At 53.0% G+C, this 89802-nt stretch carries 83 protein-coding genes and 5 tRNA genes; 22 read left to right on the forward strand and 66 right to left on the reverse strand.

From position 1 onward, the window contains the following. Positions 1-112: 112 nt before the first annotated feature. The 4 genes from hemG to pepQ are packed head-to-tail and all read right to left on the reverse strand — an operon-like array spanning position 113 to position 4105. On the reverse strand, positions 113-658 hold the full coding sequence (hemG, locus tag OGY13_RS11165; RefSeq protein ID WP_032945724.1) for a menaquinone-dependent protoporphyrinogen IX dehydrogenase: 546 nt from the start codon (positions 656-658) through the stop codon (positions 113-115). 11 nt (positions 659-669) lie between these two features. Then, the gene (gene trkH, locus OGY13_RS11170) at positions 670-2121 is read right to left on the reverse strand and encodes a Trk system potassium transporter TrkH (protein ID WP_003017848.1); all 1452 of its coding nucleotides are present in this window, start codon (positions 2119-2121) and stop codon (positions 670-672) included. Positions 2122-2159: 38 nt separating this feature from the next. After that, a complete protein-coding gene (locus tag OGY13_RS11175) occupies positions 2160-2774 on the reverse strand; it encodes an IMPACT family protein (protein WP_003017851.1) in 615 nt (204 codons plus the stop codon). Next, positions 2774-4105, reverse strand: a complete 1332-nt coding sequence (gene pepQ, locus OGY13_RS11180; protein WP_008787103.1) for a Xaa-Pro dipeptidase — start codon at positions 4103-4105, stop codon at positions 2774-2776. Before pepQ ends, OGY13_RS11175 begins: the two co-directional genes overlap by 1 nt. Before the next feature lie 188 nt (positions 4106-4293). Between pepQ and fadB the strand changes: the two genes are divergently transcribed. Together fadB and fadA are read left to right on the forward strand one after the other, a co-directional pair. After that, the gene (fadB, locus tag OGY13_RS11185) at positions 4294-6483 is read left to right on the forward strand and encodes a fatty acid oxidation complex subunit alpha FadB (protein WP_213752707.1); all 2190 of its coding nucleotides are present in this window, start codon (positions 4294-4296) and stop codon (positions 6481-6483) included. 9 nt (positions 6484-6492) lie between these two features. Then, positions 6493-7656 (forward strand): acetyl-CoA C-acyltransferase FadA, encoded by a 1164-nt coding sequence (gene fadA / locus OGY13_RS11190; RefSeq protein ID WP_079935188.1) that lies wholly within the window; start codon positions 6493-6495, stop codon positions 7654-7656. A 213-nt stretch (positions 7657-7869) separates the two neighbouring features. On the opposite strand, the gene OGY13_RS11195 is transcribed toward fadA, so the two are convergent. The 4 genes from OGY13_RS11195 to ubiD form a co-directional block, all read right to left on the reverse strand. After that, a complete protein-coding gene (locus OGY13_RS11195; protein ID WP_032945721.1) occupies positions 7870-8850 on the reverse strand; it encodes a LacI family DNA-binding transcriptional regulator in 981 nt (326 codons plus the stop codon). After that, entirely contained in the window at positions 8847-9773 is a 927-nt protein-coding gene (locus OGY13_RS11200; protein ID WP_213752706.1) for an ROK family protein, read from the reverse strand. The genes OGY13_RS11195 and OGY13_RS11200 overlap by 4 nt, the downstream gene beginning before the upstream one ends. A gap of 228 nt (positions 9774-10001) precedes the next feature. Then, entirely contained in the window at positions 10002-10703 is a 702-nt protein-coding gene (gene fre, locus OGY13_RS11205) for an NAD(P)H-flavin reductase (protein WP_003828903.1), read from the reverse strand. A gap of 40 nt (positions 10704-10743) precedes the next feature. After that, positions 10744-12237 (reverse strand): 4-hydroxy-3-polyprenylbenzoate decarboxylase, encoded by a 1494-nt coding sequence (ubiD, locus tag OGY13_RS11210; protein ID WP_100271702.1) that lies wholly within the window; start codon positions 12235-12237, stop codon positions 10744-10746. A 204-nt stretch (positions 12238-12441) separates the two neighbouring features. Between ubiD and rfaH the strand changes: the two genes are divergently transcribed. Next, positions 12442-12930 carry a transcription/translation regulatory transformer protein RfaH gene (rfaH, locus tag OGY13_RS11215; RefSeq protein ID WP_003017881.1) on the forward strand — a complete coding sequence of 163 codons (489 nt, stop codon included), beginning with the start codon at positions 12442-12444 and terminating at the stop codon, positions 12928-12930. A gap of 5 nt (positions 12931-12935) precedes the next feature. Here the strand turns inward: rfaH and tatD are convergent, their stop codons facing one another. The 9 genes from tatD to udp all read right to left on the reverse strand — a co-directional run bounded on the left by tatD (position 12936) and on the right by udp (position 20877). After that, the gene (gene tatD, locus OGY13_RS11220) at positions 12936-13718 is read right to left on the reverse strand and encodes a 3'-5' ssDNA/RNA exonuclease TatD (protein ID WP_213752705.1); all 783 of its coding nucleotides are present in this window, start codon (positions 13716-13718) and stop codon (positions 12936-12938) included. Positions 13719-13759: 41 nt separating this feature from the next. Further along, positions 13760-14551, reverse strand: a complete 792-nt coding sequence (tatC, locus tag OGY13_RS11225) for a Sec-independent protein translocase subunit TatC (protein WP_003828911.1) — start codon at positions 14549-14551, stop codon at positions 13760-13762. A gap of 2 nt (positions 14552-14553) precedes the next feature. Further along, positions 14554-15102 carry a Sec-independent protein translocase protein TatB gene (tatB, locus tag OGY13_RS11230; protein ID WP_008787098.1) on the reverse strand — a complete coding sequence of 183 codons (549 nt, stop codon included), beginning with the start codon at positions 15100-15102 and terminating at the stop codon, positions 14554-14556. A 3-nt stretch (positions 15103-15105) separates the two neighbouring features. Continuing rightward, positions 15106-15360 carry a Sec-independent protein translocase subunit TatA gene (gene tatA / locus OGY13_RS11235; protein WP_003017888.1) on the reverse strand — a complete coding sequence of 85 codons (255 nt, stop codon included), beginning with the start codon at positions 15358-15360 and terminating at the stop codon, positions 15106-15108. A 78-nt stretch (positions 15361-15438) separates the two neighbouring features. Next, entirely contained in the window at positions 15439-17079 is a 1641-nt protein-coding gene (ubiB, locus tag OGY13_RS11240; RefSeq protein ID WP_003828916.1) for a ubiquinone biosynthesis regulatory protein kinase UbiB, read from the reverse strand. Next, on the reverse strand, positions 17076-17681 hold the full coding sequence (ubiJ, locus tag OGY13_RS11245; protein ID WP_003828918.1) for a ubiquinone biosynthesis protein UbiJ: 606 nt from the start codon (positions 17679-17681) through the stop codon (positions 17076-17078). Before ubiJ ends, ubiB begins: the two co-directional genes overlap by 4 nt. Before the next feature lie 13 nt (positions 17682-17694). Beyond that, positions 17695-18450 (reverse strand): bifunctional demethylmenaquinone methyltransferase/2-methoxy-6-polyprenyl-1,4-benzoquinol methylase UbiE, encoded by a 756-nt coding sequence (gene ubiE, locus OGY13_RS11250; RefSeq protein WP_003017897.1) that lies wholly within the window; start codon positions 18448-18450, stop codon positions 17695-17697. Positions 18451-18544: 94 nt separating this feature from the next. Beyond that, the gene (gene rmuC / locus OGY13_RS11255) at positions 18545-19975 is read right to left on the reverse strand and encodes a DNA recombination protein RmuC (RefSeq protein WP_213752704.1); all 1431 of its coding nucleotides are present in this window, start codon (positions 19973-19975) and stop codon (positions 18545-18547) included. Between the two features lie 140 nt (positions 19976-20115). Then, the gene (gene udp, locus OGY13_RS11260; RefSeq protein ID WP_003828923.1) at positions 20116-20877 is read right to left on the reverse strand and encodes a uridine phosphorylase; all 762 of its coding nucleotides are present in this window, start codon (positions 20875-20877) and stop codon (positions 20116-20118) included. A gap of 265 nt (positions 20878-21142) precedes the next feature. Between udp and OGY13_RS11265 the strand changes: the two genes are divergently transcribed. Then, positions 21143-21949, forward strand: a complete 807-nt coding sequence (locus OGY13_RS11265; protein WP_003828924.1) for a dienelactone hydrolase family protein — start codon at positions 21143-21145, stop codon at positions 21947-21949. 96 nt (positions 21950-22045) lie between these two features. On the opposite strand, the gene metE is transcribed toward OGY13_RS11265, so the two are convergent. Continuing rightward, positions 22046-24307: a 5-methyltetrahydropteroyltriglutamate--homocysteine S-methyltransferase gene (metE, locus tag OGY13_RS11270; protein ID WP_213752703.1), complete on the reverse strand. Its 2262-nt coding sequence runs from the start codon at positions 24305-24307 to the stop codon at positions 22046-22048. Between the two features lie 235 nt (positions 24308-24542). On the opposite strand from metE, the gene metR reads away from it, so the two are divergent. Next, the gene (metR, locus tag OGY13_RS11275; RefSeq protein WP_094761735.1) at positions 24543-25496 is read left to right on the forward strand and encodes an HTH-type transcriptional regulator MetR; all 954 of its coding nucleotides are present in this window, start codon (positions 24543-24545) and stop codon (positions 25494-25496) included. On the opposite strand, the gene OGY13_RS11280 is transcribed toward metR, so the two are convergent. From OGY13_RS11280 to pldB, 3 genes are all read right to left on the reverse strand, one after another. Beyond that, positions 25384-26283, reverse strand: coding sequence for a carboxylate/amino acid/amine transporter (locus OGY13_RS11280; RefSeq protein WP_003828930.1), 900 nt, complete (start codon positions 26281-26283; stop codon positions 25384-25386). The two genes, metR and OGY13_RS11280, sit on opposite strands and share 113 nt — an antisense overlap. A gap of 79 nt (positions 26284-26362) precedes the next feature. Then, positions 26363-27163, reverse strand: coding sequence for a sugar/pyridoxal phosphate phosphatase YigL (gene yigL / locus OGY13_RS11285; protein WP_008787091.1), 801 nt, complete (start codon positions 27161-27163; stop codon positions 26363-26365). A 15-nt stretch (positions 27164-27178) separates the two neighbouring features. Next, on the reverse strand, positions 27179-28195 hold the full coding sequence (gene pldB, locus OGY13_RS11290; protein ID WP_003017911.1) for a lysophospholipase L2: 1017 nt from the start codon (positions 28193-28195) through the stop codon (positions 27179-27181). A 110-nt stretch (positions 28196-28305) separates the two neighbouring features. Between pldB and rhtB the strand changes: the two genes are divergently transcribed. Further along, positions 28306-28926, forward strand: coding sequence for a homoserine/homoserine lactone efflux protein (gene rhtB / locus OGY13_RS11295; protein ID WP_003828938.1), 621 nt, complete (start codon positions 28306-28308; stop codon positions 28924-28926). Between the two features lie 162 nt (positions 28927-29088). Then, positions 29089-29973: an Rpn family recombination-promoting nuclease/putative transposase gene (locus OGY13_RS11300; RefSeq protein ID WP_008787090.1), complete on the forward strand. Its 885-nt coding sequence runs from the start codon at positions 29089-29091 to the stop codon at positions 29971-29973. Between the two features lie 38 nt (positions 29974-30011). On the opposite strand, the gene rhtC is transcribed toward OGY13_RS11300, so the two are convergent. The 3 genes from rhtC to pldA form a co-directional block, all read right to left on the reverse strand. Beyond that, positions 30012-30632 (reverse strand): threonine export protein RhtC, encoded by a 621-nt coding sequence (rhtC, locus tag OGY13_RS11305; RefSeq protein ID WP_003828942.1) that lies wholly within the window; start codon positions 30630-30632, stop codon positions 30012-30014. A 63-nt stretch (positions 30633-30695) separates the two neighbouring features. Further along, positions 30696-32525, reverse strand: a complete 1830-nt coding sequence (recQ, locus tag OGY13_RS11310) for an ATP-dependent DNA helicase RecQ (protein ID WP_213752702.1) — start codon at positions 32523-32525, stop codon at positions 30696-30698. 88 nt (positions 32526-32613) lie between these two features. Next, complete coding sequence (pldA, locus tag OGY13_RS11315) at positions 32614-33483, reverse strand: phospholipase A (RefSeq protein ID WP_003828947.1); 870 nt, start codon at positions 33481-33483, stop codon at positions 32614-32616. Positions 33484-33648: 165 nt separating this feature from the next. Here pldA and yigI point away from each other — a divergent pair, with 165 nt between their 5' ends. Further along, positions 33649-34116 (forward strand): acyl-CoA thioesterase YigI, encoded by a 468-nt coding sequence (gene yigI / locus OGY13_RS11320; RefSeq protein ID WP_003017917.1) that lies wholly within the window; start codon positions 33649-33651, stop codon positions 34114-34116. Positions 34117-34167: 51 nt separating this feature from the next. Further along, positions 34168-35061, forward strand: coding sequence for an EamA family transporter RarD (gene rarD / locus OGY13_RS11325; protein ID WP_003828953.1), 894 nt, complete (start codon positions 34168-34170; stop codon positions 35059-35061). 73 nt (positions 35062-35134) lie between these two features. On the opposite strand, the gene corA is transcribed toward rarD, so the two are convergent. The 8 genes from corA to lptM all read right to left on the reverse strand — a co-directional run bounded on the left by corA (position 35135) and on the right by lptM (position 42191). Then, complete coding sequence (corA, locus tag OGY13_RS11330; protein ID WP_003017920.1) at positions 35135-36085, reverse strand: magnesium/cobalt transporter CorA; 951 nt, start codon at positions 36083-36085, stop codon at positions 35135-35137. Between the two features lie 154 nt (positions 36086-36239). After that, the gene (ysgD, locus tag OGY13_RS11335) at positions 36240-36296 is read right to left on the reverse strand and encodes a YsgD/CorL family protein (RefSeq protein ID WP_212723238.1); all 57 of its coding nucleotides are present in this window, start codon (positions 36294-36296) and stop codon (positions 36240-36242) included. A 247-nt stretch (positions 36297-36543) separates the two neighbouring features. Continuing rightward, positions 36544-38706, reverse strand: coding sequence for a DNA helicase II (gene uvrD / locus OGY13_RS11340; RefSeq protein ID WP_103284528.1), 2163 nt, complete (start codon positions 38704-38706; stop codon positions 36544-36546). A gap of 88 nt (positions 38707-38794) precedes the next feature. Then, the gene (yigB, locus tag OGY13_RS11345; protein WP_032945701.1) at positions 38795-39511 is read right to left on the reverse strand and encodes a 5-amino-6-(5-phospho-D-ribitylamino)uracil phosphatase YigB; all 717 of its coding nucleotides are present in this window, start codon (positions 39509-39511) and stop codon (positions 38795-38797) included. Then, positions 39511-40413, reverse strand: coding sequence for a tyrosine recombinase XerC (xerC, locus tag OGY13_RS11350; RefSeq protein WP_213752701.1), 903 nt, complete (start codon positions 40411-40413; stop codon positions 39511-39513). The genes yigB and xerC overlap by 1 nt, the downstream gene beginning before the upstream one ends. Beyond that, positions 40410-41117, reverse strand: a complete 708-nt coding sequence (locus OGY13_RS11355; protein WP_008787084.1) for a DUF484 domain-containing protein — start codon at positions 41115-41117, stop codon at positions 40410-40412. Before OGY13_RS11355 ends, xerC begins: the two co-directional genes overlap by 4 nt. Then, positions 41114-41938, reverse strand: coding sequence for a diaminopimelate epimerase (dapF, locus tag OGY13_RS11360; protein WP_193146040.1), 825 nt, complete (start codon positions 41936-41938; stop codon positions 41114-41116). The genes OGY13_RS11355 and dapF overlap by 4 nt, the downstream gene beginning before the upstream one ends. A 49-nt stretch (positions 41939-41987) precedes the next feature. Continuing rightward, positions 41988-42191, reverse strand: a complete 204-nt coding sequence (lptM, locus tag OGY13_RS11365) for an LPS translocon maturation chaperone LptM (protein ID WP_003017937.1) — start codon at positions 42189-42191, stop codon at positions 41988-41990. Between the two features lie 138 nt (positions 42192-42329). On the opposite strand from lptM, the gene cyaY reads away from it, so the two are divergent. Further along, positions 42330-42650, forward strand: a complete 321-nt coding sequence (gene cyaY, locus OGY13_RS11370) for an iron donor protein CyaY (protein WP_003828967.1) — start codon at positions 42330-42332, stop codon at positions 42648-42650. Between the two features lie 75 nt (positions 42651-42725). Here the strand turns inward: cyaY and cyaA are convergent, their stop codons facing one another. Next, on the reverse strand, positions 42726-45272 hold the full coding sequence (gene cyaA, locus OGY13_RS11375; RefSeq protein WP_213752708.1) for a class I adenylate cyclase: 2547 nt from the start codon (positions 45270-45272) through the stop codon (positions 42726-42728). A 394-nt stretch (positions 45273-45666) separates the two neighbouring features. Here cyaA and hemC point away from each other — a divergent pair, with 394 nt between their 5' ends. Genes hemC through hemY form a run of 4 tightly spaced genes read left to right on the forward strand, consistent with a single transcriptional unit; the run spans position 45667 to position 49750 of the window. After that, positions 45667-46608, forward strand: coding sequence for a hydroxymethylbilane synthase (gene hemC / locus OGY13_RS11380; RefSeq protein ID WP_003828972.1), 942 nt, complete (start codon positions 45667-45669; stop codon positions 46606-46608). Then, complete coding sequence (hemD, locus tag OGY13_RS11385; protein WP_003828974.1) at positions 46605-47345, forward strand: uroporphyrinogen-III synthase; 741 nt, start codon at positions 46605-46607, stop codon at positions 47343-47345. Before hemC ends, hemD begins: the two co-directional genes overlap by 4 nt. 21 nt (positions 47346-47366) lie before the next feature. After that, complete coding sequence (gene hemX, locus OGY13_RS11390; protein ID WP_048237113.1) at positions 47367-48548, forward strand: uroporphyrinogen-III C-methyltransferase; 1182 nt, start codon at positions 47367-47369, stop codon at positions 48546-48548. 2 nt (positions 48549-48550) lie between these two features. Continuing rightward, complete coding sequence (gene hemY / locus OGY13_RS11395) at positions 48551-49750, forward strand: protoheme IX biogenesis protein HemY (RefSeq protein ID WP_048215221.1); 1200 nt, start codon at positions 48551-48553, stop codon at positions 49748-49750. A 455-nt stretch (positions 49751-50205) separates the two neighbouring features. On the opposite strand, the gene OGY13_RS11400 is transcribed toward hemY, so the two are convergent. The 20 genes from OGY13_RS11400 to trxA form a co-directional block, all read right to left on the reverse strand. Then, a tRNA-Pro gene (locus OGY13_RS11400) sits at positions 50206-50282 on the reverse strand. Positions 50283-50323: 41 nt separating this feature from the next. Beyond that, a tRNA-Leu gene (locus tag OGY13_RS11405) sits at positions 50324-50409 on the reverse strand. Positions 50410-50429: 20 nt separating this feature from the next. Next, a tRNA-His gene (locus OGY13_RS11410) sits at positions 50430-50505 on the reverse strand. Positions 50506-50561: 56 nt separating this feature from the next. Next, a tRNA-Arg gene (locus OGY13_RS11415) sits at positions 50562-50638 on the reverse strand. A 102-nt stretch (positions 50639-50740) separates the two neighbouring features. Further along, the gene (thrP, locus tag OGY13_RS11420; RefSeq protein ID WP_003828980.1) at positions 50741-52126 is read right to left on the reverse strand and encodes a bifunctional threonine/serine APC transporter ThrP; all 1386 of its coding nucleotides are present in this window, start codon (positions 52124-52126) and stop codon (positions 50741-50743) included. Positions 52127-52404: 278 nt separating this feature from the next. Then, positions 52405-53145, reverse strand: coding sequence for a lipopolysaccharide N-acetylmannosaminouronosyltransferase (wecG, locus tag OGY13_RS11425; protein ID WP_191226603.1), 741 nt, complete (start codon positions 53143-53145; stop codon positions 52405-52407). Then, a complete protein-coding gene (wzyE, locus tag OGY13_RS11430; protein ID WP_020996101.1) occupies positions 53145-54500 on the reverse strand; it encodes an ECA oligosaccharide polymerase in 1356 nt (451 codons plus the stop codon). Before wzyE ends, wecG begins: the two co-directional genes overlap by 1 nt. Next, positions 54497-55576, reverse strand: coding sequence for a TDP-N-acetylfucosamine:lipid II N-acetylfucosaminyltransferase (locus tag OGY13_RS11435; protein ID WP_048227521.1), 1080 nt, complete (start codon positions 55574-55576; stop codon positions 54497-54499). Before OGY13_RS11435 ends, wzyE begins: the two co-directional genes overlap by 4 nt. Beyond that, complete coding sequence (gene wzxE / locus OGY13_RS11440) at positions 55573-56823, reverse strand: lipid III flippase WzxE (RefSeq protein WP_003017971.1); 1251 nt, start codon at positions 56821-56823, stop codon at positions 55573-55575. The genes OGY13_RS11435 and wzxE overlap by 4 nt, the downstream gene beginning before the upstream one ends. 1 nt (position 56824) lies before the next feature. Continuing rightward, positions 56825-57955 carry a dTDP-4-amino-4,6-dideoxygalactose transaminase gene (gene rffA / locus OGY13_RS11445; RefSeq protein ID WP_008787075.1) on the reverse strand — a complete coding sequence of 377 codons (1131 nt, stop codon included), beginning with the start codon at positions 57953-57955 and terminating at the stop codon, positions 56825-56827. 4 nt (positions 57956-57959) lie between these two features. Continuing rightward, a complete protein-coding gene (rffC, locus tag OGY13_RS11450) occupies positions 57960-58637 on the reverse strand; it encodes a dTDP-4-amino-4,6-dideoxy-D-galactose acyltransferase (protein WP_213752700.1) in 678 nt (225 codons plus the stop codon). Further along, positions 58615-59496: a glucose-1-phosphate thymidylyltransferase RfbA gene (rfbA, locus tag OGY13_RS11455; RefSeq protein WP_032945685.1), complete on the reverse strand. Its 882-nt coding sequence runs from the start codon at positions 59494-59496 to the stop codon at positions 58615-58617. Before rfbA ends, rffC begins: the two co-directional genes overlap by 23 nt. A 33-nt stretch (positions 59497-59529) precedes the next feature. After that, positions 59530-60597 carry a dTDP-glucose 4,6-dehydratase gene (gene rffG, locus OGY13_RS11460; RefSeq protein WP_032945684.1) on the reverse strand — a complete coding sequence of 356 codons (1068 nt, stop codon included), beginning with the start codon at positions 60595-60597 and terminating at the stop codon, positions 59530-59532. Then, positions 60597-61859, reverse strand: a complete 1263-nt coding sequence (wecC, locus tag OGY13_RS11465) for a UDP-N-acetyl-D-mannosamine dehydrogenase (RefSeq protein WP_008787073.1) — start codon at positions 61857-61859, stop codon at positions 60597-60599. The genes rffG and wecC overlap by 1 nt, the downstream gene beginning before the upstream one ends. Further along, a complete protein-coding gene (gene wecB / locus OGY13_RS11470; RefSeq protein WP_048237107.1) occupies positions 61856-62986 on the reverse strand; it encodes a non-hydrolyzing UDP-N-acetylglucosamine 2-epimerase in 1131 nt (376 codons plus the stop codon). Before wecB ends, wecC begins: the two co-directional genes overlap by 4 nt. Positions 62987-63041: 55 nt before the next feature. After that, on the reverse strand, positions 63042-64088 hold the full coding sequence (wzzE, locus tag OGY13_RS11475) for an ECA polysaccharide chain length modulation protein (protein WP_003829003.1): 1047 nt from the start codon (positions 64086-64088) through the stop codon (positions 63042-63044). A 12-nt stretch (positions 64089-64100) separates the two neighbouring features. Continuing rightward, on the reverse strand, positions 64101-65204 hold the full coding sequence (gene wecA, locus OGY13_RS11480; RefSeq protein WP_174770881.1) for a UDP-N-acetylglucosamine--undecaprenyl-phosphate N-acetylglucosaminephosphotransferase: 1104 nt from the start codon (positions 65202-65204) through the stop codon (positions 64101-64103). 238 nt (positions 65205-65442) lie between these two features. Next, positions 65443-66702 (reverse strand): transcription termination factor Rho, encoded by a 1260-nt coding sequence (rho, locus tag OGY13_RS11485; protein WP_002437993.1) that lies wholly within the window; start codon positions 66700-66702, stop codon positions 65443-65445. Positions 66703-66789: 87 nt separating this feature from the next. Continuing rightward, entirely contained in the window at positions 66790-66909 is a 120-nt protein-coding gene (locus OGY13_RS11490) for a rho operon leader peptide (RefSeq protein ID WP_049259789.1), read from the reverse strand. Between the two features lie 130 nt (positions 66910-67039). Continuing rightward, the gene (gene trxA, locus OGY13_RS11495; protein WP_001280776.1) at positions 67040-67369 is read right to left on the reverse strand and encodes a thioredoxin TrxA; all 330 of its coding nucleotides are present in this window, start codon (positions 67367-67369) and stop codon (positions 67040-67042) included. A 143-nt stretch (positions 67370-67512) separates the two neighbouring features. Between trxA and rhlB the strand changes: the two genes are divergently transcribed. Then, positions 67513-68781, forward strand: coding sequence for an ATP-dependent RNA helicase RhlB (gene rhlB / locus OGY13_RS11500; RefSeq protein WP_003829013.1), 1269 nt, complete (start codon positions 67513-67515; stop codon positions 68779-68781). A gap of 136 nt (positions 68782-68917) precedes the next feature. Beyond that, complete coding sequence (gene gppA / locus OGY13_RS11505; protein WP_213752699.1) at positions 68918-70399, forward strand: guanosine-5'-triphosphate,3'-diphosphate diphosphatase; 1482 nt, start codon at positions 68918-68920, stop codon at positions 70397-70399. Positions 70400-70450: 51 nt separating this feature from the next. Here the strand turns inward: gppA and rep are convergent, their stop codons facing one another. The 4 genes from rep to OGY13_RS11525 form a co-directional block, all read right to left on the reverse strand. Beyond that, positions 70451-72472, reverse strand: coding sequence for a DNA helicase Rep (gene rep / locus OGY13_RS11510; protein ID WP_213752698.1), 2022 nt, complete (start codon positions 72470-72472; stop codon positions 70451-70453). Between the two features lie 104 nt (positions 72473-72576). Further along, positions 72577-73305, reverse strand: coding sequence for a nicotinamide riboside transporter PnuC (pnuC, locus tag OGY13_RS11515; protein WP_048237106.1), 729 nt, complete (start codon positions 73303-73305; stop codon positions 72577-72579). Further along, positions 73305-74054: a nucleoside phosphorylase gene (locus OGY13_RS11520; RefSeq protein WP_186805017.1), complete on the reverse strand. Its 750-nt coding sequence runs from the start codon at positions 74052-74054 to the stop codon at positions 73305-73307. Before OGY13_RS11520 ends, pnuC begins: the two co-directional genes overlap by 1 nt. 25 nt (positions 74055-74079) lie before the next feature. Further along, the gene (locus OGY13_RS11525) at positions 74080-74784 is read right to left on the reverse strand and encodes a Crp/Fnr family transcriptional regulator (protein ID WP_191238982.1); all 705 of its coding nucleotides are present in this window, start codon (positions 74782-74784) and stop codon (positions 74080-74082) included. Between the two features lie 193 nt (positions 74785-74977). On the opposite strand from OGY13_RS11525, the gene ppiC (OGY13_RS11530) reads away from it, so the two are divergent. Then, positions 74978-75259 (forward strand): peptidylprolyl isomerase PpiC, encoded by a 282-nt coding sequence (ppiC, locus tag OGY13_RS11530; RefSeq protein WP_038634595.1) that lies wholly within the window; start codon positions 74978-74980, stop codon positions 75257-75259. A 49-nt stretch (positions 75260-75308) separates the two neighbouring features. Next, positions 75309-75590 (forward strand): peptidylprolyl isomerase PpiC, encoded by a 282-nt coding sequence (gene ppiC, locus OGY13_RS11535; protein ID WP_003017999.1) that lies wholly within the window; start codon positions 75309-75311, stop codon positions 75588-75590. 100 nt (positions 75591-75690) lie between these two features. On the opposite strand, the gene ilvC is transcribed toward ppiC (OGY13_RS11535), so the two are convergent. Then, positions 75691-77166: a ketol-acid reductoisomerase gene (ilvC, locus tag OGY13_RS11540; protein WP_003829020.1), complete on the reverse strand. Its 1476-nt coding sequence runs from the start codon at positions 77164-77166 to the stop codon at positions 75691-75693. 164 nt (positions 77167-77330) lie between these two features. On the opposite strand from ilvC, the gene ilvY reads away from it, so the two are divergent. After that, on the forward strand, positions 77331-78233 hold the full coding sequence (gene ilvY, locus OGY13_RS11545) for an HTH-type transcriptional activator IlvY (RefSeq protein WP_003829023.1): 903 nt from the start codon (positions 77331-77333) through the stop codon (positions 78231-78233). 172 nt (positions 78234-78405) lie between these two features. Further along, entirely contained in the window at positions 78406-79599 is a 1194-nt protein-coding gene (gene fabV, locus OGY13_RS11550; protein ID WP_008787067.1) for an enoyl-ACP reductase FabV, read from the forward strand. 63 nt (positions 79600-79662) lie between these two features. Here the strand turns inward: fabV and ilvA are convergent, their stop codons facing one another. The 6 genes from ilvA to ilvL all read right to left on the reverse strand — a co-directional run bounded on the left by ilvA (position 79663) and on the right by ilvL (position 86313). Beyond that, complete coding sequence (gene ilvA / locus OGY13_RS11555; RefSeq protein ID WP_003018007.1) at positions 79663-81207, reverse strand: threonine ammonia-lyase, biosynthetic; 1545 nt, start codon at positions 81205-81207, stop codon at positions 79663-79665. Positions 81208-81212: 5 nt separating this feature from the next. Beyond that, a complete protein-coding gene (ilvD, locus tag OGY13_RS11560) occupies positions 81213-83063 on the reverse strand; it encodes a dihydroxy-acid dehydratase (RefSeq protein WP_213752697.1) in 1851 nt (616 codons plus the stop codon). 158 nt (positions 83064-83221) lie between these two features. Next, positions 83222-84151 carry a branched-chain amino acid transaminase gene (locus OGY13_RS11565; RefSeq protein ID WP_003829030.1) on the reverse strand — a complete coding sequence of 310 codons (930 nt, stop codon included), beginning with the start codon at positions 84149-84151 and terminating at the stop codon, positions 83222-83224. Between the two features lie 17 nt (positions 84152-84168). After that, positions 84169-84432 carry an acetolactate synthase 2 small subunit gene (gene ilvM / locus OGY13_RS11570; RefSeq protein WP_003018017.1) on the reverse strand — a complete coding sequence of 88 codons (264 nt, stop codon included), beginning with the start codon at positions 84430-84432 and terminating at the stop codon, positions 84169-84171. Next, on the reverse strand, positions 84429-86075 hold the full coding sequence (gene ilvG / locus OGY13_RS11575; RefSeq protein ID WP_125363354.1) for an acetolactate synthase 2 catalytic subunit: 1647 nt from the start codon (positions 86073-86075) through the stop codon (positions 84429-84431). Before ilvG ends, ilvM begins: the two co-directional genes overlap by 4 nt. 139 nt (positions 86076-86214) lie before the next feature. Beyond that, positions 86215-86313 (reverse strand): ilv operon leader peptide, encoded by a 99-nt coding sequence (ilvL, locus tag OGY13_RS11580; protein WP_001311244.1) that lies wholly within the window; start codon positions 86311-86313, stop codon positions 86215-86217. A gap of 352 nt (positions 86314-86665) precedes the next feature. Between ilvL and OGY13_RS11585 the strand changes: the two genes are divergently transcribed. Continuing rightward, entirely contained in the window at positions 86666-88186 is a 1521-nt protein-coding gene (locus OGY13_RS11585; protein ID WP_213752696.1) for a YifB family Mg chelatase-like AAA ATPase, read from the forward strand. A gap of 24 nt (positions 88187-88210) precedes the next feature. Here OGY13_RS11585 and maoP read toward each other — a convergent pair whose 3' ends face one another. After that, the gene (maoP, locus tag OGY13_RS11590; RefSeq protein ID WP_003018025.1) at positions 88211-88549 is read right to left on the reverse strand and encodes a macrodomain Ori organization protein MaoP; all 339 of its coding nucleotides are present in this window, start codon (positions 88547-88549) and stop codon (positions 88211-88213) included. A gap of 106 nt (positions 88550-88655) precedes the next feature. Here maoP and hdfR point away from each other — a divergent pair, with 106 nt between their 5' ends. Further along, the gene (gene hdfR, locus OGY13_RS11595) at positions 88656-89501 is read left to right on the forward strand and encodes an HTH-type transcriptional regulator HdfR (protein WP_008787063.1); all 846 of its coding nucleotides are present in this window, start codon (positions 88656-88658) and stop codon (positions 89499-89501) included. A 100-nt stretch (positions 89502-89601) separates the two neighbouring features. On the opposite strand, the gene OGY13_RS11600 is transcribed toward hdfR, so the two are convergent. Then, positions 89602-89677, reverse strand: a tRNA-Trp gene (locus tag OGY13_RS11600). Between the last annotated feature and the right edge of the window lie 125 nt (positions 89678-89802).

An 89802-nucleotide genomic window follows, 5' to 3' on the forward strand; every position in this document is an offset into this window, starting at 1 on the left:
GCTTGTAATCCGTTGTTCCGTGTCAGTGGAGGCGCATTATAGGGAGTTATTTCAGGCTGACAAGGGGAAATTTAAAATAATCTTCCGAGTGCGTATTTTTTATTCTTTGCGCTTATTTTAACAACGCTTTGTTGGTTAATTGGGCTATTTCTCGCGCGAATCTCGCAACCTGTTCCCAATCGGTATACACCACTTCTTTATTCGTATCCGTTTCACCGCCTGACATCTTCATTATCAGTTGGATCATAACGCGGTCATACCAGCGATAGCGTGGATACAGCAAAGCACCCGCAATAACTGCGCTGTGGTCTGGTCGCCACGGCGAACTCATCAGGAACTTACGCGCATAGCTGTTGGTTTGCGGCGTACGTTTCTCCGGTTTACGGGCAACCAGGTTTACGGAGTAGAACGCGCTCGGCATCGAATTCAGCCGTGTGGCATGCTTTTTCACAAACTCCTGAAAAGCAGCATGGTAATGACCGTAGCGAATCGAGGCGCCAATTACCACGCTGTCATAATTTTGCCAGTCCGGCTCCGCGGTACGATGCAAATTAACAACATCTGCCCAAACGCCCAGCTCTTTGAGTTCAGAAGCCAGATACTCAGCGATTTCACGCGTTTGTCCGTCCCGGGAAGAAAAAAGAATCAGTGTTTTCACGTGTTACTCCATTATTCACGCCAGAAGGTAGGGGTAAAGAGCACCAGCAGAGTAAAGACCTCCAGACGACCAAACAGCATATTGGCAATCAGGATCCACTTCGCCACAGGGTTCATACTGGCAAAGTTGTCGGCGACAACCCCCAGTCCAGGCCCCAGGTTATTCAACGTTGCCACAACAGAGGCAAACGCGGAGAAGTCATCAACACCGGTCGCAATAATCGCCAGCATACTGATAATAAAGACCAGCGCATAGGCAGAGAAGAATCCCCATACGGCTTCAAGAATTCGCTCCGGCAACGCACGGTTACCCAGTTTGATACTGTAAACCGCATTCGGATGGACCAGTCGTTTCAATTCGCGGTTACCCTGCTTAAACAGCAGCAGGATACGAATCACCTTCAAGCCACCGCCCGTCGACCCGGCACAGCCGCCGATAAAAGCAGAACACAGCAACAACACTGGCAGAAACAGCGGCCAGCGGGCAATACTGTCCGTGGTAAATCCGGCGGTCGTCGCCATCGATACCACCTGGAAAAAGGCCTGGTTGATCGTCGTGAGCGCCGAGCCATAGGTATTGTGTATCCATAGCACCAGCGTACAGACTGCCACCAGCGTCAGCTGCACGCCGATAAACATGCGGAATTCCGGATCCCGCCAGTAGACCTTCAGACTACGCCCACTTAATAAAGAGAAGTGCAGACCATAGTTACAACCGGAGATCAGCAAGAAGATAGCAATGATGGTGTTAATCGTGGGACTGTCGAAATACCCCACGCTGGCATCGTGTGTGGAAAAACCACCGATGGCGATTGTGGCAAAACTGTGCCCTATGGCGTCAAACGCGGGCATCCCGGCAAACCATAGCGCCAGCGCGCACGCCACCGTCAGTAATACATAGATTAGCCACAGCGTTTTCGCCGTTTCGGCAATACGCGGGCGCATTTTATTATCTTTCAGCGGCCCCGGCATTTCTGCACGATAGAGCTGCATCCCACCAACGCCAAGAATAGGCAGGATAGCCACCGCCAGCACGATGATCCCCATCCCGCCGAACCATTGCAGCATCTGGCGATAAAAGAGAATCGCGTGTGGCAATGAATCCAGCCCCACCAGCGTCGTCGCACCTGTAGTGGTTAATCCGGAAAAGGATTCAAAAAAAGCGTCGGTTATCGTTAGGTTAGGGCTTTCCGCAAAGATGAACGGTAGCGCACCCACACTGCCCAGAACGGTCCAGAACAAAACGACAATCAGAAATCCTTCGCGCGATTTCAGTTCACCCTTCTCTTTACGGTTTGGCCACCACAGCATGGAGCCGATCGCCAGAGCAACGAAGAAAGTTTGGGTGAATGCACGCCCTGCCCCATCGCGGTAGATGAGCGCTACCAGTCCGGGGATAATCATTGTCCCCGAGAATAAGATGACCAGTAGTCCAACGATTCGGGTGATGGCGCGAAAATGCATCTCTGCCGCTTCCTTAGTTCTTTAAAATGAGGTGGGGATTATTCTTCAATCGCTAACAATTGCAATGAACCACGACTAAAATCCGCCAGTTTTGCCGAAAACTCATCCACTTTGGCAAAAGGAAGCGCCACCCTGAGCCGAACAAAAGCCTGGTAATCACTGGCAACGACTTTACCGTCAAACTGCCCCAGCAAGGCTTCAATGCCTGCCAGCTGACCGTACTCACACTGCAAAGTATATTCGGTTAATGGCGTCTTGCGCTGTGTCGTTAACTGGCGCAACGCCTGATTCACACCACCACCGTAGGCTTTTACCAACCCTCCAGTACCGAGAAGGATACCGCCGTAGTAGCGCACGACTACAGCGGTAATCTCGCCGACACCGCTCCCCATCAGCTGCGCAAGCATCGGTTTACCTGCCGTACCCGCCGGTTCGCCATCGTCTGAAAACCCTAGCTGCTGCGAGTCATTGGGCGCACCCGCCACCCACGCCACACAATGGTGGCGGGCGTCCGGGTGTTCCGCTTTGACTGACTCAACAAACGCCTTTGCCGCTTCTACGCCGTCCGTATGGGCGAGCAGCGTAATGAAGCGGCTTTTTTTGATCTCTTCGACGACGCTAACCGGCGCCGCAGGGATTAACCAACTGTCCATTACGCCAGTTTCAAATCCCGCGTCATGTTTTCGATATTGTTTTCGTGGACCACCACGTTGTCTTCAATACGAATACCGCCGAACGGTTTCAGTGCTTCAATTTTCTGCCAGTTGAAGTGCTTGCTGAACTGTCCTTCACGCCACGGTGCCAACAGAGATTCAATGAAGTAAATGCCCGGTTCGATGGTCAGAACCATCCCTGGTTGCAGTACGCGGGTGCAACGCAGGTAAGGATACTTCGACGGCGCGGCCAGATGAGTACCGCTGTCATCCTGCATAAAGCCTGCGACATCATGCACCTGCAGACCCAGCGGGTGACCAATACCGTGCGGCATAAACGGCCCGGTAAGATCGTTTTCCACCATCGCTTCTTCACTCATACCGGTGATGATTTGATGCTTACGCAGCAGCTTCGCGATACGCTGATGGAACTGAATGTGATAATCCACGTAGCTTGTGCCTGCTTTCATGGTGGCAATCAGCGCCAGCTCTTCGTCGTTAACGTCTTTCACCAGATGCGCATAGTCGTTGTCGTTTTTCGCCGACCAGGTACGCGTCAGGTCTGCCGCATAACCGTTGTATTCCGCACCAGCATCGAGCAGGAAGCTGCGGATTTCAGACGGCGCCTGATGATCCAGCTTGGTGTAATGAAGAACCGAAGCATGCTCGTTAAGCGCCACGATGTTGCTGTATGGCACGTCGGTGTCGCGGTGACCGGTGGCAGTCAGGTAAGCGAGGTTGATGTCAAACTCGCTCATTCCGGAACGGAACGCTTCTTCTGCTGCACGGTGTCCATTTACCGCCATTTTCTGCGCTTCGCGCATACAGGCCAGTTCGTATTCCGTTTTATAGGCGCGGTAATAATGCAGGTAGTCGATCACACCTTTCGGGTTGATGTTGCTGGCCGCGATGTCCAGTTGCAGCGCACGTTCCGGAACCGGGCCGATGTAACCGATATTGCCGCGAGCAGCAGGCAGTTGGCTACCGATACCATCCGCTTTCGGCAGCGCGATGATCTCGATTTCTTCCGTCCAGAAAGAGGTTGGTAGCGGCTCAACGTTGTGCCAGTAATCGACCGGCAGGTAGAACCACAGTTTCGGCTTGTTTACGCCATCCACCAGCAACCAGCAGTTAGGAACCTGTGTTACAGGCACCCAGGCTTTAAATTGTGGATTGACCTTAAACGGATATGGATGATCGTCGAGAAAGACGTTAACAAGTTCGCCAGAGTGAATAAGTAATGCATCCAGTTTGAAGCGATCCAGCGCGTCGCGCGTCCGTTCCTGTAAGGTAACGATATGATTTTTATAGAGTGCGGCCAGCGATTCCATTTTCTATCCTTCTGTTTTTTGACCTCAAGTCTCCGCATCTTAGCACATCGCTTTGTGAGTGCGTGATTTCTGCCGAGCGTGATCGAATCGTCATTTCTTTAATCATTCATTTGCATTTTATTAACATAAAACACACACTTCGATTCATCTGGTATGACCAGATCACCTTGCGGATTCAGGAGACTGACATGCTTTACAAAGGCGACACCCTGTACCTCGACTGGCTGGAAGATGGCATCGCCGAACTGGTGTTCGATGCCCCTGGTTCGGTCAATAAACTCGACACGGCCACCGTTGCCAGCCTGGGCCATGCGCTTGATGTGCTGGAAAAACAACCGAATTTAAAAGGGCTGCTACTGCGTTCTAACAAAGCAGCCTTTATTGTTGGTGCCGATATCACCGAATTCCTTTCACTGTTCCTCGTGCCTGAAGAACAACTGAGCCAGTGGCTGCATTTTGCCAACAGCGTCTTTAATCGCCTCGAAGATCTGCCTGTTCCGACCCTGTCAGCAGTAAACGGCTACGCGCTGGGTGGCGGCTGCGAGTGTGTTCTGGCAACCGATTATCGTCTGGCAACGCCGGACCTGCGCATTGGCCTGCCGGAAACCAAGCTGGGCATTATGCCGGGCTTTGGCGGCTCCGTGCGTATGCCACGTATGCTGGGTGCGGACAGCGCGCTGGAAATTATTGCGGCAGGTAAGGATGTTGGTGCTGAGCAGGCGCTAAAAATCGGCCTGGTCGATGGCGTAGTGAAGCAAGACAAACTGCTTGATGGCGCGATCGCAGTATTACGTCAGGCGATTAACGGCGACCTCGACTGGAAGGCCAAACGTCAGCCGAAGCTGGAGCCGTTGAAACTCAGCAAAATTGAAGCGGCTATGAGCTTTACCATCGCTAAAGGCATGGTGGCACAGACGGCAGGGAAGCATTATCCCGCGCCGATTACCGCGGTAAAAACCATTGAAGCAGCGGCCCGTTTTGGCCGTGAAGAAGCGCTGAATCTGGAAAATAAAAGCTTTGTTCCACTGGCGCACACCAGTGAAGCTCGCGCGCTGGTTGGGATCTTCCTTAACGATCAGTTCGTCAAAGCCAAAGCCAAAAAACTCACCAAAAATATTGAAGCACCGAAGCAAGCTGCGGTGCTGGGCGCGGGCATTATGGGCGGCGGCATCGCTTACCAGTCAGCCTGGAAAGGCGTGCCGGTTGTCATGAAAGATATCAACGACAAATCATTAACGCTGGGCATGACTGAAGCGGCCAAGCTGCTGAACAAACAGCTTGAGCGCGGCAAAATTGACGGTCTGAAAATGGCGGGCGTGATTTCCACTATTCATCCAACCCTCGACTATAGCGGTTTTGAGCGTGTGGACGTGGTGGTTGAAGCTGTCGTAGAAAACCCGAAAGTGAAAAAAGCGGTACTGGCAGAAACCGAAGATCAGGTACGCCCGAACACCGTACTGGCTTCAAATACCTCCACCATCCCAATCAACGAGCTGGCCAGCGCGCTCAAGCGCCCGGAAAACTTCTGTGGGATGCACTTCTTTAACCCAGTACACCGCATGCCACTGGTTGAGATTATTCGCGGCGAGAAAAGCTCGGATGAAACCATCGCCAAAGTTGTCGCCTGGGCAAGCCAGATGGGCAAAACCCCAATTGTGGTCAACGACTGCCCCGGTTTCTTCGTGAACCGCGTGCTGTTCCCGTATTTTGCCGGTTTCAGCCAGCTGCTGCGCGATGGGGCGGATTTCCGCAAAGTCGACAAAGTCATGGAAAAACAGTTTGGCTGGCCGATGGGCCCGGCTTATCTGCTGGACGTGGTGGGAATTGATACCGCACATCACGCGCAGGCAGTGATGTCCGCAGGCTTCCCTAAGCGTATGCAGAAAGATTATCGCGACGCGATAGACGCCCTGTTTGATGCGAACCGTTTCGGACAGAAAAACGGTCTTGGATTCTGGCGTTATAAAGAAGACAACAAGGGCAAGCCGAAGAAAGAAGAGGATGCCACCGTTGACGATCTGCTGGCAGAAGTCAGCCAGCCGAAACGCGACTTCAGTGATGAAGAGATTATCGCTCGCATGATGATCCCAATGGTCAACGAAGTGGTGCGTTGTCTGGAAGAAGACATTATCGCCAGCCCGGCAGAAGCCGATATGGCGCTGGTTTATGGCCTGGGCTTCCCTCCGTTCCATGGTGGCGCGTTCCGCTGGTTGGATACGCTCGGCAGCGCGAAGTATCTCGATATGGCCCAGCAGTATCAGCACCTCGGAGCGCTGTATGAAGTTCCGGCTGGTCTGCGTGATAAGGCGCGCCATAACGAACCGTATTATCCCCAGGTTGAGCCTGCCCGCCCGGTTGGCAGCCTGAAAACGGCTTAAGGAGTCACAATGGAACAGGTTGTAATTGTTGATGCGATCCGTACCCCGATGGGCCGTTCGAAAGGGGGCGCGTTTCGTAACGTGCGGGCAGAAGATCTCTCCGCACACTTAATGCGTAGCCTGCTGGCGCGAAATCCTGCGCTGGAGCCATCCGCGCTTGATGATATTTACTGGGGCTGTGTGCAGCAAACGCTGGAGCAGGGTTTCAACATCGCCCGTAACGCCGCGCTGCTGGCGGAAGTTCCGCACTCCGTTCCAGCCGTCACGGTCAACCGCCTGTGCGGTTCGTCCATGCAGGCGCTGCACGATGCGGCACGCATGATCATGACCGGCGATGCTCAGGCGTGCCTGATTGGCGGCGTGGAGCATATGGGCCATGTGCCAATGAGCCACGGCGTTGATTTCCATCCGGGCATGAGCCGCAACGTGGCAAAAGCCGCGGGAATGATGGGTCTGACTGCGGAAATGCTCTCTCGCATGCACGGCATCAGCCGTGAAATGCAGGATGCTTTCGCCGCACGTTCACATGCTCGCGCCTGGGCTGCAACACAGTCTGGCGCATTTAAAAACGAAATCATCCCGACCGGCGGCCATGATGCCGACGGCGTGCTGAAGCAGTTTAACTACGATGAGGTTATCCGCCCGGAGACAACCGTTGAAGCGCTCTCCACCCTGCGCCCGGCGTTCGATCCGGTTAGCGGAACGGTCACTGCCGGTACCTCCTCCGCACTCTCCGACGGCGCTGCGGCGATGCTGGTCATGAGCGAAAGTCGCGCCCGTGAGCTGGGTCTGACGCCGCGTGCCCGTATTCGTTCGATGGCTGTTGTTGGCTGCGACCCTTCAATCATGGGTTACGGTCCGGTTCCGGCCTCAAAACTGGCGCTGAAAAAAGCGGGACTCTCCACCAGCGATATCGGTTTGTTTGAGATGAACGAAGCCTTTGCCGCTCAGATCCTGCCGTGCATTAAAGATCTGGGGCTGATGGAGCAGATCGATGCGAAGATCAACCTCAACGGCGGGGCGATCGCTTTGGGCCATCCGTTGGGTTGCTCTGGGGCGCGTATCAGCACCACCCTGCTCAATCTGATGGAACGTAAAGACGTACAGTTTGGCCTGGCGACGATGTGTATCGGGTTAGGCCAGGGCATCGCGACGGTATTTGAGCGAGTTTAATCAAAGCATGCCGGGGGCGATTCGCTTGCCCGGCCTACGAAATGTTATCTCAAAGCCATTGGTGCCAGAACAAGGCGGCAAGTGAATGAATCCCGATGAGCTTACGTATAGTAAGTGATTCGGGTGAATGAGCGCAGCCAACACAGTTATGGTGCCAATGGCGAAGAGAGAAAGTTTAGTTGCCGTTCTTCCCGCCTGTCAGGGGCGGGTTTTTTATTTCTCTGAACTACCACGTACCACTAACTGCACCGGCAACAGCAGATTCTCTTCCTGATTTTCTTCCAGCAATAAACGCAGCGCTTCACGCCCCAATTGTTGTTTATCAACCGCAATGGTGGTGAGTGGTGGATGTGACCAGGCCGCAGCATCGATATCATCAAACCCAACCAGCGCAAGATCTTCCGGGATACGTATACCCTGCTGCGCACACACCCGTTGAACAACCAGCGCTGCCGCATCGTTATAGGCAAAAATAGCGTCGGGCGGCTCTGGCAGACTGAGCAATTCATTCACCGCCTCCACCAAAGATTGCTCGGTATCCAGCAGCGGCGGCGCAATGGCTTCATACTCTGGCGGCATCAGCAAACGGGCCTCATACAATGCCTGACGGTAACCCTTCTCGCGCTGACGGATGCTGTAGTGCGCAAGCGTGCTGGCAAGAAAAGCAATACGGCTGCGACCTTGTGCAATCAAATGTTGTGTAGCCAGATAACCGCCCTGGGTGTTGTCCGGATTCACGCAAGGCAGGCCCGGAGCCCAGAGATCCACCAGCACCAACGGCAGCTTCATCTGTTGCAGCAAGCCAAGTAATTCAGGCTCAAAAAATCCGGCACAGATCAGCGCATCAGGCTGGTGCAGCAGCACCTGCTCACTCACTGCATCGCCTGGACCAATGGAGAGAAAGCTCAGCGCAATACCATGGTCACGACAATTATCTTCTATCCCCAGCAGCAGTTGAGAATAAAACGGCAATGCCCGGCTGATATTGTGCTGGCGGTGAAGCAAAAACAGGACGCGTTTGATCTTGTCAGTGCGCAGACGGGAAAAATCATAACCCTGCTGCTGCGCCACAGAAATAATGCGCAGCCGGGTGTCTTCACGCAGCCCCGGCTGCCCTTTTAGGGCGCGGGAAACTGCACCAACTGAAACACCACAAGCTTCGGCAATATCTCTGATACGTACAGGTTTCGTCATTTCACTCTCATTGATTCTACTATGGCTTGTTGCGCCCCCAGCCAGGCCGCACCGCGTACGCCGCTGCTGTCGCCGTGACGGGCCCGAACGATCGGTGTGCGGCACTGCTTACCAAATACGTACTGCGCCACTCGCGCCTGCAAACCCGAATACAGTAAATCGATATTGGATACCCCACCCCCAAGCACGATAACATCGGGATCGAGCGTATTCACCACGCCCGCCAACGCACGCGCCAGTTGATCGCAATAGCGTTCCCATACAAAGCAAGCATCCGCATCACCCGATTCTACCTGTTGCATAATTTGTGGCACACCCACATGCTGCGCGGTGTGATTCAGGTACTGGCGTTCCAGACCGCTGCCGGAAATAAAGCTCTCAATACAGTTCAACTGTCCGCAATAGCATCTCACTCCAGCCCCGTCCTGAGATTCGTGGTAGCGCGGCAATGCATTATGCCCCCACTCTCCTGCGCAGGCGTTAGGTCCAGAGATCAAGCGGTTATCGATGCATAGTCCACCGCCGCAACCGGTACCGAGGATCACGCCAAATACCACGCTATACCCGTGTCCGCTACCGTCCATCGCTTCCGACAAGGTAAAGCAGTTGGCATCATTAGTAACCGGCACTGGCATTCCTGATGCTCGCTCAAGGTCTTGCGCAAAGGCCTGTTGATTGAGCACCAGGATGTTCGAATTCTTAATCAAACCTTCGCTATCCACCGCGCCTGGCACCCCAACGCCAACCGATAAAGGCTGATTAACGGCCAGTCTGGCCTTAACAATCATCTCCGTCACGGCCTGGAAAAAATCACCGTAACTCTGCTTTGGTGTCGCGCATCGCTCGCGGTAAACAATTTCACCCGCGTTATCAATCACCACCGCTTCGATTTTACTCCCGCCAATATCCAGTCCGAGTCTCATGGTCTTCCTCGTTTGCGCCTCGCAATTTGATTGTGTCTAGTTTGCCAATTTTGTTTACTAAACAAATAGAGACCTGTCACAAAAGTTAAGTTTTGTGATTAATAGATAGGAAAAACATGTTTACTAAAAAACGTGGTGAAAAAGAGAAACAACGAGACCGGGCTTGCACCCTGTTAGAAGAAGTAAGCTTGGTGATGAATGCGCCGGAAGGGCTCCGGCGCACAGCGCTTAAATGAACGCGAAAGCGTCGCCAAACAGGCGATCTTCACGCGCACTGCGCTCATTACAGAAGAGATCGCGCGCGATTTTGGCCATTTCAAAACGCCCGGCAATGTAGATATCATGCTCCGCCAGGGTACCGTAATCCTGCAATACTGCCGTTAACACGGTTCCCGTACGACCACGCCAGCCGTCTTCAGGCTGTTCCACCACCGGCTCAACGCGCAGATTCGGGTGGTTCACAGACAGCGCTTCCAGCTCGGAGAGATCGTAGAGATGCTTCTCCTCGCGACCGCCCCAGTAAATGGTGATATCGCGGTTTGGGTTGCGCGCGAGCGCGGTAAGCAGAATAGAACGCACGTAAGAGAACCCTGTACCACCGGCAATCAGGATCAGCGGGCGCTCGTCTTCGTCACGCAGCCAGGCTTCGCCATGCGGAATGTCGACCTTGATTTCCCGGTCTTTCAGAATACGGTCCATCACGGCCATGGCGTAAAGATTTAGCTCAGAGGCGCCAACGTGCAGCTCAATGAATCCTTGCTCGTCCGGCGTTGATGCCATGGAGAACGGACGCTTATCCCTTTCATCCATCACGACCATTAAATACTGGCCAGCACGAAAGGAAAACGCCGCGTCTGGCACTAAACGAACGCGATATACGGTGTCAGTGATAGCTTCTACCGAGGTCACTTTACAGCTTAAGGTTGTCATGCGCTCTCTCTGTCGGATCAATAGGCAAAACGATCGCGCCTCAGGCGCTTTTGCCGTCATTAAAGATGGCCAGTTCATCCCAAATTGCGTCAATGCGCGCAGTCACTTCAGGATCCTTTTTAATCGGACGTCCCCATTCACGTTGGGTTTCGCCCGGCCATTTATTTGTGGCATCCAGCCCCATTTTTGAACCAAGGCCGGAAACCGGCGAGGCAAAGTCCAGGTAATCAATTGGCGTATTCTCTACCAGTACCGTATCCCGGGCCGGGTCCATACGGGTAGTAATTGCCCAAATCACATCATTCCAGTCGCGTGCGTTGACGTCATCATCGCAAACAATAACAAATTTGGTGTACATAAACTGACGCAAAAACGACCAAACACCCATCATGACGCGTTTGGCATGGCCAGCGTACTGTTTTTTCATCGTCACGACGGCCAGGCGATAAGAACAGCCTTCCGGAGGTAGATAAAAATCGACGATTTCCGGGAACTGCTTTTGCAGAATAGGCACGAAGACTTCGTTCAGCGCCACGCCGAGCACCGCGGGTTCATCTGGCGGGCGTCCGGTATAGGTAGAGTGATAAATTGCATCTTCACGCTGGGTAATGTGCGTGACGGTAAAGACCGGGAAGCTATCTACTTCGTTGTAGTAGCCGGTATGATCGCCATACGGCCCTTCCGGAGCCAGCTCGCCCGGTTCAATATACCCTTCCAGCACGATTTCAGCGCTGGCAGGCACTTCCAGGTCGTTGGAAATACATTTAACCACTTCGGTCTTGGTTCCGCGCAACAGTCCGGCAAATGCGTACTCGGATAATGTATCAGGGACCGGCGTCACGGCCCCCAGAATGGTCGCAGGATCTGCTCCTAACGCCACAGAAACCGGGAAGCGTTCACCCGGATGCGCTGCGCACCACTCCTGGTAATCAAGCGCGCCGCCGCGATGGGACAGCCAGCGCATAATGAGCTTGTTTTTGCCAATCAGTTGCTGACGATAGATGCCCAGATTCTGCCGCTCTTTATGCGGACCACGCGTTACGGTGAGCCCCCAGGTAATCAGCGGCGCGGCATCTTCCGGCCAGCAGGTCATAATCGGAATGCGTTTTAAATCAACGTCATCGCCCGAGTAGATTTTTTGCTGACAAGGTGCACCGCGCAACCGCTTAGTCGGCATGTTCAACACCTGCTTAAACTGCGGCAGCTTATCAAACAGATCGCGGAATCCTTTCGGTGGCTCTGGCTCTTTCAAAAACGCCAACAGTTTACCGACTTCTCGTAGCGCCGAGACATCTTCTTGTCCCATCCCCATCGCAACACGCTTTGGTGTGCCAAACAGGTTACACAGCACCGGCATTGAATAGCCTTTCGGATTCTCAAACAGTAACGCAGGCCCACCGGCACGCAGAGTGCGATCGGCAATTTCAGTAATTTCCAGGTGGGGATCCACCTCAAGCGAAATGCGTTTGAGCTCGCCCTGCTGTTCAAGCAGCGTCAGGAAGTCGCGTAAATCGTGATATTTCATGGCGTCCATTGTGGCCTCTTCGTAAGCGCTTCATTATACGGCGTTCATCATTGTGATGCTGTATTTTTGTTAAATTAGCGTGAACTCTGGCGATACATATAAGCCCCGGGCGTATATACCCATTGGGTTTCAGCCTGCGTTGAGGTGGGTATAATTAACTTAACGCATGGCTTTTGCTATGCTTGCGCTCAGAACAAGCGGATAAGAGTTATTATGCAATCCTGGTATTTACTGTACTGCAAACGTGGGCAACTTCAGAGAGCCCAGGAACACCTGGAAAGACAGGCGGTGAACTGCCTGACGCCTATGATCACCCTGGAAAAAATAGTGCGCGGTAAACGTACCACAGTCAGTGAACCACTATTCCCTAATTACATGTTTGTCGAGTTCGACCCGGAAGTGATCCACACCACCACTATCAATGCCACGCGTGGTGTCAGCCATTTCGTCCGTTTTGGCGCGACGCCTGCGACCGTCCCTTCTCCCGTTATTCACCAGCTTTCTATCTACAAGCCTGAAGGTATTGTGGACCCGCAAACTCCTCAGCCAGGGGACAGCGTGATTATTACTGAAGGGGCATTTGAGGGGCTAAAAGCGATCTTCACCGAACCGGATGGCGAAGCGCGTTCCATGCTACTGCTTAACCTGTTGAATAAAGAAGTTAAGCAGAGCGTGAAAAATACCGGTTTTAGAAAAATTTAAGCCGTTTAGAAGGTCACTTCAAACAACGTTCGGACGTTAGCATCAATGGTTGCTGACAGCCATTGAGGATCTTCTCCGCGCCAGTGGGCAATACGCTCAAGAATATGTGGCAGGTGCGCCGGTTCATTGCGCCGTGACGTCGGTTTAGGCGTTAAGTCGCGAGGAAGTAGGTAAGGCGCATCGGTTTCGATCAGTAGTCTTTCTACCGGAATAAACGGCAGCAGTTCCCGCAGTTCCATCCCCCGACGCTCATCACAGACCCAGCCGGTAATACCAATATAAAGCCCTCGGTCCACACAGTCCTGCATCTCCTGCCGCGTTCCGGTAAAACAGTGCAGCACCGCGCCCGGGAGACTATCCAGCCACGGCTCCAGCAACGTCAGAAAACGCTCATGGGCATCCCGACAATGCATGAAAATCGGCATCTGCAGTTCAGCAGCAATGCGCAGTTGTGCCTCAAAAGCACGTTCCTGCTCCTGTGGCGTGGAGAAATTGCGATTGAAATCCAGACCGCACTCGCCAATAGCGACCACCTCAGACTGGTTTGCCAGCGCGATAATCTCGTCTTCCGTTGAGGATTGCCATTGGCTACTGTCATGCGGGTGCACACCAGCCGTGGACCAGCAATGCGGATAATGTTGCGCCAACTTCAGCGCCTGCTGGCTTTCGTGCAGGTTTATTCCGGTCAGAAGCATACCGTTTACGCCCGCAGCAAAGGCGCGCGCCACAACATCATCCCTGTCTTTCGCAAATTGTGAACTGGTTAAATTAACGCCAATATCAAACATGCTACCTCCCATATGACAACCGCCCTGACGGGCGGTTGAATTTACTCTTCTGTTTTCTCGGTGGCTTCGGCTTCTTTTGCTTCTTCAGCCTCGTTGTCCTCATCTCGCGTACGTCGCTTACCGACATAGAAACGAGAGAAGAAAACGCCCACTTCAAACAGGCAGTACATCGGTATCGCCAACAACGTTTGCGAGAAGACATCTGGCGGGGTCAGTAACATCCCGACGACGAATGCTCCCACCACAACGTAAGGTCGTTTCTTACGTAAATCTTCAGGTGTCGTAATGCCCATCCAGCATAGCAGCACAATGGCGACAGGGACCTCAAAAGAGACACCGAAAGCCATAAATAGCGCCATTACGAAGCTGAGATAGCTGGCAATATCTGTCGATACCTGCACGCCTTGCGGAGCCGTGTTAGCCAGAAAACCAAACGCCAACGGGAAGACGACAAAATAGGCGAATGCCATGCCGATGTAGAACAACAACGAGCTGGAGACCAGCAGCGGCACAACCAGGCGACGTTCATGTTTGTACAAAGCAGGCGCAATGAATGCCCATACCTGGTAGAGGATCACTGGCGCTGACAGGATCAGCGACACCATGAAGGTTAACTTTATTGGGGTAAAGAACGGTGAGGCCACATCGGTGGCGATCATCGTTGCACCCTGCGGCATCTGTTTAATCAGCGGTGCCGCAACCATATGGTAAATGTCGTTGGCAAAGTAAACCAACGCCAGAAAGATCACGATAACCGCAATAATGCAGTTCAGGAGTCGCTTACGCAGCTCGATAAGATGCGTAATGAGCGGTTGGGTATCTTCTACAGCCATGTTTACGGTTTATCACTCGACGAGGGGGAGGATTCGACAACAGGTGCGGCAGCTTTCTTTTCTGCATCCATCAACGTGGCGGAAGTATTTTCCGTCTGCTCTGGCGTTTTAGCACCCGCGGATTCCGGTTTTTGCTCCGGCGAACTGGCCTGGTTTTCAGCAGCGGCAGGGGTGACCCCTTCTCGCTGCGCTTCACCTTCTTTCACCACCGGATTATGGATAGTGTGCGCTTCATCGCTCGCTTTCTCAGGATCGTGCACGCTGTAAGAACGCTTCATCGATTCCGCCGCTTCACGCAGCTCATCCATTGACGCTTTCAGCTCCGGGGTCAGATTTGTCAGGCTCGCTTTCTCTACTTTCTTCAGGCTGTCCTGAAACTCCTGAAGCTTAAGCTCCTGGGTCAGTTCATTCTGAACAGTAGTTGCAAGGGAACGCAAAGCGCGAACCCAGCCAGCAACCGTTTTTACCGCTACAGGTAATCGTTGCGGCCCCAGAACAATGAGGCCGATCACGAACACCAATAACAGTTCGCTAAAACCGATATCAAACACGGATTATACCTGCTCTTTATCTTGGCTTTTGGCGTCTTCCTTTTTCACTTCACCCTGCTTATCGGTGATGGATTTAGCAGTAAAATCAGCGTCCTGGCTGGTCTTATCTTGCTTAGGCTCATCATCACCCATCGCTTTTTTGAAGCCTTTGATCGACGCGCCAAGATCGGAACCGATGGAGCCGAGTTTCTTGGTGCCAAATAGCAGTACAACGATGACGGCAATGATCAACAACTGCCAAATACTGATACCACCCATACATGTTCCTCTGTCATAGATGATGAATTAATAAGGCCGTAGTATACGTTACACGACCTGCCTTGGGCGATGAAAAATTCAGCGCATTTTGCGCCAGCCGATCAACCAGGCTATGACGCCTCCCGCCATTAACCAGCCCGGCATAAGCCCCCACTCAGGGCGGCTTACCAGCAGGAATGTTCCACTTAGCAACAATGTTGCGCCAATGCCCAATAAATAACGGGATTGTCCCTGGCGTACATGATTCGCGTGAAGCTCGCGGGCAATCTTATCAACACTGTGCTGTAAATATTTGCCCTGGCGCAAACTGTCATACACCAGTTCAGGTATTTCTGGCATTTTTTCGACCCAGAACGGTGCTTTTTCTTTAAATGCCCTAACGAGCGCTGGAATACCGACCTGATCTTTAATCCAGGATTCGAGGAATGGCTTAGCCGTTTTCCACAAATCTAACTGCGGGTAGAGTTGTCGTCCGACACCTTCAACGTACAGCAGCGTCTTCTGGAGCAATACCAGTTGAGGCTGAACTTCCATATTGAAGCGGCGCGCAGTGTTGAACAGATTCAACAGCACGTGACCAAAGGAAATCTCCGCCAGCGGCTTTTCAAAAATCGGCTCGCACACGGTACGAATGGCAAATTCAAACTCTTCTACGTTGGTATCCGGCGGAACCCAACCAGAATCTACGTGCAGTTCAGCAACTTTGCGGTAATCGCGGTTAAAGAACGCAATGAAGTTTTCAGCCAGGTAACGCTTATCTTCTTTGTTTAAAGAGCCCACAATCCCACAATCAATACCAATGTATTTCGGGTTTTCAGGGTGCTCATAACTGACAAAAATATTCCCGGGGTGCATATCCGCATGGAAAAAGCTGTCGCGGAATACCTGAGTAAAGAAGACCTGAACACCACGCTCGGCCAACAGTTTCATATTGGTGCCGTTCTTCTCAAGCGTGGTGACATCTGAAACCGGGATGCCGTAAATGCGCTCCATCACCATCATGTTCTGACTGCAGTAGTCGGAATACACTTCCGGGATGTACAGCATCGGACTATCTTCAAAATTACGTCGTAGCTGAATGGCGTTCGCCGATTCGCGCAGCAGATTCAGTTCATCGATCAACGTTTTTTCATATTCACGGACGACTTCTGTTGGTCGCAGGCGACGTCCATCTGGCAGCAGACGAGGAACCCAACGAGCCAGGCGGTAGATCAGTTTTAAATCCGCTTTGATGACCGGGAGTATGTCCGGGCGAATAACTTTGATCACCACCTCTTTGCCATTCGATTTCAATCGCGCAGTGTGGACCTGAGCAACAGACGCAGATGCCAGTGGCGTGATTTCAAAATCATCAAACCATTCCTCAACGGGCAGCCCGCCCATAGCCTCTTCGATTTGTTTTTTCGCTCTAAGCCCATCGAACGGGGCAACCCGATCCTGCAATAGCGCAAGCTGATCGGCGATGTGCGGAGGGAAAAGGTCACGACGGGTAGAGAGCATTTGCCCAAATTTGATCCACACCGGGCCCAGTTCCTGTAAAGCCAGTCTCAGCCTTTCTCCCAGCGGTTTGTCTTTATGTCGGTTGGGCATCCAGAACAACGAGTAACGCCACAACCGAAGCGGCAGCGTGATTCGCATTTTGGGGATGAGTTCATCAAGACCGTAGCTTAAAAAAGTGCGAATGATGAAATAAAGGCGCCGTACTTCACCTGGCGTCATTTGGCCTCCAGTTTTTCCAGCCGTTTGGCCAGAGATTCAACCGCGCGCTCAACGGCTGCCGTTTCTTCAGCAAACCATGCAACCTCTAGTGGACCAGGAGCCATGCGCCACTCTTCAGTGATCGCTTCGGCGACATAGCGCTGCTGGCGCTGAAAGTTATGGCACAGGAACTTCGCTCCACCACGCAAGACTTTGCTGACCCCTTCCGCGACGATATCGCCGGTATAGGGTGCTAACAGTTCTGCAGGATCCAACTCCGCCAGATCGGCCAGCGCAACAAAGTTCTGTACTACCTGGATATCGCCCTGGACTTCCAGCTCACCGCTGCGGATGAGCGTGGTGAGTTGCTGTCGGTCACGCAATTTCGGTAACACACTGGCATATGTGATTACGGTGCAATCGGCTTCGCCTTCCCATGCCCCCAGCACATCGACCTGGCGCTCGCTAAATACCAGGACTAACGGTGTTGAAAATCCTTTGAGATCAACACGCAGCACCTTACCCTGTAAACGCGTTCGGGCTGACTTCAGCGCAGGAGAACGGTACAGAAAGGTGTTGAGCAGATTTTCAACGCCTGCGGTTACTAAGGGTTTTAAAGGCATCCCCACTCTCCTGTCAGAACTTGTAACCACGATGCAGCGCAACGACACCTGCTGTCAGGTTGTAGTAATCAACGCTTTCGAACCCGGCATCTTGCATCATTGCTTTTAAGGTGTCCTGATCGGGATGCATACGGATGGACTCCGCCAAATAACGGTAGCTGTCCGCATCGCTTGCTACCATTGAACCTATGCGCGGCAGAACATGGAAAGAGTATGCGTCGTAGGCTTTGCTCAACGGTTCGATTATGGGTTTGGAGAATTCCAGCACCAGTAGACGTCCGCCCGGCTTCAATACGCGGTACATGGAGCGTAATGCTTTGTCTTTATCCGTTACGTTGCGCAGACCGAAAGAGATGGTGATGCAGTCAAACGTGTTGTCAGGGAAAGGTAATGCTTCCGCATTCGCCTGAACGTACTCAACGTTACCTACCACGCCAATATTACGCAGCTTTTCGCGACCCATTTTGAGCATTGAGTCATTGATATCCGCCAGCACAACTTTGCCGGTTTCACCAACCATGCGAGAGAATTTCGCCGTCAGATCGCCGGTACCGCCTGCTAAATCGAGAACGGTTTGCCCGCGACGCACGCCACTGCAATCAATGGTGAAGCGCTTCCACAAACGATGAATGCCAAATGACATTAAGTCATTCATAACGTCATATTTAGACGCCACAGAATGAAAAACGTGGGCCACCATGTCAGCTTTCTGCTCTTTAGCGACGGTCTGAAAGCCAAAGTGCGTCGTTTCTTGTGAATTATCCACCATCTCAGTGCCTGCTCATCCAAAAAATGTTCGAGAAGTGTAACAGATTGGGCCAATTTGCCCTACCCTTCTACCGGGTTCAACTACCCCAAATGGACTAGTTTGATTGCTGATTTACCGCTTCATCCTCGGGGTAAGACGCATCTTGTTGCGTCTCAGGGACCGAGCGCAAGCGGTATTCTTCATCCTGTGTAGTAGCTTGTTCAGCCAGCTCAGGATTTATCTCGCGCTTAATTTCCACGCCTAAACTACGAAAAGCTTCTGCCTGCGACAGGACGTTTCCACGACCGGAAGAGAGTTTTTTCATCGCCTGTCGGTAGTTGTCCTGGGCTTTGTCCAGGCTTTGACCTATTGCCGACATATCATCCACAAACAACCGCATCTTGTCATAAAGTTTGCTGGCCCGATCGGCAATTTGTTGCGCATTACGACTCTGATGCTCGTAGCGCCACAGGTTGGCGATCGTGCGCAATGCCACCAACAGCGTGGTAGGGCTCACCAGCATAATGTTATTTCTAAGCGCTTCGGTAATCAGTTCGGGCTGTCTGTCGAGCGCCAGCAAAAAAGCGGGCTCAACGGGGATAAACATCAGCACGTAGTCAAGCGTACGCAGCCCAGAAAGCTGCTGATAATCTTTGCGCCCCAGCAGTCGAATATGGTTGCGCACCGAGGCGATGTGCTCCTGCAATGCACTTTCGCGGGTGTATTCATCTTCTGCGTTAAAATAGCGCTCATAGGCGACCAGCGTCATTTTCGCATCGATCACCACATCTTTACCCTGCGGTAGCCGAACGATGACATCAGGCTGCATTCGCGAACGGGCGTCGTTTTCGATGCTGACCTGGGTTTCATATTCATAACCTTCACGCAGACCAGAGGCTTCGAGTACCCGCGTGAGTACGACCTCTCCCCAGTTACCCTGCGTTTTGTTATCGCCTTTTAATGCCCGCGTCAGGTTTACCGCTTCCTGCGCCATCTGCGCATTCAGTTGCTGGAGATTACGAATTTCGTGTGCCAGGGTATGGCGTTCTTGTGCCTCTTTACCAAAGCTATCCTGAACCTGGCGACGAAAACCGTCCAGTTGTTCACGAAGCGGCGCAAGCAGGCTGTTCAGACTTTGGCGATTTTGCTCATCAACACGGCGGTTGCTGTGCTCAAAAATACGATTCGCAAGATTTTCAAACTGTTCACTCAGACGCTGTTCGCTGTTGATCATCTGGCGGATTTTATCTTCCGCATGCTGTTGCGTTGCTTCCAGCCGGGTAGTGACTTCACGGAGATCGGCTTCCAGAGAGGTGTTGATACTGTGCAGACTGCGTAATTCGTTATTGAGGAGTTCGCACTCATCACGCCAGTGAGCTTCCTGCGAGAGCTGCTGGCGGGCGGCGCTTAGCGCAATATCCAGTTCACGTCGCTCTTCGATGAGGTCGGCACGGATTTGATCGGCGCGTGCTTTTGTCGCCAGCCACCCTACCAGTAGCCCTGCGGCTAACGCCAACACGGCACTCATCATAATTGAAATATCCACAACGCCCCCTTACAGCAACGACTTACCCGCACAAAATAGAATTGTGCTGTATAAACGTCCAGTTTAAAAGGAATTTCCTGCGAGGCACTACGCAAAATAAAAAGGCCGAACGCGTCGGCCTTTTTGAATAGACGGGAGAATTACAGCAAACGACGCGCGGCTTCTACCACGATTTTCACCGCGTGACTTTCCGTTTGTTTCATCGTTTCCGCATTAGGGATCTCTTGCTGAGTACGGTTCACGATAACACCCGCGACCATACCGGCACGCAGACCCTGGCTTGCGCACATGGTCAGTAGCGTAGCAGATTCCATTTCGTAGTTCATGACGCCCATAGACTGCCACTCTTCCATTGAGCCTTTGAAACGGCTCACGACGCGACCAGAGAAGGTGTCATAACGCTCCTGGCCCGGGTAGAAGGTGTCAGAAGACGCGGTAACACCCACGTGAGTGGTGGCGCCGATAGATTTCGCCGCTTCCACCAGCGCGGTGGTGCACTCGAAGTCCGCAACGGCCGGGAATTCCATTGGTGCGAAGTGCAGGCTTGCACCGTCCAGACGAACAGATGCAGTGGTAACCAGCACATCACCCACGTTGATATGCGGCTGGATAGCGCCAGTCGTACCGATACGCAGGAAGGTACGAATGCCCAGCTGTGCCAGTTCTTCTACGGCAATAGAGGTGGACGGGCCGCCGATACCGGTAGAGCAAACGATCACGGCTTTACCATCCAGCTCAGCACGCCAGGTGGTGAACTCGCGATGAGATGCCAGCTTAACCGGCTTATCCATCAGCGCGGCGATCTTTTCCACACGCTCCGGGTCGCCAGGGACGATAGCAAGCGTAGCCCCTTGTAAATCGTTCTTAGTGAGGCCGAGATGAAAAACATCAGACTTAGACATAAAAACTCCTCTGTGAATCGGTTTTGTCAGAAGAAGCAAAAACACACTTTACCGAAGGCATAAACATATTTTCGTGACAGTCATCACTATGATGTAAATCAATTGCATTCAATTACCATTAAATAGTGATCTTTATCACATAAATGATGCGATATAAGGAAGCCCTGCACAAAAGATAGCCCGTTTAAGGCAATGTGGTTCGTTGCATGTGTCTATAGTTAACAATGCGCTTTTTTGCTGAATATTTAAGGGTACGGAGAATACCATGACAACACGACAATCTGGCTTTGCACCTGCTGTATCTCCACCGACGTCTACCACGGTTCACACCCCGGATAATGCAATTATCGCCGGTGTAACGTCCATACCTTCACAAGGCGATGATATGCCAGCGTATCACGCACGACCAAAACAGACTGATGGCCTGCTGCCCGTAGTCATTGTCGTGCAGGAGATTTTTGGTATTCATGAGCACATTCGTGACGTTTGCCGTCGTCTGGCACTGGAAGGGTATTTGGCTATCGCACCAGAACTCTATTTTCGCGAAGGCGATCCCAATGACTTTGCCGATATCCCTACGCTGCTTAGTGGCCTTGTCGCCAAAGTGCCTGACTCTCAGGTACTGGCCGATCTGGACCACGTCGCCAGCTGGGCCTCCCGCAACGGAGGAGATGCGCACCAGTTGATGATCACCGGATTTTGCTGGGGTGGGCGCATCACCTGGCTGTATGCCGCACATAATCCGCAGTTAAAAGCGGCCGTGGCGTGGTATGGCAAACTGGTGGGTGATAAAACCCTCAACTCGCCAAAACATCCCGTTGATATCGCAACCGATCTTAACGCCCCCGTTTTGGGGCTTTATGGCGGCCAGGACACCAGCATTCCGCAAGATACCGTTGAAACAATGCGCCAGGCGCTACGCGCCGCCAATGCTAAAGCGGAAATCGTGGTCTATCCCGATGCCGGACATGCGTTCAACGCCGATTATCGCCCGAGCTATCACGAAGAGTCCGCGAAAGACGGTTGGCAGAGAATGCTGGAGTGGTTCGTGCAATACGGTGGGAAGAAATAAACGTTAATTGCCCGGTGGTGGCGACGCCTTACCGGGCCTACAACTATTGCGATTTCCTGTACCCCGGGTAAGCGCAAGCGCTTCCCGGGCAATGAATTACGCCTGACGCAGATTCTGCGCCGCTTTGACCATGTTCGCCAGCGCGGCACGGGTTTCCGGCCAGCCGCGGGTTTTCAGGCCGCAGTCCGGGTTCACCCACAGACGATCTGCTGGAATGCGCTGCTCGGCTTTCTTCAACAGGGCTTCAATCCACTCCACGCTCGGAACGTTCGGCGAGTGAATATCGTATACACCCGGCCCGATTTCGTTCGGATAGTCGAACTCTTCAAACGATTCCAGCAACTCCATATCAGAGCGCGAGGTTTCGATGGTGATCACGTCCGCATCCAGCGCCGCAATGGAGTCCATGATGTCGTTGAACTCGCAATAACACATGTGGGTGTGGATCTGGGTTTCATCCTTCGCTACCGCCGCGTTAATGCGGAAGGCTTCCACACCCCACTCCAGATACGCCGCCCAGTCGCTGCGACGTAGTGGTAAACCTTCGCGCAGTGCCGGTTCATCAATCTGGATGATGCCGATACCCGCCGCTTCCAGATCCGCCACTTCATCACGCAGCGCCAGCGCGATCTGCTTCGCGATGGTTTCACGCGTCACGTCTTCACGCGGGAATGACCAGCAGAGAATGGTCACCGGACCGGTCAGCATGCCTTTTACCGGTTTGTCGGTCAGCGACTGGGCATATTTCGCCCACTCCACGGTGATCGCTTCCGGGCGGCTGACGTCGCCAATCACCACCGGCGGCTTCACGCAGCGAGAGCCGTAGCTCTGCACCCAACCGTTCTGGGTAAAGACGAAGCCGTCCAGGTGTTCGCCAAAGTATTCGACCATGTCATTACGCTCGGCTTCACCGTGTACCAGCACGTCGAGACCCAGACGTTCCTGTTCAACAATCGCCTGTTTAATATGTTCCGCAATTCCGGTGCGATAGTTCCCAGCATCCAAGTTGCCCTTTTTGAAATCCAGGCGCAGGCCGCGAATTTCTGTGGTTTGCGGGAATGAACCGATAGTCGTAGTCGGCCATGCCGGCAGATTAAAGCGGGCACGTTGTGCCTCGGCACGAACCGGGTAAGCGTTAGCGCGCTGGCTGTCCTGGGCGGTGATTGCCGCCAGACGTTTTTCCACTGTGGCGTTGTGTACGCGGGTAGAGTGACGACGAGCCTGAATCGGTGCGCTCCACTCGACAATTGCTGCCGTATCACCGCTATTCAACGCATCGCGCAGCAGCGCCAGCTCGCCGCACTTTTGCAACGCGAAGGCAAACCAGCTCTTCACTTCTGCATCAAGGCGGGTTTCCACACTGAGATCGATTGGGCTATGCAGCAGGGAGCAGGAAGAAGCCACCCACAGGTTACGTTTCCCGACGATGTCTTTGATTTGTGCGTATTTTTCGCTGAGATCGGCACGCCAGACGTTGCGACCGTTCACCAGCCCCGCTGACAGCAGCCAGTCGGCTGGCAGACGCGTGTGCAGCTCGGCTGCATCATCTTTGCCGTGCACGAAGTCAACGTGCAGCCCCTGTACCGGTAGGGCGGTAATGGTATCCAGGTTTGGCGTTACGCCTTCGAAGTAAGTGGTCAGTAGCAGCTTCACCTGACCCGTCAGCGCGTCATAAGCAGGTTTGAAGGCGTCCAGCCACGCTTGCGGCAGCTCCAGTACCAGCGCGGGTTCATCAATTTGCACCCACACAATACCGCGTTTCGCCAGCTCGCCCAGCACCTGCTGGTAAACCGGCAGAATGTCGTTCAACAGGCTCAGGCGGTCAAACTGTTCGCCTTTCACTTTACCCAACCAAAGGTAGGTTACCGGCCCCAGCAGCACAGGCTTCACCTTGTGACCGAGCGCCAGCGCTTCGTCCACTTCATCCAGCAGTTGGGTCCAGGTCAGTTTGAACTGCTGACCTTTAGTGAACTCTGGCACCATGTAGTGATAGTTGGTGTTAAACCATTTGGTCATTTCTGCCGCCGCCGCGGGTTCACCCGTTGGTGCGCGGCCACGGCCAATGCGGAATAAGGTATCGATATCGACCGAGCCGTCTTTATTTTGATGGCGAGCCGGAACGTTGCCGAGCAGCAGGCTGGTAGTCAGCACGTGATCGTACCAGGCAAAATCACCCACCGGCAGCAGGTCAACGCCCGCCTGCTTCTGCTGATCCCAGTGGCGGGCACGCAGCTCGCGGCCAACGGTCAGCAAATCTTCACGGGAAGAATTTCCCGCCCAGTAGCTTTCTTGTGCTTTCTTCAACTCGCGATGCAGGCCAACGCGAGGGAAACCGAGGGTGTGATTCAATATTGTCATTTTTCTTCCTCTAATTATATGTAAATCCTATGGATTTTGAATTTAGGGAAGGCGGCAAGTTTACTCATCCCCAGGAGCTTACTGAAGTAAGTGACTGGGGTGGGGAAACGAAGCCAACGCACCATAAATTTAAAAGACGAAGGATTTTGGCCATCCAGATGTTTACACATCCATAATTGGCGGTTACTGTATATTCCTCAAGCGCAATTTGTTCATGCCGAAGTGAAGGACTTTCATGATCGAGATTAAACACCTGAAAACGCTCCAGGCGTTGCGGAATAGTGGTTCTCTGGCAGCCGCAGCGGCGACGTTGCATCAGACCCAATCCGCCCTTTCTCACCAGTTCAGCGATCTGGAGCAGCGCCTTGGCTTTCGACTTTTTATCCGTAAAAGCCAGCCTCTGCGCTTTACGCCGCAGGGAGAAATCCTGCTGCAGTTAGCCAATCAGGTGTTGCCGCAAATTGGTCGTGCGCTGCAGGCCTGCAACGAACCGCAGCAAACCCGGCTGCGAATTGCGATTGAATGTCACAGTTGTATTCAATGGCTGACGCCCGCGCTGGAGAATTTTCGTGCCAACTGGCCGCAGGTGGAGATGGACTTTAAATCCGGCGTGACGTTCGATCCGCAACCAGCGCTACAGCAGGATGAGCTGGATCTGGTGTTAACCTCCGACATCCTGCCGCGCAGCGGATTGCACTACTCACCGATGTTTGATTTTGAAGTCCGCCTGGTACTGGCGCCTGACCATCCGTTGGCCAGCAAAACACAAATCACACCGGAAGATTTGACCAGCGAGACGCTGCTGATTTACCCGGTACAGCGGAGTCGACTGGATGTATGGCGGCATTTTCTGCAGCCTGCAGGCGTTAGTCCGTCGCTGAAAAGCGTGGATAACACCTTGCTGCTGATTCAGATGGTTGCAGCCAGAATGGGTATCGCGGCATTACCGCACTGGGTGGTGGAGAGTTTTGAACGCCAGGGCCTGGTAGTGACCAAAACCCTGGGTGATGGATTGTGGAGCCGACTGTACGCCGCCGTGCGTGATGGCGAGCAGCGACAGCCGGTCACAGAAGCGTTTATTCGCTCAGCGCGGAATCACGCCTGCGATCACCTGCCGTTTGTACGGAGTGCGGAACGACCCACTTTCGATGTACCCACAGTGAAGCCACTATCACAGCCGCACCAATGATGAAGCTTGGCCAGTGAGGTTGTTGATGCCAGATAGCCAGGTTAACCAGCAGTCCGGCAGGGACATGCATATTGTTCATTATGCCCAGCGTGCCCGCATCCACCTGGGTCGCGCCGTAGTTCCACATAAAGTAACCAATGCCGGACGCCGCCACGCCAAGAAAGACCAGAATTCCCCACTGTAGCGTGGTTGCAGGCATTTTCTGCGCATTGCCCAGCATGAACCAGGCCACGACAGCCACCATAAAGGCGCCCATATAAAACCAGGCAAAGGCGTTGTGCTGCGGCATTGGCCGCGTCTCCATCAGACGTTTATAGCCCACCATACCAATGGCAAAGCTGATATTGGACAACTGCACCAACAGCAGACCGGTCCAGAAGTGGCTGGTCACCTGATCGTAACGAATGATCCCCGCGCCAATCACCGCCAGTAACGCACTAAAGGCGTAACTCCAGCGCAGACGACGTCCGCTCATCAGATCATAAATCAGCGTAATGTAGAGCGGCGTCAGCACGGTAAAGAGCAGCAGTTCTGAAACCGTCAGGTACAGATAGGCGTGAAAACTCAGCATGTACATAATGCCAAGCTGCATGGCACCCACCAGCATATACAGCCCGATCGTTTTTACGCTGTGCCCACGAGTACGTAGAAACGGCAGGAACACCAACGCCGCCAGCCCAACGCGCACCAGCACCGCAAAATAGCTATCGACATGACCGGCAAGGTACTCGCCAAACAGGCTAAAGGAAAAGGCCCACAGAATTGTGGTAATGATGAGTAACGCCACAATGGATGTCTCTTAACAAAAGGTACACCCATTGTAGCGGAGTTTTTAGTTGACAACTGGTCAGCTAACGAACAGAAGGTTACTGCAAAAACAGTTCACGCAGATAGTGTGGCACGGCATCGTCGGCATTAAGACCAATGACTTCCAGTTCCGGGTGCAGATCCTTCAGGCGCTGGTGGGCGTTGCCCATGATGCAGCCTTTACCTGCCATGGAGAGCATTTCCGCATCATTCATCCCGTCGCCAAAGGCGATGCAGTCTTTCAGGCTGTAGCCCATCGCTTTTGCTACCGCTTCCAGCGCATGACCTTTCGATACGCCGCCAGCCATGACTTCCAGACAGGTAAGCGTAGAGAAGCTGACGTTGACGCGATCGCCCCAGCGGGCGTTAATCGCCTGCTCCAGCGGCAGTAGCCTTTCGTGAGAGTCGGTGGTGAAGAACACTTTGCTGACGCCCTCAGGCTCCAGTAATGCAGGTTCAAACAGTGAGTAGTTAAACACCGCTTCTTTGAAGAAACGCATTTCGTCCGGACGATGGCGATTCATAAACCACTCATCATCACGATATACGTTGGTCACGATGTCCGGGTTTGCATTCACTACGCCAAACAGGTCGCTGGCAATATCGCGATCCAGGTTATGGGAAAACACCAGATTCCCGTCAGAATCATGCACGCGCGCGCCGTTGGACGTGATCATGTAGGTTTTAATGCCGAGGTTATCGCGAATTTGCCCCACATCAACATGATGACGGCCAGTCGCAAACACGAAGTTAACGCCGCGAGCGGTCAATAACTTCAGCGTCTCTTTGGCATAAGGGGACAGAGTATGGTCGGGAGAAAGCAGCGTACCGTCTAAATCAGACGCAACAACCTGATACATAAGAAAATTCAACCTCTAGGCAAAGCGGGTTCCGCTGGATGAGTTATGCTTGTCGAAAAATTCGACAATAGCGTTAAGCGCGACTGAGCGCATGGCGTCCTTTTCAAAAAGGATCTCATGGTACGCGCCTTTGATGACAAGCGGCTGACCCCCTTCTACAGGATGGCCCGCTGCGGCGCGGAGTTCACAAAAACGATCGTGCATGCGGTTATCTACCACACGCTCTTCTTCAGCCTGAATCAGCAGCGTCGGCGTCGCATCATCTCCGGCGCCAGCCAAAACCTGTTCGCCAGCCAGAATCCCTTCACGTACCCAGTGATAGGTGGGGCCGCCAACGCGCAACCGCGGCTCATCAGCATAAAAGCGTAGATTGCGCCGATAGCGTTGTCGACTATGGGTTAACGCATTCATACCGAACGGCAGCGCCCGCCAGCGCCCGGTTCCCATCGCATAGCCTTCGCGGATCCGCGGATGCCCTTCGGCCCAGTCCAGTATATGGCGCACCATCCAGTCGGGAAAGCGCATCACAATACCAAACATCGGTGCGCAAAGCGCGATGGCATCACACTGATTCGGGTGGCGCTGCAGGAATAACGTGGCAATCGCCCCGCCCATTGAATGCGCCAGGATATAGCGTTTTCTCCACGGGCCGGGTAGCACTTCCTGCTGCCAGAAGGCGGTTAGATCGTCGACATAATCATTAAAGTTATCGACATGACCGCGGTGCGGATCCGAAAGCATACGCCCGGAACGCCCCTGGCCACGGTGATCGATAATGAGAACGTCAAAACCAGAATGAAACAGGTCATACGCCAGTTCAGCGTATTTCACGTAGCTTTCAATGCGTCCAGGACAGACGACGATGACGCGATCGTTTTTTTCTGCATGAAAACGAACAAAATGTACGGGAATATCATCCACGCCCGTAAATTCCGCTTCTTCCCGCTGACGCCAGAAATCTGTCAGTGGCCCCATGGAAAAAGCAGCAAACGCGTTTTCTCTTGTTTCCCAGTCTTTTTGCTGCTGAAACATCGGGTATCCAGCCTCGCTGACCAAGTAAAATCGTTTTTTTCGCCGTCACTGACACAACCTAACGGCAGTAGCGTATTGTGGCATAAAAATAGACAATCCGGGAGTTTCTCATGACCTTTGAATGGTGGTTCGCCTACCTGCTGACCTCTATTATTTTGAGCTTGTCCCCAGGCTCTGGCGCAATCAATACCATGACCACCGCCATCAGCCACGGATATCGCGGTGCCAGCGCGTCGATTGCAGGTTTGCAGACCGGGTTGGGTATTCATATCGTTCTGGTTGGCGTAGGACTGGGAACGCTATTTTCACGTTCGGTGATCGCATTTGAGGTGCTGAAGTGGGCGGGAGCGGCCTATCTGATTTGGCTGGGTATTCAACAATGGCGGGCGGCGGGTGCTATCGATCTGAATACCATGGCGAATACGCAATCGCGCAGCCGGCTGTTCAAACGCGCGGTCTTTGTTAATCTGACCAATCCTAAGAGCATAGTTTTCCTTGCCGCTCTGTTCCCTCAGTTTATCCTGCCGCAAGAACCGCAGTTGATGCAGTACGTGGTGCTTGGCGTCACGACCATCGTGGTCGATATCATTGTGATGATCGGTTACGCGACGTTGGCCACGCGCATTGCTGGCTGGATTAAAGGACCAAAGCAAATGAAGGCGCTGAACAAAGTGTTTGGCTCGCTATTTATGCTGATAGGCGCCCTGCTGGCATCGGCAAGGCATGCCTAGCAAATGGAACGTCGCTCGCAATGAAATGCTATCTGTAAGAGCCTCTGAACATGGCTTTTCGTACTTCGCCGCAAAGGGAGAAAAGCCTTTTATCCTGTACTGTTAGACGTTGATTGCTAATGCCAGAATGCTGCCATATTCACCACTCACGGATGATTAACGATGGCGGAAGTAACAACACCACATGACGCAGTATTTAAAACCTTCCTCTCCCGCGTGGAAACCGCGCGGGACTTTATCGAACTTCATCTTCCTCCCTCGTTAATCAAAATATGCAAACTGGAAACGCTCCGTCTGGAATCAGGCAGTTTTGTGGAGGACGATCTGCGCCCCTATTTCAGCGATATTCTCTACTCACTGGAAACCACCAGCGGACATGGCTATGTACATGTGCTCATTGAGCATCAAAGCTCACCGGATAAGCACATGTCATTTCGCCTGATGCGCTACGCTATCGCAGCGATGCAGCGTCATCTTGAGGCTGGAAACGACACTCTGCCGCTGGTTATTCCAGTGCTCTTTTACCATGGCAAGCAAAGCCCATGGCAAGGCTCAATGAACTGGCTGGATCACTTTGAGGATTCTGGAACCGCCCTTCAACTTTACAGCACACCATTTCCGTTGGTGGATGTGACGGTTATTCCAGATGATGAGATCATGCAGCATCGCAGCATGGCGGCACTGACATTAGTACAAAAACACATTCGCCAGCGCGACATGGCGCAGTTGCTGGATAAACTTACCCGCCTGTTTATGCTGGAGAAGATGAGCGGACAACAAATAACCGTGCTGGTAAACTACATGGTGCAAGCAGGGAATACACAAGATGTTCAGACATTATTGTATAAGCTGGCACAGCGGGTGCCGCAGCATGGAGAAAAACTGATGACAATGGCGGATCAACTAAAGCAGATAGGCCGTGAAGAAGGGAGGCGCATTGCCCTTACTGATGTAGCAAAAGCGATGCTCAAGCGAGGTCTTGATACCGACGCGATTATGGAAATGACCGGCCTTTCGAAGGATGAGCTACAGAAGCTTGCGCAATAAGCCGCATACCGCCTGGGACTCCCAGGCGGGCAACAAACTTAGCGCGAAATAATCAGATGGATACCGAAGCCTGCGAACAGCGCGCCGGCAAAACCATCAATCCACTTCGCCAGACGCTGATAGCCACGACGCATTTTCGGGAGCGCAAACAGGCTGGCGACCACGGTAAACCACGCCAGCGTTTCCACGATAATCAGAGCAAAGATCCCCCAGCGCGCGCCCGTTCCCACGTTGTCGCCAACGAACAATGAGAAGACGGAGCCAAAATAGATAATGGCTTTAGGGTTCGCCAGGTTGGTCAGCAGACCTTTCAAAAAACTGCGTCCGCTCTGCGCCAGCTCCACCTGCGGAGTGGGCGCTGCAACATCCTGTTTTTTAAACGCGCCGCGCAGCATCTGATAACCCATCCAGCACAGATACAGCCCCCCGCCTACCATAATAATGGTATGCAGCCAGGCCATTTTTTCGATAATCAGATGCAGGCCGAGCAGTGCCACGCCAGCCCAGACCATGACGCCGCAGGTAATGCCCAGCACGCCCATCATAGCTTCTTTGCGCGAACGGCTAACCGCAGTTTGAGAAACAAAAAAGAAATCGGGACCGGGGCTCATCAGCGCAACGATATGCACCAACGCAACGGTGAAAAATAGCGTTAACATAAAAATGACTCGCGGGGGAATAGTTCAGTGAGTCACCATCCTGGCACTTTTTTGCCCGGCTGACTACTCTTCGTCGTCACCATCAACGTGTGCGCGAATAAGCGCCATAAACTCTTTACCGAAACGCTCCAGTTTACGCATCCCCACACCGTTGACGCTTAGCATTTCACTCGGTGAAACCGGCATCTGCTCCGCCATTTCAATCAGCGTGGCGTCGTTGAACACCACGTACGGCGGAATGTTCTCTTCGTCGGCAATGGCTTTACGCAGCTTACGCAATTTGGCGAACAGTTTGCGGTCGTAGTTACCACCGAAGGATTTCTGCATCGCACGCGATTTCAGCGCCACAATACGTGGTACAGCAAGCTGTAACGCAACGTCACCGCGCAACACCGGACGCGCGGCTTCGGTTAGCTGTAACGCGGAGTGATGAGCAATATTCTGCGTCACCAGGCCCAGGTGAATAAGCTGGCGAATAACGCTCACCCAGTGTTCGTGGCTTTGCTCGCGACCAATGCCATAGACCGGCAGTTTGTCATGGGCCAGTTCGCGAATACGCTGGTTATTCGCTCCGCGCAGCACTTCCACGACGTACCCCATGCCGAAGCGTTGGTTAACACGGTAAATCGTCGACAGCGCTTTGCGCGCATCCATAAGACCGTCGTACTGTTTTGGCGGGTCGAGACAGATATCGCAGTTGCCACACGGCTCCTGGCGCCCTTCGCCAAAATAGTTCAGCAACACCAGACGACGACAGGTCTGCGCCTCGGCAAACGCCCCCATCGCATTGAGCTTATGACGTTCGATATCCAGCAGTTGCCCGGCGGGTTTCTCTTCGAGGCAACGGCGTAGCCATGCCATATCAGCCGGATCGTAAAACAGCATCGCTTCCGCCGGCAGGCCATCACGCCCGGCGCGGCCGGTTTCCTGGTAATAGGATTCGATGTTACGCGGAATATCGAAATGCACCACGAAGCGTACGTTAGGTTTGTTGATCCCCATACCGAACGCCACGGTCGCCACTACGATTTGCAGGTCATCACGCTGGAATTTCTCCTGCACCTCGGCGCGTACGGCATTTTCCAGCCCGGCATGATAAGCCCCGGCGCTGATGCCACGGCTTTGCAGACGCGCGGCGGTGTCTTCGACTTTGGCGCGACTGTTACAATAGATAATGCCAGACTTACCGCGCTGCTCTTGCACGTAGCGCATCAGCTGATCGAGCGGCTTAAACTTCTCCATCAGCATGTAGCGAATGTTCGGGCGGTCAAAGCTGCTGATCTGAATTAACGGATCGTTGAGTCCCAGCAGACGCACAATGTCCAGCCTGGTTGTCTCATCCGCGGTCGCGGTCAGCGCCACAAACGGTAGCGTCGGGAAACGCTGGCGCAGCTGGCCCAGCGCAGCGTACTCGGGGCGGAAATCATGCCCCCACTGCGAAATACAGTGCGCTTCATCAACCGCCAGCAGCACCGGATTCCAGTGCGCCAGATGCTCAAGGAAGTTATCCAGCATCAGGCGTTCGGGCGCAATGTACAGTAAGCGAATCTGCCCGCTGCGACAGCCCGCCATCACCTCAAGCTGCTGTTCACGACTTTGAGTAGAATTCAGGCACGCCGCCGCCACGCCGTTGGCTAGCAGTTGATCGACCTGATCTTTCATCAGGGAAATCAGCGGGGAAACAACAACGGTGAGTCCGTTTAGCAATAATGCGGGAATTTGATAGCACAGGGATTTACCGCCGCCGGTCGGCATAACGACCAGGCAGTCGCGACCAGAGAGCACGGTATCAATGATTTCTTCCTGACCGGGGCGAAACTGTTGGTAGCCAAAGGTTTCCTGCAAAACCTGTTTAGCGCCCATTTCCAGATTCAACACTTCCGCCTGCGCCACATTAACCCCATTCGCCCGAAATAAAAACAGGCGCTATTTTCAGCGCCTGAGAGAGAAACTGCAATGATTAAAATACTCTCAATACTTATCAGAAGATATCGTTGAGCATCACGCCCACACCAACACGCGTCTGATTGAAGTTGTAGTCAATCAGCGATTCGCCGTAACCACTGTAGACCTGAGTGTATAGACGCACATGCTTCGTGATGGGATAACTGGCCCCCAGCTCTGCGCCGCCGTAGCCGGTATTCCAGTTGTACTGGCCTTTCACGCTGATAACCGCGTCACCCAGGTGATACCCCATTTTCAGCTGATAGTAGCCCATGTATTTAGTGATATCAGGGTTATCGTCGGTGCTACCAATCACGTACCACGGCTTAACTTCCACCAGCCAGTTACCATTTTCAGCCATCAGACGGGTATAAAGACGGTTCCAGCTACGTGACGTGGGATCGGAACGGCCGTTGGAGTCATGGTTATAACCCATTTCGACATCACGAAGAGTCCAACCGGCAAAGCGATAGTCGGTGGCGAAACCGAGGAACAATTGCGGTTCGTAGTTGGTTTCGCGAAACGGTGAAGACTCTTCACTGTTCGAAAGCTGCCACCAGGACTTCTGGGTATAGGAACCACCAAGTACCGAGTTTGGGCCTAATATCCCGCGCCAGAGCGGAAACGCCAGGCTTAGCTGAAACTTAACCTCATCTTTGCGCGCATTTTCGGACCAGCTATAACTGCTGATCGCCTCTTTGTTCATGTCGCTGGTATTGGTGTAAATAAGATAGTTGGTGTCATAAGGATAAAGCGTGAAAGGGTTGTCATGTTCCTGCAGCATATTGGCGATAATACTGCCACGAACCGCCGGTGCATCATGAATCTCTTTCACTGTCGCTTCCTGCGCATAAGCGGTCAACGGCAGCATAATTGCTGGTAGTAACCATCCCAGAATCGCCCGCATCGGTAATGTTCTCCTGAACCAAAATATTGATGAATTGTATAATTATCTGGCAAGTATTCTACATACTTAGCTAGTTACTCGTTAGTTATCCCGTCCTAAAGTAGAAAACAACAAATAATAAGCATAATATCAACATTTCATTAACCACCAAGATGTAGGGATCGTATGTCTGCCGTACTTACTGCTGAGGAAGCGCTGAAGTTAGTGGGTGAAATGTTTGTCTATCATATGCCGTTTAACCGGGCGCTGGGACTGGAGCTCGAACGCTATGAGAAAGAATTTGCTCAATTAGCCTTTAATAACCAACCGATGATGGTCGGCAACTGGGCGCAAAGCATTCTGCATGGCGGCGTGATCGCCTCGGCGCTGGACGTCGCCGCCGGGCTGGTATGCGTTGGGAGTACTCTGACCCGCCATGAAACGATCAGCGAGGACGAACTGCGTCAGCGGATGTCACGCATGGGTACAATCGATTTGCGTGTTGATTATCTGCGTCCCGGAAGAGGGAATCGCTTTACCGCCACCAGTAGCCTGCTGCGGGCGGGTAATAAAGTCGCTGTTGCGCGCGTGGAATTGCATAACGAAGAACAGCTTTATATTGCCAGCGCAACCGCCACTTATATGGTGGGGTAAGTGCCTAAAAAAAGGTAAACTGCTGTTACATTTCTGCAATGAGTTTTCCCGATGGATGCTAAACAAACGCGGCAGGGCGTGCTACTCGCTCTTGCTGCTTATTTTATTTGGGGTATCGCTCCCGCCTACTTCAAGCTGATTTACTATGTCCCGGCGGATGAGATCCTGACGCACCGCGTCATCTGGTCATTTTTCTTTATGGTGGTACTGATGAGCATCAGCCGCCAGTGGTCAGGCGTCAAAACGCTGCTACAAACGCCAAAGAAGATCTTCCTGCTGGCGCTCTCTGCAGTGCTCATCGGCGGAAACTGGCTGCTGTTCATTTGGGCGGTCAATAATCACCATATGCTGGAAGCCAGCCTCGGCTATTTTATTAACCCACTGGTGAATATTGTGCTGGGAATGCTATTCCTCGGTGAGCGCTTTCGTCGCATGCAGTGGCTGGCAGTACTGTTAGCCGCCTGCGGCGTGCTGGTACAGCTGTGGACCTTCGGATCGCTGCCAATAATCGCGCTGGGACTGGCGTTCAGCTTTGCGTTCTATGGGCTGGTGCGCAAGAAGATTGCCGTCGAAGCACAAACCGGCATGCTGATCGAAACCCTGTGGCTTTTACCTGTCGCCGCCATCTATCTGTTTGGCATTGCGGACAGCTCAACCAGCCATATGGGGCAAAACCCCATGTCGCTCAACCTGCTGCTGATTGCCGCGGGTGTCGTGACCACCATTCCGCTGCTGTGCTTTACCGGCGCGGCAACCCGCCTGCGTCTGTCCACGCTGGGATTCTTCCAGTATATCGGGCCTACGCTGATGTTCCTGCTGGCCGTCACCTTCTACGGTGAAGTCCCGGGAACGGATAAAATGGTCACGTTTGCGTTTATCTGGGTGGCGCTGGCGATTTTCGTGATGGATGCGATTTATACGCAACGACGGGTTCGTCGGAGCTAGGGGAATGCCGGATGGCGCTTCGCTTATCCGGCCTACAAAAGCACATCGCCGTAGGCCGGATAAAGTACAGTGATTACAGCCAGTTCTTGCGCTTAAAGTACAGATACGGCGCCAGCCCCGCGAGCATCATAAAGACAATCGCGCCCGGGTAACCGAAGCTCCAGTGCAATTCCGGCATAAACTCAAAGTTCATCCCGTAGCTGGAAGCCACCAGCGTCGGCGGCAGGAATACCACAGAAACCACCGAGAAGATCTTGATGATGCGGTTCTGCTCGATGTTGATAAAGCCCATCGCCGCCTGCATCAGGAAGTTAACCTTCTGGAACAGCGATTCATTATGAGGCAGCAGGGATTCGATATCGCGCAGGATCTCACGCGCCTGCTCCAGCTGACTGCCCGGCAAACGCGCTTTACGCACCAGGAAGTTCAGCGCGCGCTGGGTATCCATCAGACACAGACGTACTTTCCAGCCGATATCTTCCAGTTCCGCCAACGTCGACAGCGCTTCGTCATACTCATCGCCCTGACGCCCTTCCATGATCACACGGCTGAGTTTTTCCAGGTCGCTGTAGATGTTTTCGATTTCATCTGCCAGCTGTTCAATTTTGGTTTCGAACAGGTCGAGCAACAGCTCGTAGGCGTTGCCATCCACCATCGCCTGGTTACGCGCACGCATGCGGTACAGGCGGAAGGCCGGCAGTTCGCGCTCGCGCAGAGTAAACAGGCGGCCTTCTCGAATGGTAAATGCGACGGTTGAGTTACCCGCGTGATCGTCGGCATCTTCGTAAAAGAAGAAGGAGTGGATGTGCAGACCGTCTTCGTCTTCAAAAAAACGTGCGGATGCTTCGATGTCTTCCAGTTCAGGGCGCGTAGCCAGATTCTGGCCCAAGTCCTTTTGCACACGGTTTCGTTCTTCGTCATCCGGCTCGACTAAATCGACCCAAACCGAACTGGCCAGGTGCTCGATCTCGTCTGCCTCAAGGCGAGTTAAACGATTGTTTTCCAGTTGAAATGCGCTCAGCATGACCGGGACTCCCAATGCAAAAAATTATCGGACAGTTCGGAGGGCACACAGAAACAAATTGGGTTTCAGACCATTAAACAGCCTGACTCAGCGCGACGGGAAAAAACAGAAGGTCGCTGACAACCGCGAAGGCTATCAGCAAAAAGGGATAGCCTTAGGAGTTGATCCTGGATGACAGGATAATGAGCCAGTATCTACTGGGTGTGTCCAAGGCGAATGTCCTCTTAGCGTAATCGTGCGCGCATGTTACGCCAGCAAAATTTTGACGTCAACACGCAACGGATGGCGAAAAAGTAATAATTTCCCCTTATACAGAAAGGTTAGCAGAGGGGAATTATTTATCTATGATTTCAGAATATTAACCGACAGATAGCCGGATGGCGGCTTCGCCTTATCCGGCCTACAAATCAAAATATTACGTTCCGCGTAGGCCTGATAAGCGCAGCGACATCAGGCGATCATACCGTTTCCAGTCTGGCGTAGGCGGCAACCAGCCATTTGATCCCCTGCCCCTGGAACGCGACCTGCAAACGACTGTGTTCGCCGCTTCCTTCCAGGTTGACGATGGTGCCCTCGCCAAATTTAGCGTGGCGCACGCGCTGGCCGAGCTTATAGCCGGTATCATTTTCCGCCATTGGCGTGCCCATCCGCTGATGACTCACCGGGCGGCTGACAGTGGCGCGCAGGCGAACCTCTTCAACGCACGCTTCCGGCAGTTCGCCGATAAAGCGCGACGGACGATGGTAAACCTCTTTGCCGTACAGACGACGCGTTTCGGCGTAGGTCAGCGTCAGCTTTTGCATTGCGCGGGTCACGCCTACGTAAGCCAGGCGGCGCTCTTCTTCGAGGCGACCGCCTTCGTCCAGCGACATCTGGCTGGGGAACATGCCTTCTTCCATCCCGACGATAAACACCTGCGGGAACTCCAGACCTTTCGCCGAGTGCAGCGTCATCAGCTGTACCGCATCCTGCCAGGTATCCGCCTGCCCTTCGCCCGCTTCCAGCGCGGCGTGAGACAGGAACGCCTGCAGCGGCATTAAGTCTTCGTCTTCTTCGTTGTAGCTGAACTGGCGCGTTGCCGTCACCAGTTCGTCTAAGTTTTCGATACGCGTCTGGCCTTTCTCGCCTTTTTCCTGCTCGTACATAATGCGCAGGCCGGAGTCTTTAACCACCCGGTCAGTCTGCACGTGCAGCGGCATATCGGCGGTCTCCTGCGCCAGTGCGTCAATCAGCTCCATAAAGCGCTGTAAGGCGCTGGCGGCGCGACCCGCGAGGGCTTTTTCCTGCAACAGCTCACGACAGGCCTGCCACAACGTTAGCTGGCGGTCACGGGAGGTCTGACGCACCACATCTAAAGTACGATCGCCAATCCCGCGGGTGGGCGTATTCACCACGCGCTCAAATGCGGCGTCGTCATTGCGGTTGGCGATCAGACGCAGGTAGGAAAGCGCATCTTTGATTTCCTGGCGTTCGAAGAAGCGCATCCCGCCATAAATCCGATACGGCATGCTGGCCTGTAACAACGCCTCTTCCAGTACGCGCGACTGGGCGTTGCTGCGATAAAGAATAGCGCATTGCTCCAGCGCACCGCCGTTGTCCTGCCAGGTCTTGATACGATTGACCACAAAGCGCGCTTCATCGAGTTCGTTGAACGCGCAGTACAGCGAGATCGGTTCGCCGTCGACGCCATCGGTCCACAGCTTTTTACCCAGACGCCCGTTGTTGTTTTCAATCAGGGCGTTGGCCGCGCTGAGGATATTGTTAGTCGAGCGGTAGTTCTGCTCCAGGCGAATAGTTTCTGCGCCGGGGAAATCCGTGAGGAAGCGCTGGATGTTCTCCACCTGCGCTCCGCGCCAGCCGTAGATTGACTGATCGTCATCGCCGACGATCATTACCTTGCCGGTATCGCCCGCCAGCAGGCGGATCCACGCGTACTGAATGTTGTTGGTATCCTGAAATTCGTCCACCAGGATATTGGTAAAACGTTCGCGGTAGTGCTGCAGGATATGCGGTTTGTTGAGCCACAGCTCGTGGGCGCGCAGCAGCAGCTCGGCGAAATCCACCAGCCCCGCGCGGTCACACGCTTCCTGGTAAGCCTGATACACTTTCTGCCAGGTTTGCTCAACCGGGTTGCCGTAGCTTTGCAGATGATGCGGACGCAGCCCTTCGTCTTTCTGGCTGTTGATGAACCACATCGCCTGACGCGGCGGCCACTGCTTCTCATCAAGGTTCATCGCCTTGATCAGACGCTTGAGCAAACGCAGTTGGTCTTCACTGTCGAGGATCTGAAAATCCTGCGGCAGGTTCGCATCCATATGGTGCGCGCGCAGCAGACGGTGGGCCAGACCGTGGAATGTACCTACCCACATACCGCCCTGGCTGGTTCCCATGATCTGGCCGATACGGTGGCGCATTTCCGCCGCCGCTTTGTTGGTAAAGGTCACCGCCATAATGGAGTACGGCGAGTTGTTCTCAACCGTCAGTAACCAGGCGATACGGTGCACCAGCACGCGCGTTTTACCACTCCCCGCGCCTGCCAGAACCAGCATGTTGCTGCGTGGCGCGGCCACCGCTTCACGCTGTTTATCATTAAGGCTGTCGAGCAGGTAAGAAACGTCCATTGGCACCGCCGCGTAAAAGTAGGTAAGGCGGATAAGCGTAGCGCCATCCGCCAAAAAGCTGGGTATATATACAGAGTTCTGCTGGTGATTATATCAGCGAGGTCAGAGATGCCAACTGTGAAATTTCGATATGCGGAAGCAAACGACTGTCTGCGGTTTGCATCAGGTCGGCATTTTCCGGTTTGATCCAGCAGGCCTGCATACCACAACGGATGGCGCCCGCGACGTCCGTCGTCAGGTCATCACCCACGTGCAGAATCTCACCCACAGGCATTTTCAGTTTTTCCGCCGCCAACGTGTACATGTCGCTAAACGGTTTTGATCGTCCGTCGGGACCGGCACGCAGCACAAACTCAAAGTAATCACCCAGGCCAAACAGTTCCGGCTGCGCGTTACCGTTGGTGATCGCCACCAGCGGCCATTTGCGGGCCAGCGCCTTCAGCGTGTCATGCGTCGTCTGCGGGACTTCAATGCGGCTACGCCATTTGGCAAAATTCATCATCGCCGCATTCGCCCCCATTCTGGCTTCTGCCGCTGACAACCCCGCCTCCAGCATAGCGCGCTCTACGGCACGGTGACGCCATTGGGTAACATCGTGGTAGATTTCCGGCTCGGCGTCGCGAACGGCCTGACGTAAGCGCTGTAGGTCGCTATTTTGCAGCGAATTCAACGCCGGATGGTAATTCTGTACAAACGCGAGCGCTTCCTGCTCGGTGCGTGTGATAACGGGACGGTTATCGTAAAGGGTGTCATCAAGGTCAAAGGTGAGCGCAGAAATGCGCCCCAAAGGCCGGTAAAAACGCATTATTTCCCCCGTTTGGCGCGCGGATGCGCCGCATCGTACACTGAAGCCAGGTGTTGAAAATCAAGATGGGTATAGATTTGAGTCGTGGAGAGATTGGCATGACCCAATAACTCCTGCACTCCGCGCAGATCGCCGCTCGACTCCAGCATATGCGTCGCAAAGGAGTGACGCAATTTGTGGGGATGTACGTGGCTGTTCAGCCCCTGCTTGATACCCCATTCAGCAAAGCGTTTCTGCACATTACGCGCCGAGATGCGTTTGCCCAATTTGGACAGAAATAGCGCATCGTCATCGCTACCAAATAGCCCGCGTAGATCCAGCCAGTGCTCAATCCAAGCCACCGCGTTGCGGCCAATCGGCAGGCGACGCTCTTTACTGCCCTTACCCATCACCCACACTTCGCCGGTGTCGAGGTCGAGATGTTTAATATCCAGCCCAACCAACTCAGATAAACGCAGACCCGCGCCGTACATCACTTCCAGCATTGCTCTATCGCGCACGGCAAGGGGATCGTTGAGATCGATATCCAGCAGACGATTAACATCGTCGACATCGATATTTTTAGGGAGATGACGCGGTGCTTTCGGCGCGGAAACGCTTTTTGCCGGATTAGCTTTCAGCTCGCCCTGATTAACCAGCCAGTCGAAGAAACTGCGTAACGCGGAGAGACGCAGCGCCAGACTCGCCGGCCCCAGTCCTTTACGACGGCTGCGAACAGCAAAACTACGTACCATCGCAGCATCACATTGTTGCCAGCTTTGCAGACCGGTCTCTCCGGCTAACGCAATGATGGCATCAAGCTGACGCTGATAATTAAGCAATGTGATCGGGCTAAGCTGACGCTCAACGCCCAGATAGCGCAAAAAGCGCGCCACATCCTGAGAAAGGGGTAAATCGGTCATACGCGTTCAATCCAGCGCTCCAGCAGCTCCGGCAACATCAGCGAGATTTCCTGCAGCAATTGCGTGCCTTGCCCCTGCTGGTAATGATTAACGTCACGGCTGCTAAACAGCATCACGCCCAGAGAGCCATCTTGCCCGAGCATTGACATCGCCACCGAGCCTATGGCTTTCGCCTCCGGCATCATGACCAACAGTTCCGGACCATTGAGCGGCCCAAGATAGTGCTGTGACTGACCCAGACGCTGGATACGCAGCGGTTCGAAAGCCTGACGGCTTAATGCCAGATGGGTGAATTTTGATGGCGCGCCAAGTCGCCAGCGATCCGGGAACAGACGAACCGTCGCTCCGGCCAGCCCTAACTCACGCGCCCAGCGATGAAATCGCATCAGCATGTCGTCAAGACTGCTGGCCGACACCAGCCGTCCTTGCAGATTTAACAGACGATAGAACAGGCTTTCATTGGCGTTGGCTTGTTCCATCAACAACGCCATGTTCTCTTCCAGCACGTTAATATGATTACGTGCCCGCGCCATATGCCATTCCACTAAAGAGACCGTGCCCCGCACTGGGTGCGGAACTCGCATCGCTTCAACGGCCTGGGCATTACGGATAAAAAACTCAGGATTACGTTGCAGGTAATCGACGACCGCCCGGTCGTCCAGCTCCATGAGCGTTTCCTGTAGTTCTTCCCCTGGTTGCTTCATAAGTGAATAAATCCGTCGTAGACATGTGCCGCCGGGCCAGTCATATACAGCGGATGACCCGGACCTTTCCAGGCGATATCAAGTCGACCGCCCGGTAATTCCACCCTCACTTCTTCCGCCAGCAGACCCTGCTGGATACCGACCGCAACGGCAGCGCACGCACCGCTGCCGCAGGCCTGCGTTTCACCCGCGCCGCGCTCATAGACGCGCAGTCGGATATGCTCGCGTTTTACCACCTGCATAAATCCGATATTGGCGCGTTCAGGGAAGCGTTCGTGGCTTTCCAGAACCGGTCCCAGTGTTTCTACCGTGGCCGTATCAACATCATCAACCTGAATCACGCAGTGCGGGTTCCCCATTGAAACCACGCCGCACAATACTGTCTGTTCAGACGCGCGCATAATATAGGTCTTCTCTGCTTTGTTAGCGCGAAAAGGAACCTGCGAGGGTTCAAAATTGGGTTCGCCCATATTCACCCGCACCAGCTCGTCGTCGGTTACTGTTAATACCATACGACCATTCGCGGTACTGACGCGAATATCACGTTTATTAGTCAGCCCTTTCAGGCGAACAAAACGGGCAAAACAGCGGGCACCATTGCCACACTGTGACACTTCACTGCCGTCGGCATTAAAAATACGGTAGTGGAAATCCAGCTCCGGATCATACGGAGGCTCAACCACCAGCAGTTGATCAAATCCAACGCCGAGATGTCTGTCGGCCAGGCGGCGGATCAGCTCTGGTGAGAAAAAGACATTCTGCGTTACCGCGTCGACGACCATAAAATCGTTGCCAAGGCCATGCATTTTAGAGAATTGCATCATTCACTCCGTTCACGCGGGTACAGAAATGTAAAATCTATTCCTGCCGTTAGTAATTCACCTGAGAAGGCCCATCACTAATCCCACGATCGTTTTTCTCAGGCGTGGTGGATTGCGATTGCGGCTGAACGCTCTTGGTCGGAGGCGGCGCGGTTTTATCAGCTGGCGGGAAATAGAGCGGGCCTTTTAGCCCACAGCCCGTAAGGCTGAACAGAGTAAAAATGACAGCGAGTGGCTTTAACACGTTTTTCATTATGGATTGCCTGTAAAGTTCATGCTTTCTGTTTTCTATCATCGCAGGAGAAGGCGTAAAAGCAAGAGTTTGGCTAAAAACTGCATCGCGATTTATTCCACGTTATACTGCGGGCATCACGAAAAATAGGATAAGAAAATGAACGACAGTGAATTTCATCGCCTTGCTGACACCCTGTGGATGACCATTGAAGAACGTCTGGATGACTGGGATGGCGACAGCGATATCGATTGTGAGATCAACGGCGGCGTGCTGACCATCAGCTTCGAAAACGGCAGCAAAATTATCATTAACCGTCAGGAGCCGCTGCACCAGGTGTGGCTGGCGACCAAACAGGGCGGCTACCACTTTGACCTGAAAGGCGACGAATGGATCTGCGACCGAAGCGGCGAAACGTTCTGGGATCTGTTGGAACAGGCGGCAACGCAGCAGGCGGGTGAAGAGGTGAGCTTCCGCTAAGCTTTAGTGCCGGATGCGCTTCGCTTATCCGGCCTACTTTGGCCCGGTAAGCGTCGCGCCACCGGGTAAGTTAACTCACGAGAAATACTGCTGTAACAGCGGCGTGTCGTTGTCCTGACTGGCTGGCGGAACAGCGCTAATCGGCTGGGTGCGGAACGGAATCACCTGCGCGCGTCCGTCAGTTTTCACAATCTGATAGAACTGCGGCAGGTTAAAGTTGATGAAGCTGGAGCCGTAGGTAAAACGATCGTGCGACGATGAATAGAAACGGCTGACGTCGCGTACCAACTCCTCTTTACTACCTTCGCAGTGGTGATACACCTCAGCCCGATTGCTTTCGTCCAGAATGTAGATATTAAAGCCCTGCTCATCACCCGTTTCTTCGAAAAAGAACTGAATAATCCCTTCGCTGGCAAAACCGTCGACCACCGACGGCAGTTTCACATGGTTGGTCTCAACCTGGACTGAAAGCCCGTGCAGTTTGTTATGTGAAATCGCGCCATAGAATTCAATTGCGTTTTCCAGCTTCTGTACCGAAACGTTCAGGCGCTCGAAGAACAATCCCCAAGTCTGGCCGGAAACACGCAGCGCTTTGAAACGTCCGGTTTCCTGACGGGTGCTGGAGAGGCGTAATTCGATGCACTCAGACACCAGTTGCTGGACGCGGGTGCGAATTAAACCGCGCAGATGCTGGCTATAGCAGAAGACCTCGACGCTATCTGGCGGCGCGGCATCCTGGTGCATTTTGCCCAGAATCGTTTTTAACGCTTCAATCATCGCCTGCTCGCCGTTGAAGTGCAGCGTACGCACTTCATTCCACGAGTTGCGATACAGCAGGTCGACGCTTCCTACCAGGCAATTTTGCTCTTCGCCAAAGCTGAAGACGTCCAGCTTACGGAAATCAAAATGTACCACCTGATTACGGAATGCGGCCGTTGGGTCATATTCGAGGTTAACGATAATCGCCAGATGGCGAATTTCGCATGGGCTATAGAGCGCTTTCGGCGTTGGTGCAGGCAGTCGCAGCGGGAAGTGGTGCGACACGTCGGCGACCATTTCCTGCAGCTTCGGCAAATCAACAATGCCGTTGCCCTTAATAAACAAATGCGTACGCGAGGTCAGCAGGCCATTGAACCAGGCCCACGCCACCAGCTTGTTGAGATAGCGGTTATATTCCAGCGGCTGATGGCTGATGATCGAGTCCATGTTCGGCGCGCGGTTGTAGAGATACCAACCTGAACGGTTGGCACGACCCGGCGGTACATGGATAAAGGTCAGATTCGGTTCCGAGAGATCCGGAGATATCTGTGGGTTCACCAGCGTGACTTTACCCGGCAACGCTTCAAACGCGGCATACAGCTTACGGGTCAGCACGCCGATATCCTGCGGGCTGGCGCTGACGCTGAGGTTATTGCGCCGCGCAAAGCGGATCAGATTACGATAGCTCTGCATCATCGCATCGAGCAGTTCGTTATGCGCTTCGCGTACCTGGTCAATCTTCCAGTTAGCGCGGTTATCCAGCATGGTCAGACGGGCGTCATCCCAGCCCCACTCTTTCACTAACTGACTTAATACTTCACGACGCCAGCCCACGCAGGCGCGCTCACGGCTCAGTTTCTCACACACTTTTAAGTAGAAACATCGACGCACTAAATCCAGGCGCGTCGGATCTTCGATCGCCGTGAGGTACTCGGTAACGCGCTCCAACATCATGCAGTAAGGGTCGAGACCAAAAGAGACGATCTCGCCGTCATGCAGGCGCTGTTTAATATCTTTCGCCAACAGGCGTGGATTTGGGTATTCCCAGGAATAGGCTTCCAGCAGCAGCGTTTTCAGCACCGCTTTGTACGGGGAGTCGATACTCTTGTACAACTGCCAGAGGCTGGCGCCAAAGTACTCTTCGGCGGAAAGCGAACTGAGCCCGCCGAGATCCAGCCATTCGTTTGGCGTTAGCACCCCCTGTGCGTAGAGCGTCATGACGTAATCGTCGTAATGCTCTTCTTCGTCGCCCGGCACCATATTCCACAAAATACGTTTACCCGCGAGGCGCACAGCGGTGCGATAGAATTCATCAAGCAACAGGATATGCTGCGTCGAGCCACAGTCTTCACCACCCAGACTGCCGCTTTCATTGTGACGGAAACGGTTTTCATCAATCAGGAAGAAACTGACTTCTACGCCCAGCGAGGCGGCCCAGCTTTCCAGCAGGCTACATTTTCGCTGCAGCAGCTGGCGCTCTTCGCTATCCAGCCAGGATTGATGGCAGACCCAGATATCCAGGTCAGAGGAACAGCTTTGCCCTACCGAAGAAGTGCTGCCCATTGAGTAAACGCCGGTGATCGGCAGTTCGCCCTTGGGAGGATCCTGCGGCGACATACCGCGGTACAGTTCCAGTTCGTTCAGGTAGTGGCGTTGGGTTTCATCAGGCGAGTAAAAGCATATGCCTTTGGGAACGTTACCATCGAGGTAACCCGGCATCAGCGGATGGTGGTAGTGCAATAATGTCGGCAGCAGACTGTATACCTGCTGGAAGGCAGGTCCCATGGCAGCAAGCGCGCGATCCACACGCAGTTGATTTATGGCATCCAGTCTCTGTTTCAGAGTCTCAATATAGAGGTACAAGACGTATCGCCTGATGTTGCTATCCATCATGTTGTCGATTGCCGCGGCGCAAGCGCTCACAATAATCGCCATCAATTCGGATAAACCGTATGTCAAAAATAACCGTAACCTGTTTTTCGCCCATATTTTTTTATGCTGTTCAGCCGAAAAAATGGTCTAAAACGTGATCAATTTAACACCTTGCTCATTGACCGTAAAGAAAGATGCGCTACATACAAGTGTAGCACCGTTCGTTACGTGTAAATTCCTTCATACGGTCGGGAGGTTTCTCGTCATTATTCACTGCCAGTGATGATGCAGCGCCTTTTCCTCTCACTTACGTTTGAGCGTAACGCTGACATCCCTTTGATAAGGATGTTAGGATGGTCAATGATTGATAATGACGGTAACAAGCATGTTAGACAATGTTTTGAGAATTGCCACACGCCAAAGCCCCCTTGCGCTCTGGCAGGCACATTATGTCAAAGACGCCTTAATGGCAAACCACCCCGGTCTGATCGTGGAACTGGTTCCTATGGTAACCCGTGGCGATGTGATCCTTGATACCCCGCTGGCGAAGGTCGGGGGGAAAGGGTTGTTTGTTAAAGAGCTGGAAGTCGCGCTGCTGGAAAAACGCGCCGATATCGCTGTGCATTCCATGAAGGATGTGCCGGTTGAATTCCCTGATGGTCTTGGGCTGGTCACCATTTGTGAGCGAGAGGATCCGCGTGATGCTTTCGTCTCAAATAAGTACAACTCGCTGGATGAACTCCCCGCAGGCAGCATCGTCGGGACATCCAGTTTGCGCCGCCAGTGCCAGTTGGCGAAGCGTCGCCCGGATCTCGTCATCCGTTCGCTGCGCGGCAACGTAGGCACGCGCCTCAGCAAACTGGATAACGGCGATTATGACGCCATTATTCTGGCAGTCGCCGGATTAAAACGTTTAGGTCTTGAGTCGCGAGTCCGCACCGCTCTGCCGCCGGAAGTCTCCCTGCCCGCTGTCGGGCAAGGCGCAGTAGGCATAGAATGTCGACTGGATGATATGCGCACTCAGGCGCTGTTAGCGCCGCTCAACCATGAAGAGACCGCGCTACGCGTCAAAGCAGAACGCGCCATGAACACCCGCCTGGAAGGGGGATGTCAGGTACCTATTGGCAGCTATGCCGAAATCATCGACGGTGAGATTTGGCTACGTGCGCTGGTCGGCGCGCCTGACGGTTCACAGATGGTATGCGGAGAACGTCGCGGCGCCACACAGGATGCCGAACAGATGGGTATCTCTCTGGCAGAAGAACTGCTGGAGAACGGTGCGCGCGCCATTCTGGCGGAAGTTTATAACGGAGAAGCCCCCGCATGAGTATTCTGGTCACCCGCCCGTCTCCCGCAGGGGAAGAGTTAGTGAGCCGACTGCGCACACTGGGGCAGGTGGCCTGGAGTTTTCCGCTCATCGAGTTTTCACCTGGTCGGGAGCTGGCAACGGTTGCTTCCCGGCTGTCGGCGTTGACGGAGAACGATCTGGTCTTCGCCCTCTCGCAGCACGCCGTTACCTTTGCAGATGCCGAGCTTCGCCAGCAAGAGAAAAGCTGGCCATCTCTTCCACGTTATTTTGCCATTGGCCGTACAACGGCGCTGGCGCTGCATACTGTTAGCGGCTTCAATATTCACTACCCTCTGGATCGGGAAATTAGCGAAGTCTTGCTACAATTACCTGAATTACAAAATATTGCGGGAAAACGCGCGCTTATATTACGCGGCAACGGTGGCCGGGAGCTGATAGGTGAAACCCTGACGGCACGCGGAGCCGATGTCGATTTTTGTGAATGTTATCAACGCAGTGCAAAACATTACGATGGTGCGGAAGAAGCGATGCGCTGGCAATCCCGTGGCGTAACCACGGTGGTTGTCACCAGCGGAGAGATGCTACAACAGCTCTGGTCGCTCATTCCGCAGTGGTATCGTGAGCACTGGTTACTACGCTGTCGGCTGTTGGTCGTCAGTGAGCGTCTGGCGCACCTCGCCCGGGAACTGGGCTGGCAAGATATTAAGGTCGCTGATAACGCCGACAACGATGCGCTACTACGCGCATTACAATAACTCTCATAATGGGATGCCATAATGACGGAACAAGAAAAATCCTCCGCCGTGGTTGAAGAGACCAGGGAGGCCGTGGAAACCACGTCACAGCCAGTTAATACTGAAAAAAAGAGTAAGAACAGCACGGCGCTGATTCTGAGCGCTGTGGCGATTGCTATTGCGCTGGCTGCAGGCGTTGGGCTGTACGGCTGGGGGAAACAACAGGCAACAACACAAACGGCAACCAGCGATGCGCTGGCGAACCAGTTGACGGCGCTGCAAAAAGCGCAGGAAAGCCAAAAAGCTGAGCTGGAAGGTATTATTAAACAGCAGGCAACACAGCTGGATGAAGCCACTCGCCAGCAGGCCACGCTGGTCAAACAGCTTGATGAAGTCCAGCAAAAAGTCGCCACCATCTCCGGCAGCGATGCGGGCACATGGCTGCTGGCGCAGGCTGATTTTCTGGTGAAACTGGCCGGTCGTAAATTATGGAGCGATCAGGACGTCACCACCGCCGCTGCGCTGTTGAAAAGCGCCGACGCGAGCTTGGCGGATATGAACGACCCGAGCTTAATTACCGCGCGACGTGCGATTACTGACGACATCGCGAGCCTCTCCGCGGTAACTCAGGTCGACTATGACGGCATTATCCTGAAAGTGAATCAGCTCTCTAATCAGATTGATAATCTGCGTCTGGCCGACAACGACACCGACGATTCTCCAATGGACTCCGACAGCAGCGAGCTTTCCAGCTCGATTAGCGAATGGCGCGTCAATCTGCAAAAAAGCTGGCAGAACTTTATGGACAGCTTCATCACTATTCGTCGTCGTGATGAAACCGCCGTCCCGCTGCTGGCACCGAACCAGGACGTTTACTTACGTGAGAACATCCGTTCTCGTCTGTTAGTGGCCGCCCAGGCCGTGCCGCGTCATCAGGAAGAAACATATCGCCAGGCGCTGGAAAATGTCTCCACATGGGTGCGTGCTTACTACGACACCGACGATGCAGCGACCAAAGCGTTCCTTGAAGAAGTAGACCAACTGAGCCAGCAAAGCATCAGTATGGATGTTCCGGAAACGCTGCAGAGCCAGGCTATTCTCGACAAGTTAATGCAGACCCGCGTACGTAATTTACTGGCGCAGCCTGCCACAGCACCGGTAGCAGTAGCACCTGCGCCAGCGCCTTCGACAGATGCTCCGGCAACCGCGCCGCAAGGAGAATAATGATGCTAAAAGTATTGTTGCTCTTTGTGCTGTTGATCGCCGGGATCGTCGTCGGTCCGATGATAGCCGGTCATCAGGGTTACGTGCTGATCCAGACGGATAACTACAATATAGAAACCAGCGTGACGGGCCTGGTGATCATCCTGATCGTCGCCATGGTCGTCCTGTTTGCGATTGAATGGCTGTTGCGCCGAATTTTCCGCACCGGCGCACATACCCGTGGGTGGTTTGTGGGTCGTAAGCGTCGTCGCGCCCGTAAACAGACCGAACAGGCGCTGCTCAAACTGGCGGAAGGTGACTATCAGCAGGTTGAGAAGCTGATGTCGAAAAATGCCGATCATGCAGAACAGCCGGTAGTGAATTACCTGCTGGCAGCAGAAGCGGCTCAGCAACGCGGTGACGAAGCGCGCGCCAACCAACACCTTGAGCGTGCTGCCGAACTGGCCGGAAATGATACGATCCCGGTAGAAATCGCTCGCGTTCGCCTGCAACTGGCGCGTAATGAAAATCACGCCGCACGCCACAGCGTAGACAAACTGCTGGAAGTGACGCCACGTCATCCGGAAGTGCTGCGTCTGGCTGAGCAGGCCTACATTCGCACCGGCGCATGGAGTTCCTTGCTGGATATCATCCCATCCATGGCAAAAGCGCATGTGGGTGATGATGAGCACCGCGCCATGCTGGAACAACAGGCATGGGTTGGCTTGATGGATCAAGTCCGCGCCGATCAGGGCAGCGAGGGGCTGCGTGCATGGTGGAAAAACCAGAGCCGTAAAACCCGTCATCAGGTTGCCCTGCAGGTGGCGATGGCTGAACATCTGATTGAGTGTGACGATCACGATACGGCGCAGCAGGTCATCATTGATGGTTTGAAACGTCAGTACGATGACCGCCTGGTGCTGCCGATCCCGCGTCTGAAAACCAATAATCCGGAACAGATAGAAAAAGTGTTGCGCCAGCAGATTAAAGCCGTGGGCGATCGCCCGTTGCTGTGGAGTACGCTCGGTCAGTCGTTAATGAAGCATGGGGAATGGCAGGAAGCTACGCTCGCCTTCCGTGCCGCTCTCAAACAGCGCCCGGATGCCTATGACTACGCCTGGCTTGCTGACGCGCTGGACAGGCTGCACCAGCCGGAAGAAGCCGCCACCATGCGCCGTGATGGCCTGATGTTGACGCTGCAGAACAACAATCCCCCGCAGTAACTCCTGAATGCCCGGTGGCGCTTTCGCTTACCGGGCCTACATATTTTTCAATCGTATAAACAAAATCCTTCGAGAAGTCGCTCGAAGGATTTTGTTTATGCATAAAAAAACGCCCGCTCGGTAAGGAGCAGGCGTTAAACAGGTCTGTATGACAACATAAATGGGTGCTTCACTCAACGTTATGTCCATGGTGTTTGATGAGGCCTGAGCGACATCTGTCTGTGGACGATAAGCACCGTAAACGGCTCTGCATCATTCCTGAGTTTATGAGGCCTGATGGCGAACATAAGAGATGGAATGAGCATCTACCCGCATATTATTGCACAACGCATGCCACGATTGCACTGCAAAAACCAGGTATTCGGACTTTTTAAGACTTCAGGAAATTCGCAGATGCGCAGGCTAAGAAGGGAAAATCTGAAAACAAAAAACCCCGCCGAAGCGGGGTTCAAAATTGGTCGGCGAGAGAGGATTCGAACCTCCGACCCACTGGTCCCAAACCAGTTGCGCTACCAAGCTGCGCTACTCGCCGTTTTACTGCTTTTTGAATTTTTAGTTCAATTCTTTAAGTCGTGGTGCGAGGGGGGGGACTCGAACCCCCACATCCTAAGGACACTAACACCTGAAGCTAGCGCGTCTACCAATTCCGCCACCTTCGCATTTCACAACTTTAAATTAATGGGGTGGCTAATGGGATTCGAACCCACGACAACTGGAATCACAATCCAGGGCTCTACCAACTGAGCTATAGCCACCACTGCAAATCTTTTACGCGGTATTAAAACCACCGCAGCTCTGGCACCCTACTTAATGGTGCGCCCGACAGGATTCGAACCTGAGACCTCTGCCTCCGGAGGGCAGCGCTCTATCCAGCTGAGCTACGGGCGCTTAGCGCCGTTGCGGGGCTGGATATTACGGAGGTCTCGGTCTTCTGTCTAGTGCTTTTTTAAAATAAATTATCGTTTGGTCATGGTTTGTGCGTTTTGTCGCTTATTCCCGCAATTTATGGGCTGTGCCATGACGATTCAGACCAAAAACCTTATAAATGAGCGTCACGGCCAGTAAGAAACCCATGCCAACAAAAAGCGACATTCGGGTATCTTCATTAAAGTACATGCCAATTAATACGCAAATCAGGAACGCCATCGTCAAATAATTCGCCCACGGGAACAGAATGGAGCGGAATGGATGACTGGCAATTGCCGCTTTATGCGCCTGACGGAAACGCAGCTGGCTTATCAGGATCACAAACCACGGCACCATCCCCGGCAACACGCTGGCGCTATAGACATAAACAAACACGCGTTGCGGGTTAGGAATGATGTAGTTCAGGCATGAGCCAATCAGCAGGATCGCGATAGAAATAGCCACTCCGGCAACCGGCACGCCATGGCGTGATACTTTTCCAACAACGGCAGGAAGCTGGCGATTCTTTGCCAGCGCGTAGAGCATACGCCCACAGCTGTACATGCCGCTGTTACAGCCAGACAGCGCCGCCGTCAGCACCACAAAGTTAATAATCCCTGCCGCAGCAGTAATACCAATCTTGGCAAAGGTGAGAACAAACGGGCTGCCGTTGCTGCCAATCTCATTCCACGGGAAAATAGTGACGATGACAAAAATCGCACCAACGTAGAAAATCAGAATGCGCCACAGCACCTTACCCACCGCGCTACGCAGCGTGACCTGTGGATTCTTCGCTTCCCCTGCAGTGATGCCGATCAGCTCCACGCCCTGGTAAGACGCCACAACAATACACAATGCCGTCAGGAAGCCCTTCCAGCCCCCAGCAAAGAAGCCACCGTGCTCGGTCAGGTTGCCAAAACCGATCGCCTGGCCGCCATTGCCGAAGCCGAAGAAAATCACCCCAACCCCAATGACAATCATCACAATGATGGTGGTCACTTTGATCATGGCAAACCAGAACTCAATTTCACCATACAGGCGAACCGCAGCGAGGTTTGCCAACGCAACCAGTCCGACCGCGATCAGTGCGGGTATCCATTGCGCCATTTCCGGAAACCAGAACTGCACATACACCCCGATGGCGGTAATCTCTGAGATCCCCACCGCCATCCACATAAACCAGTATGACCAGGCGGTGAGATAGCCAAAGAAGGGGCTCATATAACGGTGAGCGTAAACAGCGAATGAACCTGCAACCGGCTCGAGGAATAACATCTCCCCCATAGAACGCATAATGAAAAACACGAACAGCCCGGCGACGATATACGCCAGCAGAACCGAAGGTCCCGCCCATTTCAGGGTACTGGCGGCCCCCATAAATAGCCCAACGCCAATAGTGCCCCCAAGGGCAATTAATTCGATGTGACGAGCCTCCAGCCCACGCTGTAGCTCAGGTTTGTTCTCAGCCATAAATCCTCTTGATGTGTTTGCATGCTGTCCGGTATTACCGGTTCTCGTTATGGGTACATCTTGTTATGCCATAACAGGCCATGCGGCACCGACCGCTTTACGGTTGGCGCCAAAAACACCACGGCACTGCAATGATTGTTGCGAATGGTTTCCTAAAATCGCTTAAATGGCAATTAAAGCATTCAAAAAATGAATAGATTGTGCGAGAAAGCAGCGATTATGTTGTGAATAAGTAGCGTAATTAGCAGATCACGCTACTTATCAGAGGAGAGAGGGCGTCAGAGGTTGCCGGTGTAGTGCCAGCGGAGATAGCGTAATAAGCGAAGTTGTCGAGTAATACGGCTCGGCTGCGACAATAAGCGATACAGCCACTCCAGCCCCAGATTTTGCCAGATTTTAGGCGCACGCTTAACGTGACCGGTAAAGACGTCGTAGGTGCCCCCTACGCCCATATACAGCGCGTCAGGGTGAGTCTTGCGGCAATCACGCATAAAGATCTCTTGTTTTGGCGAGCCCATCGCCACCGTCACAATTTGCGCACCGCTGGCGTGAATACGCTCAAACAACGCCTGACGCTGCTCAGGGGTAAAATAACCGTCCTGACTACCCACAATGTTCACACGCCACTGCGCACGTAGTTTTGCTTCTGTTTGTGCCAGAACTTCAGGCTTGCCACCAACCAGGAAAACAGGCGTTCCGTTTTGCCCAGCTCGCGCCATCAGCGCTTCCCAAAGGTCAGCTCCGGCCACGCGTGAAACCTGCGCCTGTGGGAATTTTTTGCGCACCGAACGCACCACGCTAATCCCATCCGCATACTTGAACTCCGCGGCGTTGATCAGCTCCCTCACTTCAGGGTTATCTTCTGCTGTCAGCATCTTCTCAGCGTTAATAGCCACCAGCGTTCCTGACCTGAGGTGTCCTTCGGCAAACAGGTAATTCAGCGCATGTTGCATATCGCGCCAGCCAATCAGTTGTAATCCGCGCAGCGAATACAGCGGCGCAGTTGTGTTATCTGCCATTACGATCCTTCAATTTGTGTCCGGGGCAGCGATTTGATTCGTTTATGAATGAGTCCCGCGCTATCAAACAGCCAGAACAACAATTTTGCCACCAGTAGGCAAACGCCGAAAATCACGAGGAAAAAGACCACTCGTGAGACAAACGAATCCAGCCCTTCACGTGCCAACACGATCATATTGAAAATGGCGCCAAAACAGAAACTGTGCAAAATCGCCGCCTTATAGCGATTGGTTTCGCGATTGCCAAGCTCATACAGCCAGTCGAACCACTTGATGATGAGCCCAACAACAATCGCGCCTAATGGTATAAACAGCGCCCCGCCCATCACCACCAGTGAACCAATTAACGTCGGCGAAATCGCCAGTCCTGAGTGGTTGTTCAACACTTCCCAGGTAAAGTAGTTCGCTGAGTTGAGTACAATACTCGGCCGCCCAGGCCACAGCCAGGAGGGAATAAAGACGTAGAAGTCACGGACGATCGGCGCCAGCCCCTGGAACTCAATATTGTGGTAATTCTGCAGCAACAGCGCCAGGTTCTCCCACGGTGAGAAGGTGTCGCGCGTAAGGTACAGGAACGTATAGAACGCCTCATCGCCGCTAACGCTCATTCCGTAGCGCTTCAACGCCAGCCAGAACATCCCGACAATGCCCAACACGCCTGCAGCGGCCAACATCCACAGCGAAATCCAGCCGCGAATAATGCCGATAAACAAGAAGATGGCAAACGCGATAATGATATTGGCACGCGTCCCACCCACAATCATATACGTCAGCAAACCAAACGCGACGGTACTCACGAGGAAGAACACCCACGCTTTGCTGTCCTGACGCAAGAAATAAACCACCAGCATTGCTGGAATGAAGAAGTAGAAGAAACGCTTCAGAGCGACGCCAGAGACTTCACTGGAAAAAATCTGGCTATAGGATTGCAGTCTGAACAGCAGGAATCCGTTGTGCATAAAGAAGATGCCCACGCTCACCAGCGCAATCGCCATCAGGATAACCCAGGTCAAATGGGCTTCAACGCGATTGATGGTAAACAGCGGCCTGCGCGGCTTATCATCTACTCGTTTGCGTAAGCGCGTTTTATACGTCACGTAGTAGACGGCATAGAAACAGGCGGCTGACAGCAAGGCCTGCAGCAGGATCTCCGGCGGAGCCACTGCCACATCAAAGCGGAACACCAGGATGCTGGTTAACGGGAATCCGAAGAAGAACGTCAGCAAGAACAACAATGAGAAGAAAACATTGAAGTTAAAACGCACGCGGCGGAACTCAAACCAGGTCAGCGTGGCGATAAACAAGGTGGAGAGCAGCCAGACCACCAGAAGACCGCTGAATTGCATCAGGCTCATACGGTTTCTCCTGAAGCAATGCGCAGCGCATTGTGCCACGGCTGCAGATAATTCGGGCTAAAGAAGGTAATAGTATTTTTATCTACCGATGCCAACTGGCGCTGCGCTTCACGTACGACGCCTTCATTGAGATCATCAGTGGTAAATAACACCGGAAGATTTTGTTCCACCATATCCTGCCAGAAGGGATTTTCACGGTTGAGCACGCATGGGATACCCGCCTGGATCAGCAAACACAGGGTACCGATTCCCTGTTGACGGGCAAAAATAAAGTAACCCAAATCACACTGCCGCAATAATGTTAGATAGGCATCAAATTCCAGCTTTTCACTCAAAATTTGCAGATTATCTGCGCTAAATAACGCCAGGCCAGCCTGGCGAACCTCGTCGATATAGGCCGCATTATTGGCGGGATAACCCATCGGCACAATCACATTCACCGTGTCGCCAAACTGCTGATGGACGGCGCGAAGCGCGGCAACATGCTCATTGCTGCGATCGCCAGAGTTGCCAACCAGCACCGTCATCTTGCCGCTGCGCTGGCAATCATTGCTCATGTTATTGAGTGACGGATCCATTCGCGTTGGGAAATAGAGCAACTCACCCCGCACACGGGGATGTTGCTCGGCGAAATAACGTAAATCGCCCCGTGTGGCAAACACGCAGCCCACACGATTCTGCGCCATGCGGCGAATCGGGTAAAACAGGCGGAATTTCAGCCCACTGGAGACTTCGTATAAATCAGCGCCCCAGATATGCCAGTAAAACTGCGCCGGTTTAATCCCGCCACTCAGCAGCGCCAGCCACAGGCTGGTGTTGAACTGGCCGTGGAAGAAGAAACGCTGTTGACGATCCGCTTTTGCTTTCGCGATCACAGCGTCAGCAAGCGCCTTTTTCCCGCTGTAGAAGCTTAGCGATAACGCCGGGCAGCTCTCACTGAGTCCCGCATCCTGACCGGCAACCATAAACGTGCGCGCATGCTCGCTCGTCGCGGCCAGCGAGTCGTTGAAAAACCGCAGCACGGTTTGGTTATGGTGAGGGATATCCGATCCCAGAACGTGAATCAGTACAGTCATGCCCGCCTACGCCAGAGTAAAAACACGCCACAACAAAGAGAAAAATAGACGATGTACGTTGCCATATAAGCCTGTGCCGCTCCCAGCGCACCGTGTGCAGGGATCAGCCAGTGAGCAAACACCGTCAATAACATGAACTGGCTAATTTCAGCCAAAATATAAAACCGCAGCGATGCTTTCGCGATCACCAGATACCCAAAGACATACGCCCCAACTTTCAGTACATCGCCGACCAGTTGCCAGGCAAACAGATCGCGCATGGCGGTGAATTTTGCGGAGAAAAGCAGCCAGATCGCAAAATCACGCAGCAACCAAACAGTAAAGCTCGCAGCGGCAACCGCCGGTAACACGAACTTCAGCGACTTAACCACCTCGCGCGTAATGTCGCGCTTTTCGGTCAGTCGAGACAACGTCGGAAGCAAGTAAACGCTGAATGAGGCGGTAATGAATTGCAGATAAGCATCAGAGATACTGCTTACTCCCTGCCAAATCCCTACATCATCCCAACTGTACTGCGCCGCCAGCAGGTTTCGCATCATCACGTATGCCACAGGCAGCGTTACGGAGGTAATCAGCGCCATCAGGGTAAACTTGCTTAGCTGTCCAGCCAGACCGTTATCCCACGAGGGTTTCAGGTAATGCAGGGGAATCGCCCCACGCTTAATCAGCATAATAGCGGCGGGGATAACGACCAACGCGGGCACTAGCGCCAGACCCAGCAAAGCGCCTTCATACCCTCCCAGGCGATAACAGCCATAATAAGCCACTACGCCCACCAGGCTACCCACAATCAGCGACAGCGCGTTACCCGCCGCATCGCGAAAGCCCTTCATCAACGCCAGCAGCAGGTTCGCCCAGGCAATACCCATTTGCACCAGCGCAACCAGTCTTACCAGCCCCTGATAATGAGTATGGCCAAACAATCCCTGACTGATTGGCGCGGCCGCCAGCAGAAAAATCACCGCCATCAGCGTAGAGAATCCCAGCACCATCGCGGAAGATGTACCGACTACCTTACGGAGCCGGGTCGGATCGTCATGGTGCTGCGCAACATATTTCGTGACGCCGTTGAAAATGCCGGCCCCCGCCAGAACACCAAGCACGGTGACCATCTGGCGGAAGTTACCCGCCTGCCCCACGCCTGCCGGGCCAAACGACACCGCCAGCAGCTTCACGACCAGCAAACCTGCACCAATTTTTACCAGCGTACTGGCTGCCGTCCATAAGGACGCTTTAGCAAGCGACATATCAGGCGAAGTAGTTGAGTAAGGTCGAAATGACCGTTCGCTGGTTTACTGGCGACAGGTTGTAAAACAGCGGCAAGCGCAGCAGACGCTCGCTCTCTTTAGTGGTGAAACGATCAACACCGGCAAATACGCCGAATTTATCGCCAGCCGGACAATCATGTAGCGGGATATAGTGGAACACCGCCATAATTTCAGCTTCTTTCAAGAAGTTAATCAACGCCGTGCGATCGTCGATATCGCGCAGCTTGATATAAAACATATGGGCATTCTGCACGCAGTTTTCCGGGACAGAAGGCAGATCAATGCGTCCGACACGCGCCAGCGGTTCGAGAGCATCATAGTAGTTCTGCCACAGCGCCAGACGCTGCTGGTTAATACGGTCAGCCGCTTCCAGTTGTGCCCACAGATAGGCAGCCTGCAGATCGGACATCAGATAGCTGGAGCCAATATCACGCCAGGTATACTTATCCACCTGACCGCGGAAAAATTGGCTGCGGTTAGTTCCTTTTTCACGGATGATCTCTGCACGTTCGACTAATTTTTTATCATTAATCAGCGTCGCACCACCTTCACCGCCTGCGGTATAGTTTTTGGTCTCATGGAAGCTAAAGCAACCGATGTGACCAATCGTCCCCAGCGCCCGACCTTTGTAAGTCGACATGACGCCCTGGGCCGCATCTTCCACGACAAACAGGTTATGTTTGGTCGCCAGCGCCATGATGGTATCCATTTCACAGGCTACGCCCGCGTAATGCACCGGCACGATAGCGCGGGTCTTGTCGGTGATCGCCGCTTCAATCAGCGTTTCGTCAATGTTCATGGTATCCGGGCGGATATCAACAAAGACAATTTTCGCACCGCGCAGCACGAAAGCATTGGCCGTGGAGACAAACGTATAGCTCGGCATAATGACTTCATCGCCAGGCTGGATATCCAGCAGCAATGCCGCCATCTCAAGCGATGCGGTGCAGGAAGGCGTCAGCAATACTTTCTCGCTGCCAAAATGCTGTTCCAGCCACTGTTGGCAGCGACGGGTAAAACCACCGTCGCCACACAGTTTGCCGCTGTTCATCGCAGACTGCATGTAATCGAGTTCAGTGCCCACCACCGGCGGTGCGTTAAATGGAATCATCGTGTCACCTGTATAACCAATACGCGGTGCTTTCCACATTCGCACCACTGTGTATATAACGTTTAAGCGCGGCGGTATTGCCCATTTGGGTCGCCACGCGTAATGTTGTTTTACCGCGAGCCTGCGCCCAGCAAAGGGCAGCCTGCATCAGTTCTGCTCCCGCCCCACGCCCGGCCAGCAGGCCAATTCGCGCATCGGTCGCATTCAGTTCACGCAGCGAGACATAGCCACGAATATCACCTGCCGGTGTACGAAAAACGAGGCATTGATGATCGAACGTCCCCAGCACCGCGTTTTCAATCCACTGCGCATAAAAACGCGTGCTGGCATCTGCGGCATACCACGGGGTACGAAAACGACTTTGCGCGAACGCCTGCCCTGCCAGTTGGCGTAATGCAGGGATATCCGTAGTTTGTGCGATCTGCGCACCGGGGTCGCCATGCGCACACATCACCGGCAGCACAAAATCCACTTCACCTTCAACCAGTGAGAAGCCCAACTGTTGCAGGGCGTCTAATTCATGAGTATTGGCGGCAGGTATTTTTGCCTGTACCCGCGACCAGGGCTGCAACACATCCGCAGTCAGAACCGGCGCGTGTTGGTCAAAACGCACAATGGCGCTATTCACGCCAAAGAACGTATTTTCCCAGCTAAGCGGCTCAATACTGGCGCGGACGAGCACGGAGCAGCTCCAGCAGGTATTGACCATAACCCGTTTTGGCCAGTGAACTGGCAGCACGCTTCACGCCTTCGTCATCCAGCCAACCGTTACGCCAGGCGATTTCTTCCAGACAGGCTATTTTAAAGCCCTGGCGTTTTTCCACCGTCTGCACAAAAGTACTCGCTTCGATAAGACTGTCGTGCGTACCGGTATCCAGCCAGGCAAAGCCACGCCCGAGCAATTCTACCGTCAGATGTCCGTCATCAAGATACATCTGGTTGATAGACGTAATCTCCAGCTCCCCACGCTCAGAAGGTTTTACGCGTTTTGCATATTCCACCACCTTGCTGTCATAGAAATAGAGACCAGTCACTGCCCAGTTGGATTTTGGTGCTTTCGGCTTCTCTTCCAGCGAAATAGCTCGAAAATTGTCGTCAAACTCCACGACACCAAAACGTTCAGGATCCATCACCTGGTAACCAAACACCGTCGCGCCTTGCGTTCTGGCGGCTACGTGACGCAGTTTTGGACTGAATCCCTGACCAAAGAAGATATTGTCTCCTAACACCAGACATGATGGTTCACCGTTAAGGAACGTTTCACCAATGATAAACGCCTGTGCTAATCCATCCGGACTGGGTTGCTCAGCATAGTGCAATTCAATGCCGAACTCAGATCCATCGCCCAGTAAGCGCTGGAAATAGCCTTTATCTTCCGGTGTAGTGATAATCAGGATTTCGCGAATTCCCGCCAGCATCAATACTGATAACGGGTAGTAAATCATCGGCTTATCGTAAATAGGCAATAGCTGCTTCGATACGCCACGCGTAATGGGATACAGGCGAGTACCTGAGCCACCCGCCAGAATGATACCTTTCATGCGTTGTCTCCTCCGGGAGCCAAAACCAGGCTGTTAGCCCTTCAGACCTAAACGTTCGCCCTGGTAACTGCCGTCCTGCACGGGTTTCCACCATGCCTGATTAGCCAGATACCACTGCACGGTTTTGCGCATTCCGCTTTCAAACGTTTCTTGCGGCATCCAGCCTAGTTCACGCGCAATTTTCGACGCGTCAATGGCATAACGCAAATCATGACCCGGGCGATCGTCCACAAAAGCGATCAAGTCGCGGTACTGCGCGATACCCTGCGGCTTTTGCGGTGCCAGCTCTTCCAACAGGCTGCAAACCGTTTCGACAACTTCCAGGTTTTTACGCTCGTTATGGCCACCGATATTATAGGTTTCTCCCACCGCGCCCGTTGTCGCCACACAATAGAGCGCCCTGGCGTGATCTTCTACATACAACCAATCACGGATCTGTTGCCCATTGCCGTAAACCGGCAACGGCTTCCCCGCCAATGCGTTGAGGATCATCAGCGGAATCAGTTTTTCCGGGAAATGGTACGGACCATAGTTGTTAGAACAGTTGGTTATCAGCGTTGGCAGACCGTAGGTACGCAGCCAGGCGCGAACCAGATGATCGCTGCTGGCTTTCGACGCGGAATAAGGGCTGCTCGGTGCATACGGTGTGGTTTCAGTGAAGAAATCATCCGTAGAATGCAGGTCGCCATACACCTCGTCAGTCGAGATATGGTGGAAACGAAACGCTGATTTTTTCTCGCTGGTTAAATCACTCCAGTAAGCGCGCGCCGCTTCCAACAGCGTGTAGGTTCCCACGATGTTAGTTTCGATAAAGGCGGCCGGACCATCAATTGAGCGATCGACGTGGCTTTCTGCCGCCAGATGCATCACGCAGTCCGGCTGATAGTGTTGAAACACCCTGTCGAGCGAAGCTCGATCGCAGATATCGACTTTCTCAAAGGTAAAACGAGGATTCTGTGCAACCGGCTCCAGCGACATCAGGTTTCCGGCATAGGTCAGCTTATCGACCACAATTGCCGCATCCTGAGTCTCCTGAATGATATGCCGTACAACCGCCGAGCCGATGAATCCCGCTCCACCGGTAACCAGAATTCGTTTCATTAGCGCCAGACCCCTTTGGTATCAACGATATATTGCTGGTGAACCGCATCGCCTTTAATGGCTTTAAATTCATTATGGTCGACCAGCAAGACCAGCACATCGGCGCTAGCCAGGGCATCGTCCAGCGCTGCCAGTTGGCACAGACCGTCCAGTTTTTTCGGCAGTTGATGGATGTTCGGTTCCACTACCAATGTTTCGCCTTTGTGCCAATGCGCGATGCTTTGCGCAATTCCCATCGCCGGGCTTTCACGTAAGTCATCAATATTCGGTTTAAATGCCAGACCAAAACAGGCAATTTTCACTTCGCTGGCCCGTTTATTGGTATCCGCCAGACAGTCGGCCACGGCAGCTTTTACCTGATCAACCACCCAATGAGGTTTACCGTCGTTTACCTCACGCGCGGTGCGAATCAATTTCGCCTGCTGCGGGTTCTGCGCCACGATAAACCACGGATCAACCGCGATACAGTGCCCGCCAACCCCCGGACCCGGTTGTAAAATATTCACGCGCGGATGGCGATTTGCCAGTCGAATCAGTTCCCAGACGTTGATCCCCTGATCGGCGCAAATCAGCGACAACTCATTGGCGAAGGCGATATTGACGTCGCGGAAGCTATTTTCAGTCAGTTTGCACATTTCCGCCGTACGGGCGTTGGTCACGACACATTCGCCCTCCAGGAAAATGTTGTACAGTTCGCTAGCACGCGCGGAACAGACGGAGGTCATTCCCCCAATCACGCGGTCGTTTTTAATCAGTTCAACCATCACCTGGCCCGGCAGCACTCGCTCTGGGCAATAAGCAATGTTAACGTCCGCGTGTTCACCGACTTGCTGTGGGAAAGTCAGGTCAGGACGCATTTCAGCCAGCCATGTGGCCATCTGTTCAGTGGCCCCGACAGGCGACGTCGATTCAAGGATCACCAACGCGCCTTTTTTCAGCACCGGTGCAAGAGATTTAGCCGCGGCTTCCACATAAACCATATCGGGTTCGTGCTCCCCCTTAAACGGAGTAGGCACAGCAATCAGATAGGCATCCGCATCTACAGGGGTTGTGGTCGCACGCAGAAATCCATTTTCGACCGCCGTTTTCACCACGGCGCCCAAATCTGGCTCAACGATATGAATTTCACCGCGATTAATGGTATCCACCGCGTGTTGATTTACATCTACGCCAATCACATGCTTTTGACGGGAAGCAAAGGCAGCCGCCGTCGGCAGTCCGATATAACCCAGCCCAATGACAGAAATGGTCGTAAAACTCATAGCGATATCCGATTATTTTTTAACGCGTGTAAAATGCGGCCACATGCCTGCCCGTCACCATACGGATTATGGGCGCGGCTCATGGTCTGATATTCATTGTCGTCATGCAGCAAACGCGTGACTTCTTCGACAATACGCTGCGGGTCGGTCCCTACCAGACGTACTGTGCCTGCAGTAATCGCTTCCGGACGTTCCGTCGTTTCGCGCATCACCAGTACCGGTTTCCCCAGAGATGGGGCTTCTTCCTGAATCCCGCCAGAGTCGGTAAGGATCAGCCAGGCGTGATTCATCAGCCAGACAAACGGCATATAATCCTGCGGTTCAATCAGGATGATGTTTTCAACGTGCCCCAGAATGCGATTAACCGGTTCGCTGACGTTAGGATTCAGGTGCACCGGATAGACAATCTGTACGTTCTGATTGGCCGCGGCAATTTCCGCCAGCGCATGACAAATGTGTTCAAAACCACGACCGAAGCTTTCCCGACGATGACCGGTCACCAGTATCATCTTTTTATCCGAGCTCAGGAATGGGTAATGCTCTGCCAGTTCAGCTCGTAATGCATCACTCGCCAGTACGCGATCGCGTACCCAGATCAACGCATCAATAACCGTATTACCTGTAACGAAGATACGGCTATCAGAAATGTTTTCCCGTAACAGGTTTTGGCGCGAGTTTTCTGTTGGTGCAAAATGATACATCGCCAGATGCCCGGTCAGCGTACGGTTCGCCTCTTCCGGCCAGGGAGAGTAGAGATCGCCTGTACGTAAGCCTGCCTCCACATGCCCTACCGGGATGCGCTGATAGAACGCGGCCAGGCTAGTAGCAATGGTGGTTGTGGTATCGCCGTGAACTAACACAACGTCAGGTTTAAAATCAGCCAGAATTGGCTTTAATCCTTCCAGTATTCGGCAGGTAATTTCTGTTAGTCCCTGACCTGGCTGCATAATATTGAGATCGTAGTCAGGTACAATGGAAAAGAGGTTCAACACCTGATCGAGCATCTCCCGATGCTGCGCCGTGACGCAAACTTTTGCCTCAAAATCAGGATCTTTTGCCAGCGCATGAACCAGAGGTGCCATTTTTATGGCCTCCGGTCGCGTGCCAAATACAGTCAGTACTTTCACATCGATTCTCTTCGGATTGGCAGTGAGGGCCCAGCCCCTCACTGCAACGATATTGCTAAATCGTGCGGCGACGGGTTAACGCGACACCAGCACCGATCAGAGCCCCAACGATGCCCCACATAATCATCAGGAAGGCACGACGAGGGCTGTCACGTTTTACCGGTTCCTCCGGCGTACGCAAATAACGATAGGTCTGAAAACGCGGATCCAGAGTTGGCCCAACGTTCAGTGTGTTAAGCATGGCTCGGTTTTGGAAGTAGTCCAGATCGAAATCGGGACCAACAGATTGCAGGTTTTCGAGTCGTGCCTGCAGCATAGGACGTCCAAGCAAAAACAGTTCAGAATCGGGTAGCTCTTCAGCCGGAACGTCAGTGGAAGTACGCGAAATATTATGCTGTTCAGCAATTTTGAGAGCCTGCTCAATGTTGTGAACTCGGCGAGAGAAAATCGATTTCGCCACTTCTTCCTGGCGTTTAACCTGCGCCTTCATCTGCACAGTGCGCGCAGCCCAGGCTCCCTTTAACTCGTCGTTCAGATGACGCGCCGCACGCTGACTGGCAAACGCGACGTACTGACGCAACAGATTGTTGGCATCAGGTGCCGTTTCGGCAATCAGCTTCACGCTGTCATTGGTATTACGAACCGCATCGCCGGGCATAAACTGAATGTTATTAATCAGTTCATCCAGCATCGCCGCATCGGCTTTACTGTTCCCCACCATACGTTGCTTGTAGTAATCAGTCTGCTGCCAGAATTCACGGCGCGTATCCCATGAGGCAAGCTGCATGATAAATTCTTTATAGGCCTCATCCATCACTGACGGCTGATCCGCAGATGCAAGACTAGCCTTGATGTCCAGGTTACGTAAGAACTGCTGCTGAGAGTAATAGCCGCCCAACATATTAACCGTTGGCCTGTCTGAAATCGCCGTCGCGCTCCACTCCTGACGAGCAAAAAACGTATAGGCGAGAGCGACTAACGCGAAGGCGAGAGCCATACCGACGATCCACACCTTCCCTGTCCACAAAGTACGAAACAACCCACGGATGTCCAGTTCATTTTCAGCGCTCATGGCATGTTCCCCCGGTAATGGTTGTGTCATCGTACCCTCAATTTATTTGGTTAAGTTTGGTTTACTGTCACGGTTTCTACGCAACTTGCGCTTCCAGCGTTTGATAAATCTCGCTACCTTCCAGGCACGTTTAATACAATAGTCGTACAAGACAAATGCCAGTAAAAAGAGCACCAGCATCACCCATTCCGGAACGACCTGGGAATATTCAGCCAGTACACCAATGGCAGCCAGGATCGCAGCAGCCAGCGTAATCAGGACAAAAGCCTGTCGGGAGGTAAACCCGGCACGCATGATTAAATGGTGAATATGTTGACGGTCCGGGGAGAAAGGGCTCATACCTTTACGTAAACGACGATACATGATCGCCACCATATCCATTAACGGAATGGCAATAATCCACAGTGCGGTGACCGGGCTAATAGGATGCGTTTTACCTTGAGTGGTCTCCAGCAGGATCCAGATGACCGTAAAGCCAATCAGCGTACTCCCCGCATCGCCCATAAAGACTTTATAGCGACGTCCGAGAATACCCAGGTTCAGCATGATGTAAGGGAGAATGGCGGCGATCATGGCAAAACACCAGATTGCCAGGCTTGTCTGGCCGTCAAACCACAGGATAAGCCCCATTGCGGCGAATGAGACGCTGGATAGCCCGCCTAACAGACCATCAATCCCATCCACCATGTTAAAGGCGTTAATTGCAGCCCAGACGGCAAAAAGGGTAAGGAAATAACCAAAAGGACCGAGCACCATCTCCCAGGGGCCAAAAATATACCCGAGACTCAGCAGATAGAGCTTACCAACCGCCATCATAATGATGCCGATGATAGCCTGGATGGTCGCGCGGATTTTTACACTGATATCAAAGCGGTCGTCCAACGCACCAATAAACACCAGTACACCGGCACAGGCCAGGTAGAGAGTCGCATGCGGGATATAATAATCGGCGATGAGAAACGTAAAGCAAATACCTGCGTATACTGAAATCCCTCCAACCAGCGGAATCAGTCCCTGATGACGTTTGCGGAAGTTGGGTTTATCCACCAATCCTATCTTTTTCGCAACCTTGCGGGCAAAGAAAAGAAACAGCGTTGTGAATAAAAAAATACTGATGAGATCAGTACTTGCTGTCAGTAAATTCACTATACATGCTCTCAAAGAATATCAATATATGAAGTATAACCATCCAGGCGATTATTCAGAAGAGAAACCCGATTCCATATCAGGTGGTTCTGTATGATTATTAACCACAAAATACGAATTACAACCCTTCATCGCCAGGCGGTATGTCATACCGGATTATTATTATTGTGTCGTTAAGATTACATCCACAAAAGCAAAACGCCACGTAAAAACGTGGCGTTTTCAGATGATGCCCGAATCAGGAACGCTTCATCATATCGAAGAAGTCGTCGTTGGTCTTGGTCATCGCCAGTTTGTTAATGAGGAATTCCATTGCGTCGATTTCACCCATCGGATGGATGATTTTGCGCAGGATCCACATTTTCTGCAGCTCTTCCTGGGTAGTGAGCAGCTCTTCTTTACGGGTACCGGAACGGTTGTAGTCGATAGCCGGGAAGACGCGTTTTTCAGCAATCTTACGAGAGAGATGCAGTTCCATGTTGCCGGTACCTTTAAACTCTTCGTAGATAACTTCATCCATTTTAGAGCCGGTATCAATCAGCGCAGTCGCGATGATGGTCAGGCTACCGCCCTCTTCCACGTTACGTGCAGCACCAAAGAAACGCTTCGGACGATGCAGGGCGTTGGCGTCCACACCACCGGTCAGTACTTTACCGGAAGCCGGAACCACGGTGTTATATGCACGCGCCAGACGGGTGATGGAGTCAAGCAGGATGATAACGTCTTTCTTGTGTTCAACCAGACGTTTCGCCTTCTCGATAACCATTTCCGCAACCTGAACGTGGCGGGAGGCAGGTTCGTCAAAGGTAGAGGCAACCACTTCACCTTTCACCAGACGCTGCATCTCGGTAACTTCTTCCGGACGTTCGTCAATCAGCAGCACCATCAGCACGCAGTCAGGATGATTGTATGCAATGCTCTGCGCGATGTTCTGCAGCAGCATGGTTTTACCCGCTTTCGGCGGAGCAACAATCAGACCACGTTGGCCACGACCGATCGGCGATGCCAGATCCAGTACACGCGCCGTTAAGTCTTCAGTAGAACCGTTACCACGTTCCATACGCAGACGAGAGTTTGCGTGCAGCGGCGTTAAGTTCTCAAAGAGGATTTTGTTACGGGCGTTTTCTGGTTTGTCGTAGTTAACTTCGTTAACTTTCAACAGCGCAAAGTAGCGTTCACCTTCTTTCGGCGGGCGAATCTTACCAGAAATGGTATCACCAGTGCGGAGGTTGAAACGGCGGATTTGGCTGGGAGAAACGTAGATGTCATCAGGACCGGCGAGGTAGGAGCTGTCTGCAGAGCGGAGGAAACCAAATCCATCCTGCAATATCTCCAGCACACCGTCACCAAAGATATCTTCGCCACTCTTTGCGTGCTGCTTCAGGATGGCAAAAATAATGTCCTGCTTGCGCATACGAGCCAGGTTTTCAAGGCCCATATTTTCGCCGAGAGTGATCAGCTCAGAAACCGGCGTATTCTTTAATTCGGTAAGATTCATAATGGTGTGAGTTCTTAAACTTGGGGTAAATCTCGAACTTAATGTTGTGAATGGTATGGCAGGGTCATCCATGCCTGTTTACGGCCATCAACTCATGTCTGTTCGCTGTCTGGTCACAGGAAAGTACGCAGAACTGAAACGACAAGACGGATTGAGTGACAAGCCAGGAATCTGTCCACTTCTCGCGCGAGAAACAACGGGAAGTATTGGATATAACTAGATTCAAACTTAATAAGGTATGTTTAATACGAAGTCAACACTAACTTAGCACGACTCAAGTCGGGCGTCCAGTCATCCGAATCATTTCGAAGTAGGGTCGCCCGATCATGAGACTTCCTTACGCTAAATTAGCGTCGAGGAATTCTTTCAACTGACCTTTGGACAGCGCGCCGACTTTCGTCGCCGCAACTTCGCCGTTTTTAAACAGCAGCAGGGTCGGGATGCCACGGATACCATACTTCGGCGCGGTGCCTGGGTTTTGGTCAATGTTCAGTTTAGCAACCGTCAGTTTGCCCTGATATTCGTCAGCGATTTCATCCAGAATCGGAGCGATCATTTTGCACGGACCGCACCACTCTGCCCAGAAATCAACGAGGATTGCTCCGTCCGCTTTGAGTACATCCGTGTCAAAACTGTCGTCAGTCAGGTGAATAATTTTATCGCTCATAATAACTCCACAGGAATAAGCCTGGTGCATTGGTGTAGCATTAATCAACGACGTGTTGATGTAGCATTAACCAACTAAAGGTTGACTTTATTTCACCGGATACGCTTTCGTAAAGCAATAGTAAGCTGATATTCTACCACACTATGAGCAAAACACATTTAACAGAACAGAAGTTTTCCGACTTCGCCCTGCACCCAAAGGTGATAGAAGCCCTTGAAAATAAAGGCTTTCATAACTGTACGCCCATTCAGGCCCTCGCGCTGCCGCTAACGCTGGCTGGTCGTGATGTTGCCGGGCAGGCGCAAACCGGTACCGGAAAAACGATGGCGTTCCTGACGTCAACGTTTCATTATCTTCTCTCTCATCCCGCGATTGCCGATCGCAAGGTGAACCAACCGCGTGCGTTAATTATGGCGCCAACGCGTGAGTTAGCCGTGCAGATCCACGCCGATGCCGAGCCGCTGGCACAGACCACTGGTCTGAAATTAGGCCTGGCGTATGGCGGCGACGGTTACGATAAACAGCTGAAAGTGCTGGAAAGCGGCGTCGATATTCTTATCGGCACGACCGGTCGTCTCATCGACTATGCAAAACAGAACCACATTAATCTGGGCGCGATTCAGGTCGTGGTGCTGGATGAAGCCGATCGTATGTACGATCTGGGCTTTATTAAAGATATCCGTTGGCTGTTCCGTCGTATGCCGCCAACCACCCAACGTCTGAACATGCTGTTTTCTGCAACCCTCTCTTACCGCGTTCGCGAACTGGCGTTCGAACAGATGAATAACGCTGAGTACGTTGAAGTCGAACCGGAACAGAAAACTGGCCACCGCATTAAAGAAGAGCTCTTCTACCCTTCCAACGAAGAGAAAATGCGTTTGCTGCAAACGCTGATTGAAGAAGAGTGGCCAGATCGCGCCATTGTTTTTGCTAACACCAAGCATCGTTGTGAAGATATCTGGGGCAGCCTTGCTGCGGACGGTCATCGCGTCGGTCTGCTGACCGGTGACGTAGCACAGAAAAAACGTCTGCGTATTCTTGATGAGTTCACCCGTGGCGATCTCGACATTCTCGTTGCGACGGATGTCGCTGCGCGTGGCCTGCATATCCCAGCAGTAACGCACGTATTTAACTATGACCTGCCGGATGACTGTGAAGATTACGTTCACCGAATCGGTCGTACCGGACGTGCTGGCGCAAGCGGTCACTCTATCAGCCTGGCCTGTGAAGAGTACGCGCTGAATTTACCTGCAATCGAGACCTATATCGGCCACTCGATTCCGGTCAGCAAATATAACCCGGATGCGCTGATGACCGATCTGCCGAAGCCGTTGCGCTTAACGCGCCCGCGTACAGGCAATGGCCCACGCCGTACCGGTGGTGCTCCGCGTAATCGTCGTCGTTCAGGTTAAGAAAAGTTATGCCATACACAAAATCATTCAGCCTGTATCAAGGCGGCAAGAAAACGAATCCCGATGAGCTTACTTTAGTAAGTGATTCGGGTGAGAGAACGCAGCCAACACAGATACAGGTTGAAGGATGAAGTGTATGAATTCTACTTCGCTGTATGCGGCAATCGATCTCGGCTCGAATAGTTTTCATATGCTGGTTGTACGCGAGGTGGCAGGAAGCATCCAGACGCTCACGCGTATCAAACGCAAAGTGCGTCTGGCCGCTGGACTCAACGGTGACAACGAGCTCTCTGTTGAAGCGATGGAGCGCGGCTGGCAATGTTTGCGCCTGTTTGCTGAACGTCTGCAGGATATTCCGCATCCACAAATCCGGGTGGTCGCCACGGCAACATTACGCATCGCCGTAAATGCCGATGTGTTTATTGCCAAAGCGCAAGAGATCCTTGGCTGCCCTGTCCAGGTGATTAGCGGTGAAGAAGAAGCGCGACTGATTTATCAAGGTGTGGCCCACACAACCGGTGGTGCCGATCAGCGTCTGGTTGTGGATATTGGTGGCGCCAGCACTGAATTAGTCACCGGATCCGGCGCACAAACCACCTCTCTGTTCAGCCTGTCGATGGGCTGCGTCACCTGGCTCGAACGCTATTTTACCGATCGTAATCTGGCACAGGAAAACTTTGACGAGGCAGAGAAGGCCGCACGTGAAGTTCTGCGCCCGGTCGCCGACAAACTGCGTTTTCATGGCTGGAAAGTTTGCGTTGGTGCCTCTGGTACCGTCCAGGCGTTGCAGGAAATCATGATGGCGCAGGGTATGGATGAGCGCATTACGTTGGCCAAACTGCAGCAGCTTAAGCAGCGCGCCATTCACTGCGGTCGTCTGGAAGAGCTGGAAATCGAAGGGTTAACGCTGGAACGTGCGCTGGTTTTCCCCAGCGGGCTGGCCATTCTGATTGCTATTTTCACCGAACTGAACATTCAATGCATGACCCTGGCCGGCGGCGCATTACGTGAAGGTCTGGTCTACGGCATGCTGCATCTGGCGGTGGATCAGGATATTCGTAGCCGCACATTACGCAATATCCAGCGTCGCTTTATGGTCGATACAGAGCAAGCACATCGCGTTGCCAATTTAGCGACTAAATTTCTCGATCAGGTAGAAAAAAAGTGGCATCTTGAACCGATTAGCCGCGAACTACTGATTAGTGCCTCTCAGCTGCATGAAATTGGCCTGAGCGTTGATTTTAAACAGGCACCACAGCATGCCGCTTATCTGGTGCGCAATCTCGATCTCCCGGGTTTTACCCCTGCGCAAAAGAAACTGCTAGCAACGCTGTTACTCAACCAGACCAACCCCGTCGATCTCTCTTCGCTCCACCAGCAAAACGCAGTGCCACCGCGCATCGCGGAGCATCTTTGCCGTTTGCTACGTTTGGCGATCATCTTCGCCAGCCGTCGCCGTGACGATCTTGTGCCGGAAATTCAAATGGATGCAAGAAACGAGCACCTGACGGTCACGCTACCAGAAGGCTGGCTGGAACATCATCCGCTGGGTAAAGAGTTAATCGATCAGGAAAGTCAGTGGCAAAGCTATGTCCACTGGCCGCTGGACGTTCATTAGATGTTGGTTGCCGGATAGCGCGCGTTTACACGTATCCGGCCTACAAAATACCTACTTCGCTTTGGCTTTCGCCATCATTGCCCGAATATTAGCAATGCTGGCCTGCCCTTTTTGCATCCGCTCCTCAGCGCTCACCACTTTACGCTCTTGTTCCCAGATAACGTCATCCTGTGGCAGCTCCAGCAGGAAACGACTCGGTTCCGGACGCACCAGCTCACCATACTGACGACGCTCTTTGCATAGAGTGAAGATGAGTTCTTTCTGTGCACGCGTAATCCCTACGTAAGCCAGACGACGTTCTTCGTCGATATTGTCTTCATCGATACTGCTCTGGTGCGGCAAAAATCCTTCTTCCATTCCCACCATAAACACGTAAGGGAACTCCAGCCCTTTTGAGGCATGCAGCGTCATCAACTGCACCTGATCCAGCTCTTCTTCACTCTCTCCACGCTCCATCATGTCGCGCAGGGTAAAGCGGGTAACGACCTGGGTCAGGGTCATCGGCTCTTCCAGCTCACTGCCTTCCAGCATCTCCGTCATCCAGCTGAACAACGTATTGACGTTTTTCATACGCATTTCAGCCGCTTTCGGGCTCGGCGAGGTTTCATACAGCCAGGATTCGTAATCAATACCGTGGATCAGATCGCGCACAGCGGCAACCGGTTCGCGCTCCGCCAGGCGCTGAATTTCACCCAGCCAGTGCGTAAAGCGGGTCAGAGAGTCATACCCGCGCCCGGTCAGTGTCTGGCTAAGCCCCATATCAAAGCTGGCGGTAAACAGGCTTTTATTACGCGTCATCGCCCATTCACCCAACTTTTGCAGCGTGGCCGGACCGATTTCACGCTTTGGCGTGTTTACGATGCGCAAAAATGCGCTGTCGTCATCCGGGTTGCTCAGCACGCGCAGGTAGGCCAGCAGATCTTTAATCTCCGGACGCGAGAAGAACGATGTTCCGCCGGAAATTTTGTACGGGATACGGTTCTGCATCAGAAACTTTTCGAACACGCGCGACTGATGATTACCGCGATAAAGGATGGCGTAGTCTTTATATTGCGTCTTGTTCACAAAGTGATGGGCAATTAATTCCCCGGTCACACGTTCGGCTTCGTGCTCTTCATTATTGGCACTTAGTACCTTCAGCTCAGCACCGTAACCCAACTCGGAAAAGAGCCGCTTTTCAAAGACGTGTGGATTGTTCGCAATGAGGATGTTCGCCGCTTTCAGGATGCGACCTGATGAACGGTAGTTTTGCTCCAGCTTCACCACCTGTAAAGCCGGAAAATCTTTGCTTAACAGTACCAGGTTCTGCGGACGGGCGCCGCGCCAGGAGTAGATCGACTGATCGTCATCGCCCACGACGGTAAAGCGCGCACGTTTCCCTACCAGCAACTTCACCAGCTCGTACTGGCTGGTGTTGGTATCCTGATATTCATCCACCAGCAGGTAGCGGATTCTGTTTTGCCAGCGCTCACGCACTTCTTCATTGCGCTGTAGCAGCAGAGTGGGCAGCAGGATAAGATCGTCAAAATCGAGGACGTTACACGCCTTCATATGCGCGTCATACAGACCATAGCAGTGGGCAAAAATACGATCGCGCTCGCCCTTTGCGCTGGCTGCCGCCTGCGCTGGCGTCATCAGATCGTTTTTCCAGTTGGAGATCATCGAGATCAGCTGCTGAAGAATAAGCTTATCGTCTTCAATTAGCCCTTCGGTCAGTTCCTTAAGCAGGGCCACCTGGTCGGTATCATCAAACAGCGAGAAGTTCGACTTCATCCCCAGCGCCGCATATTCGCGCTTAATGACATCCAGTCCCAGTGTGTGGAAAGTGGAGATCATCAACCCGCGTGCTTCTTTACGCCCCAGCGTTTGCGCCACGCGCTCTTTCATCTCGCGCGCAGCCTTATTGGTAAAGGTCACTGCCGCAATATGTCGTGCCTGATAGCCACATTCACGGATCAGATGGGCTATTTTGTTGGTGATAACACGCGTCTTGCCGGAACCCGCTCCCGCCAGCACCAGGCAAGGTCCGGTGACGAATTCGACGGCTTGTTGTTGTCCGGGGTTCAAACGCATAAGGGATTGCTCAATCTGTAAACACGGGGGAGGTGGATTGTAGCAGAAAGAGGGAGAAAAAGAGTATCTGGCTACCCCTGTGAGTAGCCAGAAAATCGGGTCAATCAGGAAACCGTCGCGGCAAGCGGTGTGTAACCGTTGCGCTGTGCGCTCTTGATCCAGCTGTAGGATCCCATCACCGCGATTGCCGTCAGCAGGACATATTCGAGCGACATGGCGTAGACGCCCTGTACCGCGTAAATAACCACACTAATCACGTCGATGAGCACCCACAGCAGCCAGTTTTCGACATATTTACGCGTCATCAGAATCATGGCCGCAATCGACAACACCAGCATGGTGGAATCCCAGAACGGGAAGGCATCGGGCTGAAGGTCAGGCATCGCGACCGGTATACCTATCATTTGTAGCAGTGCAATCATAATGCGGGTAAGCGCTGCAAACACCGGATCGATAAACAGCGTCATCAAAACTATCGCCACCGCGCAAACGCCGCCCAGTACCAGGGTTTGCTGACGGGAAAGCCAACGTACTTTGAGCGCTGCTTCCTGCGCCTCATTTTGCCGGCTCCACGCATACCAACCGTAAATGTTAGCGGCGAAGAAAAACACCTGTAGCAACAAGCTGGCATAGAGCTGAATCTGGAAAAAGATTGCTGCAAACAGCGTGACGTTAATCAGGCCAAACAGGTAATTGATGATTTTTTCCCGGCTGGCACACCAGATACATAACAGACCAAATACGGTACCAATGGCTTCAATCCAAGATAGTGCATAGCCGCCTTCGCCGAGAGGAATGTTGACCATTACATTGTTAATGCTAAAAAAGTCCATCACTGACCTCCTTGCTGACTATCGGAATGAATGGCGCGTAGCGCCAGGGTAATTTGCCGTTCTTCGCCCTGTTGGCACAACGTTTCCTGCTGGACATAATCATTGATACTGCTATCCAGACAACCGTTGTGGGCAACCACCACATTGAGTAATGACGCCGTACGTAACCCGCGCAGCGCACCGATGGTCATCAAAGCGGCACTTTCCATATCCGCGCCCAGAACGCCGAGCGCCGACCACTGCGCATCCAGTTCCGCTTCCCGGTCGGTATAAAAACTGTCGTGACTGCGCACCAGACCGCAGATGGCGGGGATATTCATCTGTCGCGCCTGCGTCATCAGTTCCCAGGTTAACTGCGGGTCGGCGCAGGCCGGATAGCCAGCGGGCGCATAGGTACGGCTGGTCCCGTCATCCATGACCGCGGCATGGGCGATAATCACGTCGCCGAGCGCAAGATTATCCTGCAATGCCCCGCAGCTGCCGATACGAATCAGGGTCTTTACACCGATTTGACGCAGTTCTTCAATGGCAATAGCCGTAGACGGTCCACCGATTCCGGTAGAGAGCACTAAAATCTCGATCCCCTGATACCAACCTCGCGCGGCGCGAAACTCACGGTTTTGACCAAGCGATTCTGGGTTATCAAGAAAATTGGCGATGCGATCGACCCGCAGCGGGTCTCCCGGCAGCAGCGCATAGCGTGCGCCGATCATCTCCTTGCTTAACTGGATATGGGGTTGCAGCGACATTCTCCCGCCTCCTTCACTCTTGCGGTTATCCGATATCAGCCTCCCGCTTTAATTTTTCAGGGGCTGACAACACAATACTTTCACCATCGGTATCAATAATCTGTAGCGCTTTCAGGTCATGTAAAATACGGTTAATACTGCGTGTCGTCGCCGCCAGTTCCTGACTGAGGTTTAGCTTATCCAGCAAAATTTCATTCGTTCCATCTTGTTGATAACGCAGCCATAACGCCTGGCACACTCGCTGATACAGCGAGTAAAGATTGTCGCTGCTGGCCTTTTTCGACAGCTGGTAATATTGCTGACTAAAGAAGCGCAGCATCCGCTGGTTAAAATGGTTATCTAACGCCAGCCAGCGGCTGAAGTATTCCTGCGATAAGCTCAGAAGCTGCACATGTCCTACCGCCACTACCGAACAGATGTAATGGCGCGACTCAAAAATCTCGAGTTCGCCCAGCATATCGCCTTTCCGGTAGCGGGCTTGACGATAACGACGTCCATCTTCAGCCTCATAGAAAACATCGACTTCACCGGCAATAATCAGCGAAAAACGCTGACATATTTCCCCCTGCCGACAGATAAAGGCACCGCGTTGGATCTCTTCAAAACGCCAGCGCTGCATGATGTCCAGAGGGCAATATTTCAATAATTCATAGAGCTGTGGATCGCGAACAATATCACCCAGCCCGGTAAGCCATCCGACTGAAAATTCAGTTTTTTTCATTGTATCCATGATATCTCGCTCCATGGCTGTAGGGACAGGACGGAGGTCCCCGGCAAAAGGGAATGCGGCAGAGAAAATGTCGCTCATCTCCCGTTTCCATACATCAGGCGAGACATCTGTCCCGCGATGGCGAAGAGTATATGTCCACGACTAAGACGGGTGATAAAGTAATGGGACATCTTTGAGACATGAGAACAAAATAATGGCTAAGAGCGCGGCAGCCCTACATATCCTGGTAAAAGAAGAGAAATTAGCTCTGGAGATCCTGAGCAAGCTGGATCGCGGTATTAGCTTCGATCATTTGGCAAAACGCTATTCTCGCTGCCCCTCTGGGCGCAACGGAGGCGATCTGGGCGAGTTCAAACAGGGGATGATGGTGGGGCCATTTGATGCCGCTGTGTTTAGCTGCCCACTGCTTAAACCTTACGGGCCTGTAAAAACCAAATTTGGCTACCACATCATCAAAGTGCTGTATCGACGGTAAGCCATGCTAAAATCGCGAGCCTTACAGACCCCCTTTTGAAGGCACGATCATGGCAAAAACAGCAGCAGCAGTGCATATCCTTGTTAAAGAAGAGAAACTGGCACTGGATCTTCTGGAACAGATTAAAAACGGCGCCGACTTCGGCAAACTGGCGAAGAAACACTCCATCTGCCCATCAGGCAAACGCGGCGGTGATTTAGGCGAATTCCGTCAGGGCCAGATGGTTCCGGCGTTCGATAAAGTGGTTTTTTCCTGCCCTGTGCTGGAGCCAACCGGCCCGCTGCACACTCAGTTCGGTTACCACATCATTAAAGTGCTGTACCGTAACTAATAGAAAGCCCGGTGTTTAAACACCGGGCTTTTTTTGCCGGATAGCGCTTCGCTTATCCGGCCTACGAAGCGCTGTTGATATGCCATTCCTCTATGAGGAATTATCCTGCGACCGCAATGCGCTTCATATCGGTCATGTAGCCACGCAGTTTCTGGCCCACTTTCTCGATAGCATGGCCGCGAATCGCATCGTTCACGTCACGCAGTTGCGCGTTGTCTACCGCGCCTTCAGCAATCGCTTTGCCCAGGTCGCCGGTCTGCAGGGTGGTCATGAACTCTTTCAGCAGCGGTACGCAAGCGTAAGAGAACAGGTAGTTGCCGTATTCTGCGGTATCAGAGATAACCACGTTCATTTCGTACAGACGCTTACGGGCAATAGTGTTGGCGATCAGCGGCAGTTCGTGCAGTGATTCGTAGTAAGCAGATTCTTCGATGATGCCGGAATCCACCATGGTTTCGAACGCCAGCTCAACGCCCGCTTTCACCATCGCAATCATCAGAACGCCTTTATCAAAGTATTCCTGCTCGCCGATTTTACCGTCGAACTGGGCAGCGGTTTCGAACGCGGTTTTGCCGGTCTCTTCACGCCAGGTCAGCAGTTTCTTATCGTCGTTGGCCCAGTCAGCCATCATGCCGGAAGAGAATTCACCGGAGATGATGTCGTCCATGTGTTTCTGGAACAGCGGCGCCATGATCTCTTTCAGCTGTTCGGACAGCGCGTAAGCACGCAGTTTCGCCGGGTTAGACAGACGGTCCATCATCAGAGTGATGCCGCCCTGCTTCAGCGCTTCGGTGATGGTTTCCCAGCCGAACTGAATCAGTTTTTCAGCATATGCCGGGTCAGTACCCTCTTCCACCAGCTTATCGAAGCACAGCAGAGAACCGGCCTGCAGCATACCGCACAGGATAGTCTGCTCACCCATCAGGTCAGATTTCACTTCCGCAACGAAGGAGGACTCCAGCACACCCGCACGGTGACCTCCAGTAGCCGCAGCCCAAGCTTTAGCGATCGCCATGCCTTCGCCTTTCGGATCGTTTTCCGGGTGAACGGCGATCAGGGTCGGTACGCCGAAACCACGTTTGTACTCTTCACGCACTTCTGTACCCGGACATTTCGGTGCCACCATCACAACAGTGATGTCTTTACGGATCTGCTCGCCAACTTCCACGATGTTGAAGCCGTGGGAGTAACCCAGCGCTGCACCGTCTTTCATCAGCGGCTGTACAGAACGCACAACGTCGGAGTGCTGCTTGTCCGGAGTCAGGTTAACCACCAGATCAGCCTGCGGGATCAGCTCTTCGTAGGTACCCACTTTGAAGCCGTTTTCGGTCGCTTTACGCCAGGAAGCACGCTTCTCAGCAATGGCTTCTTTACGCAGTGCGTAGGAGATATCCAGACCGGAGTCACGCATGTTCAGGCCCTGGTTCAGACCCTGGGCGCCACAGCCGACGATGACCACTTTTTTACCCTGAAGGTAGCTCGCACCATCGGCGAATTCGTCGCGACCCATAAAGCGACATTTACCCAGCTGTGCCAGCTGCTGGCGCAGGTTCAGTGTATTAAAGTAGTTAGCCATGATGGTGTACTCCGTGATGTTGTGTTGTGGTGCTTATTATTCGGTTCGCAGATTTGTATTTGCGAGATTGAATCCACATTACAACAGGAAATTTATTGCGGAAATTGATATATTCACAACGTCACATTGCAATTTATGCAACGTAGAAAATCGGAGGCTCGTCTGTGGATTTACGCGATCTGAAAATGTTCCTGCATTTGGCTGAAAGTCGTCACTTTGGCCGCAGCGCGCGGGCAATGCACGTCAGCCCATCCACGCTTTCCCGGCAGATTCAGCGCCTCGAAGAAGACCTCGGCCAGCCGCTGTTTGTGCGCGATAACCGTACGGTTACGCTGACCGAAGCAGGTGAAGAGCTGCGCGTGTTTGCCCAACAGACGCTGTTGCAGTACCAGCAGTTACGCCACACCTTAGATCAACAAGGGCCGTCGCTGTCGGGCGAACTGCATATCTTCTGTTCGGTAACTGCCGCCTACAGCCATCTGCCGCCAATCCTTGACCGTTTCCGCGCCGAGCATCCGTCAGTGGAAATTAAGCTCACCACCGGCGACGCCGCCGATGCGATGGATAAAGTGGTCACTGGTGAAGCCGATCTGGCAATTGCCGGTAAGCCCGAAACGCTGCCTGGCGCGGTGGCGTTCTCGATGCTGGAGAATCTGACGGTTGTGTTGATCGCTCCGGCGTTGCCCTGCCCGGTGCGTAATCAGGTATCGGTCGATAAGCCGGACTGGTCGACGGTGCCGTTTATCATGGCCGATCAGGGTCCGGTACGCCGCCGTATCGAGCTGTGGTTCCGCCGTCACAAAATCAGCAACCCATCAATTTACGCCACGGTGGGTGGCCACGAAGCGATGGTCTCAATGGTGGCGCTGGGCTGCGGCGTAGCTCTGCTGCCGGAAGTGGTGCTAGAAAACAGCCCGGAGCCGGTGCGTAATCGCGTGATGATTTTAGAGCGCAGTGACGAAAAAACACCGTTCGAGCTTGGCGTCTGCGCGCCGAAAAAGCGACTGCATGAACCGCTGATCGACGCGTTTTGGAAGATTGTTCTGGAACGTAAATCCGCAGAGTAGCGCCAGCGTCAGGTCTAAAATCAGTGGTAGATTCAGTATTGGCGCTCCTTTTCTGTATAATGTCGTGATCCATTGTAGTGGGGGGCTTGTTAACCATCGCGTTAAGCAGGCCAGAACAGACGGTGTCATTGCGCACTTGACAGCGAAAATACAAACTTAATTAGCCATCATTATGATAATCAAACCAAAAATTCGTGGATTCATCTGTACAACGACCCATCCGACTGGCTGCAAAGTCAACGTGGAAAAGCAGATCGAGTATGTTAAGCAGAACGGGAAAATCGAGAACGGCCCGTCTCGAGTGCTGGTGATCGGTGCTTCCACCGGTTACGGTCTGGCTTCCAGAATTTCCGCCGCCTTTGGCAGCGGTGCCGCCACTATCGGCGTATTTTTCGAAAAACCGGGCACGGATACCAAACCAGGTTCCGCAGGCTGGTATAACTCTGCAGCTTTCGACGAAGCGGCCAAGCGTGAAGGTCTGTACTCCAAAAGCATCAACGGCGATGCGTTCTCTGACGAATGCCGTGATGAAGTGATCAAACTGATCAAAGAAGACCTGGGTCAGATTGACCTGGTGGTTTACTCACTGGCTTCCCCAGTGCGTAAAATGCCGAAAACCGGTGAAATCGTCCGTTCAGCGCTGAAGCCAATCGGTGAGGTTTACACCTCTAAAGCGATCGATACCAACAAAGATCAGATCATCACCGCCAGCATTGAGCCGGCAACCGAAGAAGAAGTTCAGAACACCGTCACCGTCATGGGCGGCGAAGACTGGGAACTGTGGATGGGCGCGCTGAGCGAAGCGGGCGTGCTGGCTGATGGCGTGAAAACCGTAGCCTACTCCTACATCGGTACCGACCTGACCTGGCCAATCTACTGGCACGGCGCGCTGGGCAAAGCGAAAGAAGACCTCGATCGCGCGGCGGGAGAACTGCGTAACCAGCTGGCACCGCTGAACGGTTCCGCTAACGTTGCCGTACTGAAGTCCGTTATCACCCAGGCATCTTCTGCGATTCCGGTAATGCCACTGTACATCTCCATGGTCTTCAAGCTGATGAAAGCGCAGGGGATTCACGAAGGTTGTATTGAGCAGATCAACCGTCTGATGACCACCAGCCTGTACGGCGATAAAGTGGCGCTTGATGACAACCAGCGTATCCGTATGGATGACTGGGAACTGCGTGACGACATTCAGCAGGCATGTCGCGATCTGTGGCCGCTGATCACTACCGAAAACCTGGCGCAAGAAACTGACTATGCAGGATACAAGCAGGAATTCCTGAACCTGTTCGGTTTTGCCCTCGACGGTGTGGATTACGATGCTGACGTGAATACCGAAGTCGAATTCGACGTTATCACGCTGTAATCTGCTGATACAGTAGCAAAAAGGGTTCATGTTTTTACATGAACCCTTTTTTAATGGCTGTCGTTAACCCGCCAGGAAGAACCTGAACGCCGGGTTATGTGTTTCATCATGACAGTCATAACCCAGTTCATTCAGCCGCGTTTCGAAATCAGGCTCGTGTTCACCCAACTCAAACGCCGCCAGCACACGACCATAATCAGTGCCGTGACTGCGATAGTGGAACAATGAAATATTCCAGTGCGTCCCCAGGGTATGCAGGAATTTGAGCAACGCCCCCGGCGACTCCGGAAATTCGAAGCTATAAAGACGTTCCTGTAAGGGTTTCGACGGACGTCCACCGACCATATAGCGCACGTGTAGCTTCGCCATCTCGTCATCAGACAGATCCACCACGCTATAGCCGCCCTCATTGAGCAGTTGCAGGATTTCCTTACGCTCTTCCAGCCCACGACTCAGACGTACGCCGACAAAAATGCAGGCGTCTTTCGCATCAGCAAAGCGGTAGTTAAACTCGGTCACCGAGCGCCCGCCCAGCAGTTGGCAAAACTTCAGGAAGCTGCCCTTTTCTTCCGGGATGGTCACGGCCAGCAAGGCTTCGCGCTGTTCCCCCAGCTCGCAACGTTCGGAAACGTAGCGCAGGCCGTGGAAGTTAACGTTAGCGCCGGAAAGAACATGCGCCAGGCGCTCGCCGCGAATATTATGCTGGGCGATGTATTTTTTCATCCCCGCCAGCGCCAGTGCCCCGGAAGGTTCCGCCACCGCACGTACATCCTCGAACAGGTCTTTCATTGCCGCGCAAATAGCATCGCTATCCACGGTAATAATATCGTCGAGATATTCCTGGCACAGACGGAAGGTTTCATCACCAATACGTTTCACCGCCACGCCTTCGGCAAAGAGACCCACTCGCGGCAGATCCACCGGATGACCGGCATCCAGCGCCGCTTTCAGACAGGCCGAATCTTCCGCTTCCACGGCAATCACTTTGATTTGCGGCATCAGCTGTTTAATTAGCACTGCCACGCCTGCCGCTAATCCGCCACCACCAACTGGCACAAATACGCGATCGAGATGCGCATCCTGCTGGAGCAGCTCCAGCGCCAGCGTGCCCTGCCCGGCAATCACCATCGGATGATCGAACGGCGGCACCCAGGTAAAACCCTGCTGCTGCGACAATTCAATCGCTTTGGCTTTGGCTTCATCAAAGTTCGCGCCGTGCAGCAGCACTTCTCCGCCGAAGCCGCGAACGGCGTCGACTTTGATATCGGCGGTAGCCGTTGGCATGACAATCAGCGCCTTCACGCCTAATCGCGCAGAAGAGAAAGCGACGCCCTGAGCATGATTACCAGCCGATGCGGTAATGACGCCATGCGCTTTTTGCTCTTCGGTCAAGCCCGCCATCATGGCATAGGCACCGCGTAGCTTGAAGCTGTGAACAGGTTGACGGTCTTCGCGCTTCACCAGAATGACATTGTCGAGGCGCGAAGAGAGTTTTTCCATTTTCTGTAGCGGCGTTACCTGTGCCGCTTCGTATACCGGCGCACGCAATACCGCTCTGAGATACTCGGCACCCTCAGGAGCGCCGGATAGAGGTTGTGAATCCGCCATGGTCATTATCCCCCGAGCTTCGACTTATCGCGCACCGCACCTTTGTCGGCACTGGTTGCCAGGCTGGCGTAGGCGCGCAGTGCAAAGGAGACCTGACGCTGACGATCTTTTGGCGTCCAGGCTTTGTCACCGCGAGCTTCCTGCGCTTCACGGCGCGCAGCGATTTCCGCATCACTCAGTTGAAGTTGAATACCACGATTCGGGATATCGATGGCAATCATGTCACCATCTTCGATAATCGCGATATTACCGCCGCTGGCCGCTTCCGGAGAAACGTGACCAATGGAAAGCCCCGAAGTACCGCCGGAGAAACGACCGTCGGTAATCAGCGCGCAAGCCTTACCGAGGCCCATCGATTTCAGGAAAGTGGTTGGGTAGAGCATTTCCTGCATGCCTGGCCCGCCTTTCGGCCCTTCGTAGCGAATGACAACCACGTCGCCAGCCACCACTTTACCGCCGAGGATGGCTTCAACCGCATCGTCCTGGCTTTCATACACTTTTGCCGGGCCGGTGAATTTCAGGATGCTGTCATCCACGCCTGCGGTTTTTACAATACAGCCGTTTTCCGCGAAGTTACCGTACAGAACTGCCAGACCACCGTCTTTGCTGTAAGCATGCTCCAGCGAGCGAATGCAGCCTTCCGCGCGGTCGTCATCCAGCGTATCCCAACGGCAGTCCTGTGAGAACGCCTGGGTAGTACGAATGCCGGCCGGGCCAGCACGGAACATTTTTTTCACCGCGTCGTCTTTGGTCAACATCACGTCATACCGATCGAGCGTTTGCGGCAGAGTCATCCCCAGCACGTTTTTCACGTCGCGGTTCAGCAGTCCAGCACGATCCAGTTCGCCTAAAATACCCAGTACGCCGCCTGCGCGGTGCACATCTTCCATATGGTATTTCTGCGTGCTCGGTGCCACTTTACACAGTTGCGGGACTTTGCGGGACAGCTTGTCGATATCACTCATGGTGAAGTCGATTTCCGCTTCCTGCGCGGCTGCCAGCAGGTGCAGAACGGTATTGGTGGAGCCGCCCATGGCGATATCCAGCGTCATGGCGTTCTCAAACGCTGCCTTGCTGGCAATGTTGCGCGGCAGGGCGGAGGCATCATCCTGCTCGTAATAGCGTTTGGTCAGCTCGACGATGCGCTTACCTGCGTTGAGGAACAGTTCTTTACGGTCGGCGTGAGTCGCCAGCAGTGAACCGTTACCCGGCTGCGACAGGCCCAGCGCTTCAGTCAGGCAGTTCATCGAGTTAGCGGTGAACATACCGGAACAGGAGCCGCAGGTCGGACAGGCGGAACGTTCAACCTGCTCGCTTTGTGAGTCGGAAACTTTCGGGTCAGCGCCCTGAATCATCGCATCAACCAGGTCGAGCTTGATGATTTGGTCAGAGAGCTTGGTTTTCCCGGCTTCCATCGGACCGCCGGAAACAAAGATCACCGGAATATTCAGGCGCAAAGAGGCCATTAACATCCCGGGGGTGATTTTGTCGCAGTTGGAGATGCAGACCATCGCATCGGCGCAGTGGGCGTTAACCATGTACTCAACGGAGTCAGCGATCAGCTCACGCGACGGCAGTGAATACAGCATGCCGCCATGACCCATGGCGATACCATCATCCACAGCAATGGTGTTGAACTCTTTCGCCACGCCGCCTGAGGCTTCGATTTGTTCGGCAACCAGCTTACCGAGATCGCGCAGGTGGACGTGACCCGGCACAAACTGGGTAAAGGAGTTCACCACAGCGATAATCGGTTTACCGAAGTCATCATCGGTCATCCCGGTGGCGCGCCACAATGCGCGGGCACCCGCCATATTGCGGCCGTGGGTGGTGGTAGCAGAACGATACTTAGGCATGCTTGATTAACTCCCGTCTGTCTTTCCCCTGCATACTTCACGCCGCAGGTGCGTTGGCCGCCTCGCTCACCCCAGTCACTTACTACAGTAAGCTCCTGGGACTTGCTGCGTTGCCGTCTTCCTGCAACGTGAATTATTTAGGGGAAATATTAATTTTGTTATTGGTTTACTGAATCCAACCAGCCGTATTTATCTTCCGTTTCACCGGTGAAGAGGCCAAAGAAGGCCTGCTGGATGCGTTTGGTGACCGGACCGCAGCGGCCTTCGCCCACCTGGATACCATCGACACTGCGTACTGGGGTGATTTCAGCCGCGGTACCGGACATGAACACTTCGTCAGCCAGGTACAGTGATTCACGGGACAACACCTGCTCACGTACTTCGATATCGAGATCTTTCGCCAGCTTAATGATCGCGTCACGGGTAATACCCGGCAGTGCAGAAGAGGTAAACGGCGGGGTAAACAGAATGCCGTCTTTTACTTCAAACAGGTTTTCGCCCGCACCTTCGGAGATGTAACCATTCACATCCAGCGCAATGCCTTCCTGATAGCCATGACGACGCGCTTCGCTACCCACCAGCAGCGAAGACAGATAGTTACCGCCCGCTTTAGCAGCAGTAGGGATGGTGTTCGGCGCCACGCGGTTCCAGGAAGAAACCATCGCGTCGATCCCCTGCTCCAGCGCTTCTGCACCAAGGTAAGCACCCCACGGGAACGCGGCGATGATCACATCAGTGGTGTATCCCGCTGGCGGGTTAACGCCCATCCCCACGTCGCCAACAAACACCAGCGGACGGATATAGGCGCTGGTCAGATTGTTTTTACGAATCACCTCGCGGCAAGCTTCCATCAGCTCATCAACGCTCTGAGAAACCGGAAAACGATAGATCTTGGCTGAATCACGCAGACGCTGCATATGTTCGCGATGACGGAACACCACCGGCCCTTTGTGAGAATCGTAGCAACGGATGCCTTCAAATACAGAAGTACCGTAGTGCAGCGCGTGGGACATCACGTGAACCTTCGCGTCTTCCCAACGAATCATCTCGCCATTAGACCAAATGTAATCAGCTTTTTTCGTCGTCATTTTTCTTCCTTTTGCGCTCAGGCGCGGATTTGTTGTGATGTGGTTGTGCTCTGGCAGATAGCAACATGTGCAACGTCTACCAGTTTACTTAACTGACTAAACAGTAAGTCGACCGACCGGGGGCTGGCAACGGTCAATTCGATATTTATATTTTGCGCATCGCTGGCGGCTTCCATATTCATGGAGCACACCTGAAAACCACGATGGCGTACCACGCGTAAAACACGTTCTAACGTTTCCGGATTGAAACGAGCCTCAACGGCGACCTGATGTTGCATCATGATAATTTCTCCAGCATTTCTGAGTTACTGGCACCTGGCGGTACCAGAGGCCAGACATTCTCAAGTTCGTCGATTGAGACATGAAGCAGGTATGGCCCCTCGCTGTTCAGCATGGTGTCGAGTGCCGCTTCAACCTGGTCTTTACGGGTGATGTGTTGACCTGGTATGCCGAAGGCGCTGGCCAACATGAGGAAATCGGGGTTATCGGTAAGGGTGGTTTCGCTATAACGTTCCTGGAAAAACAGCTGCTGCCATTGTCGCACCATGCCTAACCGCTGGTTGTCGAGTAAGACTATTTTCAGCGGCAACTGCTTGCGTTTTACGGTGCCCAGTTCCTGTACATTCATCATGAAGGAACCGTCACCGGAGATACAGATTACCGTATCGTTCGGGCGAGCAACCTGCGCACCAACCGCTGCTGGCAGGCCAAAGCCCATCGTACCCAGGCCGCTTGAGGTGATGAAATTTTCCGGGCGGGTGTAGGTCATATGCTGCGCCGACCACATCTGATGCTGACCAACATCCGTTGTCACTACGCTGTCTGCGGGTTTGCGATCGGACAACTGCTTCAACAACAGTGGCGCGTAGATAGCCTCACCGGGATGATCATAGCGCCAGGTATGCTCTGTGCGCAGTTCAGCGCTATGCTGACGCCATGCGTCAATCTTCAGAGATTGCTGCAATGCCGGCAGCAGAGAATTTAAATCACCCTGCAGGGCGACGTGCGCCTGGCGCAGCTTGTTCATTTCCGCAGGGTCGATATCCATGTGGATCACGCTGGCGTTCGGCGCGAAGGTATTCAGCTTGCCGGTCACCCGGTCATCAAAACGCGCGCCCACGGCAATCAGTAAATCACATTCTTGCACCGCGAAATTTGCCGCTTTAGTGCCATGCATTCCCAACATACCCAAATAGTATGGGTAGTCAGCTTCTACTGCGCCCAGACCTTTCAGCGTGCAGGCGACCGGCATTTGGGTTACCGCGATAAATTCACGCAGGGCCGGGACCGCCTGCGCCATACCAACGCCGCCACCGACGTACAGGATCGGTTTTTGCGCCTGCGCCAGCATTTTACGCGCCTGCTCAACGTCAGCGTGCGGGAAAACCTCTACGCTTTCGACGGTCGTAAAATACGGCTCCAGCGTACCGCTTGCCAGCTGGATATCTTTCGGGATATCAACCAAAACCGGACCCGGACGACCGGAGTTCGCCACAGCGAAAGCCTCTGCCATGATGCGCGGCAGCTCTTCCAGTGACTGCACCAGGAAACTGTGTTTGGTGCAGGACAAAGACATACCCAGAACGTCCACTTCCTGGAACGCATCCGTTCCGATGAAAGGTGAGGCCACCTGACCGGTGATCGCCACCACAGGAACAGAATCTAACAGCGCATCGGCGAGTCCGGTGATCAGGTTGGTAGCGCCAGGACCTGAAGTGGCGATACACACGCCGGTTTTACCGGTCGCACGGGCATAGCCAATTGCCGCCATTGCCGCACCCTGCTCGTGTCGGCACAACAGGTGTTCTACGCCGCCGTCATACAACGCATCGTAAACCGGCATAATTGCGCCACCAGGATAACCAAAGACGGTTTGAACCCCTTGTGCACGCAACGCATGTACCACCCACTGTGCCCCATTCATAGTTACATCCCCGCCGTAAATCTTGAGAAACAGAATTTTATGCTACCGTCCACTTTCTGCTCCTCATGTATGTTTTTAAGGTCAAAAAAAACCCCCGGACCTTTCGGTGCGGGGGTCTTAGTTCGTTAAGGCTTGTTTTCTAAGCCTTTCCTCGTCCAAGTGCAGCCCCGCACGGTGGGATAATAATCACCACCACGCTAATCACGACCAGGCTAATCACTCGTAGAAGGGCTGTCATTTTTGTATTTTCTTGCATCTTGTTCGAAGGAATACCTAAAGAGTTACCATAGAATTTGCAAATGACACAAGATATTTTTTTATTCGTTTTTCTGACGCCGTTAACGGTTTAGATAAATATCGTTGTTTTTTATACAAAAAATCAAAAGTGAAAATATTTCACTTTTCAGGTGATTCTCGGCAACCCGTTCCCTACTAAAAACGTTATTCAAAAGCGTTTGCGAGCGCTATTCCAGGCTTTATGCAAGCAGTATTGAGCTACATAAAAACACAGGAATAAGCCTCTAAAAACCGTAATTATGTGAAATCTTGCCGCGATGTATTGCGACATAATGCTTTCATCAGGAGGGCTTATGTCACTATCGATTGTTCACACACGCGCTGCGCTGGGCGTGAATGCGCCAGCCATTACCATCGAGGTACATATCAGCAATGGTTTGCCTGGTTTAACCATGGTGGGATTACCCGAAACAACGGTAAAAGAGGCTCGCGATCGAGTTCGCAGTGCGATTATTAATAGCGGTTATGAATTCCCGGCGAAGAAGATAACCATAAACCTCGCTCCAGCCGATCTCCCGAAAGAAGGGGGACGATATGATTTACCTATCGCAGTTGCGCTTCTGGCAGCGTCTGAGCAGCTTACAACCCATATCCTCGATACATATGAGCTGGTAGGCGAATTAGCGCTTACAGGCGCGTTACGCGGCGTTCCCGGTGCGATATCAAGTGCAACTGAAGCTATTCGCGCAGGCAGGAGAATTATTGTCGCAAAAGAGAATGCAGCTGAAGTGGGACTGATACACGGTGAAGGGTGCCTGATAGCCGATCATCTACAGGCCGTATGCGCATTTCTCGAAGGTAAGCATGATTTAGACAGACCATCATCGGCAGATTTTACCCCCTGCGCATTAGCAGATGATCTGAGCGATGTTATCGGCCAGGAACAGGGTAAACGCGGGCTGGAGCTTACCGCAGCTGGCGGTCATAACCTCTTACTCATCGGGCCGCCGGGAACGGGTAAGACCATGCTGGCCAGTCGCCTGAGAGGATTGCTTCCGCCACTGAGCAATGATGAAGCACTGGAAAGCGCCGCGATTCTAAGTCTGGTCAATTCCGACACGCTACAAAAACAGTGGAAACAACGCCCTTTTCGTTCGCCGCATCACAGTGCTTCATTAACTGCCATGGTCGGTGGCGGCTCTATTCCTGCGCCAGGCGAGATATCTCTGGCGCATAACGGCATACTGTTTCTGGATGAACTTCCCGAGTTTGAGCGGCGCACGCTGGATGCACTGCGAGAGCCCATTGAGTCCGGGCAGATTCATTTATCCCGCACTCGGGCAAAAATAACTTACCCCGCGCGTTTTCAGCTTATTGCTGCCATGAATCCCAGCCCAACAGGACATTATCAGGGGAACCATAACCGCTGTACCCCAGAGCAGACACTACGCTACCTCAATCGATTATCAGGCCCATTTCTTGACCGCTTCGATCTCTCCCTCGAAATCCCCTTACCGCCGCCCGGCATACTCAGCCAGAGCCAGGTAAAAGGGGAAGATAGCGCAACGGTGAAGCAACGCGTTACAGCAGCACGAGAGCGTCAGTATCGGCGGCAGAATAAGTTAAATGCGCAACTGGACAGTCAGGATATCCATAAATACTGTCCACTGCGTAGCGACGATGCGCAGTGGCTTGAAGAAACGCTCGCGCATCTCGGATTATCCATCCGCGCTTGGTTACGCCTGATAAAGGTCGCTCGAACGATCGCGGATATAGAACAATCTGACCATATCTCTCGCCAGCACTTACAGGAGGCTGTTGGGTATCGGGCGATAGACAGATTACTCATTCATTTGCAGAAACTACTGGCATAAAAAAAGGGCTTTCGCCCTTTTTTATTAATCATCAGATTCGGTGTAGTCTTCCGCACCTTCCACCTGAGGTTTCCCACCAGACAGCGTGTGGAAGCGTTTTGGACGCTTAATGCGCGTCATGTATTTGGACCACACACGTTCAGCTTCGGTAACCGGTTCGCGCTCACCACGGCATACCGCAACAAACAGTTTTTCTTCTTCCGTTACCGGCTCACGCTTGCCCAGATCCAGCTCGTTGAAAGCATAACCGTGACGCTCAAGCAGTTGTGCTTCTTTAATGGTGAAATCACCATGACGGGAGAATCCGCGGGGATAATATTTATTATCGAAATATCGATTAGTCGTCGTAAAGCTTTCCGCCATCCTGCACGCTCCTAATTCTTTGGCCGAGCTATTTATGGCGCGGAGTATTAGTTACGCTTGACAGAGCGTCAAACAAAAGATTTAAATCATAACGACAAATAATTTTATGGAGCGAGTTGTGGATACGGAATTGTTAAAAACTTTCCTGGAAGTTAGCCGGACACGCCACTTTGGCAGGGCTGCTGAAGCGCTCTATCTGACCCAATCAGCGGTTAGTTTTCGGATCAGACAACTGGAAAATCAATTGGGTGTAAACCTGTTCACCCGACACAGAAACAATATCCGCTTAACCGCTGCAGGTGAAAAATTATTACCTTACGCTGAAACGCTGATGAATACGTGGCAAGCAGCACGTAAGGAGGTTGCGAATACCTCGCGGCATAACGAGTTTTCTATTGGTGCCAGCGCATCCCTCTGGGAATGCATGCTTAATGGCTGGCTGGGGCGTTTATACCAATCCCAGGAGCCACAATCCAGCCTGCAATTTGAAGCGAGGATCGCGCAGCGACAGTCGTTAGTAAAACAGCTTCATGAGCGACAGCTTGATCTATTGATTACTACCGAAACGCCCAAAATGGACGAATTTAGCAGCCAACTGTTGGGATATTTCACGCTGGCGCTCTATTGCAGTTCTCCTTCACAAACCAAAGATGAACTGAATTATCTGCGTCTGGAATGGGGACCTGACTTTCAGCAACACGAGGCTGGATTGATTGCGGGAGATGAAGTGCCGGTACTTACCACCAGTTCGGCAGAATTAGCCAGGCAGCAACTTTCAGTCCTCAAAGGTTTTAGCTGGCTACCGGTCAGCTGGGCTAAAGGTAAAAGCGATCTCCATACGGTTACCGACAGTACAACGCTTTCACGCCCGTTATATGCAGTTTGGCTGCAAAATAGCGATAAACATGCGCTGATTTGCGATCTGCTGAGAACGAATATTCTGGAAGATTAAGGAAAACGCTGGCAAGGATGCCGGGAGTAAAATAGAAAGAAGGAAAAACTCAAATTACAGGTAAAAAAAAATCCTTAGCAATAATGCTAAGGATTGTTTCTGGCAGGGGCGGAGAGACTCGAACTCGCGACACCCGGTTTTGGAGACCGGTGCTCTACCAACTGAGCTACGCCCCTAAATCTTCTTATCATTAAGCCTGCTTAGTAGCAGGCTTAATTTTCTAATAAGTGGCGGAACGGACGGGACTCGAACCCGCGACCCCCTGCGTGACAGGCAGGTATTCTAACCAACTGAACTACCG

Origin of the sequence: Citrobacter sp. Cpo045, assembly GCF_030332875.1 — a bacterium.
Taxonomy (GTDB): Bacteria; Pseudomonadota; Gammaproteobacteria; order Enterobacterales; family Enterobacteriaceae; genus Citrobacter; species Citrobacter portucalensis.

What these genes read in the sequence shown, in the direction of transcription:
- rhlB (WP_003829013.1), top strand. Translation starts at nt 67,513, where the DNA reads ATGAGCAAAACACATTTAACAGAACAGAAGTTTTCCGACTTCGCCCTG.
- ilvC (WP_003829020.1), bottom strand. Translation starts at nt 77,166, where the DNA reads ATGGCTAACTACTTTAATACACTGAACCTGCGCCAGCAGCTGGCACAG.
- lptM (WP_003017937.1), bottom strand. Translation starts at nt 42,191, where the DNA reads ATGAAAAACGTGTTAAAGCCACTCGCTGTCATTTTTACTCTGTTCAGC.
- corA (WP_003017920.1), bottom strand. Translation starts at nt 36,085, where the DNA reads ATGCTGAGCGCATTTCAACTGGAAAACAATCGTTTAACTCGCCTTGAG.
- fabV (WP_008787067.1), top strand. Translation starts at nt 78,406, where the DNA reads ATGATAATCAAACCAAAAATTCGTGGATTCATCTGTACAACGACCCAT.
- hemX (WP_048237113.1), top strand. Translation starts at nt 47,367, where the DNA reads ATGACGGAACAAGAAAAATCCTCCGCCGTGGTTGAAGAGACCAGGGAG.
- ubiB (WP_003828916.1), bottom strand. Translation starts at nt 17,079, where the DNA reads ATGACGCCAGGTGAAGTACGGCGCCTTTATTTCATCATTCGCACTTTT.
- OGY13_RS11355 (WP_008787084.1), bottom strand. Translation starts at nt 41,117, where the DNA reads ATGAAGCAACCAGGGGAAGAACTACAGGAAACGCTCATGGAGCTGGAC.
- fadB (WP_213752707.1), top strand. Translation starts at nt 4,294, where the DNA reads ATGCTTTACAAAGGCGACACCCTGTACCTCGACTGGCTGGAAGATGGC.
- trxA (WP_001280776.1), bottom strand. Translation starts at nt 67,369, where the DNA reads ATGAGCGATAAAATTATTCACCTGACTGACGACAGTTTTGACACGGAT.
- rep (WP_213752698.1), bottom strand. Translation starts at nt 72,472, where the DNA reads ATGCGTTTGAACCCCGGACAACAACAAGCCGTCGAATTCGTCACCGGA.
- rhtB (WP_003828938.1), top strand. Translation starts at nt 28,306, where the DNA reads ATGACCTTTGAATGGTGGTTCGCCTACCTGCTGACCTCTATTATTTTG.
- rffA (WP_008787075.1), bottom strand. Translation starts at nt 57,955, where the DNA reads ATGATTCCATTTAACGCACCGCCGGTGGTGGGCACTGAACTCGATTAC.
- fadA (WP_079935188.1), top strand. Translation starts at nt 6,493, where the DNA reads ATGGAACAGGTTGTAATTGTTGATGCGATCCGTACCCCGATGGGCCGT.
- pldB (WP_003017911.1), bottom strand. Translation starts at nt 28,195, where the DNA reads ATGTTTCAGCAGCAAAAAGACTGGGAAACAAGAGAAAACGCGTTTGCT.
- wecC (WP_008787073.1), bottom strand. Translation starts at nt 61,859, where the DNA reads ATGAGTTTTACGACCATTTCTGTCATTGGGCTGGGTTATATCGGACTG.
- OGY13_RS11525 (WP_191238982.1), bottom strand. Translation starts at nt 74,784, where the DNA reads ATGGATACAATGAAAAAAACTGAATTTTCAGTCGGATGGCTTACCGGG.
- wzxE (WP_003017971.1), bottom strand. Translation starts at nt 56,823, where the DNA reads ATGTCGCTTGCTAAAGCGTCCTTATGGACGGCAGCCAGTACGCTGGTA.
- rarD (WP_003828953.1), top strand. Translation starts at nt 34,168, where the DNA reads ATGGATGCTAAACAAACGCGGCAGGGCGTGCTACTCGCTCTTGCTGCT.
- udp (WP_003828923.1), bottom strand. Translation starts at nt 20,877, where the DNA reads ATGTCTAAGTCTGATGTTTTTCATCTCGGCCTCACTAAGAACGATTTA.
- rfbA (WP_032945685.1), bottom strand. Translation starts at nt 59,496, where the DNA reads ATGAAAGGTATCATTCTGGCGGGTGGCTCAGGTACTCGCCTGTATCCC.
- ubiJ (WP_003828918.1), bottom strand. Translation starts at nt 17,681, where the DNA reads ATGCCTTTAAAACCCTTAGTAACCGCAGGCGTTGAAAATCTGCTCAAC.
- ppiC (WP_038634595.1), top strand. Translation starts at nt 74,978, where the DNA reads ATGGCTAAGAGCGCGGCAGCCCTACATATCCTGGTAAAAGAAGAGAAA.
- uvrD (WP_103284528.1), bottom strand. Translation starts at nt 38,706, where the DNA reads ATGGACGTTTCTTACCTGCTCGACAGCCTTAATGATAAACAGCGTGAA.
- tatC (WP_003828911.1), bottom strand. Translation starts at nt 14,551, where the DNA reads ATGGCTGTAGAAGATACCCAACCGCTCATTACGCATCTTATCGAGCTG.
- hemC (WP_003828972.1), top strand. Translation starts at nt 45,667, where the DNA reads ATGTTAGACAATGTTTTGAGAATTGCCACACGCCAAAGCCCCCTTGCG.
- pnuC (WP_048237106.1), bottom strand. Translation starts at nt 73,305, where the DNA reads ATGGACTTTTTTAGCATTAACAATGTAATGGTCAACATTCCTCTCGGC.
- OGY13_RS11565 (WP_003829030.1), bottom strand. Translation starts at nt 84,151, where the DNA reads ATGACGACGAAAAAAGCTGATTACATTTGGTCTAATGGCGAGATGATT.
- OGY13_RS11585 (WP_213752696.1), top strand. Translation starts at nt 86,666, where the DNA reads ATGTCACTATCGATTGTTCACACACGCGCTGCGCTGGGCGTGAATGCG.
- ubiD (WP_100271702.1), bottom strand. Translation starts at nt 12,237, where the DNA reads ATGGACGCCATGAAATATCACGATTTACGCGACTTCCTGACGCTGCTT.
- yigL (WP_008787091.1), bottom strand. Translation starts at nt 27,163, where the DNA reads ATGTATCAGGTTGTTGCGTCTGATTTAGACGGTACGCTGCTTTCTCCC.
- hemY (WP_048215221.1), top strand. Translation starts at nt 48,551, where the DNA reads ATGCTAAAAGTATTGTTGCTCTTTGTGCTGTTGATCGCCGGGATCGTC.
- fre (WP_003828903.1), bottom strand. Translation starts at nt 10,703, where the DNA reads ATGACAACCTTAAGCTGTAAAGTGACCTCGGTAGAAGCTATCACTGAC.
- gppA (WP_213752699.1), top strand. Translation starts at nt 68,918, where the DNA reads ATGAATTCTACTTCGCTGTATGCGGCAATCGATCTCGGCTCGAATAGT.
- wzyE (WP_020996101.1), bottom strand. Translation starts at nt 54,500, where the DNA reads ATGAGCCTGATGCAATTCAGCGGTCTTCTGGTGGTCTGGCTGCTCTCC.
- ilvL (WP_001311244.1), bottom strand. Translation starts at nt 86,313, where the DNA reads ATGACAGCCCTTCTACGAGTGATTAGCCTGGTCGTGATTAGCGTGGTG.
- dapF (WP_193146040.1), bottom strand. Translation starts at nt 41,938, where the DNA reads ATGCAATTCTCTAAAATGCATGGCCTTGGCAACGATTTTATGGTCGTC.
- rfaH (WP_003017881.1), top strand. Translation starts at nt 12,442, where the DNA reads ATGCAATCCTGGTATTTACTGTACTGCAAACGTGGGCAACTTCAGAGA.
- metE (WP_213752703.1), bottom strand. Translation starts at nt 24,307, where the DNA reads ATGACAATATTGAATCACACCCTCGGTTTCCCTCGCGTTGGCCTGCAT.
- pepQ (WP_008787103.1), bottom strand. Translation starts at nt 4,105, where the DNA reads ATGGAATCGCTGGCCGCACTCTATAAAAATCATATCGTTACCTTACAG.
- yigI (WP_003017917.1), top strand. Translation starts at nt 33,649, where the DNA reads ATGTCTGCCGTACTTACTGCTGAGGAAGCGCTGAAGTTAGTGGGTGAA.
- tatA (WP_003017888.1), bottom strand. Translation starts at nt 15,360, where the DNA reads ATGGGTGGTATCAGTATTTGGCAGTTGTTGATCATTGCCGTCATCGTT.
- OGY13_RS11435 (WP_048227521.1), bottom strand. Translation starts at nt 55,576, where the DNA reads ATGACTGTACTGATTCACGTTCTGGGATCGGATATCCCTCACCATAAC.
- OGY13_RS11200 (WP_213752706.1), bottom strand. Translation starts at nt 9,773, where the DNA reads ATGAGACTCGGACTGGATATTGGCGGGAGTAAAATCGAAGCGGTGGTG.
- ilvG (WP_125363354.1), bottom strand. Translation starts at nt 86,075, where the DNA reads ATGAATGGGGCACAGTGGGTGGTACATGCGTTGCGTGCACAAGGGGTT.
- trkH (WP_003017848.1), bottom strand. Translation starts at nt 2,121, where the DNA reads ATGCATTTTCGCGCCATCACCCGAATCGTTGGACTACTGGTCATCTTA.
- rffG (WP_032945684.1), bottom strand. Translation starts at nt 60,597, where the DNA reads ATGAAACGAATTCTGGTTACCGGTGGAGCGGGATTCATCGGCTCGGCG.
- wzzE (WP_003829003.1), bottom strand. Translation starts at nt 64,088, where the DNA reads ATGACACAACCATTACCGGGGGAACATGCCATGAGCGCTGAAAATGAA.
- thrP (WP_003828980.1), bottom strand. Translation starts at nt 52,126, where the DNA reads ATGGCTGAGAACAAACCTGAGCTACAGCGTGGGCTGGAGGCTCGTCAC.
- ppiC (WP_003017999.1), top strand. Translation starts at nt 75,309, where the DNA reads ATGGCAAAAACAGCAGCAGCAGTGCATATCCTTGTTAAAGAAGAGAAA.
- OGY13_RS11195 (WP_032945721.1), bottom strand. Translation starts at nt 8,850, where the DNA reads ATGACGAAACCTGTACGTATCAGAGATATTGCCGAAGCTTGTGGTGTT.
- OGY13_RS11175 (WP_003017851.1), bottom strand. Translation starts at nt 2,774, where the DNA reads ATGGACAGTTGGTTAATCCCTGCGGCGCCGGTTAGCGTCGTCGAAGAG.
- OGY13_RS11265 (WP_003828924.1), top strand. Translation starts at nt 21,143, where the DNA reads ATGACAACACGACAATCTGGCTTTGCACCTGCTGTATCTCCACCGACG.
- ilvM (WP_003018017.1), bottom strand. Translation starts at nt 84,432, where the DNA reads ATGATGCAACATCAGGTCGCCGTTGAGGCTCGTTTCAATCCGGAAACG.
- rhtC (WP_003828942.1), bottom strand. Translation starts at nt 30,632, where the DNA reads ATGTTAACGCTATTTTTCACCGTTGCGTTGGTGCATATCGTTGCGCTG.
- ilvA (WP_003018007.1), bottom strand. Translation starts at nt 81,207, where the DNA reads ATGGCGGATTCACAACCTCTATCCGGCGCTCCTGAGGGTGCCGAGTAT.
- OGY13_RS11300 (WP_008787090.1), top strand. Translation starts at nt 29,089, where the DNA reads ATGGCGGAAGTAACAACACCACATGACGCAGTATTTAAAACCTTCCTC.
- yigB (WP_032945701.1), bottom strand. Translation starts at nt 39,511, where the DNA reads ATGCGTTTTTACCGGCCTTTGGGGCGCATTTCTGCGCTCACCTTTGAC.
- tatD (WP_213752705.1), bottom strand. Translation starts at nt 13,718, where the DNA reads ATGTTTGATATTGGCGTTAATTTAACCAGTTCACAATTTGCGAAAGAC.
- xerC (WP_213752701.1), bottom strand. Translation starts at nt 40,413, where the DNA reads ATGACCGATTTACCCCTTTCTCAGGATGTGGCGCGCTTTTTGCGCTAT.
- OGY13_RS11520 (WP_186805017.1), bottom strand. Translation starts at nt 74,054, where the DNA reads ATGTCGCTGCAACCCCATATCCAGTTAAGCAAGGAGATGATCGGCGCA.
- ubiE (WP_003017897.1), bottom strand. Translation starts at nt 18,450, where the DNA reads ATGGTGGATAATTCACAAGAAACGACGCACTTTGGCTTTCAGACCGTC.
- wecG (WP_191226603.1), bottom strand. Translation starts at nt 53,145, where the DNA reads ATGGCAGATAACACAACTGCGCCGCTGTATTCGCTGCGCGGATTACAA.
- hdfR (WP_008787063.1), top strand. Translation starts at nt 88,656, where the DNA reads ATGGAGCGAGTTGTGGATACGGAATTGTTAAAAACTTTCCTGGAAGTT.
- hemD (WP_003828974.1), top strand. Translation starts at nt 46,605, where the DNA reads ATGAGTATTCTGGTCACCCGCCCGTCTCCCGCAGGGGAAGAGTTAGTG.
- pldA (WP_003828947.1), bottom strand. Translation starts at nt 33,483, where the DNA reads ATGCGGGCGATTCTGGGATGGTTACTACCAGCAATTATGCTGCCGTTG.
- metR (WP_094761735.1), top strand. Translation starts at nt 24,543, where the DNA reads ATGATCGAGATTAAACACCTGAAAACGCTCCAGGCGTTGCGGAATAGT.
- ilvD (WP_213752697.1), bottom strand. Translation starts at nt 83,063, where the DNA reads ATGCCTAAGTATCGTTCTGCTACCACCACCCACGGCCGCAATATGGCG.
- rho (WP_002437993.1), bottom strand. Translation starts at nt 66,702, where the DNA reads ATGAATCTTACCGAATTAAAGAATACGCCGGTTTCTGAGCTGATCACT.
- cyaY (WP_003828967.1), top strand. Translation starts at nt 42,330, where the DNA reads ATGAACGACAGTGAATTTCATCGCCTTGCTGACACCCTGTGGATGACC.
- maoP (WP_003018025.1), bottom strand. Translation starts at nt 88,549, where the DNA reads ATGGCGGAAAGCTTTACGACGACTAATCGATATTTCGATAATAAATAT.